The sequence below is a fragment of the Ideonella lacteola genome (genome assembly GCF_038066555.1).
Lineage (GTDB): Bacteria > Pseudomonadota > Gammaproteobacteria > Burkholderiales > Burkholderiaceae_C > Ideonella > Ideonella lacteola.
This window is the reverse complement of sequence record NZ_JBBUTG010000014.1, coordinates 1-112047: the sequence shown is the minus strand read 5'-3', so window position 1 is coordinate 112047 and position 112047 is coordinate 1. Positions and strand designations below refer to the sequence as shown.

The 112047-nt window shown below is 66.8% G+C and carries 102 protein-coding genes, 6 tRNA genes and 1 pseudogene (1 of these 109 only partly in view); 70 read left to right on the top strand and 39 right to left on the bottom strand.

From position 1 onward, the window contains the following. The 15 genes from trpB to AACH06_RS20170 all read left to right on the top strand — a co-directional run. Window positions 1-998, top strand: the 3' portion of a protein-coding gene (trpB, locus tag AACH06_RS20240) for a tryptophan synthase subunit beta (protein ID WP_341427572.1). Its footprint begins 250 nt before the window's first position; the window shows 998 of its 1248 coding nt (coding positions 251-1248); the start codon falls outside the window, past its left edge; its stop codon occupies window positions 996-998. Then, a complete protein-coding gene (trpA, locus tag AACH06_RS20235; RefSeq protein WP_341427571.1) occupies window positions 995-1807 on the top strand; it encodes a tryptophan synthase subunit alpha in 813 nt (270 codons plus the stop codon). Before trpB ends, trpA begins: the two co-directional genes overlap by 4 nt. Before the next feature lie 56 nt (window positions 1808-1863). Then, window positions 1864-2736 carry an acetyl-CoA carboxylase, carboxyltransferase subunit beta gene (gene accD / locus AACH06_RS20230; RefSeq protein ID WP_341427570.1) on the top strand — a complete coding sequence of 291 codons (873 nt, stop codon included), beginning with the start codon at window positions 1864-1866 and terminating at the stop codon, window positions 2734-2736. Window positions 2737-3116: 380 nt separating this feature from the next. Then, window positions 3117-4346 (top strand): bifunctional tetrahydrofolate synthase/dihydrofolate synthase, encoded by a 1230-nt coding sequence (gene folC / locus AACH06_RS20225; protein ID WP_423222064.1) that lies wholly within the window; start codon window positions 3117-3119, stop codon window positions 4344-4346. A gap of 180 nt (window positions 4347-4526) precedes the next feature. Further along, window positions 4527-5231, top strand: coding sequence for an SPOR domain-containing protein (locus AACH06_RS20220; RefSeq protein WP_341427569.1), 705 nt, complete (start codon window positions 4527-4529; stop codon window positions 5229-5231). 5 nt (window positions 5232-5236) lie between these two features. Beyond that, window positions 5237-5740: a CvpA family protein gene (locus AACH06_RS20215; RefSeq protein ID WP_341427568.1), complete on the top strand. Its 504-nt coding sequence runs from the start codon at window positions 5237-5239 to the stop codon at window positions 5738-5740. 54 nt (window positions 5741-5794) lie between these two features. Beyond that, the gene (gene purF, locus AACH06_RS20210; RefSeq protein WP_341427567.1) at window positions 5795-7318 is read left to right on the top strand and encodes an amidophosphoribosyltransferase; all 1524 of its coding nucleotides are present in this window, start codon (window positions 5795-5797) and stop codon (window positions 7316-7318) included. Then, window positions 7318-8556, top strand: a complete 1239-nt coding sequence (locus AACH06_RS20205) for an O-succinylhomoserine sulfhydrylase (RefSeq protein ID WP_341427566.1) — start codon at window positions 7318-7320, stop codon at window positions 8554-8556. Before purF ends, AACH06_RS20205 begins: the two co-directional genes overlap by 1 nt. 19 nt (window positions 8557-8575) lie before the next feature. Then, a complete protein-coding gene (gltX, locus tag AACH06_RS20200) occupies window positions 8576-9970 on the top strand; it encodes a glutamate--tRNA ligase (RefSeq protein ID WP_341427565.1) in 1395 nt (464 codons plus the stop codon). Window positions 9971-10062: 92 nt separating this feature from the next. Then, a tRNA-Ala gene (locus tag AACH06_RS20195) sits at window positions 10063-10138 on the top strand. Window positions 10139-10174: 36 nt separating this feature from the next. Next, window positions 10175-10250, top strand: a tRNA-Glu gene (locus tag AACH06_RS20190). An 80-nt stretch (window positions 10251-10330) separates the two neighbouring features. After that, window positions 10331-10407: transfer RNA gene (locus tag AACH06_RS20185), tRNA-Asp, on the top strand. Between the two features lie 110 nt (window positions 10408-10517). Further along, window positions 10518-10593, top strand: a tRNA-Ala gene (locus AACH06_RS20180). A gap of 36 nt (window positions 10594-10629) precedes the next feature. After that, window positions 10630-10705 (top strand) — tRNA-Glu (locus tag AACH06_RS20175). An 81-nt stretch (window positions 10706-10786) separates the two neighbouring features. Continuing rightward, a tRNA-Asp gene (locus AACH06_RS20170) sits at window positions 10787-10863 on the top strand. Between the two features lie 155 nt (window positions 10864-11018). Here the strand turns inward: AACH06_RS20170 and AACH06_RS20165 are convergent. The 3 genes from AACH06_RS20165 to AACH06_RS20155 form a co-directional block, all read right to left on the bottom strand. Further along, the gene (locus AACH06_RS20165; protein WP_341427564.1) at window positions 11019-11303 is read right to left on the bottom strand and encodes a DUF4031 domain-containing protein; all 285 of its coding nucleotides are present in this window, start codon (window positions 11301-11303) and stop codon (window positions 11019-11021) included. 69 nt (window positions 11304-11372) lie between these two features. Then, window positions 11373-12515, bottom strand: coding sequence for an AAA family ATPase (locus AACH06_RS20160; protein WP_341427563.1), 1143 nt, complete (start codon window positions 12513-12515; stop codon window positions 11373-11375). Window positions 12516-12553: 38 nt separating this feature from the next. Beyond that, window positions 12554-13423, bottom strand: a complete 870-nt coding sequence (locus tag AACH06_RS20155) for an RNA ligase family protein (protein ID WP_341427562.1) — start codon at window positions 13421-13423, stop codon at window positions 12554-12556. 463 nt (window positions 13424-13886) lie between these two features. Between AACH06_RS20155 and AACH06_RS20150 the strand changes: the two genes are divergently transcribed. Beyond that, window positions 13887-15548: a rhamnogalacturonan lyase B N-terminal domain-containing protein gene (locus AACH06_RS20150; protein WP_341427561.1), complete on the top strand. Its 1662-nt coding sequence runs from the start codon at window positions 13887-13889 to the stop codon at window positions 15546-15548. Window positions 15549-15747: 199 nt separating this feature from the next. Then, window positions 15748-16098, top strand: a complete 351-nt coding sequence (locus AACH06_RS20145; RefSeq protein ID WP_341427560.1) for a hypothetical protein — start codon at window positions 15748-15750, stop codon at window positions 16096-16098. 35 nt (window positions 16099-16133) lie between these two features. Here the strand turns inward: AACH06_RS20145 and cueR are convergent, their stop codons facing one another. Together cueR and AACH06_RS20135 are read right to left on the bottom strand one after the other, a co-directional pair. Then, window positions 16134-16634: a Cu(I)-responsive transcriptional regulator gene (gene cueR, locus AACH06_RS20140; RefSeq protein ID WP_341427629.1), complete on the bottom strand. Its 501-nt coding sequence runs from the start codon at window positions 16632-16634 to the stop codon at window positions 16134-16136. 5 nt (window positions 16635-16639) lie between these two features. Further along, a complete protein-coding gene (locus tag AACH06_RS20135; RefSeq protein WP_341427559.1) occupies window positions 16640-19096 on the bottom strand; it encodes a heavy metal translocating P-type ATPase in 2457 nt (818 codons plus the stop codon). 270 nt (window positions 19097-19366) lie between these two features. Between AACH06_RS20135 and AACH06_RS20130 the strand changes: the two genes are divergently transcribed. Together AACH06_RS20130 and AACH06_RS20125 are read left to right on the top strand one after the other, a co-directional pair. After that, on the top strand, window positions 19367-19579 hold the full coding sequence (locus AACH06_RS20130) for a heavy-metal-associated domain-containing protein (RefSeq protein WP_341427558.1): 213 nt from the start codon (window positions 19367-19369) through the stop codon (window positions 19577-19579). A gap of 122 nt (window positions 19580-19701) precedes the next feature. Continuing rightward, the gene (locus tag AACH06_RS20125; RefSeq protein WP_341427557.1) at window positions 19702-20367 is read left to right on the top strand and encodes a peroxiredoxin; all 666 of its coding nucleotides are present in this window, start codon (window positions 19702-19704) and stop codon (window positions 20365-20367) included. A gap of 74 nt (window positions 20368-20441) precedes the next feature. Here the strand turns inward: AACH06_RS20125 and AACH06_RS20120 are convergent, their stop codons facing one another. Genes AACH06_RS20120 through AACH06_RS20110 form a run of 3 tightly spaced genes read right to left on the bottom strand, consistent with a single transcriptional unit; the run spans window position 20442 to window position 23520 of the window. After that, complete coding sequence (locus AACH06_RS20120; protein WP_341427556.1) at window positions 20442-21347, bottom strand: DMT family transporter; 906 nt, start codon at window positions 21345-21347, stop codon at window positions 20442-20444. Further along, a complete protein-coding gene (locus AACH06_RS20115; RefSeq protein WP_341427555.1) occupies window positions 21344-21940 on the bottom strand; it encodes a methylated-DNA--[protein]-cysteine S-methyltransferase in 597 nt (198 codons plus the stop codon). Before AACH06_RS20115 ends, AACH06_RS20120 begins: the two co-directional genes overlap by 4 nt. After that, the gene (locus AACH06_RS20110) at window positions 21937-23520 is read right to left on the bottom strand and encodes an AlkA N-terminal domain-containing protein (RefSeq protein WP_341427554.1); all 1584 of its coding nucleotides are present in this window, start codon (window positions 23518-23520) and stop codon (window positions 21937-21939) included. Before AACH06_RS20110 ends, AACH06_RS20115 begins: the two co-directional genes overlap by 4 nt. A gap of 248 nt (window positions 23521-23768) precedes the next feature. Here AACH06_RS20110 and AACH06_RS20105 point away from each other — a divergent pair. The 3 genes and pseudogenes from AACH06_RS20105 to AACH06_RS20095 all read left to right on the top strand — a co-directional run. Further along, window positions 23769-23867: pseudogene (locus tag AACH06_RS20105) on the top strand (NAD(P)-dependent oxidoreductase); the annotation flags it as partial. Between the two features lie 53 nt (window positions 23868-23920). Further along, the gene (locus AACH06_RS20100; protein ID WP_341427553.1) at window positions 23921-25039 is read left to right on the top strand and encodes an alpha/beta hydrolase family protein; all 1119 of its coding nucleotides are present in this window, start codon (window positions 23921-23923) and stop codon (window positions 25037-25039) included. A gap of 169 nt (window positions 25040-25208) precedes the next feature. Beyond that, a complete protein-coding gene (locus AACH06_RS20095; protein ID WP_341427552.1) occupies window positions 25209-26195 on the top strand; it encodes a 2-dehydropantoate 2-reductase in 987 nt (328 codons plus the stop codon). A gap of 110 nt (window positions 26196-26305) precedes the next feature. On the opposite strand, the gene AACH06_RS20090 is transcribed toward AACH06_RS20095, so the two are convergent. The 3 genes from AACH06_RS20090 to AACH06_RS20080 all read right to left on the bottom strand — a co-directional run bounded on the left by AACH06_RS20090 (window position 26306) and on the right by AACH06_RS20080 (window position 28722). Then, window positions 26306-26860: a hypothetical protein gene (locus AACH06_RS20090; protein ID WP_341427551.1), complete on the bottom strand. Its 555-nt coding sequence runs from the start codon at window positions 26858-26860 to the stop codon at window positions 26306-26308. A 197-nt stretch (window positions 26861-27057) separates the two neighbouring features. Further along, window positions 27058-27969, bottom strand: coding sequence for a YihY/virulence factor BrkB family protein (locus AACH06_RS20085; protein ID WP_341427550.1), 912 nt, complete (start codon window positions 27967-27969; stop codon window positions 27058-27060). A gap of 15 nt (window positions 27970-27984) precedes the next feature. Beyond that, window positions 27985-28722 carry an alpha/beta fold hydrolase gene (locus AACH06_RS20080; RefSeq protein ID WP_341427549.1) on the bottom strand — a complete coding sequence of 246 codons (738 nt, stop codon included), beginning with the start codon at window positions 28720-28722 and terminating at the stop codon, window positions 27985-27987. Window positions 28723-28838: 116 nt separating this feature from the next. Here AACH06_RS20080 and AACH06_RS20075 point away from each other — a divergent pair, with 116 nt between their 5' ends. The 4 genes from AACH06_RS20075 (at window position 28839) to AACH06_RS20060 (ending at window position 31904) form a co-directional block, all read left to right on the top strand. Next, window positions 28839-29411 carry a SixA phosphatase family protein gene (locus AACH06_RS20075; protein ID WP_341427548.1) on the top strand — a complete coding sequence of 191 codons (573 nt, stop codon included), beginning with the start codon at window positions 28839-28841 and terminating at the stop codon, window positions 29409-29411. Next, window positions 29395-30462: a CE1 family esterase gene (locus tag AACH06_RS20070; RefSeq protein WP_341427547.1), complete on the top strand. Its 1068-nt coding sequence runs from the start codon at window positions 29395-29397 to the stop codon at window positions 30460-30462. The genes AACH06_RS20075 and AACH06_RS20070 overlap by 17 nt, the downstream gene beginning before the upstream one ends. 17 nt (window positions 30463-30479) lie before the next feature. Continuing rightward, a complete protein-coding gene (locus tag AACH06_RS20065; protein WP_341427546.1) occupies window positions 30480-30893 on the top strand; it encodes a DUF6632 domain-containing protein in 414 nt (137 codons plus the stop codon). A gap of 342 nt (window positions 30894-31235) precedes the next feature. Next, window positions 31236-31904: a histidine phosphatase family protein gene (locus tag AACH06_RS20060; RefSeq protein ID WP_341427545.1), complete on the top strand. Its 669-nt coding sequence runs from the start codon at window positions 31236-31238 to the stop codon at window positions 31902-31904. Here AACH06_RS20060 and AACH06_RS20055 read toward each other — a convergent pair. The 4 genes from AACH06_RS20055 to AACH06_RS20040 form a co-directional block, all read right to left on the bottom strand. Next, entirely contained in the window at window positions 31895-32317 is a 423-nt protein-coding gene (locus AACH06_RS20055; protein ID WP_341427544.1) for a hypothetical protein, read from the bottom strand. The genes AACH06_RS20060 and AACH06_RS20055 overlap by 10 nt on opposite strands. A 34-nt stretch (window positions 32318-32351) precedes the next feature. Further along, window positions 32352-32708: a 2OG-Fe(II) oxygenase family protein gene (locus AACH06_RS20050; RefSeq protein WP_341427543.1), complete on the bottom strand. Its 357-nt coding sequence runs from the start codon at window positions 32706-32708 to the stop codon at window positions 32352-32354. 20 nt (window positions 32709-32728) lie between these two features. Next, window positions 32729-33208: a hypothetical protein gene (locus AACH06_RS20045; RefSeq protein ID WP_341427542.1), complete on the bottom strand. Its 480-nt coding sequence runs from the start codon at window positions 33206-33208 to the stop codon at window positions 32729-32731. A 188-nt stretch (window positions 33209-33396) separates the two neighbouring features. Then, on the bottom strand, window positions 33397-34581 hold the full coding sequence (locus tag AACH06_RS20040; RefSeq protein ID WP_341427541.1) for a hypothetical protein: 1185 nt from the start codon (window positions 34579-34581) through the stop codon (window positions 33397-33399). 179 nt (window positions 34582-34760) lie between these two features. Between AACH06_RS20040 and AACH06_RS20035 the strand changes: the two genes are divergently transcribed. Beyond that, complete coding sequence (locus tag AACH06_RS20035) at window positions 34761-35753, top strand: helix-turn-helix transcriptional regulator (RefSeq protein ID WP_341427540.1); 993 nt, start codon at window positions 34761-34763, stop codon at window positions 35751-35753. 16 nt (window positions 35754-35769) lie between these two features. Here the strand turns inward: AACH06_RS20035 and AACH06_RS20030 are convergent, their stop codons facing one another. Next, the gene (locus AACH06_RS20030) at window positions 35770-36633 is read right to left on the bottom strand and encodes an amidohydrolase family protein (RefSeq protein ID WP_341427539.1); all 864 of its coding nucleotides are present in this window, start codon (window positions 36631-36633) and stop codon (window positions 35770-35772) included. A gap of 163 nt (window positions 36634-36796) precedes the next feature. On the opposite strand from AACH06_RS20030, the gene AACH06_RS20025 reads away from it, so the two are divergent. The 10 genes from AACH06_RS20025 to AACH06_RS19980 all read left to right on the top strand — a co-directional run bounded on the left by AACH06_RS20025 (window position 36797) and on the right by AACH06_RS19980 (window position 48591). Then, window positions 36797-37618 carry a crotonase/enoyl-CoA hydratase family protein gene (locus tag AACH06_RS20025; RefSeq protein ID WP_341427538.1) on the top strand — a complete coding sequence of 274 codons (822 nt, stop codon included), beginning with the start codon at window positions 36797-36799 and terminating at the stop codon, window positions 37616-37618. A gap of 31 nt (window positions 37619-37649) precedes the next feature. Then, complete coding sequence (locus AACH06_RS20020) at window positions 37650-39545, top strand: feruloyl-CoA synthase (RefSeq protein ID WP_341427537.1); 1896 nt, start codon at window positions 37650-37652, stop codon at window positions 39543-39545. 89 nt (window positions 39546-39634) lie between these two features. Next, the gene (locus AACH06_RS20015) at window positions 39635-40789 is read left to right on the top strand and encodes an ABC transporter substrate-binding protein (protein ID WP_341427536.1); all 1155 of its coding nucleotides are present in this window, start codon (window positions 39635-39637) and stop codon (window positions 40787-40789) included. 150 nt (window positions 40790-40939) lie between these two features. Then, complete coding sequence (locus tag AACH06_RS20010; RefSeq protein ID WP_341427535.1) at window positions 40940-41977, top strand: branched-chain amino acid ABC transporter permease; 1038 nt, start codon at window positions 40940-40942, stop codon at window positions 41975-41977. A 1-nt stretch (window position 41978) separates the two neighbouring features. After that, the gene (locus AACH06_RS20005) at window positions 41979-43745 is read left to right on the top strand and encodes a branched-chain amino acid ABC transporter ATP-binding protein/permease (RefSeq protein WP_341427534.1); all 1767 of its coding nucleotides are present in this window, start codon (window positions 41979-41981) and stop codon (window positions 43743-43745) included. Window positions 43746-43749: 4 nt separating this feature from the next. Continuing rightward, entirely contained in the window at window positions 43750-44481 is a 732-nt protein-coding gene (locus tag AACH06_RS20000) for an ABC transporter ATP-binding protein (protein WP_341427533.1), read from the top strand. Continuing rightward, the gene (locus tag AACH06_RS19995; protein WP_341427532.1) at window positions 44481-46235 is read left to right on the top strand and encodes an acyl-CoA dehydrogenase family protein; all 1755 of its coding nucleotides are present in this window, start codon (window positions 44481-44483) and stop codon (window positions 46233-46235) included. The genes AACH06_RS20000 and AACH06_RS19995 overlap by 1 nt, the downstream gene beginning before the upstream one ends. Continuing rightward, on the top strand, window positions 46235-46690 hold the full coding sequence (locus tag AACH06_RS19990; RefSeq protein ID WP_341427531.1) for a MarR family winged helix-turn-helix transcriptional regulator: 456 nt from the start codon (window positions 46235-46237) through the stop codon (window positions 46688-46690). The genes AACH06_RS19995 and AACH06_RS19990 overlap by 1 nt, the downstream gene beginning before the upstream one ends. A 79-nt stretch (window positions 46691-46769) precedes the next feature. Then, the gene (greB, locus tag AACH06_RS19985) at window positions 46770-47336 is read left to right on the top strand and encodes a transcription elongation factor GreB (protein WP_341427530.1); all 567 of its coding nucleotides are present in this window, start codon (window positions 46770-46772) and stop codon (window positions 47334-47336) included. Window positions 47337-47454: 118 nt separating this feature from the next. Next, window positions 47455-48591 (top strand): hypothetical protein, encoded by a 1137-nt coding sequence (locus tag AACH06_RS19980; protein ID WP_341427529.1) that lies wholly within the window; start codon window positions 47455-47457, stop codon window positions 48589-48591. Window positions 48592-48613: 22 nt separating this feature from the next. Here AACH06_RS19980 and AACH06_RS19975 read toward each other — a convergent pair whose 3' ends face one another. From AACH06_RS19975 to AACH06_RS19960, 4 genes are all read right to left on the bottom strand, one after another. Continuing rightward, the gene (locus AACH06_RS19975; protein WP_341427528.1) at window positions 48614-50893 is read right to left on the bottom strand and encodes a RelA/SpoT family protein; all 2280 of its coding nucleotides are present in this window, start codon (window positions 50891-50893) and stop codon (window positions 48614-48616) included. Window positions 50894-51054: 161 nt separating this feature from the next. Further along, complete coding sequence (gene rpoZ, locus AACH06_RS19970) at window positions 51055-51258, bottom strand: DNA-directed RNA polymerase subunit omega (RefSeq protein ID WP_341427527.1); 204 nt, start codon at window positions 51256-51258, stop codon at window positions 51055-51057. 33 nt (window positions 51259-51291) lie between these two features. Next, window positions 51292-51912, bottom strand: a complete 621-nt coding sequence (gmk, locus tag AACH06_RS19965) for a guanylate kinase (protein ID WP_341427526.1) — start codon at window positions 51910-51912, stop codon at window positions 51292-51294. 9 nt (window positions 51913-51921) lie between these two features. Beyond that, complete coding sequence (locus tag AACH06_RS19960) at window positions 51922-52833, bottom strand: YicC/YloC family endoribonuclease (protein ID WP_341427525.1); 912 nt, start codon at window positions 52831-52833, stop codon at window positions 51922-51924. A 30-nt stretch (window positions 52834-52863) separates the two neighbouring features. On the opposite strand from AACH06_RS19960, the gene AACH06_RS19955 reads away from it, so the two are divergent. The 5 genes from AACH06_RS19955 (at window position 52864) to hemW (ending at window position 57637) form a co-directional block, all read left to right on the top strand. Then, window positions 52864-53829 (top strand): serine/threonine protein kinase, encoded by a 966-nt coding sequence (locus AACH06_RS19955; protein ID WP_329716749.1) that lies wholly within the window; start codon window positions 52864-52866, stop codon window positions 53827-53829. Beyond that, window positions 53826-54737, top strand: coding sequence for a PP2C family protein-serine/threonine phosphatase (locus AACH06_RS19950; protein WP_341427524.1), 912 nt, complete (start codon window positions 53826-53828; stop codon window positions 54735-54737). Before AACH06_RS19955 ends, AACH06_RS19950 begins: the two co-directional genes overlap by 4 nt. Window positions 54738-54805: 68 nt before the next feature. Continuing rightward, window positions 54806-55543, top strand: a complete 738-nt coding sequence (gene rph, locus AACH06_RS19945; protein ID WP_341427523.1) for a ribonuclease PH — start codon at window positions 54806-54808, stop codon at window positions 55541-55543. A gap of 2 nt (window positions 55544-55545) precedes the next feature. Continuing rightward, window positions 55546-56175, top strand: coding sequence for an RdgB/HAM1 family non-canonical purine NTP pyrophosphatase (rdgB, locus tag AACH06_RS19940; RefSeq protein ID WP_341427522.1), 630 nt, complete (start codon window positions 55546-55548; stop codon window positions 56173-56175). A gap of 175 nt (window positions 56176-56350) precedes the next feature. Then, complete coding sequence (hemW, locus tag AACH06_RS19935) at window positions 56351-57637, top strand: radical SAM family heme chaperone HemW (RefSeq protein WP_341427521.1); 1287 nt, start codon at window positions 56351-56353, stop codon at window positions 57635-57637. A 25-nt stretch (window positions 57638-57662) separates the two neighbouring features. On the opposite strand, the gene metE is transcribed toward hemW, so the two are convergent. After that, entirely contained in the window at window positions 57663-60023 is a 2361-nt protein-coding gene (gene metE / locus AACH06_RS19930) for a 5-methyltetrahydropteroyltriglutamate--homocysteine S-methyltransferase (RefSeq protein ID WP_341427520.1), read from the bottom strand. Between the two features lie 95 nt (window positions 60024-60118). Between metE and AACH06_RS19925 the strand changes: the two genes are divergently transcribed. Continuing rightward, window positions 60119-61045 (top strand): LysR family transcriptional regulator, encoded by a 927-nt coding sequence (locus AACH06_RS19925; protein WP_341427519.1) that lies wholly within the window; start codon window positions 60119-60121, stop codon window positions 61043-61045. An 84-nt stretch (window positions 61046-61129) separates the two neighbouring features. Here the strand turns inward: AACH06_RS19925 and AACH06_RS19920 are convergent, their stop codons facing one another. The 3 genes from AACH06_RS19920 to AACH06_RS19910 all read right to left on the bottom strand — a co-directional run bounded on the left by AACH06_RS19920 (window position 61130) and on the right by AACH06_RS19910 (window position 63901). Then, the gene (locus tag AACH06_RS19920) at window positions 61130-62227 is read right to left on the bottom strand and encodes a protein-glutamate methylesterase/protein-glutamine glutaminase (protein WP_341427518.1); all 1098 of its coding nucleotides are present in this window, start codon (window positions 62225-62227) and stop codon (window positions 61130-61132) included. A gap of 36 nt (window positions 62228-62263) precedes the next feature. Further along, window positions 62264-62965, bottom strand: coding sequence for a chemoreceptor glutamine deamidase CheD (gene cheD / locus AACH06_RS19915; protein ID WP_341427517.1), 702 nt, complete (start codon window positions 62963-62965; stop codon window positions 62264-62266). A 66-nt stretch (window positions 62966-63031) separates the two neighbouring features. Continuing rightward, on the bottom strand, window positions 63032-63901 hold the full coding sequence (locus AACH06_RS19910) for a CheR family methyltransferase (protein ID WP_341427516.1): 870 nt from the start codon (window positions 63899-63901) through the stop codon (window positions 63032-63034). Between the two features lie 220 nt (window positions 63902-64121). On the opposite strand from AACH06_RS19910, the gene AACH06_RS19905 reads away from it, so the two are divergent. The 4 genes from AACH06_RS19905 (at window position 64122) to AACH06_RS19890 (ending at window position 68038) form a co-directional block, all read left to right on the top strand. Further along, window positions 64122-64847 (top strand): GGDEF domain-containing protein, encoded by a 726-nt coding sequence (locus tag AACH06_RS19905; protein ID WP_341427515.1) that lies wholly within the window; start codon window positions 64122-64124, stop codon window positions 64845-64847. Further along, entirely contained in the window at window positions 64844-65641 is a 798-nt protein-coding gene (locus AACH06_RS19900) for a MinD/ParA family protein (protein WP_341427514.1), read from the top strand. The genes AACH06_RS19905 and AACH06_RS19900 overlap by 4 nt, the downstream gene beginning before the upstream one ends. 11 nt (window positions 65642-65652) lie before the next feature. Next, entirely contained in the window at window positions 65653-66066 is a 414-nt protein-coding gene (locus AACH06_RS19895; RefSeq protein WP_341427628.1) for a group II truncated hemoglobin, read from the top strand. A gap of 271 nt (window positions 66067-66337) precedes the next feature. After that, window positions 66338-68038, top strand: coding sequence for an ABC transporter ATP-binding protein/permease (locus tag AACH06_RS19890; RefSeq protein WP_341427513.1), 1701 nt, complete (start codon window positions 66338-66340; stop codon window positions 68036-68038). A gap of 19 nt (window positions 68039-68057) precedes the next feature. On the opposite strand, the gene AACH06_RS19885 is transcribed toward AACH06_RS19890, so the two are convergent. Continuing rightward, window positions 68058-68270: a hypothetical protein gene (locus tag AACH06_RS19885; protein WP_341427512.1), complete on the bottom strand. Its 213-nt coding sequence runs from the start codon at window positions 68268-68270 to the stop codon at window positions 68058-68060. 351 nt (window positions 68271-68621) lie between these two features. Here AACH06_RS19885 and AACH06_RS19880 point away from each other — a divergent pair, with 351 nt between their 5' ends. From AACH06_RS19880 to AACH06_RS19860, 5 genes are all read left to right on the top strand, one after another. Further along, window positions 68622-69104, top strand: coding sequence for a VOC family protein (locus AACH06_RS19880; protein WP_341427511.1), 483 nt, complete (start codon window positions 68622-68624; stop codon window positions 69102-69104). Window positions 69105-69280: 176 nt separating this feature from the next. Continuing rightward, window positions 69281-70612 carry a hypothetical protein gene (locus tag AACH06_RS19875; protein ID WP_341427510.1) on the top strand — a complete coding sequence of 444 codons (1332 nt, stop codon included), beginning with the start codon at window positions 69281-69283 and terminating at the stop codon, window positions 70610-70612. Between the two features lie 190 nt (window positions 70613-70802). After that, window positions 70803-71672: a CPBP family intramembrane glutamic endopeptidase gene (locus tag AACH06_RS19870; protein WP_341427509.1), complete on the top strand. Its 870-nt coding sequence runs from the start codon at window positions 70803-70805 to the stop codon at window positions 71670-71672. A gap of 67 nt (window positions 71673-71739) precedes the next feature. Continuing rightward, entirely contained in the window at window positions 71740-73071 is a 1332-nt protein-coding gene (locus AACH06_RS19865) for an SGNH/GDSL hydrolase family protein (protein WP_341427508.1), read from the top strand. A gap of 119 nt (window positions 73072-73190) precedes the next feature. Continuing rightward, on the top strand, window positions 73191-74357 hold the full coding sequence (locus tag AACH06_RS19860) for an FAD-dependent oxidoreductase (protein WP_341427507.1): 1167 nt from the start codon (window positions 73191-73193) through the stop codon (window positions 74355-74357). 28 nt (window positions 74358-74385) lie between these two features. Here AACH06_RS19860 and AACH06_RS19855 read toward each other — a convergent pair whose 3' ends face one another. Beyond that, window positions 74386-75513: a hypothetical protein gene (locus tag AACH06_RS19855; RefSeq protein ID WP_341427506.1), complete on the bottom strand. Its 1128-nt coding sequence runs from the start codon at window positions 75511-75513 to the stop codon at window positions 74386-74388. 169 nt (window positions 75514-75682) lie between these two features. Further along, window positions 75683-77641: an AAA family ATPase gene (locus AACH06_RS19850; protein ID WP_341427505.1), complete on the bottom strand. Its 1959-nt coding sequence runs from the start codon at window positions 77639-77641 to the stop codon at window positions 75683-75685. A gap of 284 nt (window positions 77642-77925) precedes the next feature. On the opposite strand from AACH06_RS19850, the gene AACH06_RS19845 reads away from it, so the two are divergent. From AACH06_RS19845 to AACH06_RS19835, 3 genes are all read left to right on the top strand, one after another. Next, window positions 77926-79260, top strand: coding sequence for an NAD(P)/FAD-dependent oxidoreductase (locus AACH06_RS19845; protein ID WP_341427504.1), 1335 nt, complete (start codon window positions 77926-77928; stop codon window positions 79258-79260). Window positions 79261-79389: 129 nt separating this feature from the next. After that, window positions 79390-80166 carry a hypothetical protein gene (locus tag AACH06_RS19840; protein ID WP_341427503.1) on the top strand — a complete coding sequence of 259 codons (777 nt, stop codon included), beginning with the start codon at window positions 79390-79392 and terminating at the stop codon, window positions 80164-80166. A 103-nt stretch (window positions 80167-80269) separates the two neighbouring features. After that, the gene (locus AACH06_RS19835) at window positions 80270-82159 is read left to right on the top strand and encodes an ATP-binding protein (RefSeq protein ID WP_341427502.1); all 1890 of its coding nucleotides are present in this window, start codon (window positions 80270-80272) and stop codon (window positions 82157-82159) included. A gap of 22 nt (window positions 82160-82181) precedes the next feature. Here the strand turns inward: AACH06_RS19835 and AACH06_RS19830 are convergent, their stop codons facing one another. Genes AACH06_RS19830 through AACH06_RS19820 form a run of 3 tightly spaced genes read right to left on the bottom strand, consistent with a single transcriptional unit; the run spans window position 82182 to window position 85082 of the window. Continuing rightward, on the bottom strand, window positions 82182-83189 hold the full coding sequence (locus AACH06_RS19830; RefSeq protein WP_341427627.1) for a Gfo/Idh/MocA family oxidoreductase: 1008 nt from the start codon (window positions 83187-83189) through the stop codon (window positions 82182-82184). A gap of 5 nt (window positions 83190-83194) precedes the next feature. Then, window positions 83195-84190, bottom strand: a complete 996-nt coding sequence (gene iolG, locus AACH06_RS19825; protein ID WP_341427501.1) for an inositol 2-dehydrogenase — start codon at window positions 84188-84190, stop codon at window positions 83195-83197. Window positions 84191-84206: 16 nt separating this feature from the next. Further along, window positions 84207-85082 (bottom strand): MurR/RpiR family transcriptional regulator, encoded by an 876-nt coding sequence (locus AACH06_RS19820; protein WP_341427500.1) that lies wholly within the window; start codon window positions 85080-85082, stop codon window positions 84207-84209. A gap of 143 nt (window positions 85083-85225) precedes the next feature. Between AACH06_RS19820 and AACH06_RS19815 the strand changes: the two genes are divergently transcribed. From AACH06_RS19815 to AACH06_RS19775, 9 genes are all read left to right on the top strand, one after another. Further along, window positions 85226-86254 (top strand): sugar ABC transporter substrate-binding protein, encoded by a 1029-nt coding sequence (locus AACH06_RS19815; protein ID WP_341427499.1) that lies wholly within the window; start codon window positions 85226-85228, stop codon window positions 86252-86254. Window positions 86255-86356: 102 nt separating this feature from the next. Next, window positions 86357-87508, top strand: a complete 1152-nt coding sequence (locus tag AACH06_RS19810; protein WP_341427498.1) for an ABC transporter permease — start codon at window positions 86357-86359, stop codon at window positions 87506-87508. A gap of 13 nt (window positions 87509-87521) precedes the next feature. Then, window positions 87522-88307 carry an ATP-binding cassette domain-containing protein gene (locus tag AACH06_RS19805; RefSeq protein ID WP_341427497.1) on the top strand — a complete coding sequence of 262 codons (786 nt, stop codon included), beginning with the start codon at window positions 87522-87524 and terminating at the stop codon, window positions 88305-88307. Next, window positions 88307-90253 carry a bifunctional 5-dehydro-2-deoxygluconokinase/5-dehydro-2-deoxyphosphogluconate aldolase gene (locus AACH06_RS19800; protein WP_341427496.1) on the top strand — a complete coding sequence of 649 codons (1947 nt, stop codon included), beginning with the start codon at window positions 88307-88309 and terminating at the stop codon, window positions 90251-90253. The genes AACH06_RS19805 and AACH06_RS19800 overlap by 1 nt, the downstream gene beginning before the upstream one ends. Continuing rightward, window positions 90250-92106 carry a 3D-(3,5/4)-trihydroxycyclohexane-1,2-dione acylhydrolase (decyclizing) gene (gene iolD, locus AACH06_RS19795; protein WP_341427495.1) on the top strand — a complete coding sequence of 619 codons (1857 nt, stop codon included), beginning with the start codon at window positions 90250-90252 and terminating at the stop codon, window positions 92104-92106. The genes AACH06_RS19800 and iolD overlap by 4 nt, the downstream gene beginning before the upstream one ends. Window positions 92107-92116: 10 nt before the next feature. Then, the gene (gene iolE, locus AACH06_RS19790) at window positions 92117-93025 is read left to right on the top strand and encodes a myo-inosose-2 dehydratase (RefSeq protein ID WP_341427494.1); all 909 of its coding nucleotides are present in this window, start codon (window positions 92117-92119) and stop codon (window positions 93023-93025) included. After that, the gene (iolB, locus tag AACH06_RS19785; protein ID WP_341427493.1) at window positions 93022-93834 is read left to right on the top strand and encodes a 5-deoxy-glucuronate isomerase; all 813 of its coding nucleotides are present in this window, start codon (window positions 93022-93024) and stop codon (window positions 93832-93834) included. The genes iolE and iolB overlap by 4 nt, the downstream gene beginning before the upstream one ends. Before the next feature lie 137 nt (window positions 93835-93971). Continuing rightward, window positions 93972-95138 carry a maltoporin gene (locus tag AACH06_RS19780; protein ID WP_341427492.1) on the top strand — a complete coding sequence of 389 codons (1167 nt, stop codon included), beginning with the start codon at window positions 93972-93974 and terminating at the stop codon, window positions 95136-95138. Window positions 95139-95317: 179 nt separating this feature from the next. Then, window positions 95318-96358, top strand: coding sequence for a ribonuclease Z (locus tag AACH06_RS19775; protein WP_341427491.1), 1041 nt, complete (start codon window positions 95318-95320; stop codon window positions 96356-96358). Here the strand turns inward: AACH06_RS19775 and AACH06_RS19770 are convergent. The 4 genes from AACH06_RS19770 to AACH06_RS19755 all read right to left on the bottom strand — a co-directional run bounded on the left by AACH06_RS19770 (window position 96345) and on the right by AACH06_RS19755 (window position 100036). Then, on the bottom strand, window positions 96345-97790 hold the full coding sequence (locus tag AACH06_RS19770) for a pectate lyase family protein (protein ID WP_341427490.1): 1446 nt from the start codon (window positions 97788-97790) through the stop codon (window positions 96345-96347). The two genes, AACH06_RS19775 and AACH06_RS19770, sit on opposite strands and share 14 nt — an antisense overlap. Window positions 97791-98098: 308 nt before the next feature. Then, a complete protein-coding gene (locus tag AACH06_RS19765; protein WP_341427489.1) occupies window positions 98099-98929 on the bottom strand; it encodes a hypothetical protein in 831 nt (276 codons plus the stop codon). Window positions 98930-99028: 99 nt separating this feature from the next. Continuing rightward, the gene (locus AACH06_RS19760; RefSeq protein ID WP_341427488.1) at window positions 99029-99280 is read right to left on the bottom strand and encodes a DUF3297 family protein; all 252 of its coding nucleotides are present in this window, start codon (window positions 99278-99280) and stop codon (window positions 99029-99031) included. A gap of 96 nt (window positions 99281-99376) precedes the next feature. Then, window positions 99377-100036 (bottom strand): glutathione S-transferase family protein, encoded by a 660-nt coding sequence (locus AACH06_RS19755; protein ID WP_341427626.1) that lies wholly within the window; start codon window positions 100034-100036, stop codon window positions 99377-99379. A 226-nt stretch (window positions 100037-100262) separates the two neighbouring features. Between AACH06_RS19755 and AACH06_RS19750 the strand changes: the two genes are divergently transcribed. Next, complete coding sequence (locus AACH06_RS19750; protein ID WP_341427487.1) at window positions 100263-101243, top strand: LLM class flavin-dependent oxidoreductase; 981 nt, start codon at window positions 100263-100265, stop codon at window positions 101241-101243. Window positions 101244-101429: 186 nt separating this feature from the next. Further along, complete coding sequence (locus tag AACH06_RS19745; RefSeq protein ID WP_341427486.1) at window positions 101430-102932, top strand: peptide MFS transporter; 1503 nt, start codon at window positions 101430-101432, stop codon at window positions 102930-102932. 65 nt (window positions 102933-102997) lie between these two features. On the opposite strand, the gene AACH06_RS19740 is transcribed toward AACH06_RS19745, so the two are convergent. The 4 genes from AACH06_RS19740 to AACH06_RS19725 form a co-directional block, all read right to left on the bottom strand. Continuing rightward, window positions 102998-103276, bottom strand: a complete 279-nt coding sequence (locus tag AACH06_RS19740) for a DUF2277 domain-containing protein (protein ID WP_341427485.1) — start codon at window positions 103274-103276, stop codon at window positions 102998-103000. A gap of 79 nt (window positions 103277-103355) precedes the next feature. Further along, window positions 103356-104360, bottom strand: coding sequence for a DUF1839 family protein (locus tag AACH06_RS19735; protein ID WP_341427484.1), 1005 nt, complete (start codon window positions 104358-104360; stop codon window positions 103356-103358). Window positions 104361-104488: 128 nt separating this feature from the next. Continuing rightward, the gene (locus AACH06_RS19730) at window positions 104489-105406 is read right to left on the bottom strand and encodes an amino acid--[acyl-carrier-protein] ligase (RefSeq protein ID WP_341427483.1); all 918 of its coding nucleotides are present in this window, start codon (window positions 105404-105406) and stop codon (window positions 104489-104491) included. A gap of 4 nt (window positions 105407-105410) precedes the next feature. Then, window positions 105411-106586: an acyl-CoA dehydrogenase family protein gene (locus AACH06_RS19725; RefSeq protein WP_341427482.1), complete on the bottom strand. Its 1176-nt coding sequence runs from the start codon at window positions 106584-106586 to the stop codon at window positions 105411-105413. 107 nt (window positions 106587-106693) lie between these two features. On the opposite strand from AACH06_RS19725, the gene AACH06_RS19720 reads away from it, so the two are divergent. The 4 genes from AACH06_RS19720 to AACH06_RS19705 all read left to right on the top strand — a co-directional run bounded on the left by AACH06_RS19720 (window position 106694) and on the right by AACH06_RS19705 (window position 110750). After that, the gene (locus AACH06_RS19720) at window positions 106694-107374 is read left to right on the top strand and encodes an alpha/beta hydrolase (RefSeq protein ID WP_341427481.1); all 681 of its coding nucleotides are present in this window, start codon (window positions 106694-106696) and stop codon (window positions 107372-107374) included. A 105-nt stretch (window positions 107375-107479) separates the two neighbouring features. Beyond that, a complete protein-coding gene (gene acpS / locus AACH06_RS19715; RefSeq protein ID WP_341427480.1) occupies window positions 107480-107971 on the top strand; it encodes a holo-ACP synthase in 492 nt (163 codons plus the stop codon). Between the two features lie 29 nt (window positions 107972-108000). Then, window positions 108001-108249: an acyl carrier protein gene (locus AACH06_RS19710; RefSeq protein WP_341427479.1), complete on the top strand. Its 249-nt coding sequence runs from the start codon at window positions 108001-108003 to the stop codon at window positions 108247-108249. Beyond that, complete coding sequence (locus AACH06_RS19705) at window positions 108246-110750, top strand: glycoside hydrolase family 2 protein (RefSeq protein WP_341427478.1); 2505 nt, start codon at window positions 108246-108248, stop codon at window positions 110748-110750. Before AACH06_RS19710 ends, AACH06_RS19705 begins: the two co-directional genes overlap by 4 nt. A 136-nt stretch (window positions 110751-110886) precedes the next feature. Here AACH06_RS19705 and AACH06_RS19700 read toward each other — a convergent pair. Next, window positions 110887-112047 (bottom strand): glycosyl hydrolase family 18 protein (locus AACH06_RS19700; protein ID WP_341427477.1); only part of this gene is annotated, 1161 nt, incomplete at its 5' end.

The following is a 112047-nucleotide window of genomic DNA, read 5'->3' as shown; positions in this document are numbered from 1 at the left end:
ACCTCAACCACACAGGCGCCCACAAGGTGAACAACACCATCGGGCAGGCCTTGCTGGCCCGCCGGATGGGCAAGCCGCGCGTCATCGCAGAAACGGGCGCGGGGCAGCACGGCGTCGCCACCGCCACCATCTGCGCGCGCTATGGGCTGGAGTGCGTCGTGTACATGGGCTCCGAAGACGTCAAGCGGCAGAGCCCGAACGTCTACCGCATGCATCTGTTGGGCGCCAAGGTCGTGCCGGTCGAGTCGGGCAGCAAGACCTTGAAGGACGCCCTGAACGAGGCCTTGCGCGATTGGGTCACCAACGTCGAAAACACCTTCTACATCATCGGCACGGTCGCCGGGCCCGCGCCGTATCCCGCGATGGTCCGCGACTTCCAGGCGGTGATCGGCGAAGAGTGCCTGCAGCAGATGCCTGAAATGGCAGGTCGCCAGCCGGACGCCGTGATCGCCTGCGTGGGGGGCGGCAGCAACGCGATGGGCATCTTCTACCCGTACATCCCGCACGAGGCTGTGCGCCTCATCGGTGTGGAGGCGGCCGGCCTGGGCCTGGGCACCGGCAAGCATGCGGCCAGCCTGTCCGCCGGCTCGCCGGGTGTGCTGCACGGCAACCGCACCTACTTGCTGCAAGACGACAACGGCCAGATCATCGAGACGCACTCGATTTCTGCCGGGCTCGACTACCCCGGCGTCGGCCCGGAGCACGCCTACCTGAAGGACATCGGGCGAGCCGAGTACGTCGGCATCACCGACGATGAGGCGCTGGCCGCCTTCCACCGGCTGTGTCGCACCGAAGGCATCATCCCGGCGCTCGAATCGAGCCATGCCGTCGCCTATGCGATGAAGCTGGCAGCGACGATGTCGCCGGATCAGCATCTGCTGGTCAACCTGTCTGGCCGGGGTGACAAGGACATCGGCACGGTGGCGGATCTCTCGGGCGCCGAGTTCTACTGCCGCCCGTCCTGCAAGGGCCAGATGGTGAAGGGGGGCGCGCAATGAGCCGCATCCCTGCCACGTTCGAGGCCCTGCGCCAGGCGGGCCGCAAGGCGCTGATTCCCTACGTCACGGCAGGCGACCCCTACGCGGACGCCACCGTCGACATCATGGTGGCGCTCGCCGAGGGCGGCGCGGATGTCATCGAGCTGGGCGTCCCGTTCTCCGACCCGATGGCCGATGGCCCCGTGATCCAGAAGGCCTCTGAACGCGCACTGGCCAAAGGCATCGGGATGGCCCAGGTGCTGGAGATGGTGCGGGCGTTCCGCGCCCGGCGCGCCGATACGCCCGTCGTGCTGATGGGCTATGCCAACCCGGTCGAGCGCTACGACCAGAAGCACGGCGCCAACGCCTTCGTGAAGCAAGCCGCCGAGGCGGGGGTGGACGGTGTGTTGATCGTCGACTACCCGCCCGAAGAGTGCGTGGCCTTTGCCGAGACCCTGAAGGCCCATGGCCTGGATCTGATCTTCCTGCTGGCGCCCACCAGCACGGAAGAGCGCATGGCGCAAGTGGGGGCCCTCGCCAGCGGCTATGTCTACTACGTGTCGCTCAAGGGCGTGACCGGCGCCGGTCACCTTGACACCGCAGCCGTCGCGGACGCCGTGCCGCGGATCCGCCGCCATGTGAAGGTTCCGGTGGGCGTGGGTTTCGGTATTCGGGATGCGGCATCCGCCCAGGCGGTGGCCCGGGTGTCGGACGGCGTCGTGATCGGCTCCCGGCTGATACAAATCCTGGAAAACGAAACGCGCGACAATGCACCGTTGGCGGCGCGGCGCTTCATCGGCGACATCCGTACCGCGCTGGATGCCCTGTGAGCCGCGTGACCCGTTGCCTGGGGTAATCCCTTAAGACTGTGAAGGAGCCTTGATCCATGAGCTGGTTGGAAAAACTGCTGCCCCCGAAGATTCAGCAGACCGATCCGAGCGAACGCCGGTCTGTCCCCGAGGGGTTGTGGATCAAGTGCCCTTCCTGCGAGTCGGTGCTCTACAAGACCGATCTGGAGCAGAACCTGAATGTCTGCCCCAAATGCGACCACCACCACCGCATTGGCGCGCGCGACCGGCTGAACGCCTTCCTCGACGCCGAAGGGCGCTTTGAGATTGGCCATGAGGTGCTGCCGGTCGACCCGCTGAAGTTCAAGGACAGCAAGAAGTACCCTGAGCGCTTGAAAGGCGCGTTGGAAACCACGGGCGAAACCGATGCGCTGGTTGTCATCGGCGGCGCGGTGATGAGCGTCCCGGCGGTCGCCGCCTGCTTCGAGTTCGACTTCATGGGCGGCTCGATGGGTTCGGTGGTCGGCGAGCGCTTTGTTCGCGGCGTGGAAGCGGCCATTGAGCAGAAGGTGCCGTTCATCTGCTTCACCGCCACCGGCGGTGCGCGGATGCAGGAAGGCTTGTTCAGCCTGTTCCAGATGGCCAAGACCAACGCTGCACTGACTCGCCTGGCCAAGGCGCGCTTGCCCTACATCAGCGTGTTGACCGACCCGACGATGGGCGGTGTCTCGGCCAGCTTCGCCTTCGTGGGCGACGTGGTCATCGCCGAGCCCAAGGCCCTGGTGGGCTTCGCCGGACAGCGGGTGATCAAGAACACCGTGCGCGAAGAACTGCCCGAAGGCTTCCAGCGCGCCGAGTTCCTGATGCAAAAGGGTGCCATCGACATGATCGTGGACAGGCGCCAACTGCGCCAGACGATCGCCCGCCAGTTGGCCATGCTGCAGCGCCAGTCGGCCGACGCGGTGGCCTGAGGCCGAGAGCCTTTCACCCAAGCCCGCTTAGGCCCGCTTAGGCCCGCTTTGCAAGCCAAAACACCCTCGCCCGTCGTTGCCAGTGTTCGCCATGGCCCAGGCCGCGGCTGCGCTTTGCGCATCGTTCCAGGGCGTTTTGACTCGCCCTTCGGGCACGGCCGAAGAACTCTCGCCCTCTGAGTCCGGCGTTCGCCCCTTCGTCGAGGGGGCTGATTCGGCGTGCGGGCCGCTGGGTGTCTGCACGCACTGTCATGATCGAAGGAAACGGCGGCCCCGCCCGGGTGCCGGTTCCATTCGCCTGTTGTTCCCCCACCGAGATTCCGACGTTGAAGACGCTCGCCGAGTGGCTCGCGCACAGCGAGAGCCTGCACCCCAAGTCGATGGACCTGTCTCTGGAGCGTGTGCAGGCCGTGCGCGATGCGATGGGGTTGCGGTTCACCGTGCCTGTGATCACCGTGGCTGGTACCAACGGCAAAGGGTCAACGTGCTCGATGATCGAATCGATCGCCCGTGCGGCGGGATACCGAGTCGGGCTCTACATCAAGCCGCACCTCGTGCACTTCGAAGAGCGCTGCCGGGTCAACGGCGCGCCCGTGAGTGCGGACTCGCTTTGCGAAGACTTCGCGGTCGTTGACCGTGCAAGGGGCGACACGGCGCTGACCACCTTCGAGTTCAGCACCTTGGCGATCATGCACCGGCTCGCGCGTGAGTCGCTGGATCTGGTGATCCTGGAGGTCGGCCTCGGTGGCCGGTACGACGCGGTCAATGCCATCGATGCCGATTGCTCGGTGATCACCAGCATCGACCTCGATCACACCGAATTCCTGGGGCCGGATCGCGAAAGCATCGGGCGTGAGAAGGCCGGCATCCTGCGCACCGGGCGCCCTGGCATCGTCTCTGACCCGTTGCCGCCCCAATCTGTCATCGATCATGGCCGGGAAGTGGGTGCTGACCTGTGGCTGAACGGCCGTGATTTCAACCACCAGGGCGATCGGCAGCAATGGTCGTGGAGCGGGCGAGGTCGGCGATACCACGCCTTGGCCTACCCGGCGCTGCGGGGCGCCAACCAGTTGCTCAACGCTTCTGGCGCCATCGCCGCGCTCGAAGCCCTGCGCGACCGACTTCCGATCAACGCCCAGGCGGTGCGGGTCGGCTTGGCCAGCGTCGAGCTTCCCGGGCGCTTCCAGATCGTTCCGGGTCAGCCTGCCTTGGTGCTGGACGTGGCCCACAACCCGCAAGCCGTGTCGGCATTGGCGCTGAACCTCGATCAAATGGGATTCTTTCCGCGCACGGTGGCCGTCTTGGGTGCCATGCGCGACAAGGACTTGGGCGGCGTGCTCGCCCGCATCGCGCCATTGATCGACCACTGGCACCTCACCGATCTTCCGTTGCCCCGCGCGGCGCGGGCCGATGAGCTGGCTGCCGAATTGCGAGCCCTGAAGGGGGACGCCGCGTCGTACGGCCTGTACGCATCACCCTCCGAGGCGCTGGACGCGGCCGTGGCTGGGGCAAACCCCACTGATAGAATCGTGGTCTTCGGCTCGTTCTATACCGTGGGCGGCGTGCTGAAGCGTGGTTTGCCTCGGCTGAGCGCGCCCCATCAGGCCTGAAGCCAGCCCGGTGGGCCGCGTCAACGGCCGGCCGCGGCCCTGAGCCTCGCGCCCGACGGGTGCCTATCCGACCGCCCCGGTCGCCACTCGCCGCCACGCATGGGTCTGCTGTCGAAACTCAAATCCAGCTCCAAGGACGCTCGCGCTGGTGCGTCGTCCACCGCCGATGCGAATGAAGTCGTGCGCGAAGCGCGCGCCAAGGCCCGCCGCCGTTTGATTGGGGCTGCCGTCCTCCTCGGGATTGGCATCATCGGTTTCCCGCTGCTGTTCGAGACACAGCCTCGGCCCATTGCGGTCGACATCCCGATCGAGATTCCGTCGCGCGATGCCGTGCCGCCGCTGGTCGCTCCCGCGTCGCGCTCAAGCCGTTCGCAACCGGTGGCGCGGCCACCCATCGAGCAGCCGCCCGCCAACACGGTGGCCGATGTGGCGCCGCGCGTGCCGGCCACGGCGAGCTCGTCCGACACGGCATCGGCGCAGCCCAAGCCCGCCGCGCCGAAGCCGGCAGAGCCCAAGCCCGAAACCCGCCCCGCACCCAAGCCTGCCGATCCGCCCAAACCGGAACCGAAGCCGGAACCCAAACCGCCAGCCACCCGGCCCGTGGAGGCGCCGAAGCCGGCCGACTCGGCGCGCAATGCCGATGCCAAGGATGACGAAGGTCGCTTCGTCGTGCAGATCGGCGCGTTCGCCGAAGCGGCCAGTGCACGCGAGGCCCGTATGAAGGTCGAGGGCATGGGGCTGAAGACCTACACGCAAGTGATTGAATCCGACACCGGGCGCCGCATCCGCGTGCGCGTGGGGCCGTACGCGACAAAGGCTGAGGCCGATAAAGCGGCCGCGAAGATCAAGTCCGGCGGCCTGCAGGCGGCCGTGCTCAAGCTCTGACGGCGATGGTGGCAGGCTTCAGCTGGGTGGACTGGGCGCTGGCCATCGTGCTGCTTTTGTCCGTCACGATCGGGCTCTGGCGTGGCTTGATTTACGAGATCCTGTCGTTGGTGGGCTGGGTGGCAGCCTTCGCCGTGGCGAAGTGGTACGGTGCCAGCGCAGCGGTTTGGCTGCCGATCGGTGAGGCGGGCAGTACGTTGCGCCTGGCCGCAGGCTACGCCTTGACCTTCTTCGCCGTGCTGATCGCCTGGACGCTGATGGCCAAGCTGGTGCGCATGTTGATCTCCGCCACGCCCCTGACCGTGCTTGACCGGGCGCTCGGTGCCGGTTTCGGTTTTGCGCGCGGCGTGCTCATCTTGCTGATCGTGGCCTCGGTGGTGCCGCTCATCCCCCCTGCCTCGAACTCGAGCGCGTGGAAGAGCTCGGTCGGTGCCGTCTGGCTTTCGGGGCTGCTCAAAGAGCTCAAGCCCATGTGGCCCACGCCCGACAAGGCGACCCGCAGCGCTTGAACGCGGCCCCTTTCTTCCCGATATACCTCTTCTTCAGACACGAACGGATCATCCATGTGCGGCATCGTCGGCGTGATTTCCAAGCAGCCGGTCAACCAGCTGATCTATGACGCCTTGCTGCTCCTGCAGCACCGGGGCCAGGATGCGGCGGGCATCGTCACCATGCTGGGTACCAAGTGCTTCATGCACAAGGCCCGAGGCATGGTCAAGGATGTCTTTCGCACCCGCAACATGCGGGCCCTGCCAGGTACGGTGGGGCTGGGGCAGGTTCGCTATCCGACGGCGGGCAATGCCTACAGCGAGGAAGAAGCTCAGCCGTTCTATGTGAACGCGCCTTTCGGCATCGTGCTGGTGCACAACGGCAACCTGACCAACGCCCATGCGTTGAAGGCCGAGTTGTTCGACATCGACCGCCGCCACATCAACACCGAAAGCGACACCGAGGTGCTGATCAACGTGCTGGCGCACGAGCTTGAGCGCGCGGGCCGCGACCTCGCGCTGACACCTGACCTGGTGTTCAAAGCGGTGGCTGCGGTTCACAAGCGCATCAAGGGCTCCTACGCGGTGGTAGCGCTGATCGCCGGGTACGGCTTGCTCGCCTTCCGCGATCCGTTCGGTATTCGCCCGCTGTGCTTTGGCACGCTCGACACGCCCGAAGGCGCCGAGGTCATGGTCGCCAGCGAATCGGTCACGCTCGAAGGCACCGGCCACAAGTTCGTGCGCGACGTCGCGCCCGGCGAGGCGATCTTCATCGACCTGGATGGCCGCGTGCATGCGCAGCAATGTGCAGAGTCGCCGAGCCTGAACCCGTGCATGTTCGAGTTCGTCTACCTGGCCCGCCCCGACTCGGTGATGGACGGCATTTCGGTCTACCAGGCCCGGCTCAACATGGGGGAGACCCTGGCACAGCGGGTGATCTCGACCATGCCGCCGTCGCAGATCGACGTGGTCATCCCGATCCCCGAGTCCAGCCGGCCGAGCGCGATGCAGTTGGCGCAAAAGATCGGAAAGCCCTACCGTGAGGGCTTCGTCAAGAACCGCTACGTGGGCCGCACCTTCATCATGCCGGGCCAGGCCGTGCGCAAGAAGAGCGTGCGCCAGAAGCTCAATGCGATCGGCATGGAGTTCAAGGGCCGCAATGTGCTGCTGGTCGATGACTCCATCGTGCGCGGAACGACCAGCAAAGAGATCGTGCAGATGGCCCGCGAGGCCGGTGCCAACAAGGTCTACATGGCCTCGGCGGCGCCTCCGGTGCGCTTCCCGAACGTGTATGGCATCGACATGCCCACCAAGGAAGAGCTGATCGCGCACAACCGCAGCGTCGAGGAGATCCGTCAGTTCATCGGCGCCGATGCGCTGATCTATCAGGATGTCGATGCCATGAAGCGTGTGGTGGCCGCCTTGAACCGCGATCTGGTGGGTTTCGAAGCCTCGTGCTTTGATGGCCACTACATCACCGGTGACGTCTCGGCCGCCGACTTCGAAGCGATGAAGACGCAACGCGCGTCCCAGCCGGAAGACGAAGACGGCCCAGAGCGCGGCCGCCTGGCGCTGCAAAGCAATCAAGGGGGCGCGTGATGTCCGAGGGGAAGAAGCGGCTTGCTCGGGTGGAGTTGCCGGCCGACGCCCGACTGGAGACCTTGGCGTTGCGCGAGGGGTTGCCTCCATCGCAGTGGGGCGAAAACGCCGAGGCGCTCTTCCTCACCAGCAGCTTCGTGCACCCGGATGCGGCCACGGCGGCACGGCGGTTCGCCGACGAGGAAGAGTCGTTCACCTACAGCCGGTTCTCCAACCCGACGGTGACGATGATGGAGCGCCGCCTCGCTGCGCTCGAAGGCACCAGCGGGTGCATGGGCACGGCCAGTGGCATGTCGGCCATCTTGCTGCTCGTGATGGGGCTGCTGAAAGCGGGCGACCACGTGATCTGCTCGCAAAGCGTGTTCGGCTCGACGATCAAGCTGCTGCAGGACATCATGGGCCGATTCGGGCTGGAAGTCAGCTTCGTGTCGCAGACCGATGTCGATGAGTGGCGCGCTGCCTTGCGGCCCCACACCAAACTGCTGTTTGCAGAGTCGCCGACCAACCCACTGACCGAGATCTGCGACATCGCCGCGTTGGCTGACATCGCCCATCGCGCGGGTGCCTGGCTGGCGGTCGACAACTGCTTCTGCTCGCCTGCCTTGCAGCAGCCGGTGAAGTTCGGCGCGGATTTCATCATCCACTCCGGCACCAAGTACCTCGATGGTCAAGGCCGCGTCATCGCCGGTGCCGTCTGCGGGCCGGAAGATCTGCTGCAGAGCAAGCTGATGCCGGTGCTGCGCTCGGCCGGCATGACCCTCTCGCCGTTCAACGCCTGGGTGGTGCTCAAGGGCATGGAAACGCTGGCCATCCGCATGAAGGCGCAGAGCGACAACGCCCTCGCTTTGGCGCAGTGGCTGGCGGAGCAGCCCGGCATCCACCGCGTCTACTACCCCGGGCTTGCATCGCATCCGCAACATGCGCTGGCGATGGCCCAGCAATCAGGCCGCGGTGCCGCGGTGGTCTCGTTCGATGTGACGGGCGAGGGCCCCCAGGCGCTTCGCGAGCGTGCCTTCGCGTTGATGGATGCGACCCAGGTCTGTTCACTGACCACCAACCTGGGGGACACCAAGACCACCATCAGCCATCCAGGCACCACCTCGCATGGCCGGCTCACCGAAGCCCAACGCCAGGCCGCTGGCATCGGCCAGGGCCTGATCCGCATCGCCGTGGGCCTGGACCACATCGACGACCTCAAGGCCGACTTGCAGCGCGGCCTGTCGACGATCGCGAAGTGACACGTTTGATTTTCGAAGAATGACCTCCAAAGTTCGCACCCGCATCGCACCGTCGCCTACCGGCTTCTTGCACCTCGGCACGGCCCGCACCGCTCTGTATTCGTGGGCCTATGCCCGCCATCACGGCGGCGATTTCGTGCTTCGCATCGAAGACACCGATGTGGCGCGCTCGACGCAGGATTCTGTCGACCAGATCCTGCAATCCATGCACTGGCTGGGCCTCGACTACGACGAAGGCCCCATCTACCAAATGCAGCGGCTGGCTCGATACCAGGAGGTCATCGACGGCATGCTGGCCGCTGGCACGGCCTACCGTTGCTACACCACGCCCGAGGAGCTCGACGCCATGCGCGAGCAGCAGAAGGCGCGCGGTGAAAAGACCGGCTACGACGGCCGTTGGCGCCCCGAGCCCGGCAAGGTGCTGCCCCCCGTTCCCGAAGGGGTGAAGCCGGTGATCCGCTTCAAGAACCCGCGTGAAGGCACGGTGAGCTGGGACGACCTGGTCAAAGGCGAGATCGTGATCGCGAACAAGGAGTTCGACGATCTCATCATTCAGCGTGCCGATGGTGTGCCCACCTACAACTTCGCTGTGGTCGTGGACGACTGGGACATGAAGATCACGCATGTCTTCCGCGGCGACGAGCACATCAACAACACGCCTTGGCAGATCAACATCTACATCGCGCTGGGCGCCGCGTTGCCGCAGTTTGGGCACTTGCCCGTCATCCTGGGTGACGATGGCTTGAAGCTCTCCAAGCGTCGCGGTGCCGTTGCGGTGTCGAACTACGAAGAGGGCGGCTATCTGCCCGAAGCGATGCTGAACTACCTCGCGCGTCTCGGCTGGAGCCATGGCGACGACGAGCTCTTTTCACGAGAGCAGCTCGTGGGCTGGTTCGATGGCACCCACTTGAACAAGAGCCCCGCTCAGTGGGATGCGGCCAAGCTGTCGTGGGTCAACGCCCAGTACATCAAGCAGGCTGATGATGGGCGTCTGGCCACGCAGGTCGCGGCGCAGCTTCGCTCGCGCGGCATCGAGGCGGTGGATGACAGCAGCCTGGCGGGCATGTGTGCGCTGTTCAAGGATCGCTGCGCGACGACCGTCGAACTGGCTGACTGGCTGTCGATGTATTTCGTGCCGGTGGCGCCGAGCGCTGACGATCTCGCCAGCCATGTCACCGAGGCGGTGAAGCCTGCGCTCATCGCGCTGCGCGAGCGCCTGACCACGGTCGCCTGGGACAAGGCAGCGATCCAGCAGGCCATCAAGGACACCATCACCGAGCACAAGCTGAAGATGCCGCAAGTGGCGATTCCGCTGCGCGTGCTGGTGTGTGGAAGGGCGCAGACCCCGTCGATTGACGCCGTGCTTTCTCTCTTCAATCGACATGTTGTGCTCGATCGCTTGCGCACTCTTTAAATTTCGCTATATACTCTTGGTCTTCGCTCAACGGCGCACCCGCAATAGTTGAAGCAAGATCTGAAGCGAAAGCGGCAGATCGCAGCCAAAACGGGGGTATAGCTCAGCTGGGAGAGCGCTTGCATGGCATGCAAGAGGTCAGCGGTTCGATCCCGCTTACCTCCACCAAAACGGTGGCGTCGTGGGGTGAACGAAAAGGACAATGTCCCCTTCGTCTAGAGGCCTAGGACACGACCCTTTCACGGTTGTAACAGGGGTTCGAATCCCCTAGGGGACGCCAAATACCTCGGCGCAAGCCGCGGTCAATGGCACGGGTGGTTGAAGCCCGGAATCTTCGGATTCGAAGTTCAGCACCACTGCGGAGTGGTAGTTCAGTTGGTTAGAATACCGGCCTGTCACGCCGGGGGTCGCGGGTTCGAGCCCCGTCCACTCCGCCACTTATCTCGAAGGGCTGCATTGGTAACGGTGCAGCCCTTTGTCTTCGACGCTTCCGTGGACGTCGAGCGGGTCTGCTGCGCAATCGGCAGATGGCGGTCGGAATCCAGACGGGGGTATAGCTCAGCTGGGAGAGCGCTTGCATGGCATGCAAGAGGTCAGCGGTTCGATCCCGCTTACCTCCACCAAGTTGGGTGGCGTCGTAGATGGGATGGAAGGACCAGGTCCCCTTCGTCTAGAGGCCTAGGACACGACCCTTTCACGGTTGTAACAGGGGTTCGAATCCCCTAGGGGACGCCAAATGCTTCGACTGCGGTCGGTGGCGGATGGCACGGGTGGTTGAAGCCCGGAATCGTTGGATTCAAACTTCAGCACCACTGCGGAGTGGTAGTTCAGTTGGTCAGAATACCGGCCTGTCACGCCGGGGGTCGCGGGTTCGAGCCCCGTCCACTCCGCCACCTATTCGAAAGGGCTGCAGCAGGAATGCTGTGGCCCTTTGTCTTTGGTGCTGCGCCACCGGCGCGTGGGGCTCACGGACCGCGCCGCAGATGGCGCGTGGGCGCACGGCCCGCCACTGATGACGTGGCCATGGCGCGAAGCAGGCTCGTGTTCATCAACCTGCGCAGTGATTCACGTGCTGCATGGCCGCGCGTTTGCGGCGAATCAGCATCACCAACTGGCGACGGCCGATGTCCAGGGCGCCCAGTTGCAGCGCCACAGCACGCGCTTCGACCGTGATGTCGTAGTGGCTGTGGGGCGTGCCGGGCTTTTGGTGCGACCGCCGTGGCAAGCCCAGGCGGTCGGCCATCTCGTGCAGTTCGTCATCGGTGTCCGCGACCATGTGGCACATCAGGCGCCCTCTGAACGGTGCGCGCATGTTGTCGACATAGACCGCCATCGATTCCCTCCATTTGACTGCCCGCCAGTGTGGCGCAGCGGGCCGCCGCCGGCAGGGCATGGGGTTTCATCAGCGGTGCGCGATGTAGTGAACCTCATGTGCTTCGGTGGGCAACGGCAGCTCCCATTTGTGCAGCATGCCGAGCAGGGCGCGATTGCTCAACGTGGTGTCGCGGCCCCGATTGCGGCGCAGCAATTCCTCGCGTGGGGCTTCGATGTAAACCAACTCCACCTCCGCGCCATAGGCGAACAGAAGATCCAGCGTCTTGTCCCTCATCTGCTGGCTCAGGTGCGTGGCATTGAAGACAAATCGCTCGCGCCGCCGCAGCAAGTCCTTGGCTTTGTCGATCGCGGCATGTGCCACGCGGCCTTCGTTCTGGCCATGCCGCAGGCCCAGCTCGTCACGGGCATCGTCGTAGCTCACCACCGGCCACCCGCCCCGATGCTGCGCGACCCACGTGTTCTTCCCCGAGGCGGGCAGGCCACACATCACAGTCACTCGGGAGCCGGGCTCTTGAAACAGCGGAAAGTCCGGGTGCAACTGCGCGCCGCGAAAGTAGCTGACACGCGTGTGGGCATCCGCAAACGGGCGCGGCTGTCCGTAGCAGCCTTCCTCGCGGGCCAATTCGCGAAACAGCTCGATGTGGTCGAGCACAGCCTGTCGGTCTTGGCAAATGCGCCCGCGCATGTCCGCCTCGGCCAGCGTGGCCAAGAGGGGAATGCTGAGCTGCCACGACAGCTCGCGCACGATGAACTCCGGGCTCTTCTGGCGGCGCGAATCGGCCAGCGCGAAAAACGGCACCTGGTGCACCGCGATCAAACGGCACACCGCTTCGCGCATCGCCATCGGCATCCCGGCGTCCCACAACGAGATGCGTGCATCGATGGCGCCACGCCGGGAATGCCCTGGCTGCCCGATGGCACCCGTGGAAGGATCCACCACCGTGGTGGCGTGCTTGGCCACGTCGTGCAGCAACGCAGCGAGGAACAACACCTGCTGATCTACCGGCTCGGCGTGTTGATAGTCCGGCAGGGCCAGCAGCGCTTCCACGACCATCTGGGTGTGCGTCCACACATCGCCTTCAGCGTGGTGGCGGGGGTCTTGCGGCGTGGTCTTCGCCAGCTCGAGCGCCGGGAACGCTTGCAGGCAGGCGCTGAAGTCCGGCGATTGGCCGGGTGCAGGCACCAGCGCCTGCAGATCGGTCCAGTTCATGATCAATTCTCCAAAGAATCGGGGGGCGGGCGGCGGCGTCAGCGGGCCAACTCGTCGATCGAGTGCCGCGTCTTCAGGCCGAGTGCCTCCCAGGTGAGCGTCGGCTGTTCGGCATACAGATCGACGCCTGCTGCCAATTGGTTGGGCAGGATGGGGCGCTGCGCATGGTGCGAGTCAGCGTCGAGAATCGTCTGGGTGAAGCTGTGCCGGACGAGCTTGTATCGCGCCAACACCTGCTCGTCGTCCTCGACTTTCAGGTACAGCCCTTCGGACTCGTCCGCCTTGTCGGTCTGGCGCCAGGTCAGCTCACGCGAAAGTCCCTCGCGAGCGACCGCGATGTCGAATGCCTCGCGCCAACCCGTCGACTTGGCCAGTGACTGTGTGACCAGCTTCCACAGCAACTTCGGCGTGGTCGGCATCGGGCCCGCGTACAGCACCGGCACCGACAGCACCGGCGAGCCGGCCAGCAACGCCTGTCGACGTGACGTCGACAAGAACCGCTGCCGGCGTCGATCGTAGACGTCGAACTCGCAGAAATAGTGGGGCAGGCGGTCGTACCAGACGCTGTGCTTGGCGTACATCCACTCGCCGTAGAGGACGAAGTCGTCCTGCAGAATCGCAAGCAGCCGAGCCTCGTGCGCCGCGGCCCACACCTTGAAGAGGTTGAATTGCCGCTCACCGTGGCCGCCCATCGGGTAGTGGCCGCGCGATTGCAGCAGCAGGTCGCCGCCTTCGCTGAACGATATGCCGGCGTTGGCGCCATCGAGCTTTTCCTCGATGACAACGTGCCGGCCCTTCAAGGCGGACAAGGGCGTCTGGTCGTCGCTGCGGTCACCGGCCTGCAGCCGGCTGCCTTCCAGGTGCAACGTTCGTGGATACCGCATCAGCGGCAGAGATTGCAAATACATGTTCGTCGGCCGCCGCGTTGTTGGCGCGGATCGGCGTAGCTGAAGTCAACAGGCCGACGAACGTGTTCGAGCGCGGTCTTGTCACCGCACCTCGCGCTGAAGCGAGGCGGCAGAGTCGCGAGGGAAGGGGGCGGGGGGCTCGTGGATCCCGCGCCTCATGGCAGGCGGGGAAACGATCGGAACCAGGGCCGCAGCCATCACAGGGCGCAGACGGCGCCGAAACGATGCTGCTGGACGCAGTCGTCGGCAATCAGAGGGCGACGGTGCGGGGCACTTGGAAAGCTCCGAAGGTTCGAGGTGACAAAAGAGGCCGCGATTCTAGGCACGCCACCGCAAGGCTGACCACCCCGGTGCGGCGTCCACGCCACGAACCGACGGGTTACGTGTTGGGACAGTTGCGCGCTGCGCGGCCAGCCGATGGTTCATATAGTCAAACGATTGCTGTCAAAACTTGGGGTCGTCCATGAAACTCTCCCGCTTGCGTGTGGTGCCCTGGCTGCTGGGGACGTTGGTTGCCGCGTCAGGGCCTGCCTGTGCCGAGGGCTTCGGGCTCACCGCGGACGCCACCTACTTCACCATCGATACCGGGGGTGGCCTGGTGTTCAAGATCCGGCGAGTCGACTATGGATCCAACACCCAATCGCCGGGTGACATCGCGTCCATGGTCTACCAGGGTGTGCAGTACCAGGACGCGGGGCGAGGCAGTCAGGTCAACTCTGGCTTCGACTACCTGTTCAAGGACACATCGGCCGTCGATGTGCAGGCGTCTCAGGTCGACGCCGATCACATCAAGGTCACGGTGCGTGCGGGCGACCTGGTGCACTACTACCTGGCACGCCGAGGCGAGCCACGCATCTACATGGCCACCCGATTCACACGGGAGCCTGACACCTTGAACCTCGCCCGGTTCATCTTGCGGGTGCCCATCGGCGCGTTGCCCGTGGGCCCCGAGCCTTCCGACATCCGCGGCAACTCCGGAGCCATCGAGTCCGGCGATGTGTTCGGCATGCCCGACGGCCAGACCCGATCGAAGCACTACTCGAACATGAGGCTGAAGGACTGGCGCTACATCGGCGCCACCGGCCCGAATGTGGGCCTGTGGGTGGTGCGGGACAACAACGAGGGCAACTCCGGCGGCCCGTTCTACCGCAGCCTGCTCAACCAGGGCACCGACACGAACCAGGAGATCACCTACATCATCAACTACGGCGAGGCGCAGACCGAGCCCTTCCGGCCCGGCATCCTCAACCGGTACACGCTGGTGTTCACGGGCGGCGACAAGCCGCCTACGATCGACACCAACTGGCTGGCGGACATGGCCCTCGAAGGCTACGTGGGCAAAGCGGGACGTGGCCGCGTGCTGGGCACGAAAGTACGCGGCGTCGATGGCAAGCACGACTACACCATCGGCTTGTCCAGCGCCACCGCGCAGTACTGGACCGACCTGCGAGAAGACGGCAGCTTCGAGGCCACCGGCGTGCTGCCTGGCGACTACACGTTGACGGTGTTCAAGAACGAACTCGCGGTCGATCGACGTTCGGTGACGGTGCGCGCCGGCGACACCACCAAGGTGGCCGCCTTCAAGGTGACGGGCGATCCGGCCTCGCGCCGGGCCGTGTGGCGCATTGGCGATTGGGACGGCAGCCCGGCCGAGCTGCTCAACGGCGATCGATTGACGATGATGCACCCGTCCGATGTGCGCATGTCGCCATGGGCGACTCCAGCGTACGTGGTGGGCACGTCGAAGGCCAAGGACTTTCCGGCCTGCCAATGGCGCGAGGTCAATGGCAGTCTGGAGGTGCGGTTTCGTCTGAACAGCGACCAGATCGCCGAGCACCACCTGAGGTTGGGCATCACCGCGGCCCATGCGGGTGGCCGGCCCTCGGTGAAGATCAACCAGTGGTACGCGGGCGTGCTGGCGATCTCGTCCCAGCCGTCGTCGCGCACGCTCACCGTGGGCACCTACCGAGGCAACAACACCCTGTACGACGTGGTCGTGCCGGCCAGTGCGTTGGTGGTGGGCGACAACGTGCTGACGCTTGGGGTAACGAGTGGTTCGCAGGGTGTCGGCTTCCTGAGCCCAGGTTTCTCGTACGACGCGATCGATCTCGTGCCGGCGCCCTGACGCGGCGCTCCGCCCTCGATGCGGACCAGGGCCTTTGACCGCTGCCCCTGACCCTTGAGAGGCCTGCGGCGGCAGATGCGGCGGGAGGCGTCGTCTCGCACTTTGGCATCGGCGCGACAGCCCCTTGCCATGGGGCGGTGCACGGCGCACCATGCAGTGGGCTCACGGCCCGTGAGCCGCCAGGGGATAGGAGGCGAACATGAGCCACTACCTGCTCACCAGGCTGCGCTACGGTGCGGCCGGCAGGATCACCGATGTTGCCGTTCGGCAGCTCACCCCGCACGGCAGGCCCGAGGGCCTCGCTGCACTCGGTAGGCCGGACGGCCTCGCTCCCATCGGCGTTGGCCCCGAGAAGGTGTTGGAGCCGCAGCTGCTGGCCGGCTGGATTGCGGCGGGCGACAACGTCTATGTGGGTCGGCAGGACGAGTCGAGTGGCGCGTTCGTGATCGGCGACGAAGTCCGCCCCGCCGGCCCCGAGCGGATCCTTGAGAGCTGCAATATCGACGGCGCTCGCACCCGTGCGTTGAGCCACTTGCCCCGCCTGCCTTGAGCGTGTGGCGCCGGCCGGTGGTGGCTCGGCCATGCTCAGGCGCGTCGGCCGCTGCGCAGGCCTGCGCTGGGTGATGCGCGCCGCGCAACGGTGGGCTCTGCATGGCTTGGGCCCACCGATGCGGCGGTGGGCTCGTGTGCGGGTTGCGGGGCGGCGGCCAGTGAATCGATGATCGGGCAATCGGGCCGATCATCGCCATGACAGCAGTGCACCAGGTGTTCCAGCGTGGCCTTCATCGCCTGCAACTCTTGGAGTTTCTGCTCCAGCTCTTCGATGTGGGCCAGGGCCAGGGCCTTCACTTGCCGGCTGGGACGGCGGCGGTTCTGCCACAGGCCCAGCAGTTCGCGGATCTGCTCGATGGAAAAGCCCAGGTCTCGGGAGTGACGTATGAACCTCAGCGTGCTGAGCTCTTTCTCCCCATAGAGCCGGTAACCGGCCTCGGTGCGCGCGGCCTCGGGAAACAGGCCCACGCTTTCGTAGTGCCGGATCATCTTGGCCGACACGCCCGATGCCTTGGCGGCTTCACCGATGTTCATCAGCTTCATGACGATGCTCCGTGGGCAGATGAGGATCCTGCGTCGGCCGAGGGCCGCCAGCGCCGCAGCGTGAGCGCATTGCCCACCACACTGACGCTGCTGAAGGCCATGGCCGCGCCGGCGATCACCGGGCTCAGCAGCCCGAGGGCCGCCAGCGGGATGCCCAGCGCGTTGTAGCCAAACGCCCACCACAGGTTCTGCTTGATCTTCGAGTAGGTGCGCCGAGAGATGTCGATCGCGTCCGCCACCAGGCGCGGGTCGCCACGCATGAGCGTGATGCCGGCTGTTTCCATCGCCACGTCGGTGCCGGTCGACATCGCGATACCCACGTCCGCGGCCGCCAGCGCTGGCGCATCGTTGATGCCGTCGCCGACCATCGCCACTCGATGGCCCGCCGCATGCAGCGCCTGCACGGCAGCCGCCTTGTCGGCGGGCAGCACATTGGCGCGCACCTCGTCCACCCCCAGCATTCGCGCCACGGCACGGGCGCTGCCTTCGTTGTCGCCGGTCAGCATCACGGTGCGCAGGCCCTGGGCCCGCAGCCGAGCCACCGCCGCGGCCGCCTGCGGTTTGACCGTGTCGCCAAAGGCGAGCAGGCCGAGCGCTTCTGGGGACTCGCCGGGCGTCACGTCGATGAGCCATGACACAGTGCGGCCTTCGTTCTCGAGCGCCGAGGCCGCATCGGCCCACTCACCGGCCTGCGCCCCTTGCTCGTCGAAGAGGCGTCGGCTGCCGAGTGCCAGTGTGCGGCCATCGATCACCGCCTGGACACCACGCCCTGGCAGAGCATGCGCCTGGTGGGCTGCGGGCACCGCCCAGGTGGCCCCGCGGGCTGCCGCCATCACGGCCTTGGCCAGCGGGTGTTCGCTGGCCTGCTGCAGCCCGGCCGCCAGGCGCAGCAGCTCGTCGCGTGTGAGGCGGGGGGCCGGCAGCGCTGCCGCCAGCGCCGGCTTGCCTTCAGTGAGGGTGCCCGTCTTGTCCAGGGCCACTGCCGTCACGGCGTGCGCCACTTCCAGCGCTTGGGCGTCCTTGATCAAGATGCCGTAGCGGGCCGCGACGCCGGTGCCCACCATGATGGCCGTGGGTGTGGCCAGGCCCAGGGCGCAAGGGCAGGCGATCACCAGCACCGCCACCGCATTGATCAACGCGGGCTCCACCTCACCGCCCCAGGCGAACCAGCCCAGGAACGTGAGGGCCGCGATGGCCAGCACCGCGGGCACGAAGACCGCACTGACGCGATCCACGATGCGCTGGATCGGCGCCTTCTCGGCTTGTGCCGATTCCACCAGCCGAATGATGCGGGCCAGCGTCGTCTCGGCGCCCACCGCGGTGGTCTTCACCAGCAGCAAGCCGTCGCCATTGATCGCGCCGCCGGTCACGTGGTCGCCCGGGGCGCGGGCGACCGGCAAGCTCTCGCCGGTGATCAGCGATTCATCCACATGGCTTCGGCCCTCGGCCACCTCGCCGTCCACCGCAATGCGCTCGCCGGGGCGCACCACCACCAGGTCGCCCACCTGCACCAGCTCGACTGGCAGCTCTTGCTCTTGCCCTTCGCGTTGGACCCGGGCGGTCGAGGGGCGCAAGGCGTTCAATGCCCGGATGGCCTCGGTGGTTTGGCGCTTGGCGCGCGTTTCCAGCCACTTGCCCAACAGCACCAGCGTGATGACGGTGGCGCTGCCTTCGAAATAGAGGTGGGCCATGCCGTGATCGCCGTGGCGCCACAGCAGGAAGACCGACAGTCCGTAGGCCGCCGAGGTACCCAGGGCGACCAGCAGGTCCATGTTGCCGGAGCCGGCCCGCAGCGCCATCCAGCCTGCGCGGTAGAAGCGCGCGCCCAGCACGAACTGCACGGGTGTGGCCAGGGCCAGTTGAGCCCAGCCGCTCGGCATCCACATGCCCCCCCACAGCGCCAGCAGCATGGGGGCGACCAGAGGCAGGGTGAGCAGGGCGCTCAAAGCCACCGGAGCCCATTCGGGCCACCGGGCCGGGCGCGCGGCGCCCGTCGGCGAAGGCTCCACGGCTTGGTACCCCGCTTTGGCGACGGCGGCTTGCAAGGCGGCCACTGAAACCGACGCCAGGGATTGGACGGTCGCGCGCTCCGTGGCCAGGTTCACCGAGGCACGCACAACGCCCGGCACCTTGGCCAGCGCCTTTTCAACCCGCGATACGCAGGAGGCGCAGGTCATCCCGCTGACCTGAAGCGTGGTCGTCACTTCGCTCACGCCATAACCTGCCTGGCGAACGGCGGCGATGAGCGCGCCGGGGTCCAGCCCCGGGCCGGAGGTGACCGATGCTTCTTCGGTGGCCAGGTTCACGCTGGCCGCCGCGACACCCGGCACCTTGGCCAATGCCTTTTCGACGCGGCGCACGCAGGAGGCGCAGGTCATGCCGGTGATGGGCAGTCGCCAGGTGGCGACTGGTGGTGAGGCCGAAGCGGTTGGCGTGGGGCTGAGTGTGCTCATGACGATGGGGTGGTGCGGTGGTGAGGCACGAACGGGTGCCAGCAGGCCCGGCTTGAGACCGGCAGAGCCCGGGCGGCTGGAGGTGCCCCGGACGGCTGGCGGAATCTCCATGGGCTGCATCGTCAAGCTTTCCATCATGGTAAGGTCAACCGCCGTGATGAAGATCCCACATCGGCGTTGAGGTGAATCAAACCGGGGGCTTGAGCTTCCCACCATGGCAAGGATGACACTCGCATCCTCACTTTTCCCATTCACCACCAGGAGCGGGCGATGATTGCCTTTCAAGTCAATGACATGAGCTGTGGCCACTGCGTCGGCGCGATCACCCAGGCCGTCAAGGGCGTCGATCCGGGCGCGCGCATCGAGGTCGACCTGGCGTCGCACCGTGTGCAGATCGAGCCGGCCGGCGCCGATGGTGCAGCGCTGGCCGACGCCATCCGCGAGGCGGGCTACACGCCCGAGCCGGTTGCGGCGGGCGGCTGAGGCTGGCGGCGTCAAGTGCCTATGCACAGGCGTGGAACGCATACCCCTACTCGGCACATACGCGCTACGATCCTCGGCTCACCAGATCTCTTCTTGGCCCTTTGACTCGGAGGCATCACCCCATGTCCCTGCGCATCAATGACACCGCGCCGAACTTCAAGGCGCAAACCACCCACGGCCCGATCGATTTCCATGAGTGGATCGGCGACCAGTGGGCCGTGCTGTTTTCGCATCCGAAAGACTTCACGCCCGTGTGCACCACCGAGCTGGGCTACATGGCCAAGATCGAGCCCGAGTTCAAGAAGCGCAACGTGAAGCTCATCGGCCTGTCGATCGACCCGGTCGAAGACCACGAACGCTGGGCGCACGACATCGAAGAAACGCAGGGCGCGGCGGTGAAGTACCCGATGATCGGCGACACCGATCTGAACGTGGCCAAGCTCTACAACATGCTGCCGGCCGACGAAGCGGGCGGTGCCACGGGCCGCACGGCAGCGACCAACGCCACGGTGCGTTCGGTGTTCATCATCGGCCCGGACAAGAAGATCAAGCTGATGCTGACCTACCCGATGACCACGGGCCGCAATTTCGATGAGGTGCTGCGCGTCATCGACTCGATCCAGCTCACCGCCCAGCACAAGGTCGCCACCCCGGCCAACTGGAAGCAGGGCGAAGACGTGATCATCGCCGGCTCGGTGTCGGATGCCGACGCCAAGACGCTCTTCCCCGAAGGCTGGAAGACCGTCAAACCCTATCTGCGCGTGGTGAAGCAGCCCGGCAGCAAGTGAGGCGCTGGTCGCCGATGTGGATCAAGGCCCGGCCAGTCCGGGCTTTTTTGTGTCGGTGACAGTCGCCAGCGCTCTCAGCGCGCGGGCCGCCCTTCGAAGGGCCAGCGCGGTTTCCAGACGCCCGTGACGAGCGAGGTGCCGAACAGCACCACCGCGCAGGCGGCGAGCATGGTCGCGTTCACCGATTCACCCAGGAACACCCACCCCCAGGCGATGGCGAACGCCGGGATGAGGAAGGTCACGCTCAGCGCGTTGCTGGCGCCGATGTGGGCGATCAGTCGAAAGTACAGCACGTAGGCAACGCCGGTGCACAGCAGCGCCAGCGCCACCACCGCTCCCCAGGCGCGCGCGCCAGGCAGCACGGCAGGCCATTGCCACGCCATCAGCGGGGCCAACACCACCGCCGCCGACAACTGGCTGCCGGTGGCCAGCGCCATCGGCGGCACGCCGGTGAGCCACCGCTTGGTCATGCTTGCCGCCAGCCCGTACATCATGGTGGCCGTCAGGCAGGCGATCACTGCGAGGCCGCTGCTGGCGCCCGACGCATCCGGCTTGAAGCTGGCCTTGTCCCAGGCCAACCACAACACGCCCGCGAAACCGATGGCCAAACCGGCCACCTTGTTGCCGTGCGGACGGTCTTTCAACCACGCCCAAGCGAAAAGCACGCCCCACAGCGGCGTGGTGGCATTGAAGATCGACGACAGGCCCCCGGTGATGGCCAGGGCCGCGTAGCTGAAGCACAGGAACGGGACGGCTGAATTGGCGATGCCGACCAGCGCGATCGCTCGCCAATGCTGCCTGAGCGCGGGCCACTCGCCGCGCCGCAGCAGCACGGGCAGCAGGAACGCCGACGCGCCCAGAACGCGCAACCCGGCCAGTGCAAACGGGCCGAATTCGCCAGCCCCCATGCGCAAAAAGAGGAACGACGCACCCCAGATCGCGGCGAGCAACATCAACTCGCCCAGGTCGCGTGGCTTCATGCCGCCTGGGCCTCGGATGCGGCGGTGATCGGCGCTGCCGGCGCCCGGGTAGGACGATGGGCCTCGTTGACTGGCGGCGGCCCATCGGGCCATCGGCCTTCGCGTTGCAACAGATCGAGCTTGCGCGCCAGGCCGCCGGCATAGCCGGTGAGCGAGCCGTCGCTGCCCAGCACGCGGTGGCAGGGGATGATCACGCTCAATGGGTTGCGCCCCACCGCGGCGCCCACCGCGCGCAGCGCCCGGGGCTTTTGCAGCAGGGCGGCCAACGCCGAGTAGGTGCTGGTGTGGCCGGCCGGGATGTCGCGCAGCCGTTGCCACACGGCGCATTGGAAGGCGGTGCCCCGCGGGTCCAGCGGCACGGTGAATCGGGCGTTCGGCGCGTCGGCCCAGTAGCTGGCCAGTTCTTCGGCGGCGAATTGGATGAAACGATGCCCTGCGTCGTTGGGAGCGTCAAGCGGGCCCGGGTGGTGGGCTTGGCCGTCGAACCAGGCGCCGCCCAGGCCGCGTGCCGTGGCAGCGAGCAACAGGGGCCCCAGTGGGCTGTCGATGGTGGCTTGTGCCACGAAGGGGCGGCGAGGCAGGGCAGGGGTCATGTCGTTTCCTGGGCCGCGCGCTTCGGCGCGCGTGATGAGGGCGATGGGCGTGAGGCACGTGGCGGTCGGGCAGGCGTTGGGAGCGCGGCGGCGGCGATCGAGCGCCACAGCTGCATCACGGCATACGAGCGCCAGGGGCGCCACGCCTCGGCCTGTGCGCCAGCGGCGGCCGGAGAGTCGGCACCCAGCGCGCGCATCACGCCGATGTCGCTGGCGGGAAATGCGTCGGGCCAAGCCAGCACCCGAAGCGCCACCATTTCAGTCGTCCAGGCGCCGATCCCGGGCAGTGCGGCCAGGGCCGCCAAGGTCTCTTCCATCGGTGCGGCGGGCGAGAGATCGATGCGGCTCTCGGCGACTTCGCGAGACAGGGCCTGGATCGCGCGGATGCGGCCGCTCACGATGCCCAGCTCGCCGATCGAATCGGCACTGGCCGCGGCAAGCACCTCGGGCCTGGGAAACAAATGGGTGAGCCCCGGCCACGTGGTGGCGACGGGCTCGCCGAACCGCGCCACCAGGCGTGCAGCGAGGGTGCAGGCCGCGGCGACGGTGACCTGCTGCCCGAGGATCACGCGGACCGTGGTTTCGAAACCATCCACGCAACCCGGCAGACGCAATCCGGGCCGCAAGGCGACCGGCATCGTGGCGAGCGCGCTGTCGATCGTGGCCGCCTCGGCGTCCAAGTCCAGCAGGTGGCGAAGGCGTTCGATCACCGCCCCCAACACCGGCGCCAGGCTCGGGCTCACCGTGGCGCACACCTCGCAGGCCGCGGTGTCGAAACGCACCGCCATCCAGCCCTGGTAGCGCTCTCCCCGGGCGTCGGTGAGGGCCAAGGTGCGCCGCCATTGGCCATCCGTCACCGCCTCGATGCCCGTCAGCGGCCGCGCTGCCAGAAAGTCCAGCATCGCCTCGGCATCGTAGGGCGGCCGCCAGGCCAGCCGAACCGCCACCGGCTCGCTGTGGGCCGCGTCGGTGGATCGGCGCAGGGCCGTGGGCGAGAGCCGATAGCGTTCGGCGAAGGCGGCATTGAAGCGGCGCAGGCTGGCAAAACCACTCGCCAGGGCCACGCGGGTCACGGGCAGCTGGGTGTCGGTCAACAGGCGCTTGGCCAGCAACAGCCGCTGGGTTGCCAGCCAGTCCATCGGGCTCACACCATGCACCGCCTGGAACACCCGGCGGAAGTGCCGGTCGGTCACGCCCAGGCGGGCCGCCACTTGCGGCAGCGCCAGGTCGTGCCCTTGCGCCACCGCGTGCTCGATCAACCGGGCACCGGCACGGGCCAGCGTCTGTGACGAGTCGGTCGTGGCGAGGCCCGGCGCCAACTCGGGCCGGCAGCGCAGGCACGGCCGAAAACCGGCGCACTCGGCGCTCGCGGCGTTGCCGAAGAATCGGCAGTTTTCGCGCCGAGGCAACCGCACGCGACACACCGGCCGGCAGTACACCCCGGTCGACGTGACCCCCACGAACAATCGGCCATCGAAGCGGGCGTCATGGGTCTGCAGCACCTGGTAAGCCGCATCCGGCGTCAGGCCAACGGCCGGTGGGCCGGATGGCGGTGTGAGGGGGGCTGCGGTGCGATCCATGCAGGCCATCATAGGCCGCCGGCCTTCTTGCGCTGGCCGTTTTCGGACGTGTGGCTGGCGGTCCATCACGCCGATGGCGGCGCCCTGGACCAGCAATGCGCAGCGTGCCGGTGATCTTCTGGCCGCTGTGCGGGGCCCGGGCCACGGCTTCACCCAGGCCGCCGAGCAGCGGCGATGTGGTCCAGCAACCTTTGCCCGGCCTCGGTGAGGCGAACGCATCGGGGTTGCATAGTGTGAACACGCCATAGGGCAAGAGCGAAATTTCGGTGCCCGATTTCGCGATGGCGATGCTCGACGAAGCCGAGCGGCCGGCGCACCGTCGCCAGCGGTTCACGGTCGGCTATTGATCCTGCGCCAGCACGGTCGCGCCCGCGCGGTGATACTCGCGTGCGCCATGCCCATGAACCCATTGCCCGTCGACATCGATCCTCACCGTCGCGCCTGCCTGCGCGCCCTGGCGCTGGCCGCGGGCGTGGGAGCCGGGCTCACATGGCCGCGCGCGGCGCGTGCGGCGAGCGAGCCTTTGGCCACTGCCGATGCCACCGATGCCCCCAATGCGGCCGATGCCGTCGGTGCGGCGGGGCCGGTGCCGGCAGGACTCGCCGTGGATTGGGATTGGGTGGACGTGCAGCGCCAGCGGGCTGTGCCGGTGCGCCTGTACTGGCCGCAACGGCCTGAAGGTGCCGTGGCGTCGCGCTCGGTGCCGCTGGTGGTGTTCTCGCATGGCATCGGCGGCTCGCGCCTGGGATACAGCTACCTGGGCCGCCACCTGGCGAGCCAGGGCTGGGCCTGCCTGCATGTGCAGCACGTGGGCAGCGATCGGGCGCTGTGGTTTGGCAACCCGTTCAGCCTCGTCTCGCGCCTGCGGCGTGCGGCCCAGGAGTCCGAGGCGATCCACCGGGTCAAGGACATCCATTTCGCGCTCGACAGCCTGCTGGACAGCGCGCTGCAACATTCGGCGCTGGGCCCGGTGGCCGAGGCCATCGACCCTGGTCGCATCGTGATGGCCGGTCACTCGTACGGCGCCAACACCAGCTTGCTGGCGATCGGCGCGCGGGTGGCGCGGGCCGGGCAGGTGTTCGACTTCCGGGACGAGCGCTTCCGGGCGGCGATCCTCGTGTCGACGCCGCCCTTCTATGGCGAGCAGGATCTGCCGTCGATCCTTGCGGCGGTGCAACTGCCCACACTGCACATCACCTCGAACGAAGACGTCATCCTGATTCCCGGGTACCGCTCGGGCCCGGAAGACCGCCTGGCCCTGTATGAGGCGATGCCGGACCGGCGAAAGGGCCTGGTCGTGTTTGACCGCGGCTCGCACAGCATCTTCACCGACCGGATGGTCAGCGGCGGCTATGAGCTGAACCAGGACATCAAGGGCGCCACCAAGATGTTGGCCACCGCCTTCTTGCGCCAGCAGTTCGAGCGAGACCCTGCCGCGCTCGCCGCCTGGCACGAGCGGTGGCAGCCCATCGTGGCGCGAACCGCCGGCCTGGCCGGGGCCCACGATGCCAAGGCCTAGCCGGCGGACCGGACACCACAGGCCCTGGCACCGCCCGCCTGATGCCGCGGAGCATCCATCCTCGTGATGGAATGCGAGGTTGACGGCCGCGCGCCCCGTCGCCCCTGGCGGTCGAGCGACCACTTGTGAACCCACTATCTGGCGGCCCCGCGGGCTGCCTTTCAAGCACATGAAGGTATGCATCATTGGCGCCGGCGCGATCGGCGGTCTCATTGGCGCCAAGCTGGCGATCGCCGGCCGCGCCGAGGTCAGCGTGCTGGCACGCCACGCGACGCTTCACGCCTTGCGCCAGAAGGGCTGGCGGCTGCGGCAGGGCGATGAGCTCTTGCAGGCGCCGGCCCGCGCCAGTGACGATGCCAGCGCGTTGGGCCACCAGGATCTCGTGCTGGTGGCCGTCAAGGGCCCGGCACTGACCACCGTGGCACGCGGCATCGGCCCATTGCTGGGGCCGCGCACCCGCGTGCTGCCCGCGATGAACGGCGTGCCGTGGTGGCTGTGCCAGGGGCAGGCCGGCGCCGTGGATGCACCGCTGGACAGCGTGGACCCGGGCGGTGTCATCAGCGCGGTGATCGCACGCGAGCGAGTGATCGGCTGCGTGGTGCACATCGCGGCCTCGAGCCCTGAGCCGGGTCTGGTCCAGCATGGCTTCGGCCAGGGGCTGATCATCGGCGAGGCCCAGGGGGGCCGCAGTGCCGAGGTGCAGGCGGTGGCGGATCTGCTGGCTCACGCCGGATTCGATGTCACGCACTCTGAAGACGTGCGCCGCGACATCTGGTTCAAGCTGTGGGGCAATCTGACGATGAATCCCGTGTCGGCCATCACGGGCGCCACGGTCGACCGGGTGCTGTCAGATCCCCTCGTGCGGGCCTTTTGCACGGCCGCGATGACCGAGGCCGCCGAGGTCGGCGCTCGCATCGGTTGTCCCGTCAGCCAGTCTCCAGAAGACCGCCATGCCATCACCACCAAGCTTGGGGCCTTCAAGACCTCGATGCTGCAGGATGTGGAGGCGGGTCGACCGATAGAGCTGGACGGGATCGTGGGCGCCGTGCGAGAGATTGCCCAACGGGTGGGCGTGGCCACACCGAACATCGATGCCCTGCTCGGGCTGACCCGGTTGTTCGGCCGCGTTCACCGGCTGTACCCCGAAGCCGGCTGACCGCGGGGCCACAAGCACCCAAGAACAGCGCCGCCCGAAGGCCGCGCTGCTCAAAGGGGGTGGCCCGGTGGCCGCGTGGGGTTTCTGCGCCGAGGCGCAGGATCAAGCCCTTACCAGCGCTCGTGGTAGCGGGCCTTGGCGGAGGCGACGCAGACATCCTTGCGGTCGCCCGACAGGGCGTCGCAGCGTTCGGCCGCCAGCTTGTAGTCGGCCTTCATGCGCGCTGCTTCGGCATCGTCGACGGCGTCGGCGACCTTCTTGTTCAGCTTGGCGTCGGCCTTGGCCTTGTCACGGGCGGTCTTGGCCTCGCGCTGGCACAAGTCCTTCGCGTCACCTGCCAAGTCGTCGCACTTTTCGTTGGCCACGTCATAGCGCGCTTCATAGACGGCTTCGTTGAGCTTCAACTGATCCTTGGCATCGCCGGAGTGGTTGTAGTCCAACCAGGCCAGTGCGATCTTCTCGCGGCCCTTTGCATCGGCGACACACACATCCTTCGCGTTGGACGACAGGCTGTCGCAGCGATCCTTCTCGGTCTTGTATTGAGCCTTCACATCATCTCGGGCGCCGTCGAGCACCGACTTCGAATAGTTGGCGGCCTGAGTTGCGCTGCAAGCGAGGGCGGCCGTGAGGGCCAGCATGGCCTGCAGAGTGGAAATGCGCTTCATAGAAACTCCTTTTGACGTTGTTGAATCTGCGCCGACGGTTGAGTCGCTGCGCATGCCGCCAAACGATCGTTGTCGTCGGCTGGTGTTCTTATGTTGCTCAAGGCCGTTGGGCATCGATAGCGGATGTCGCCGCACCCTGTTGTAGGTGAAGGCTGACGCGATTCGGATCGACTCGTCGTCTCGACTGCTCCGCGGTCTCATCGCAACTCGGCAGAACTGCCGCCGTCCGCCGCCGTGATACGGTCTTTCATCGAGCCGAAGCGGCAGGCATAGGCCCAGGTGAGCTCTGCGCCCATCAGGAAAATTTGGGCGGAGTAGTACACCCAGACCATCAGCACGACCACCGAGGCTGCCGCGCCGAAGGCGGTGGTAACGCCGCTGCGGCCGATGTAGTAGCCGATCGCCGACTTGCCGATGCTGAACAGTGCGGCGGTGGCGACAGCGCCGACCCACACGTCATGCCAGTGCACCTTCGCCGCGGGCACCCACTTGTAGAGCATGGCGAACATCACCGTGACGACGCCGAAGCTGATCGAGAAGTCGGCCAGCTTCCCCAGCACAGAGATGTCGCCGACATACGGCGCCCACCACTGGCCGAGGGCGGTGACCGCGGCGTTGAACACCAGCGATACGAGAGAGAGAAAGCCCAGACACAGGATGATGCCGAGCGACAGCAAGCGGGTGCGCACGATGGCCCACAGGCCGTGCTGGGGCTCCACGGCGTGGGAGTCTCGCCAGATGCGGTTCAGTGAACTCTGCAGCGCTGCGAAAACGGTGGTCGCGCCCACGAGCAGGGCGCCTAAGCTGGCGGCGGCTGCCCAGGGGTTGCTGCGCTCGTACTTGACCGACTTGAGCATCGTCTCCAGCGCCTGCGCGCCCTCGGGGCCGAGCAGGCCTGAGAGTTCGCCCATGATCTCGCCACGGGCCGCCTGCTCACCGAACACCGTGCCGGCCACGGCGATCACGATCATCAGCAGCGGTGCGATCGAGAAGAGCGTGTAGTAAGCGAGCGCGGCCCCCATGCTGGGGGCGTCATCGTCGGACCAGCCTTGGGCCGCCTGCTTGACGAGACCGGCCAGTTCCCGCGGATGCCAGGCAGACTCAGCCATGAGGCGACTGGACGCTCAGCGTCGAGCCAGACGATCTGCCACGATCGCGAAGACCTCGGTGTTCCAACCCATGCCACAGTGGCTGCCGCTGATCTCGACATTCTCGACATGCGGGTGCCGACCCCGCTGGATGCAGGCCTGCCACGACACCACGCCATCGCTGCGGCTGTAGATGGAGGTGGTCGGCACGGGCGGGGGCAGTGCCAGGCGGCGCGCCCAGGTGGGGCCCAAGACGGGTTCCGTGCCATTCAGCAGGCGATACACCCAGCCGGCGCGAGTCTGCTTGGCCGACCCGGAGAACGGTGTTCCGATGGTGATGACTCGCCTCACGCGCTGGGGCCCGAGCTTCTTGGCGACTTCGCGGGCATAGATGCCGCCCAGGCTCCAGCCCACCAGGCTGATGCGCTCGTCGTGCTCGTCGGCATGTTGGGCCACATCATCGGCCAGGCGGTCGAGCCAGCGCTCGATGTCGCCCTCGGGCCCGGTATTGAACCCGCGGCCCCAATCGAGGGCGCCGTAGCCGAGATCGCTGCAAAGATTCTTCAGCGGCGACAGCATGCGCGCATCGGTGGCCAAGCCCGGGAACAGCATCACCGGGTGACCATCGCCCGCGGGCAGATCGGCCTTTTTCATGAACTGCGCGCTGGCCAATTCGTACGCGGCGCGCATGGGCTCGGCCCCCAACAGCAGCCAGGACGGCGGGCTGCCCGTGGCTTCGGCGCTGACGGCGGTGGGGCTAGAAGAGAGATTCATGGGGTGTGGCGCAGAAGCGGTTTGCTGCATCATTCGATTCTTCGAAGTGTGGCGATGCGGCGCCCCTGCCGCATCCTGGCAAAACGCCTTTTGGGTGTGGGAAGAGTCCTACCGGCATGAACTTCGATCGGCGCTTGCACCGAACATCGCTGGCCGCTGTGGTGGCGGCGGCCAGTCTGGCGGCGGCCGCGTCCGCACGCGCCGAGCCGGCGTCTGTGGTGGTGGTTCGGCACGCCGAAAAGGCGGCCGACGGTGCCAGCGACCCCGGCTTGTCGCCAGCCGGCCAGCAGCGTGCACAGGCGCTCGTGACCGCGCTTGAATCGGCTCGCATCACCAGCATCATCACCACCTCGTATCGACGCACCCGCGAAACCGCGCTGCCGTTGGCGCGGCGGCTGGGCATCGCGCTGCAGGTCGTGGCGCCTCGGATGGGCGAGACACCTCAGTCGCATGTGGCTGAGGTGGTGGCCCTGGTTCGCCAGCAGGCCGGGCCGGTGCTGGTGGTGGGGCACAGCAATACCGCGCCTGCCATCGTTCAGGCGCTCGGCGGGCCGAAGATGCCGGACCTGTGTGACTCGAGCTACAGCCACCTCTTCGTGGTGACACCCTTGAAGCCGCCCGACGGCGCCTCCGTACTGAAGATGCGTTATGGCGAACCTGACCCCGCACCCCATGAAGACTGTCTCTGAGATGACGGGTCTGCCTGTCGACGCCGCCATGCGCGAGCTGTGGCTGCAGATCCCCCGGATGGCGCTTCTCGTGGTGATGGCGTGCTCGGCGCTATTCGGTGCTCCGCGCCCGGTGATGGCGGCCGACCCGGCCAGCGCCACCGGCCGCCCCGCCGACCGTGCTCTCGGTGGCCCGGCCCCAGCCAATGGGCAGGGGCGCTACGCCCTGACCCATGGAGGCATCGAGAGACACTACCTCGTCCGCTTGCCGGCTTCCGCTCCGCCGGCGGGCCAGCGCTGGCCGGTGGTGTTGGTGTTGCACGGCGGTGGCGGCGACGGCCCTATCACCGAGAAGACCACAGGCTTCACGCCCCGCGGGCAACGCGAAGGCTTTGTCGTTGTCTACCCCGAGGGCACCGGGCGCTTCGCCAATCACCTGCTCACCTGGAATGCGGGCCATTGCTGCGGTCAGGCGATGCAGCGGCGCGTCGACGATGTGGGCTTCATGTCAGCGTTGATCGACAAGCTGCTGGCCGATTACCCGATCGACCCGAAGCGCGTCTATGTGACCGGCATCTCCAACGGCGGCATGATGGCTCACCGTGTGGGCCGAGAACTGCCCGAAAAGGTCGCGGCGATTGCCACGGTGGTGGCGGGCTTGTTTGGCGATGAGAAGCCACCGGCTGTGGGTGTCTCGGCGTTGATGATCAATGGCGGGCTCGATGTGTCGGTGCCGGTGGCCGGCGGCGCCCCCGGCGGGCGTTTCGCCGAAGCCTGGGATGGCACCCGGCTGCTGCCCGCCACGGGGCAGGCCGCGTTCTGGGCCGCCGCCAACCGCTGCGCCGGTGAACCCGAAGTCACGCGGCAGGACGTCGTGCAGCGCACCCGCTATCGGTGCCCGGCCGGTCGCGAGGTGGAGTTGATCGTGCTGGCGGACCATCCCCATGGCTGGCCGGGCGGGGTGGCTGGCAGCCGCCTGGGTGCCACGCCGAGCCGATCGCTCGACGCGAGCGATGAGATCTGGGCCTTCTTCAAGCGGCAGCACGCATCGTCGCCCGCTGATCGGCCGTGAGCCGTCCGGTTCAAAGCATGCAGACCACGCCGTCCACCCCTGATGTGCCATCGCGGCGGCGGCTTCAGATCGCGCTGGTGGTCTTTGGCGTGATCTTCATTGCCGGTGTCGTGCCGTTGTCCATCTGGTGGCCCTCAGGCTGGGCGTGGCACGAAGGCGGGCGCTCGGAGTACCTGGAGATGATCATCGCGCTCTATGCCACGCTGGGGGTGTTCCTGCTGCTGGCCGCGAGAGAGCCGGACCGACACACGAGCCTCATCGCCTTCACCGTCTGGTCCAGCGTGGCGCATGGCTCGGTGATGGCGGTGCAGGCCTTGTCCGAGCCGCGCCACTGCGGCCACCTGGTGGGCGATGTGCCGGCCTTGTTCATCGTCGCTGCGGTGCTGGGCTGGCTGTGCCCGGCGGTATGGACGCCCTGGAGGCGAGTCTAGTCCAGTGAAACGGAGAAATCGGAAGTTCGTGGACACCTGCCGGCGATGCAATCAAGGCGCCAAGCGCAGCCGGGTTGGACACCCGGCGAGCATTGGCAACGCCGAGTGCGCCGCTGGCAGGTGCCCACCCTGTGGGCCGATGCTTGGCAGGGCGCGCCGCGGCGTTGCGACCCTTGCCCAGGCGTACAGCCTGGGCTGCGCGCCGCGCCTTGCTGCGCGCCCTGCCAAACACCGGCGAACATCCGATTTCTCCGTTTCACTGGACTGGTCCCATGAGACGGAGACTCTCGCGCGTCGCCGCGGCGACAGCAGAGGCTCAGGCCACGGCCGACAATTCGCCGCATGGGCACCCTCTACCTTGTTCGCCACGGCCAGGCTTCGTTTGGCAGCCATGACTACGATCGGCTGAGCGAGTTGGGGCATCGGCAGTGCCGTGCATTGGGCGAGCACTTTCGCAGCATGAACCTGCGCTTCGCCTCGGTGCTGACCGGCACCTTGCGTCGGCACCGCGAAACCTACGAAGGCATCGCCGAGGGGTTGGGGCAGTCACCGGCCCCCGAAGTGTGTGCGGGCCTCGACGAATACAACCCCGAGGCGATCGTGCGCGCAGTCTACAGCGGCGAGTTGCCCAAGCCGGACTCGCCCGAAGCGGTTCGCCAGCACTTTCGCCTGCTGCGAGAGGGGCTGGTGGCGTGGATGCAAGGGCAGGCCGTTCCGGCCGGCATGCCCAGCTTCGCTGACTTTTCGGCGGGGGTCGCCGGGGCACTGGCACGGGCGCGTGAACAAGCCGATGAGGACGTGTTGATCGTGTCCAGCGGCGGGCCGATTTCGGTGGCCGTGGGCCAGGTGCTGGGTTTGCAGCCCGAGGCCGTGGTGGAGTTGAACCTGCGCATTCGCAACAGCGCCGTCACCGAGTTCGTCGCGAATCCGAAGCGACACAGCCTGCTGAGCTTCAACGGGCTGCCGCACCTGCACCGGCCCGAATTGGCCGATTGGGTGACTTACGCCTGAGAGCCGGATCCGGGCGGGGCGGCGTCTCGTGCCAGTTGTCGCAGCCTGATCAGGCCTTGGGTGATGAAGAAGATCACCACGCCATGAAAGGCGAGCGCCACCCAGTCGTCCAACTGCCACACGATGAAGGCATCGCCGACGTAGACCGCCAGGCCGATGCAGAAGGCCCAAAACCGCGCCTGCGAGGCCTGCCATCCCACCAGGCCGAAAAACCCGATCGCCACAGCGGACAGCGAGATCGCCATGGCCGGCTCGTCGGCGAACAGCACGTTGGACAGGGTGGTGATGCCCAGGCCCAGGGCAAAGCTGGTGTCCTGGCCTGACTGGAACAGCAGCGTGTTCACCAACGACAGGCCTGCGATCCACCAGAACCACCGGGCCGCGCGTTGTACCTGCACGTCGGGGCCGCTCATCGTCGCGCGGGGAGTCATCGGACAGGGCCCTGGGTCATCGATCGCGCAGCACCCAGCCGATCGAGAAGACGTAACGGCTGCCGCCCACCACGCGGGTCACGCTGTGCTCGCAGGCATCCGGGCGAAACAGCTTGATCCGCCGTGTGGCGAACAGAGGTGTTGCGCAGATGAACTCGCCACCGTGTCGGGGTGACTTCAGCACGATGTTGAGCCGATAGTGCCGGCCGGTCTGCACCGGATCGGTGTGGGGTGGAATCTCGGAGCCATCGGGATAGCGGATCAAGTAGCTGTCGAACGGCACGGGCCAGCGTGCGGTGAGCAGCAGCATCTTGTCGTAGCCGGTGCCTTGCCGGCCCTTGCGCCACCGGAAAGCGTCTCGCCACCAGCTCATCGCGCGCGCCGCCCCAGAGTTCAGGCGCTTGGGCGCGCCCGATTGCGCATCTGGCCCCACACGGCGCCGGCGAGCACGGCGACGAACGAGATGCTGGCCAGCAGGAAGGGCCGATCATCGTTGCCGGCGGAGCCGGACAGGGCAAAGCCCAGCACGTTGGCCAGCACACCCTGGATGGCGCCGAACTTCAGCTCAGAGCGCCTGACGATGCGCGCGCCGACATAGCCGCCCGCCACCGAAAAGCCCAGACCGACCAGGGTGCTGATGGTGCCCACCCAGGACTCCAGGAATTGGCCCGACATCGCGGCTTCGATCTCGTCCACGCTTTGTCCCTGCGCGCCCATCACGATCCCGAAGACGATGGCCAGCACGATGCTGGCGACCATCGTTCCGCCGATGTCGGTGAGCAGGCCCAGCGCGATGGCTTTCCAGGCAGAGCCGGGCGGCTGAGGTTGGTCGGCCACGGCCGAGTCGGGTGGGGTGTAGGGGTTGTGATCCATGCAGCGTTCTTTGACGAGCGAAGAACAAGCCTTCGCAGCTGCGCAGCATAACGGCAGCTGCGCAGTGGGCCCCGCGGCGGCTCGTCAACGCCAGTGGTCGACGCTGGCGCTGGATACGGCGCCGGGCCACGATCGCTGGATCAGACCCGCCGGATCAGATCAGATCACACAGTGGATCAGCCACCAGATCAGACGGCCGCCACCGCCTGCAGGGCCGGGCGTCGGCTGGTTTGGCCGCCCCGCTCGAGCGCCCAGCCCTCGGTGGCCCGGGTGTCGGGGTGCCATTGGGCGGTTCGGGCCCGCTGCGCGCCGGGCACACCGCTGGCCAAACCCTTGGCCACCAGGCGCTGGACGAGGTCGTCGGCTTGTTCCGCCGTCAGCTGTGTCGCAAACCGTTGCCAGCGCCGCAACACATCAGGGTTCTGCCAGGCGTCTTCCAGACGCTCGCGCATCTCTTCGTCGTTCTGCGGGCGGCCGCCTTGCCAGGCACGTGGCAGCAAGGTGTGAAAGAAGAGATGGAAGTCCCGGCGCAGGTCGGCCCCCGGCAGCAGCTTGGTCAATTGGGCGATGCGAACGGCGAAGCCACTGTGCGTGAGCTGCAGCGTGATCAGGGCCTGCAAGCCCTGGATGGGGTTGAGCAGGCGCAGGCGATTGGGTGGAAGCACTCGCATCGGCAGCGTGGCGGCCACCTCGTGGGGCAGCGGGGTGACGAAGGACATCAGCGATGCCAGTCGAGCCCACTCAGCGCTGGTCAAGCCCTCGACCGTGCCAGCGCCTTCTGCGCGGCGGGCTTCGGCCAGCACGGCCATCAGTCGAGCTTCGTCCCAGCGCTTGCCGCCCATGGCTTGTTGTGCCTGCCGGCTGAGGGTGGCGAGGTTGCCCGCGGCGTAGCCGGCCCGGTGGTTGATGCGTTCGACCACCGCTTCGTGCCGAACGTCGTCACTGCCGCCCAGCTCGGCGCGCGTGATGGGGCAGCGCACGCTGTCGATCTGCGCGAGGAAGTTCGGGGTGACTTGCACCGTTTCGAAAGCCTGGCCCTGGTGCCAGGCCGCCAGCCGCAGATTCAGCCATGATCGAACGCCACGGCCTGCCCGCAAGGTGCGGCTGCCAAAGGCGGCCCTGCCGGCTTCCCAGCCGTGGCGCAGCGGGTGACCTGGCAGCAGGTGCTCAGCCGGCGGCACCAAGCCATGGTGTGCGAAATCCCATCCCAGCTCGAACGCCGGATCGCGGGCGTCGCCCGGGCCGAACAGATCGTCTGGTGCATCGCCGGCCAGCACCTGGGTGGCCCGGGCGGTGCGGCCACCGCGTGCCAGCGCCATGGTCGGACGCGGCTGAGGCAAGTCGTCGAAGGCGAGGGTGGTTTGTGCGGCCATGGGGTGCTCCGTGCAGAACAGGAATGGGTGTGATGGACAGCGTGTGAAGGCAGTGTCTGAACCCACAGGCTCATGGAATGAGCCAGCGATGAGCTCCAATGAGCCATCACAAACCTGTCGTTCTTCGACTCACTTTCGCAACAGGCTCACCCTATGAGCCTGTGCTACCGTCACCACTCATGAACCGCACTGAACGCTTCTATCGGATCGAGCTGCTCATCAAATCGCGAGGCGGCGTCAGCTTCGAAGAGCTTCTCGCAGAGCTCGAGGTCTCGCGCGCCACCCTCAAACGAGATCTGCAGTACCTGCGCGACCGCATGGACGCGCCGATCGTCTATGACCGGTTCGACAACGTCTACCGTTTCGATGGTGTGCTGCCGGGGGCGGTGTCCACCAAGGCTTCCTCGCACGAGCTGCCGGGGGTGTGGTTCAGTGAGGCCGAAATCCACGCCTTGCTGACGATGCACCAGCTGATCAAGGGGCTGGACGGGGGCGGTGTGCTGGGCCGCCATCTGCAGCCACTGCTGGACAAGCTGCACGGGATGCTGGGCGCCAGCGAGAGCGAATCGCGCGAACTGATGCGGCGGGTGAAGATCGCCGCGCCCGCGCGGCGGCCGGTGCCCCCGCGCTGGTTCGAGGTGGTGGGCAGCGCGCTGCTCAAGCGGCAGCGCATCGATCTGCTGTACTTCACCCGCAAGCGGCAGAGCGAGAGCCGTCGCGAGGTGTCGCCGCAGCGCCTGATCCACTATCGCAACACTTGGTACCTCGACGCCTGGTGCCACGCCAGTGATGGCCTGCGCCGCTTTGCGCTCGATGCAGTGAGATCAGCCAAGGCCCTGGAGCAGCCCAGGGCGAAAGATGTGGCTATGAAGACCGTCGAGGCCGAGCTGGATGGAGGCTACGGCATCTTCAGCGGCAAGGCCGAGCAATGGGCCACGCTCGCCTTCGACGCCGATGCGGCGCAATGGGTGGCTCAAGAAGAGTGGCACCCGGAGCAGCGGCTGAGCCTGCAGCCCGACGGTTCGCTGCGCATGGAGCTGCCGTATGCCGATGCCACCGAACTGGCGATGGACATCCTGCGTCACGGCCCTCAGGTGCGCGTGCTGCAGCCCGCGGCGCTGGCGCGCTACGTGGCCGACCGGCTTCGGCAGGCTTCTGCCCAGTACGCCTGAGCGGCTGCGCCGGCTGTCACGCCAGGTTCAGCAGGCGCTTGGCGTTGTCCTTCAGGATGAGCGGCTTGACGGCGTCCTTGAAGCCCGCCTCCTCGAAATCGGCCATCCAGCGCTCGGGGGTGATCAGCGGGAAGTCGCTGCCGAAGAGGATGCGGTCTTTCAGCAAGGTGTTGGCGTACTGAACCAACTGGGCCGGGAAGTACTTCGGGCTCCAGCCCGACAGGTCGATCCACACATTGGGCTTGTGCAGCGCCAGGCTCAGCGCTTCGTCCTGCCAGGGCCATGACGGGTGCGCGATGACGATCTGCATGTCTGGGAAGGCGATCGCCACATCCTCCAGCAGCATCGGGCGCGAGTTCTGCAGGCGCAGCCCGCCGCCGCACCGCATCCCGCTGCCAATGCCGGAATGCCCGCTGTGGAAGATCGCTGGCAGCTTGTGTTCGTTGATCACCTCGTACAGAGGCCACGCCATCTTGTCCGCCGGCTCGAAGCCTTGCACCGTCGGGTGGAACTTGAAGCCCTTGACGCCGTACTCCTCGACCAGCTTGCGCACCTCGCGCGCGCCGAACTTGCCCTTGTGGGGATCGACGCTGCCGAAGGCGATCATGATGTCCGGGTTGGCCAGGGCGGCCTCGGCGATCTCTTCGTTCGGGATGCGCCGGCGGCCGAGCTGGGCCTCGGCGTCGACGGTGAAGTTGACGAAACCGATTCGCTTCTCGCGGTAGTAGTCGATCGTCTCCTGCATGGTCGGCCGACGGCTGGACCGAAAGTACTTGTCGGCCGCGCGGTCGTACTCCTCACCGTAGTTGTCAAAGGGGTTGCGGCATGACACCTCCAGATGCGTGTGGGTGTCGATCGCGATCAGATCTGCGGTGTTCACGTCGTGAGCCTTTCGTCGCCAATAGTTAATTCTTATAAATAAGTGGCTCTCGCGCAAGACAGCTCCGCGTTGCGGTGCACAAATGGGAGTGTTGTAAGGGTTAGTACCTGATGGCGTGAAGTGCCTCCATTTAGTTAAATAACATAAACATATGGAGTCACCCATGGACACCGCCGCCACACCGGCCTTCGTCGCTGCCGACGGTCTGCTGGCGCAGCTGGATCTGCTGCGCATCGAATACGCTGGGCCGATCGCCCATGTGCGCTTGAACCGCCCGGCCAAGCGCAATGCCATCAGCGACACCCTGATCACGCAACTGCATACGGCCTTTGTCAACCTGCCCGACGCGATACGTGCCGTCATCCTGAGCGGGGAGGGCGCCCATTTCTGTGCCGGCCTGGATCTGGCCGAGCTGGTGGAGCGCGACGTGCGCGAGGGGGTGCTGCACTCCCGCATGTGGCATGCCGCCTTCGATCAGATCCAGTTCGGCCGGGTGCCGGTGATCGCCGTGCTGCACGGCGCGGTGGTGGGGGGCGGCCTGGAGCTTGCCTCGGCCTGTCACGTGCGGGTGGCGGAGGCTTCGGCCTACTTCGGCTTGCCCGAGGGGCAGCGCGGCTTGTTTGTCGGTGGTGGCGGCTCGGTGCGGGTGCCGCGCCTGATGGGTGTGGCGCGCATGACCGACCTGATGCTCACCGGCCGCGTCTACGACCGCGACGAAGGCGTGCAGGCGGGGTTGGCCCAGTATGCGGTGGCCGACGGCGCGGGGTTCGCGAAGGCGCTGGAACTGGCGCAGCGCGTGGCCAGCAATGCGGCGATGTCCAACTTTGCCGTGATGCATGCGCTGCCGCGCATCGCCGATCAATCGCAGGATCAAGGGCTGTTCACCGAATCGCTGATGGCGGCGGTGGCAGAAAGCACCCCCGATGCGAAGGAGCGACTGCGCGCGTTCCTGGAGGGGCGGGCCAACAAGGTGGTCAAGTCATGAAGGCCGCGCGCCTCAGCCTGTGGAGCCGGGCATGAGTGCCAGCTACCGCTCGGCCTCGGTGGGCGGCTGCCTCGAGGCCACGATCGAGTCGCGCGAGGACGGCACGCAGATCCTGCGTTCCACCGAACCGCTGCGCTGGTACCCCGATCGCCTGACCGACAGCCTGGAGCAGTGGGCCGCCGAGGTGCCGGACCGCACGCTGGTGGCCATGCGCGACGCCGCCCACGGGGGCGCGTGGCGGCGCATCAGCTATGCGCAGATGCTGCAGCGTGTGCAGGCGCTGGGCCAGGCGCTGGTCGACATGAATCTGTCGGTCGATCGGCCGATCGCCATTCTCTCGGACAACGACCTCGAGCACCTCACGCTGGCCTTGGCTGCGATGTGGGTGGGTGTGCCGTACGTGCCGATCTCACCGGCGTATTCGTCGGTGTCGCAGGACTTTGCCAAGCTGCGCCACATCGTGGCCACGACCACGCCCGGCCTGGTGTTTGCCGCATCGCCGGCCTTTGCCCGGGCCATCCAGGAGGTGGTTCCGCCCGAGGTGCCGGTCGTCCTGAGCCACGGCCAGATCGAAGGTCGGCCGACGCTGGCATTTGAATCGCTGCTTGCCACCTCGCCTGCAGAAGGTGTGCGCGCTGCCCACGCGGCCGTGGGGCCCGACACGGTGGCCAAGTTCCTGTTCACCTCGGGCTCCACCAAGCAGCCCAAGGGGGTCATCAATACCCAGCGGATGATCTGCGCCAACCAGCAGATGCTGCGCCAGACCATGGCCTTCCTGGCCGAGGAGCCGCCCGTGCTAGTGGATTGGCTGCCCTGGAACCACACCTTCGGCGGCAACCACAACGTGGGCATCGTGCTCTACAACGGCGGAACGCTGTACATCGACGACGGCCGGCCGACGCCGCGCGGCATTGCGGAAACGCTGCGCAATCTGCGCGAGATTTCACCGACCGTCTACTTCAACGTGCCCAAGGGCTTTGAAGAGATCGCCAACGCGATGGACGCCGACAGCGCCTTGCGCGAGAGCCTGTTCGCGAAGGTCAAGGCCTTCATGTTCGCGGGCGCCGGGCTCAGCCAGGCGGTGTGGGACAAGCTGGATCGCCACGCCGAAGCCACGGTGGGTGAGCGCATCCGCATCATCACCGGCCTGGGCATGACGGAGACAGCACCGTCGTGCACGTTCGCGGTGACACCGGACACCCGTTCCGGCTACATTGGCCTGCCGGTGCCGGGTGTCGAAGTGAAGCTGGTGCCCGATCGCAGCGATCCGGTGTATGGCAAGACCGAGATTCGATTCCGTGGACCGAATGTGATGCCCGGATACTGGCGCGCTCGTGAGCAGACCGATGAAGCCTTCGATGAAGAGGGCTTCTATCGCACGGGCGATGCGGTGAAGTTCATCGATCCGGCCCACCCCGCACGCGGCCTGCAATTCGACGGGCGCATCGCGGAGGATTTCAAGCTCTCGACGGGCACCTTCGTCAGCGTGGGGCCGCTGCGCGCCAAGGTCGTCGCCGCTGGCCACCCGTGCGTACAGGACGTGGTGGTGGCCGGGCTCAATCGAGACGACATCGGCGTGCTGGTGTTCCCGCGGGCGGACGAATGCCGGCGCTTGGCCGGGTTGCCGGCCGACGCCCCGCTGCCCGAGACGCTGCATCACCCTCGGGTGCGCGAATTCTTCCAGGCCCTGGCCGATCGACTCTGGCAAGAGGGCACCGGCAGCGCGAGCCGGCCGGCCCGCTGGCACGTGCTGGCCGAGCCGCCTTCGATCGACAAGGGCGAGATCACCGACAAAGGTTCGATCAACCAGCGCGCGGTGTTGACGCATCGCGCAGCCCTGGTCGAGGCCCTGTACGAATCAATGGCGGCCGGTGCGGCCGCCGACCCATTCGTGATCCTGCCCCGTCGCACGGGCCAGGCCGATTGACGAGGCGCCGGTTTCGGGTTCACGAGGGCGTGCCCCCGCAACTTGGCGCTGTTATGGTTTCAACCACCCTGATCACCGCAGGAGACAACATGAAAGCACGCAAGAACGGCTTCTTGAAACTGGGGATCGTGCTGACGCTCGCCTCACTCGCGGGCACCGCCGCACGGGCCGACATCACGATCGGGATCAGCCTGCCGCTGACTGGGCCGGCCTCGGGCCTGGGCATCCCGGTGGCCAACTACATCAAACTCTGGCCGACGACGATTGCGGGCGAGAAGCTCAACGTGATCGTGCTCGACGACGCGACCGACCCCACCAAGGGCGTCAACAACGCGCGCCGCTTCGTCACCGAAGACAAGGCCGACATCGTCATGGGCTCCGCGGCCACGCCGGTGGCGGTGGCCATGGCTCCCGTGATGGCCGAGGCGAAGACGGTGCAGTTCAGCTTTTCGCCGGCGGTGGTGTCGGCCGGCACCGATGGCTGGCTGTTCCGCCTGCCGCAAGGCAATGCGGTGATGGCGCACGCCATGATCGAGCACATGAAGAAGAACGGGGTCAAGACCGTTGGCTTCCTGGGCTACACCGATGCTTATGGTGAGAGCTGGCTGAAGGATTTCCAGGACCAGTCTTCCATCCTGGGTGGCCCCAAGGTCATTGCCACGGAGCGATTCGCCCGTGCCGACACCAGCGTGACGGCGCAAGCGCTGAAGCTCGTCTCTGCCAACCCCGACGCGATGCTGATCGTGGCCTCGGGCAGCGGTGCAGCGATGCCGCACAAGGCGGTGGTCGAGCGCGGCTACAAGGGCAAGATCTACCAGACGCACGCGGCGGCCACGCGTGACCTGATGCGCATCGGCGGCAAGGATGTCGAGGGCGCCTATGTGGTCTCGGGCCCCGCGGTGATCCCCGAGCAGCTTCCGGCCGAGCACCCCTCCAAGACGCTGGCGCTCGACTTCGTCACCAAGTATGAGAAGGCCTACGGTGCCGGCAACCGCAACCAGTTTGCGGGTCACGGGTACGACGCTTGGGTGGTTCTGGAAAAGGTGATTCCGATGGCGCTCAAGGCAGGCAAGCCGGGCACGCCGGAGTTCCGCGCCGCGATTCGCTCCTCTGCCGAATCGATGGGCCGCACGGTGGTGGCGCATGGCGTGTTGAACTACACCAAGACGAACCACTGGGGCTTCACGACGGAAACCGGTCTGGTCCTGAAGGTTGTCAACGGCGATTGGAAGATCGAGCCGTGATCCGCCGAGGGGCGGCGGTGCCGATGGCGGCCGCCTCACCGGGCTTTCCTTTCCGGCCCTTCGTTCCCGGGTGAGCTGGCTGCGCTGAACGCGCCGTCAGCCGCCCTCACGCCCTTCCACGATCCGATCGCAACCTCAGGCAGTTGTTAGATGGACTTCACGATCGCGAGCATCCTGGCGCTCGACGGTGTCACCAATGGCGCCGTCTATGCCTTGCTGGCGTTGGCCACGGTGTTGCTCTTCGCCGTCACCCGCGTCATCTTCATTCCGCAAGGCGAGTTTGTGGCCTTCGGTGCCTTGACCCTGGCCATGCTGCAGCTCGGCCAGGTGCCAGGCACGGTGTGGTTCCTGCTGGTGCTGGCAGGCTTGGCGGCCCTGGCCGAGGCGGGTGAGGGGTGGCGCGCCAAGCGCCCTGTCGCTCGCATCGCCAAAGACGCGCTTCGCACGCTGGCCTATCCGGTGGCCATCGGGCTGCTGGCCATCTGGGCTGCGCCTCGGCAGTGGCCCTTGCTGGCCCAGGCCGCGCTCACGCTGGCGCTGGTCACGCCCTTCGGCGGGCTCATCTACCGCCTGGCCTATGAGTCGCTGGCAGACGCGAGCGCGCTGGTGCTGCTGATCGTCTCGGTGGGGGTGCATTTCGCGCTGACGGGGCTGGGCCTGTACTTCTTCGGCGCTGAGGGTTTTCGCAACCCGAGCTTCTGGGACGAGCGCTTCTCATTGGGCCCCTTGGCGCTGAGCGGCCAGACCCTGATCGTTTTCGCCGTCTCCATCGCGCTCATCGTCATGCTGTGGCTGTTCTTCGAACGGTCGCTGTGGGGCAAGGCCTTGCGCGCCACCGCGGTGAACCGTCTCGGTGCGCGGCTGATGGGCATTTCATCGACCAGCGCCGGCCGGCTGTCGTTCACCATGGCGGCGTTCATCGGCGCCTTGTCCGGCCTGTTGATCGGACCGACGACCACCGTGTTCTACGACTCTGGCTTCCTCATCGGCCTGAAAGGCTTCGTGGCCGCCGTGTTCGCCGGCCTGTCGAGCTATCCGCTGGCGCTGGTCGGCGCTTTGGGCGTGGGCCTGCTGGAAAGCTTTGGCTCGTTCTGGGCCAGCTCGTTCAAGGAAGTGATCGTCTTCTCCGCCATCTTGCCGGTGCTGCTGTGGCGTTCGCTGCGCGATCCGCACGGGGAGGAGCACTGACATGCTGCCTCGTCGATTCTGGTTTCCCGCGTTCGCTCTGCTGGTCCTGGCGCTGCCGCTGCTGCCGGTGCCCGAGTTCTGGATCACCCAGGCGAACTACATCGGCCTGTATGCGCTGGTGTCGCTGGGTTTGGTGCTGCTCACCGGCGTGGCGGGCCTCACCTCGTTCGGACAGGCGGCGTTCGTGGGCGTGGGCGCGTACACCTCGGCGTATCTGTCGGTGAGCCTGGGCGTCTCGCCGTGGCTCACGCTGTTCATTGGCCTCGCACTCGCGGTGGTGGTGGCGCTGGTGTTGGGGGCGCTGACGCTGCGCATGTCCGGCCACTACCTGCCGCTGGCCACGATCTGCTGGGGGCTGGCGCTGTACTACACGATGTCGAACATGGAGTTTCTCGGCAAGTACGACGGCATCCTCGGTGTGCCGGCCCTGAATTTCTTCGGCATGAGCCTGGCCGATGGACGGGCGATCTACGTGTTGATCTGGGTGATCGCGTTGGCGGCTGCGCTGGGCGTGACGCACCTGCTGGATTCGCGGCCGGGCCGGGCCATCCGCTCGCTCAAGAGCGGCTCGACCATGGCCGAGGCGATGGGCATCTCGACCTTTCGCTACAAGCTCACGGCCTTCGTGCTGGCGGCGATGCTGGCATCGGTATCGGGCTGGCTCTTCGCCCACCTGCAGCGCACGGTCAACCCGTCGCCCTTCAGCCTGGGCAAGGGCATCGAGTTCCTGTTCATGGCGGTGCTGGGCGGCGTGGGCCATGTGTGGGGGGCGTTCACCGGCGCGGCGGTCGTCAAGCTCGTCGAAGACCAGCTGCAGGTCTTGCTGCCCAAGCTCATCGGCACCAGTGGCAATTTCGAAATCATTGTCTTCGGCCTGGTGCTGGTGGCGGTGCTGAAGTACGCCCCCGAGGGCCTGTGGACGTTTGTCCAGCGCTGGGTTCCATCGCGCCAGCGCACCAAGGATTGGGAGGGCGCCGCGCCATTGCCGGCGCGGTCCAAGCCAGAGCCGGGATCGGTGCTTCTCGAGGCGAAGGCGGTGCGCAAGCAGTTCGGCGGCCTGGTCGCGGTCAACGATGTGGGCTTCACCATCCGGGCGGGCGACATCATGGGCCTGATCGGCCCGAACGGGGCCGGCAAGTCGACGACCTTCAACCTCGTCTCCGGTGTATTGCCGCTCACCTCGGGTGAGGTGGTGTTCCGGGGCCAGAACGTGGCGGGGCTGCCGTCTCGGGCGATTGCCCGGCTGGGCATGAGCCGCACCTTCCAGCACGTGAAGATGATCCCCGAGATGACCGTGCTCGAAAACGTCGCGCTCGGCGGCTACCTGCGCACATCCTCGGGTGTGGCGCGGGCGATGCTGCGCCTCGATCGAGACGAAGAGCGCCGCCTGTTCGCCGAGGCCGAGAAGCAGCTGGCCCGCATCGGCATGGCCGGCCAGATGCACGAGCTGGCCGGCAACCTGGCGCTCGGGCCTCAACGCCTGATGGAGATCGCCCGCGCCTTGTGCACCGACCCGTCGCTGCTGCTGCTCGACGAGCCGGCCGCGGGCTTGCGACTGAAAGAGAAGCAGGCGCTCGCCGATGTGCTGCGCCAGCTCAAGCGCGAAGGCCTGTCCATCCTGCTGGTCGAGCACGACATGGATTTCGTGATGGGCCTCGTCGACCACATCGTCGTGATGGAGTTCGGCACCAAGCTCATCGCCGGCACGCCCGCCGAAGTGCAGGCGAGCCCGGTGGTGCGCGCGGCTTACCTCGGCACGGAACACTGAAGCGATGAGCGCGCCACCCATTCTCCAAGTCACCGAACTGCATGCCGGTTACGGCAAGGCAGAAGTGCTGTCGGGCCTGAACCTCACCCTGCCGAAAGGCGCTGTCGTCACCGTCATCGGGCCGAACGGCGCGGGCAAGTCCACCACCTTGAACGCGCTGATGGGCGTGTTGCCCTCGCGCGGCCGCATCGTGTTCGACGGCGTCGATGTCTCCCGCGCCACGCTGGAAGAGCGGGTGATGGCGGGCCTGGCGCTGGTGCCTGAGAAGCGTGAGCTCTTCGGCACCATGCCCGTGGAAGACAACCTGGTGCTCGGCGGCTTCCGGCCGATGAAGCAGCGGGTGCCGAATTGGCGCTCCACGTTGGACGAGGTCTACACCTTGTTCCCTCGGCTCAAGGAGCGTCGCTCCCAGCTGGCTGGCACCTTGTCGGGCGGCGAGCGCCAGATGCTCGCGGTGGGCCGCGCGTTGATGAGCCGGCCCAAGGTGCTGATGCTCGACGAGCCCAGCCTCGGCTTGGCGCCGCTGGTGGTGAAGGAGATCTTCCGCACCATCACCGCCTTGCGCGCGACGGGCGTGAGCATCCTGTTGATCGAGCAGAACGCCCGCGCCGCGCTGGAAGTGGCGGACCATGGCTACGTGCTGGAAACCGGCTCCATAGCCCTGGAAGGGCCGGCCGCCGATCTGGCCCATGACCCGCGGGTGATCGAAACCTACCTCGGTGCGAAGAAGAGCTGATGTGGCACTACGCCCCCCCATTGCGCGACATGCGCTTCGTGATCGACGAGGTGCTGCAGGCGCCGGCGGCCTGGGCCGACATGCCCGTCTTCGATGGGCTCGATGGCGAGACTGCGGCTGAAGTGCTGGCCCAGGCGGGCCGGTTTGCCGCCGAGGTGCTGGCACCGCTGAACGGGCCGGGCGACCTGGCAGGTTGCCGTTGGCGTGACGGCGAGGTCACCACGCCGGCGGGCTTCGCCGCGGCCTACCGGGCCTTTGTCGAAGGTGGTTGGCCGGCGCTGGCATGCGACCCCGACTGCGGCGGGCAGGGCCTGCCTCAGCTGCTGAACGCAGCGCTCTACGAGATGCTGGCGGCCGCGAACCACGCCTGGACGATGTACCCGGGCCTGCTGCACGGGGCCTACGAGTGTCTGCATGCCCATGCGACGGGTGATCTGCGCGAGCGTTACCTGGCCAAGGTCACCAGCGGTGAGTGGCTGTCCACCATGTGCCTCACCGAAGCGCACGCGGGCAGTGATCTGGGCCTGCTGCGCACGCGCGCCGAGCCCAACGGCGATGGGTCTTACGCGGTCAACGGTCAAAAGATCTTCATCTCGGGCGGCGAGCACGACCTGACCGACAACATCGTCCACCTCGTGCTGGCCCGCTTGCGCGGTGCGCCTGAGGGCACCAAAGGCCTGTCCTTGCTGCTGGTGCCCAAATGGTTGCCGGACGGTGCTCGCAACGCGGTGCACTGCGACGCCATCGAGAAGAAGATGGGCTTGAAGGGCAGCGCCACCTGCACCATGCGTTTCGAGGGCGCCACCGGCTGGCTGCTGGGCGAGGCGCACCGCGGGCTCTCTGCGATGTTCCTGATGATGAACGCGGCCCGGCTTCACGTGGGCTTGCAGGGCCTGGGCCACCTGGAGGTGTCGACCCAGAACGCGCTGCGCCAGGCGACGGAGCGAGTGCAATCGCGCGCGCCTCGCCGCCCCGCGGGCGCGGAGGCGGCGCCCGCTGATGCCGTGATCTGGCATCCGGCCATCCGCCGAACGCTGTGGACCTTGCAGGCCCGCGCCGAAGGCGGGCGGGTGCTGGCCTACTGGGCCGCGCAGGCGCTCGATGAAGCGGCGGCCCATCCAGACGAGGCGGTGCGCGCTGCGGCCAACGACCGGGCCGCGCTGTTGACGCCGGTGGTCAAGTCGCTGCTCACCGAGCTGGGCCACGCGGGAGCGGATCAGGCCTTGGGCGTGTGGGGCGGGCACGGCTACATCCACGAGATGGGCATCGAGCAGGTGGTGCGCGACAGCCGCATCGCGATGATCTACGAGGGCACCAACGAGATCCAGGCGATCGATCTGCTGCTTCGCAAGGTCTTGCCCGATGGTGGTGTTCGATTGGGCCAACTGCTGGATTGGGCCGATGCCCAGGCCGAAGGGGCAGCCCAGGCCACACGGGTGCGCTTGGGTTTGCAGGCGGTACGCGACTGCGCGGCCGGCCTGGTGTCTGGCGCGGAGGTCGACGCCGAATGGCCTTATCGCGCCGCCGATGATTTCCTGCGCGCGCTGGGCGAAGCGTTGCTGGCCTGCGCCTGGGCCCGCAGCGAGGCCGCTGCGCGCGCTGCGCTGGCCGGGGGCGCGCCAGACCGGGCCTTCTACGAAGCCAAGCTGCAGCGCGCGCAGTTCCAGGCCAACTACCTGGCCGGTGAACTGCCGCGCTGCCTGATGGCCGTCGAGCGGGCGCGCGCCGAGCTGCCGTTCCTGCCTGCACTCTGATGGCCGATCCGGACGCACTCGACCAGAGCGGCTTGATGCACCTTGTCGGCTACGCAGCGACGAGGGCGTCCATCGAGCTGAAGAAAAGCTTTGCCCGCAGCCTGGGGCCGCTGGATCTGAAAGCGGTGGAGTTCTCCATCCTGGTGCTGGTGGACACCAACGCCGAGGTCAATCAGAAGCAACTGGGGTTGGCGCTCGATGTGTCGCCGCCCAATCTGGCGGTGACGCTGGACCGCATGGTGGAGCAGGGGTGGGTGCGCCGGGAGCGCAGCGAGCGCGACCGTCGGGCTCAGTTGATTCGCCTCACGCCAGCGGGGCAGGCGCTGGTCACCCGTGCGCGCGACATCGGCCTGACCATGGAAGACGACGCGCTGAGGGTGCTGTCGGCCGCCGAGAAGGCGATGTTGATTGAGCTGTTGCAGCGGGTGGCGCAACGGCGGTTGCGGTCGGATTGAACCTCGTTGGCCTGTCGGCGTTGCGGCGCTGCGAAAATCGGGCGAGGTGAGGGCCAGCCGTGCCCTCGATGCGATCGACATGAACAAGGCTTTCACCAAGGAATCCGACGCGTCCGACGACGACGAAGACGGCCCCAGCCTGCCGCCTTTGCCTGCGGGCACGAAGAACTACATCACGCCTGCCGGCTACGCGCAGCTGCGTGCGGAGCTGTTGAGCCTGATCGATGTGGAGCGGCCCAAGGTGGTGGAGATCGTTCACTGGGCGGCCTCCAACGGCGACCGGTCGGAAAACGGTGACTACCTGTACGGCAAGAAGCGCTTGCGCGAGATCGATCGCCGCATCCGATTTCTCACCAAGCGGCTGGACATTGCCGAGGTGGCCGACCCGTCACTGCACCACGGCAGCGACCAGATCTTTTTCGGCGCGACCGTCACCTACGCCAACGCCAAGGGCGAGGAACGCACGATCACCATCAAGGGCATCGACGAGGCCGACCATCTGCATGGCGAAGTCAGCTGGGTGGCGCCGATCGCCCGGGCCTTGCTGAAGGCCCGCGAGGGCGACGAGGTGTCGTTGATGACGCCCGGCGGCGTGGAGACGCTGGAAGTGATCGAGGTGAAGTATCCACCCGCGAAGGACAACTAAGCGGGTCGTGTTTCGCCGGAGAATTGCATCCCATTGAGACGTTAGGGGGTGCTGGCGCCTGTGAGTTCTGGGATATTGTGCTTTCCGCGCCAGCCTCGCCGCGGATTGGAGAATCACCATGACATGTCGCCCGAAGTCTCTGATGAGCGTCGCTGCCGTCGCTTTGCTGACCGCGGCGGCCGCAGCGGCCGGTGCCGCCACACCCACCACCTACCAATGCGTCTACCTGACCGGGACGGGTGAGGGCGACTCAGACTACCCCGAGGGCCAGGCGATCAACGAGCTCGGAACGGTCGCTGGCGTCGCGCGTTACCACGCTGGCGAACTTGAAGAAGTCGACAAGGCTACGGTGTGGGTACCCGGACAAGAGCCGTTGGAACTGCCGACACACGACCTGCCGTTTCATGAAGTTTCCGACGTGAACAACGCCGGTTGGGTGGTCGGTGCGGAGATCCTGCGCTCGTACCTGGATCCGATTCCAATGATCTGGCGAAACGGTCAAGCCGAGGTGTTGCCGATCCCGCCAGGCAGTTGGGCCGGCATGGGCCGGGCGCTGGCCGTCAACGACACGGGCGATATCGTCGGCGTCACCAGCTCGATCGATACCCGCAACATGCACGCCACGCTGTGGCGCAAGGGCAAGGTTTTCGACCTGGGGACGCTGGGTGGCCACCATGGGCAGGCGCTGCGAGTCAGCCAGGCGTTGGGCGTCAACGACGCCGGCGTTGTGGTGGGATGGAGCGAAGTGAAGAAGTCCAGTCGTGGCGGCCAGCACGCCGTGCGCTGGGACAACCCCTGGACACTCGTCGACCTCGGGGGACTGCCAGACGGAGGCGGCTCGAAGGCCACGGCGATCAGCAACCGCGGCACCATCGTTGGATCGGGCAGCTTCACGAAGGACAACGGGCAGGATTCGTTCATGGCAGTGGCTTGGAATGCCGAGGGCATCCATGGCCTGGGGCTGCTCAAAGGACACAAGGGCAGCGTCGCGCTGAAGGTGAACGACGATGACGTCATCGTCGGCGCGAGCGAGCTGTCTGATTACCAAAGCTGGCGTGCGATGGTGTGGTTCGGCGTCACCGGCGCGCCGCGCGATCTGAACAACCTGGTCGGCAACATCGGTTGCAAAGATCCGACTGGGGCTGGTTTCGTGCTCGAGCGCGCTCGCGACATCAACAAGCAAGGCGTGATCCTCGCCACAGGCGTCACCCCCGACGGCACCCGCCACGCCACGTTCGAGTTGGTGCCCCAGTGATGGCGGCGCGGCCTCGGGCCTTTCAGGGCCTGACCCGCTGCACCTTGAGCACCGCCGGCGTCCGCTTCAAGGTGCGCAGCACTTCGGCCAGGTGAAGCCGGTCGCGAACGCTGACCAAGAGCTTCATGTCGGCGGTCTCTCCCGGCCGTTCGTCGCCCATGTCGATGTGGGTGATGTCCGCTTCGGATCGCGACACCGACTGCGCCACCTGGGCCAGCGCCCCCTTGCCGTTGTGCAGCAGCACTTGCAGCTGGGTTTCAAAAGCACGGGTGGGCTCTTCGGCCCATTCGACCTGCATCCAGCGTTCGCGGTCGCGGTCGTACAGGCGCTGTCCGACCTGGCAATCGGAGGTGTGGACGGTGAGCCCTTCGCCACGGCCCAGGTAGCCGACGATCTGGTCGCCCGGGATCGGGCGGCAGCACGATGCCATCGTCACGCTGGCGCCCTCGGCACCGTCGATCACCACCAGGCCCTGCACCGTCTCGGTGTCGGCGTGCGCGCTGTAGCGGTTGAGGCTGAGCGTTACCGCATCCGGCTTGTGGCCCAACTCGTGCAGATCCTGCGCGATGCGCTTGGCGACGATGGTGGCGATCTTGCGGCCCAGCCCGATGTCGGTCATCAGTTCGGCCGGGCTGCGGTTGCCGCTCCAGCGCAGCACCGCCGGCCAGATGGTGTCGGGCCCGGCGGGTTCGAGCGGCGGCAGCGCCAGTCCTTCGAGCCGCAATGCCTGCGACAGCATCTTTTCGCCCAGCGCCTGCGACTCTTCCTGCTCCAGGTTCTTCAGGTAGTGGCGGATCTTCGACCGCGCACGGCCGGTGCGCACGAAATTCAGCCAGGCGGGGTTGGGCCGGGCGTTCGGCGCGGTGATCACCTCGACCACGTCACCCGAGCGCAGCTCAGAGCGCAGGGTGGCGGGCTCGCCGTTGATCTTCACCGCGACACAGTGATCGCCCACGTCCGAGTGGATGGCGTAGGCGAAGTCGACGGGCGTGGCCCCGCGCGGCAGCGCGAGGATCTTGCTCATCGGCGTGAAGACGTAGACCGCGTCGGGCACGAGATCGATCTTCACGTGCTCGAGGAACTCACCCGCATCACGGGTTTCGTCCTGGATGTCGATCAGCGACTTGAGCCACAGGGCACCGAGCCGCTGGGCGACGTCCGACGGGTTGCCGCCCTTGGTGCCGACCTTGTACAGCCAGTGCGCCGCGATGCCGGCCTCGGCGACGGCATGCATCGCCTCGGTACGGATCTGGAATTCCACCGCGGTGCCCAGCGGGCTGACGAGGGTGGTGTGCAGCGACTGGTAGCCGTTGGCCTTGGGGATCGCGATGTAGTCCTTGAAGCGGCCAGGCACCGGCTTGTAGAGCTGATGCAGCACCCCGAGGGCGAGGTAGCAGTCTGGCAGCGACGAGACGACGATCCGGAAGCCGAAGATGTCGTTGACTGACGCGAAGCCGGCGTGCTTCTCCCGCATCTTGCGGTAGATCGAATAGACCGTCTTTTCCCGGCCGCTGACCTCGACCTTCAGGCGCGAATCGGCGAAGGCCTTCGTCACGTCCTTTTGCACCCGGGCCACGATGTCGCGCCGATAACCGCGGGAGCGCTGCACCGCCTTCTCCAGCGCCGCATGGCGCCAGGGGAACAGGTACGTGAACGACAGCTCCTGCAGCTCTCGGTAGACCTGGTTCAGGCCGAGACGGTGGGCGATCGGGGCGTAGATGTCGAGCGTTTCGCGGGCGATGCGCTGGCGCTTGTCCGCCTTCATCGCGCTCATCGTGCGCATGTTGTGCAGCCGGTCCGCCAGCTTCACCAGGATGACCCGCACATCGCGCGACATCGCCAGCAGCATCTTGCGGAACGACTCAGCCTGGCCTTCTTCGCGGGTGGAGAAGTTCAGCTTGTCCAGCTTGGTGAGGCCATCGACGAGCTCGGCGGTCGTGGCGCCAAAGCGCTCGATCAGCTCGGTCTTGGTGATGCCACAGTCCTCCATCGCGTCGTGCATCAACGCGGCCTGGATGGCCTGGGAATCGAGTTTCCAATCCGCCACCAGCCCCGCGACGGCGATCGGATGGGTGATGTAAGGCTCGCCGCTGGCGCGGAACTGGCCCAGGTGGGCCTCGTCGGCGAACTTGTAGGCGTCGCGCACCGACTTGAGCTCTGCCTTGGGCAGATGGCCGAGCTTGGCCTGCAAGCCGGCGAAGGTGCTCACCTCCGCGCTGGGCGGGGAGACATGGGTTGGCGTGCGTGGCCGACCCTGCAGCGCGGTTGGCAGCAGTTCGGCGGCAAACGAGCGAATACCCATCCCGGGAATTTAGCCTATGTCCCCCGGCCAGAGCGGCTCGGGGCTTTCGCGGACATCGGCGGCGATCTGCCGCCAGTGCGCGACAACCGGTGGCCAAGCCCGCAGAAAACGCAACGGGCGCCTTGCGGGCGCCCGTTGAAGTGGCCGGGGTGAGCGAATGCTCAGGTCGGAACCTTACGCAGCATCTCGACGCCGACTTCGCCCGCGGCGATCTCGCGCAGGGCGGTGACGCTGGGCTTGTTCTTCGACTCGACCTTCGGCGCGTGGCCTTGGCTCAGCATGCGCGCGCGGTAGGTGGCCGCCAGCACGAGCTGGAAACGATTGGGGATCTTGTTCAGGCAGTCTTCGACGGTGATGCGGGCCATGGCAGAGCTCTCGAAAGGGTTGGTGCGCGTGGATCAGACGAGATTCAGCGCGGCGAAGACAGAAGACTTGGCGCGGCGCTGGGCCGCGTATTTCAACCGCTGCGAATGAACGACGGTTTTCAGATCGAAAAGCGCCGTCTCGAACAGGGCGTTGATTATAACGTAGTCGAAATGTCGGGCCTGGTCGACCTCGTGGCGGGCATTGGCCATGCGCGTGGCGATGACCTCGGGCTCGTCCTCACCGCGGCGGCGCAGCCTCTGCTCCAGCTCGCCCCAGCTCGGCGGCAGGATGAAGATCAGCACGGCGTGGGGAAACAGCTGCTTGATCTGCAACGCCCCTTGGTAGTCGATCTCCAGCACCACATCTTCACCTGCCATCAGGCGGGCCTCGACGGCCGGGCGGGAGGTGCCATACCGGTTGCCGTGCACCTCGGCCCACTCGAAGAACTCGTTGCGCTCGACCATGCGTGCGAATTCGTCTTTGCCGACGAACCAGTACTCGCGGCCGTGCTGCTCCTGGCCGCGCGGCGATCGGGTGGTGTGCGAGACCGACACCTGCAGGTGCGAATCCAGCTCCAGCAGCGCCTTGACGAGGCTGGATTTGCCGGCCCCGCTGGGGGCCGCGACGACAAAGAGGTTGCCGGGAGTTTCCATGCCAACGCGCTATTCGATGTTTTGAACCTGTTCGCGCATCTGCTCGATGGCGACCTTCATGTCGACCGAGATGCCGGTCAGTTCCAACGCTGACGATTTCGATCCCAGCGTGTTGGCTTCGCGGTGGAGCTCCTGGATCAGGAAGTCGAGCCGCTTGCCGACCTCGCCACCCTTGGCCAGCAGCCGCTCGATTTCGTCGAGGTGCGACTTCAGGCGCGACAGCTCTTCCGCCACGTCGATGCGGATGGCGTACGCGGCGGCTTCGTTCAACGCCCTGTCGCGCGCGGCTTCGGCGGAAACGGCGCCGCCCGCGCCTGCCGAGCCGAGGGCTTCGGTCCAGCGCTCCATGAATCGTTGCTGCTGCTTCTGCACCACGGCGGGCACCAGGGGCTCGGCTTGAGCGGCCAGCTCGCGCAGGGTGGTGATGCGCTCCATCAAGATCTGCGCCAGGCGCGCACCTTCGCGTGCTCGGGCCTCTCGCAATGCCTCAATGGCCGTGCGCGCGGCCTGTACGGCCAACTCGTCGAAGCCCGCGCTGGCGTTCGCGCTGCCGCCGCCGCGGCACCATTGCAGCACCTCGTGCACCGACAGCCCGGTCGCGCGCGGCATCCAGCCTTGCACCGTGCTTTCCAGCCGCGACAGCCGGTTCAGCTGATCGGTGCTGGGTAAGGGTAGACCCTCGTCCGCGCTGCGGCCCACCAAAGCCCGCACTTCGACCTTGCCCCGCCGCAGCCCGGCGGTGAGCAATTCGCGCAGCGCCGGCTCGACCTGGCGAAGCTCGTCAGGCAGTCGGAATGCGATGTCGAGGAAGCGGCTATTGACCGTGCGCATTTCCACGGTCACACCGGCAGGGTGGGCTTCACCCTCGGCCACCGGGGCAGCACTAGCGCTCGCGAACCCGGTCATGCTGTAAACTGGCATGAAGCTTTTGCACCAAGCAAAAACCTGATTATGTCAAAGCCAAAACCCGCCCCGTTGCCCGCGGGCACCGTGGTCGGTGGCTACCAGATCATCAAGAAACTGGCGGCCGGCGGCTTTGGCGTGGTGTACCTCGCCGAAGACGAAGAACGCCACCTCGTTGCCCTGAAGGAATACCTGCCCGCGTCGCTCGCCGAGCGCTCAGTGGGTGAATTGGTCCCTCGGGTCAAACCTGAAAAACAGCCGTTGTACCGGCTGGGCCTCAAGAGCTTCTTCGAAGAGGGCCGCTCACTCGCGCAGATTTCGCATCCCAGCGTCGTCTCGGTGCTGAATTTCTTCCGCGAGAACGAAACCGTCTACATGGTGATGAACTACCTGCAGGGCGACACGCTGCAGGATTTCATCGTCACCGCCCGAGACCTCAAGCAGGAAAAGGTCTTTCGCGAATCGACCATCCGCTCGTTGTTCGACGAGATCCTGAAGGGCCTGCGCATCGTCCACCAGCACAAGATGCTGCACCTGGACATCAAGCCCGCCAACATCTTCATCACGAACGACAACAAGGCCGTGCTGCTCGATTTCGGCGCCGCGCGCGAAGTGCTCAGCAAAGAGGGCAACTTCATCCGGCCGATGTACACGCCGGGCTTCGCGGCACCCGAGATGTACCGCCGCGATGGCTCGCTCGGCCCCTGGACCGACATCTACGCGATCGGCGCCTGCATCTACGCCTGCATGCAGGGCTACCCACCCACCGACGCGCCGCAGCGCATCGACAAAGACCGTTTGACCTTGTCGATGTCGCGTATGCGAAACACCTACTCGGACAACCTCATCGAGGTCACCGAGTGGTGCATGTCGCTGGATCCGCTTTCAAGGCCCCAGAGTGTTTTCGCGTTGCAAAAAGAGTTGTCACGCGAGACCGAACGGCGCTATACCTCGCTCAGCTTCACTGAGCGCCTCAAGTTGCAGATTGAGAACCTGAAGACCGGGGCACGATGAAATTTTCCGTCTATCAGGTCAGCCGCAAGGGTGGCCGCGAGAAGAACGAAGACCGCATGGGCTACTGCTACACGCGGGATTCAGGCTTGTTCGCTTTGGCGGACGGCATGGGCGGCCACCCTGAAGGTGAAGTGGCTTCCCAGCTGGCCTTGCAGACGCTCGCCGGCGCCTTCCAGCGTGAGGCCAAGCCTTCGCTGAAAAGCCCGCTGCGCTTCCTGCAGGACTCGATCCTCGCCGGTCATCATCAACTGCTGCGCTATGCCACCGAGAAGGGGCTGGTCGACACACCGCGCACCACAGTGGTTGCCTGCGTGCTGCAAGGCCGCGCGGCCTTCTGGGCACACTGTGGCGATTCGCGCCTGTACCTGGTGCGTGGCGGCAACCTGATCGCTCGCACCCGCGACCATTCCTATACCGAGCTGCAGCAGACGCTGTCGCAGGTGGTGCCGATCGATGCCAAGTTCAACCGCTCGGTGCTGTTCACCTGCCTGGGCAGCCCGGGCAAGCCGGTGGTCGACACCGTCGGCCCCGTCACCCTGCAGACGGGCGACCGCTTGATCGTCTGTTCGGACGGGCTGTGGAGCCAGTTGTCCGACGAAGAGATCGTCGAACTGCTGTCCACCCGAGCCCTGTCTGACAGCGTGCCCGAGATGGTGGAGCGCGCGTTGCGCAACGGCGGCCAGCACGGCGACAACGTCACCGTGCTCGCTGTCGAGTGGGAGGCCGTCGAAGAGAGTGATTCGATTGCCGGCGTCTCCACCCGCAGCCTGGGAGAAGACGTGTTTGCCTCGACCATCCAGGCCAGCCTCGCCGACACGGCGCCGGGCGATCTGGACGAGGCCGAGATCGAGCGCTCGATCCGAGAGATCAACGAGGCGATCCAGCGCTCGTCGAAGAAACGTTCGTAGGCCTTCGGCCTCGCCACACCCTGACCGGCGCCACCATGGCGCCGGTTGTGCTTTTGCAAAGGACCCCCATGAGCTTCCAACGTTCGAATGGCCGCGCCCACGACGCGCTGCGCCCCTTGCGCATCACGCGTGGCTTCACCCGCCACGCCGAGGGCTCGGTGCTGATCGAGTTCGGTGACACGCGGGTGCTGTGCACGGCGTCCGTCGAAGAGCGCGTGCCGCCCCACAAGAAGGGCAGCGGCGAGGGCTGGGTCACGGCCGAGTACGGCATGCTGCCGCGCTCCACCCACACCCGCAGTGATCGCGAAGCGGCCCGTGGCAAGCAAAGCGGCCGCACGCAAGAGATCCAGCGCCTGATCGGCCGCTCGCTGCGCGCCGTGTTCGACCTGAAGTTGCTCGGCGAGCGCACGATCACCCTCGACTGCGATGTGCTTCAAGCCGATGGTGGCACCCGCACTGCCGCGATCACCGGCGCCTACGTGGCGGCGCAGGACGCGGTGTCGGTGTTGTTGGCCCAGGGCAAGATCGCGGTGTCACCGGTGCTGGATTCGGTGGCGGCGGTGTCGGTGGGCATCGTGGAAGGCACGCCGCTGCTCGATCTCGAATACACCGAGGATTCGGGCTGCGACACCGACATGAACGTCGTGATGACGGGGCGTGGCGGCTTTGTCGAAGTGCAGGGCACCGCCGAAGGTGTGGCGTTCAGCCGTGCAGAGATGGACGCGCTGCTGGCGCTTGCGACCCAGGGCATTCAGCAACTGACGGCCGCGCAAACGGCCGCCCTGGCTCGCCCCTTGTCGGCCTGACCATGCGGCTCGTTCTCGCTTCGAACAACGCGAAGAAGCTGGCCGAGCTGGGTCAGCTGTTCGCGCCGTTGGGCATCGAGCTGGTCACCCAGGGGTCGTTGGGCGTCAGCGAGGCCGAAGAGCCGCACCAGACCTTCATCGAGAACGGGCTCGCCAAGGCGCGGCATGCGTCCGCGATGACCGGGCTGCCGGCCATCGCCGACGATTCGGGCCTGTGTGTGGATGCTTTGGGTGGCGCGCCGGGGGTGCAGTCGGCCGTCTTCGCCGCGTTCACACCCGACATCGGCATGGACCGGGAGGCCCAGCGACGAGCGCAGGACGCCGCGAACAACCGACTGCTGCTCGACCAACTGGCGGGCAAGACCGACCGGCGCGCGAGTTTTGTCTGCGCGCTGGTCGCATTGCGCAGCCCGCAAGACCCGGAGCCCCTGATCGCCTTTGGCCGCTGGAACGGCCAGATCCTCGCCGAGCCGCGCGGCGAAGGGGGCTTCGGCTATGACCCGCTGATGTTCATCCCGTCGCTCGGGAACACGGTGGCCGACCTGCCCTCGGAGGTCAAGAACGCCAACAGCCATCGCGCCATCGCCGCGGCGCAGATGCTTGCGCTGATGCGCCAGGCCTGGAGAATCTGAGCCCCAAGCTCCGTGCCCGTCGGCGCCTTGCAGGCCGCGCCGGGCCAGTGGCCCGGCCCCTCGCCAGGCACGAACAGTCCACTGGACTGTTCATGTCCGGGCTCGGCCCCCGACGGGGTTAATGCAGCGGACCGGCAGCGCCGGATCCACGAGAGACCTTGGTTGAGTTTCCCTGATGAACCTTCTCAGTGCTGACAAGTTCCTGCGGCCGGGCACGCTGCGGCTCGGCGCGCCGCCACCGCTGTCGGTCTACGTGCACCTGCCCTGGTGCCTGAAGAAGTGCCCGTACTGCGATTTCAACAGCCACGAGTTTCGGGGGCCCCAGACGTCTTCGGCATCGGCGGCCCCCGCGAGGGCGCCAGTCTTGATGCGGCCGGAGGGTGGTTCCGTGGCAGGCCGACCGCATCGCGACCTGCCGGAACAGCAGTACCTCGACGCATTGCGCGCCGACCTCGAAGCCAGCCTGCCGCTGGTCTGGGGCCGAACGGTGCAGACCGTGTTCATCGGTGGCGGCACGCCCAGCCTGTTCTCACCCGCCGGCATTGAGCGCTTGCTGTCCGATCTGCGGTCGCTGCTGCCGTTGGCGCCGGGCTGCGAAATCACGATGGAAGCCAACCCCGGCACCTTTGAGCGTGAGCGCTTCCGCGCCTTTCACGCCGCCGGCGTGACCCGCCTGTCGATCGGTGTCCAGAGCTTCAATGACGAGAAGTTGAAGGCGCTCGGCCGCGTGCATGACCGCGCGCAGGCGCTGGCCGCCATCGAAGAGGCCGCCAGCACCTTCGACACCTTCAATCTCGACCTGATGTATGCGCTACCCGGGCAGACGCTGGACGAGCTGGAGTTGGATGTTCGCACGGCGCTGGGCTTTCAGCCGCCGCACCTGAGCCTGTACCACCTGACACTCGAGCCCAACACGGCTTTTGCAGTGAGGCCACCCGTGCTGCCCGACGAGGACACGAGCGCCATGATGCTGGATCGCCTGGTGGAGCTCACCGGCGAAGCCGGGTTGCAGCGATACGAGGTGTCGGCGTACGCGAAGCCGGGCCATCGCTGCGCGCACAACCTCAACTACTGGCAGTTTGGCGATTACCTCGGCATCGGCGCCGGCGCTCATGGCAAGCTGAGCTTTCCGCACCGCGTGCTGCGCACCGTGAAGTGGCGCGAGCCGGCCCGCTACATGGCCGAGGCGATCGCCGGCCGCGCGAGCTCGAATGAAGACGAGGTGGCGCGCAAGGCGCTGCCTTTTGAGTTCATGCTCAACGTGCTTCGCCTGCGCGATGGCTTTGAAGAGGCCTTGTTCGGTGAACGCACTGGTTTGCCCCCGTCAGCCATCGCTGCGGGCCTGAAGACCGCCCACGACAAAGGCCTGCTCGAGACCCTGTCGGGGCCGTCCGGCCCGGTCATTCGCCCGACCACCCTGGGCTTCGATTTCCTCAGCGACTTGCAGGAAATTTTCCTTTAGCAGAAGGACCGAGCCCTTCTCGCCATCACAGCGCTGGCGCCACGTGGCGTTCCCGGGTGGCTTGTTGCGCCAGCTCGTCGCGCAGTTGCTTCGCGGCCTGCACCATCTGCTGCAGCGCGGCGGTGGCCTCGGCCCAGGTGCGTGTCTTCAATCCGCAGTCGGGGTTGACCCAAAGACGCTCCGCCGGCACCACCTCGGCCGCCTTGCGCAACAGGCGAATCATCTCGTCGCTGTCGGGCACGCGGGGTGAGTGGATGTCGTACACGCCCGGCCCGATCTCGTTGGGGTAGCGGAAGGCACCGAATCCGCGCAGCAACTCCATGTCCGAACGGCTGGTCTCGATGGTGATCACATCGGCGTCCAGCGAAGCGATGGCAGGCAGGATGTCGTTGAACTCGGCGTAGCACATGTGGGTGTGCACCTGGGTGTCGTCGCGAACGCCGCTGGTGGCCACCCGGAAGGCCCGGCATGCCCATTCCAAGTACGGCGGCCAGTCGGCCTGCCGCAGTGGCAACCCCTCGCGCAGGGCCGGTTCGTCGACCTGGATGATGGCGATGCCCGCGGCTTCCAGGTCCTGCACCTCGTCGCGCACCGCCAGCGCGAGTTGCAAGGCGGTGATCGAGCGAGGCTGGTCGTCACGGACAAACGACCACTGCAGCATCGTGATGGGGCCCGTCAGCATGCCCTTCATGGGGCGCTTCGTCAGGCTTTGCGCATGCTGAGCCCACGCCACCGTCATTGGCGCAGGCCGTTGCACGTCGCCGAACAGCAGCGGGGGCTTCACGCATCGTGAGCCGTACGACTGCACCCAGCCGTTGGCGCTGAATGCATAGCCGTCGAGCAGCTCGCCGAAGTACTCCACCATGTCGTTGCGCTCGGCTTCGCCGTGCACCAGCACGTCCAGGCCCAGCTGCTCCTGGGCGGCCACCGCCTGCGCGATTTCCTGCTGCATGGCTTCGCGGTAGGTCTCGGTGGCGAGGGTGCCCCGCTTGAGGGCCGCCCGCGCAGCGCGAATGGATGCGGTCTGCGGGAATGAGCCGATCGTGGTCGTGGGCAGCGGCGGCAGCTTCAGCCGATCACGCTGCAGGCGCTGGCGCCGGCTGAAGGCGCTGGGGCGCCGATCGGCGTGCGCGGGCAGCTGCGCCAGCCGTGCGGACACGGCGGGCCGGTGCACCCGCGGGCTCTGGCGGCGGGATTGGATGGCCGCCCTCGCTTCGGCCAGGTCTGACGCCACGGCAGCATCGCCCTTCAGCAGCGCACGCTTGAGGCATTGCAGCTCGGCCAGCTTCTCGCGCGCCCCCGCCACCCATCGGCGCAGTTCCTCGTCGAGCGCAGTGTCATCGCTGAGGCTGAAAGGCACATGCAGCAGCGAGCACGACGGCGCGAGCCACAGGCGCCCGCCGCGCCGCTCCAGCGCGGTCCGCAGCTGGCCGAGGGCCGCATCCAGATCGGTGCGCCAGACGTTGCGTCCGTCCACGATCCCCACCGACAGCTCGCGATCGAGCGGCAGCGTCTCCAGGACGTTGGCCAGCTCACCCGGTGCCCGGATGGCGTCCACATGCAGCCCGGCCACCGGCAGCCGGCAGGCCAGCCCGAGGTGGTCACCCAACCCGCCAAAGTAGGTGGTCAGCAGCAGCGACACATCCACTCGGCGCAGGGCTTGATAAGCGTGCTCGAAGGCTTGCGTCCACGCTGGCGGCAGATCCAACCCAAGGATCGGTTCATCGATCTGTACCCATTGCACCCCTGCGGCCGCCATGCGAATGAGCAGGTCGGCGTACAGCGGCAACAGGCTGTCCAGCAGATCCAGCCGATCGAATCCCGCTGACTTCGACTTGCCGAGCCAGAGAAAGGTGAGAGGCCCGATCAGGACGGGTTTCACCGGCAGCCCGAAGGCCTGCGCCTCGGCCAGCTCACCGAGCAGTCGCTCAGGGGCCAGCGAGAAGCGGGTGTCCGCGGCGAATTCGGGCACGAGGTAGTGGTAGTTGGTGTCGAACCACTTGGTCATTTCGAGGGCGTGGGTGCCCGTGCAGGTGGCATGGCCCTGGCAAGGCGCGTGGCCCGAGGTGGCGTCGGCGTCCACGCCCCGGGCCATCTTGAAATGGCGCGCCAAAGCCGGCTCGTGGCCGGCAAAGCCGAAGCGGGCCGGCTCGCAGCCCCACAGCTGGATGTGGTTGGCCACATGGTCGTAGTAGGCGAAGTCGCCCACCGTGAGAAAGCCCAACCCGGCGTCGCGCTGCAGCTGCCAGTGATGCTGGCGCAGTTGGCGGCCCACGTCTTCGAGGCCGGCGACATCCAGCTCGCCGCGCCAGTGCTGTTCCAGCGCTGTCTTGAGCTCGCGCTGAGCGCCGATGCGCGGAAAGCCGAGAATATGAGTCTGAATCATGATGAAACGAGTCTTGAATGAATCGTTTCTCATCATCGGAAAGTCAGGACTATGATTCAAGCGAAAGTTTTGTGGATTCAACCTGAACGCCATTCATGAACCAATCGCTGCTTGAATTGCGCCACCTGAAGACGCTGCTGGCCTTGCGCGAGGCGGGGAATCTCTCGCGCGCGGCGCAGTTGCTGAACCTCACGCAGTCGGCGCTCTCGCACCAGATGAAGGGCCTGGAAGAGGCCTACGGCGCGACGCTGTTTGAGCGCAAATCCAGCCCGGTGGCGTTTTCGGCGGCCGGGCAGCGATTGCTGCGGTTGGCCGATGCGGTGCTGCCGCTGGTCAGCGATGCCGAGCGTGATGTGGCCCGGCTCATTGGCGGCAGTGCCGGCACGCTGCGCATCGCGGTGGAGTGCCACACCTGCTTCGATTGGTTGATGCCGGCGATGGACGCGCTGCGCGCGCGCTGGCCCGAGGTGGAACTGGACATCGTCTCGGGCTTCCATGCCGATCCGGTCGGCCTGCTGCACCAGGACCGCGCCGAGCTGGCCATCGTTTCCGAGCTCACCGAGGCCGAGCCGGGCATCGTCTACAGCCCTTTGTTCAGCTTCGAGATCGTGGCCTTGCTGCCGCGTGGTCACGCGCTCATCGACAAACCCTGGCTCGAACCGGCGGATTTCGCGCCGCACACACTGATCACCTACCCGGTGCCCGACGACATGCTGGACCTGGTGCGGCGTGTGCTGCGCCCGGCTGGCGTGACGCCGCCACGGCGAACGAGCGAGCTGACGGTGGCGATGCTGCAACTGGTGGCGAGCGGGCGTGGCATCGCCGCGCTGCCGATGTGGGCCGTGAAGAGTTACCTCGACCGCGGCTACGTGGCGCACCAGCGCATCGGGCGCGAGGGGTTGACCGAGCGGCTGTATGCAGCCACGCCGGAGCGGCTGGCCGATCGGCCCTATCTGGCCGAGTTCGTGCGGATCATGCGAGAGACGTCTTTGCTGAACCTTCCGGGCGTCACGCTGTTGTGAGGCGGCTGGGCGACGCTCGGAGCGCGATCAAGGCACGGCGACACGAACGGAGCCGGTCGCCCGGCCGTCTCGGCTCTCGCCGCGTTACACGCGATGCAGCAGCGCGCCGTGCATCGAGCGCAGCTTCTCCATCAGATGCGGGGCGATGTCCTGCAGAGGCAGCACCTCGTGCGCAGCACCGTGCTGGATGGCCTCGCGCGGCATCCCGAAGACCACGCAAGTGGATTCGTTCTGCGCGTAGTTGTAGCTGCCGGCGTCGCGCATCGTGCGCATCGCCTTGGCCCCGTCGCCCCCCATGCCGGTGAGCATGATCCCGAAGGCGTTTTGCCCCACCACGCGGGCGGCCGATTCGAACAGCACTTCCACCGAAGGCTTGTGGCGGTTGACCGGCTCGCCGTCGCGCACGCGGGCCACGTAGTTCGCGCCGGATCGCTCGACGCTCAGGTGCAAGCCGCCCGGTGCGATGTAGGCATGGCCCGGCAGGATGCGCTCGCCGTCCACCGCCTCTTTCACGCGGATCTTGCACAAGGTGTCCAGCCGTGCGGCATAGCTCTTGGTGAAGCCGGGCGGCATGTGCTGGGTGATGACGACGGCCGGGGCATCGGCCGGCAGGTTGATCAGCACTTCCTTGGTGGCCTCGGTGCCACCGGTGGAGGCGCCGATGAAGATGATCTTCTCGGTCGACAGGCGGCCCAGCGGGCTGGGCGGCGGTGCGGCTGGCTTGCCGGCCGCCGGGGCATCGGCGGTGGCGGCGGCCGGCGTGGCGGGCGCCCGCTTCACGTGGGCCTTCGAGGCGATGCGGATCTTGTCGGTGATCTCCTCGGCCAGTTGCTTCAGGCCATCGGCCACACCGATTTTCGGCTTGGCGACGAAGTCGATCGCACCCAGCTCAAGTGCGCGCATCGTCACCTCGGCGCCGCGCTCGGTCAGCGTCGACACCATCAGCACCGGCATCGGGCGAAGGCGCATCAGCTTGGAGAGGAAGTCGATGCCGTCCATGCGCGGCATCTCCACATCCAGCGTGATCACATCGGGATTCAAGTTGCGGATCATCTCGCGTGCCGCGAACGGGTCCGCGGCGGTGCCGATGCACTCCATGTCGGGCTGTCTGTTGATGATCTCGGCGAGCAGGCTTCGCACCAGTGCCGAGTCGTCTACCACCACCACGCGGGTCTTGGCCATCTTGCTTTTTCCTTGGCTTGACGGGTAGGGCGTCGATCAGAACAGATCGATCGAGCCGCCGCCGGTGTTGGCCGGTGCCGCCTTCTGGGCGGCCACGCGGTCCTGGGCGATCAGGGCCTCGGCGTTCGCCGGAGCCAGGCGTTTGACCATGGCTTTGCCGCTGGCCGGGAGGAAGCAGACCTTGCGGGGGTACACATCCAGCACATCCTTGGAGACGATGGGAATCCGTTCAGTCGACAGGAAGTCCATCACGAACTTGGTGTTCCGCTCGCCGACGTTGATCGAGTTCATGCCGCTGATCACCGCGCCGCCGCCGAACACCTTGGCTTCCATCGTCAGCCGGGAGGCGCCGCGCTTCATCATCTCGTTGATCAGCAGTTCCATCGCGTAGGAGCCGTAGCGGCCCGAGTCGCCGGCGCCATCGGGCAGCATGAAGTGGTTCATGCCACCAACCCGGGCCTGGCGGTCCCACAGGCACGCGGCGATGCACGAGCCGAGGGTGGTCATCACGAGCAGGTCTTCCGAATCGCAGTAGTACTCGCCCGGCAGCACCTTCACCGCTTCGTTCTTGAAGTGCGCGTCGTAGAAAAAGAACGACGCTTCTCCGGCCTTGCGCGACTGAGCCTTCAGCCGTTCCAGCCGGGGCGTGCGGCCGACGATGCCACTGCCGGCGCCCAGCGCTGGCGGTGGCGCTGAGCGTGCGGCGCCGGGAGAAGATGCTTGGGGCAAGATGGCCATGGAGGGACCCTGGTTCGCTGAATGGTCGGGAATCGGTGGAGTCGGCGTGTTGCGCTGGCAGTGGCGCTACACCCGCTTGTAGATCGTCTTGCCCTGCAGGTGGAACAGGTCTCGCGAATCGGTGAAGTTCTCGGAGTGGCCGACGAACAACAGGCTGCCCGGCTTCATCACGGCGTGGATTCGCTCCAGCACCTTGCGTTGGGTGGCGTGGTCGAAATAGATCATCACGTTGCGGCAGAACACCATGTCGAAGGGCTCGCCCAGCGACCAGTGCCCGCTCATCAGGTTGAACGGCTTGAAGTCGATCAGCTTGGAAAGCTCGGGCTTGACACGGATGAAACCGGCGTTCGCGCCCGTGCCCCGCATGAAGTGCTTCCTCAGCCGCTCGGGTGACAGGCCGCGCGAGTCGGCGGCGTAGACGCCGCGCTGCGCGGTGGCCAGCACCTTGGTGTCGATGTCGGTGGCCAGCAGCTTGGCGCCCGTGCCCGAGCCCAGCACTTCCGTCAGCACCATCACGATCGAATAGGGCTCTTCGCCGGTCGAGGCGGCGTTGCACCAGATGCGCGGGTTGCGCACCGAGCCGCTCAGGCCCTTCAATGCGTCGGCAAAGACGTGAAAGTGATGTTCTTCACGGAAGAACGATGTCAGGTTGGTGGTCAGGCAATTGATGAACTCTTGCCATTCCTGGTCACCGGAGGGCCCACTCGCGCTTTCGAGCCACTGCAGATAGTCTTTGAAGCTGCGGTGGCCGGTCTCGCGCAGCCTGCGGGACAGGCGGCTGTAGACCATCGCGCGCTTGCCATCGTGCAGGCTGATGCCGGCGCGCTGGTAGATCAGCTTGCGCACGCGTTCGAAGTCGGCCGACGCGAAAGTGAACTCCTGGTCGATGACTTCGTTGTCGCCGTTGCGGCTGGGGGCGTCTAGCAATGAGCTCATCGTGGTCTAGGGCGCGGCGGCGGATGGGTGCGTAGGGATCCCAAGGTCGTTGCCAGACCGTGGGCGCGGAACGAGACACATGGGCAAGTCTGATCGCCCCAGCGCTGGATGGCGGCTGGAGTTGAGCCCGGTTCTCCCGGCTTTTTCGGCACGTGCGCTCCAAACCCGCACTGCTAGACTGCGCCAAACTTGATCAGCCTGCCTCATATTTCACGCACTCGTGACCGCCTCCGCCCCCTCTCCAGCGCCCGACCGCGCCACCTTGCGGGTGGAGCAGGCGTTGCAGTTGTTGGCGCAGTCCGGCCATCCGCCCCTGCCCGGCGCCCCCGGCAGCGTGGCGTGGCTGCAGGGACTGATCGACGCCTTGTGCGATTTGTCCAGCCGGGATGCCCTCACCGGCCTGGCCAACCGGCGCAGCTTCGAGGCCGCGCTGGGCCGTGAAATCGACCGCGTGGCCCGCTCGGGCGAGCCCGCGCTGCTGCTGCTGCTGGACATCGACCATTTCAAGCGGGTGAACGATAGCCATGGCCATCCTGTGGGCGATCTGGTCATCCAAGCGGTGGCCGAGGTGTTGCGTGACACCGTCCGCCCCATGGATCTGCCGGCACGCATCGGCGGCGAAGAGTTCGCGATCATCCTGCCCAACTGCGCCCCGGCCTTCGGCGAAACCGTGGCTGAGCGGGTGCGGCTGAAGGTCGAGTCGCAGATCGTCAAGATCGGCCCGGCGCAGACGCTGGGCGTGACGGTCAGCGTCGGGGGCGCCTATGCGCCGCAGTGGGTGCGCTCGACGGCCGGCCTGTGGAAGGAGCGCGCCGATTTGCAGCTCTACCGCGCCAAGGCCGAGGGCCGCAACCGCACCTGCCTCGAACCGACGCCGGTGTCGCTGGTCAGTCCGGAAGAAAAAGGCTTGCTGTTCGGCACATCGAACTTCGGGGAATTTGAATGAACACCGCGGTGCCACCGGCTCCTTCGCCCAGCTCTTCACGACGGGCGCACATCACCGCCATCACCAGCGGCAAGGGCGGCGTCGGCAAGACCTTTCTTTCGGCCAATCTCGCCGCTGCGCTGGCGCGCCAGGGCGAACGGGTGCTCGTGCTCGATGCCGACCTGGGGTTGGCCAACCTCGATGTGGTGCTGAACCTGTTTCCCAAGATCACACTGCACGATGTGTTCACGGGCAAGAACACGCTGGAGCAGGCCATCGTGCCGGCCCCGGGCGGCTTCCATGTGCTGCTGGCGGGCTCGGGCATGGTCGAATACTCCAGGCTGACGCCCGAGGTGCGCGACCTGCTGGTCGACGTGGTCGAGAAAGTGCGGCCGCAGTTCGACCGCATCCTGCTCGACACCGGGGCCGGCATCTCGGATGTGGTGCTCTATACCGTGTCGCTGGCCGACGATGTGCTCATCGTCACCACGCCCGAGCCCACCGCCTTGACCGACGCCTACGCCACCATCAAGGTGCTCGCCACCACCCAGCGCCGGCGCGACCTGCGCCTGCTGGTGAACCAGGTGACACGGCCCGGTGATGGCCGCACCATCCGCGGCCAGTTGCAGCAGGTCGTCGACCGCTATGTGACGCCGGGCCTCGAAGCACCGGTGAAGCTCGAGTTCCTGGGTGAAGTGGCCACCGACAAGACGGTGCGCGAGGCGGTGACCCGCCGTCAACTGCTGCTCGAGGCCTTCCCTGGCTGCCCCGCCGCACAAGGGGTGGTGGCGGCCGCCACCCGGATGGTCGCGTGAGCGCCAGCGAGATGGCGCCGAGCGACGACGACGCACCGCCGCCCGGGCCCACGCCGTTCGAACGGCTGGGTGGCGAAGAGGGCGTGCAAGCCCTGGTCGACCGTTTCTACGACCTGATGGACCTGGAGCCGGCATACGCCGTGCTGCGCGGCGTGCATGGCTCGGACCTGCACAGCGCGCGGCAGAAGCTTTTCTGGTTCCTCTGCGGTTGGCTCGGTGGCCCGAACCACTACATCGAACGCTTCGGCCACCCGCGCCTTCGCGCTCGACACCTGCCGTTTTCCATCGGCCAGATCGAGCGCGACCAGTGGCTCGCCTGCATGTACCAGGCGATGGCCGAGTGCAACGTCGAGCCGGCACTGCGCGAGCGGCTGGAGAAGTCGCTGTTCGACACCGCGGACTGGATGCGCAATCGGCCCGGTTGAGCTGGCGAACGATGATCCAGGCACGGATGCAGCCGGTGAATTGCCGGCTTGCCGCTTGACATCGGACAAGTCCGAGCGGCGTCGTCTGACATGAGGGGAGGGGGCGCGACCTTAGGATGCCCGTGGCGATGTCGCCGCGATACACGGGGCCGATCCAGGCGAGCCGATGTCCACTTCCACGACCGCGGCGCAAGCTGCCCCAACCGACCCTGCGAAAAGCCCTGTGCCTGGACCGGCGAGGCGCCGGCTGCCCCGTCCGCCCAAGCTGTCGATGGCTGCGTGGCGGCAGTTCATGGCGGTGGCGAAACCGTATTGGCTGGGTGACAAGAAGAAGTCTGCGTGGGGCCTGCTGGCCTTGTTGATCGTGTTGATGCTCGGCGAAACGCAGTTCGCCGTGATGCTCAACGATCAGGCTGGCGAAATGACCTCGGCGCTGTCGGCCAAGGATGGCCCGCGCTTCTGGCAAGCCGTGCGCATGTGCCTGCTCGTGCTGGCGTTCGCGGTGCCGATCTACGCCTTTTACTACTACATGCGCGATGCCTTCGCCAACCACTGGCGGCGGTGGCTCACTGGGCGCTTTCTCGATGGCTACTTGAACGGCCGCAAGTACTACGAGCTCAACAGCAGCGGCGACATCGACAACCCCGACCAGCGCATCAGCGAAGACATCAACACCTTCACGGGCCGGTCCATCCACTTCCTGTTGATCTTCCTCGGCTCGGCGATGCAGCTGGTGGCGTTCAGCGCCGTGTTGTGGTCGATCTCGCACACGCTGGTGGCGTTTCTCGCGGTGTATGCCACGGTGGGCACGGTGGTGGCCTTGTGGGTGTTCGGATCGCCGCTGATCCGGCTGAACTTCTGGCAGCTGCGTCGTGAGGCCGATTTCCGCTTCAGCCTGATGCGGGTGCGTGAAAACGCCGAGTCGATCGCGTTCTATCGCGGCGAGCCGCAAGAGCGGCAGCTGATCGAGAGCCGGTTCGATGAGGTGTTCAGCAACTATGCCGCGCTCATCAAGAAGCAGCGCTCCTTGAACCTGTTTCAGCGTGCCTTCAGCCAGCTGACCCTCGTGGTTCCCAGCGTGATCCTGGCTGAAGGCGTGTTGTCGGGCGAGCTGGAGGTGGGCCGCGCGGTGCAAGCTGCTGGCGCATTCACCGCGGTGCTCAGCGCGGTGGCGTTGGTGGTCGACAACTTCGAGAGCCTCAGCCGCTTCGTCGCCGGCATCGGGCGGCTGCACGCGTTGTCGGAGCTGGTGTTGAAGACAGAGGGCTCGTCGCCTGCGCCGCTGAGCCCGGCCGGCTCACGCATCGACAACCGAGAGGGCGATGTCTTCATGCTGGATGCGATGACGCTCTACACGCCGAATGCAGAGCGCTTGCTGGTCAAGGAACTCAGCCTGTCGCTCAAACCGGGGGAAGGTTTGCTGATCACCGGGGTCAGCGGTTGTGGCAAGAGTTCGCTGCTTCGCGCGATAGCCGGTTTGTGGCACACCGGCAGCGGGGTGGTGCAACACCCACCCCTGGACAAGGTGTTCTTTCTGCCGCAGCGCCCCTACCTACAAAACGGCAGCCTGCGCAGTCAACTGATCTACCCGGGCAAGCAGACGAGCCTGGACGACGAGCGCTTGCTGCAGATCCTCAACGAAGTGCGGCTGGAAGAACTGGCCGATCGAGTGGGGGGGCTGGATGCCGTCCACGATTGGGAGAAGCTCCTGTCGATCGGCGAGCAGCAGCGCCTCGCCTTCGGCCGGGTGCTGGTCCGCCAGCCTGAGATGGTGATCCTCGACGAAGCGACCAGCGCGCTGGACAGCGCCAGCGAAGCCGCGCTCTACCAGCGCCTGCGTGACAGTGGTGCCACCATCATCAGCGTGGCCCACCGGGCTGCGGTGTTGCGCCATCACACCCAGGTGCTCGCGCTCACCGGCGGCGGCGCCTGGGAGCTGCACGACGCCGAGGGCTACCGGTTCGACGGCTGAAACGCCGTCATGGCTGGCGCTATCGGCGCCGCACGTCGGGGCATGCGTACTCGCGCCCGATGGAGGATTTGGCCAGGAAGTAGTTGTTCCGGGCTCGGTCGCTCAGCAGATCGAGGTCGACCCGACCATGGCTGTCGCATGGGAAAGACAGGGCACGGCCCTTGTCGAACAGCGATGCGAAGCGCAATTCGAACTGCTCATCACGCTCGGTAGAAACACTGAGTCGAGTCAACACAACATCCCTCCTGGGAACAGCCAACCAGACGGCGGAGGCGCCCTCGACGGGGCTGCTCTTTTCCTAGGTCGACGAGACCACAGCTTGCCCCGCGGGGCTTCTGGAATCGTTCAACTTTCGTCAGCAAATGTTCATTTCCGATGTGACGTGCTGCAGCAGCGACACGAAGGTGTGCAGCTCGTCACGAAGCACCTGCAGACCCAACGCGGGGGCGTTCGCCGCGGCTGACGAGCGGGGGCGTTGTTACAAGTGAGTCGAGCCTGATGTCGAGTCCGGGAGGCCTCGTTCGTCGTGCCAGATGGAAGCGCGGGGCGTTTCCTTCGCACAACCTCTACAGGAGCCCGACCAATGAGCCAGACCACTGCCGTTCCGCCGCCCATCGGGGCGATTCCGTACCTCACCATCCGCGGCGCTGCCGATGCGATCGCGTTCTACCAGCGGATCTTCGGCGCCGAGGTGGTCGAGCGCCTGGACGACCCGGCCGGTGCGGTGGTGCACTGCCAACTGAGGGTCGGCCCCGCCAGCTTCATGCTGACCGAAGAGCGCCCCGAGATGGGCGCGCTGAGCCCACTCACCGTAGGAGGCACTTCGACTGCGGTGACCTTCTACGTGCCCGACTGCGACCAGGTCGTCCAACGTGCCATCGAGGCAGGCTGCAAGACGACCATGCCGTTGATGGACCAATTCTGGGGCGATCGGGCCGGCGGGCTGATCGACCCCTTCGGGCACAGCTGGATGGTGGCCACCCACCGCGAAGACCTCAGCTCGGCACAGTTGCAGCAACGCTTCCAGGAGGCGATGGCCCAGCACGGCGCAGATTGCGGCGGTTGACGCCGGCGGGGCGCGGCGTGGGTGCACCGCCGCCGATGCCCTGGCACGAAAAGCCCATCGACCGGTGAGGCCCGTGTCATCACCCCTGCGGCGCGGGACGGCACAATCGCCGCCACTGTCGTTGGGGGTGCAAGATGTATGGGTCCTCATGCAGCGGCGTGGGTTCACGTCGCCTCATGTGGCGGCTGAGCGTCTGGTGGATGGGGGTGGTGATGGCCACCACGCTGGCGGCCGGCGCCCACGCGGTTGGCGAGCCGGGCTGCCTCACCTTGCCCCGGGAACTGCCGCCCGTGCCGCCGCTGCAAGCCCGCACGTCGGCGGAGGCCTTCACCTACGACAAGTGGGATGACTACTGCTACGGCGGCGCCGCCGTCAGCTGGACGGAGTGGAACGAAGGCACCGATTGGGATGCGGGCAGCCAGACGCTGACACGCAAGATCGACATCTACCGTCGCACCGACATTCCGCTCAGCGACTCCATTCCGCTGGTGCTGTACGCCCACCCGAATGGCGCGAGCGAAGAGATCCCGGTCGACTCGGCGCTGTACGACGCCTTGCTGATGAAGGTGCTCGCCGCCGGCATGGCGTTCGCATCGCTGGAGTCGCGCCACCCATTGAGCAGCTTCGTCGTCAAGCGGCCCGCCGGGCTGGACAAGCCCGAATGGCCTGAGCCCACCAAGGTGCCGGTGCCCAGCAATGACATCGCGACGGCCGTGCGATGGCTGAAGTTCAACCGCCGCATCTTCGGCATCGACCCCAATCAGATCGTTCTGGTGGGGCAGTCCCGCGGCTCGGCCGCACTGCTCAATGCGCTGCTGAACGAGCCGGCGCAGCCGCAATACAACGACTGGCGCTCCAAGTCGTCGAGCGTCCGCGGGGTGTACGTGGTGCAAGCGCAGACCAGCTACCTCGAATCCGAAGTCGGCCCGGTGTTCGTTCAAGCCAATGGCCCCAATGGGGAGCCGTACCGCTACTGGTACCACCAGGATGCCCCCGACGTCATCATCGACGTGGCCCGCAACATCCCGGGCAGCGCGGTACAACTGGCGCGCCTGAAGCCGCTGGACGATCTGGTGCCGGTTCACATGGCCTACGAGCAGCGCCCGACGCTGCAGGCGGACGGGCGCACTGTCCAGCCCCAGTGCTACGAAAGCCAGAACCGCAATCGCGCGTACCAGCAGTTCGACAACGACAACAACCCCAACACGCCGCCGATCTACGACGTCGACAAACTGCCCACATGCCCCGTGGACGGCCAGGGCGCGCGCCCCGTGTTCGATGTGCACGATCCGAACTACGGCCAGTATTTCGCGCAGGCCTACGCCGATCGGGGCGTGCCTCAACGCATCACCCGCTGTGTGGACGTGGGCCGAGACAACGTCGAGGGGCTCTACGCCGACTTGATGCCCTTCGTGCACAGCGTGCTGGACCAGCGCAACTTCGTGACCAGCTGTGAGGGCGGTGGCGTGCCCGCGCCCACGCCACCGGCCTCGATGCCGGCGCCTTGAGTGCTCGAGGAGCTGATGGCGCCGATGACGATGTAGGCGCTGAAGGCGCTGAAGGCGCTGAAGGCGCTGAAGATTGCCGCACAATGCGCGCCGCCGCGCGTGGCCCCATGGCTTCATGGGCGATGTGGCGCATGAGCCTGGGCACCGACGATGTGTCGAGTGCGGGCCATCACGAATCGGGGAGATCGTTGTGTACCTGGCCTATGGTCTGTTGGGTGCGGCTGTCGTCGCCGTGTGGCTGCCGGCATGGCGCGTGCAAGGCCGCGAGCTGCCGTCGTGGACGGTGCTGTTGTCCGCCGCCATCATCGCGGCTTGGTTCACCGGCATCGTCGATGCACGCGCTGTAGCGGGCCTCGGCGTGCTGGCGGGTCTGTGCGTGGTTGCAGCGCGGGCGCAGAGAGGGTGGCGCGCCGTCTGGATGGTGATCGTCCTGCCGCTTTCGCTCGCACTGTCGATCCATGCGGTGCCGGGCTTTCACAACCCCAAGGTCTTCGACGGTGTGCGCCTGTCTGCCGATGCGCAACCCTTCACCCAGTACCTGAACTTCGACAAGGGCGCGGTCGGGTTGCTGCTGCTGGCCCTCTTCTGCCGTCGAGCCCCGCAACCGGGCGTGTCGCACCGGTGGGGTGTGGCCGCGCTCATCGCGATGGCCGGCACGGTGGCCACGTTGGCGCTGGGCATGGTGCTCGGCGTCGTTCGGTGGGACGTCAAATGTCCCGATGGCTTCTGGGTCTTCCTCATCGTGAACCTGCTGTTCACCTGCGTGGCGGAAGAAGCCTTCTTCCGTGGTGTGATCCAGGAGCGGCTGGCCTCGGCGGTGGGGCCCCGGCCGTGGGCCGTGCCCGCGTCGGTCGCGGTGTCGGCGGGCCTGTTCGCACTGGCGCATACCGGCGGTGGGCCCCGGATGATCGCCTTGGCAGGAGTGGCCGGTCTGGGCTATGCGCTGGCGTATGCCCGCACGCGTTCCATCGAGAGTGCGATTGGCGCGCACTTCCTGCTCAATGCGTGTCACTTCTTTGCCTTCAGCTATCCGGCGCTGGAGGTGGCAGCACGGAACTGACGCAACGCAGTACATGCGTTGGATGGCGCCGTCTGGCACCATCGACCGGTTGTACAAGGAGTTCTCGATGCGTTGTTTCGCCACCTTGGCCCTGACGTTGGGCCTGGCGCTTCCTGCCTGGTCACAGGCCACCCTTCCCGCGCCGCTGCGCATCATGCCGGTGGGCGATTCGATCACCGAAGGTGGCGATGGTTTTGGCGGCTACCGCCGGCCGCTGTTCGACAAGCTCACCCCGGTCTGGGGCATGCCCAACTTCGTCGGCTCGCGCAACATGCGGCAGAGCGACCCGGCCGATTTCGTCGACCATGACGAAGACGGCTATTCGGCCTATCGCATCGAGCAGATCACCTCGGGCAAGGGCTTCTGGAATGCACCGCCCATCGAGGAGCGGTTGAAGGCCTGGGACCCGGCGGTGGTCTTGATCCACGCGGGCACCAACGATGCACAGCAGAACTACTACTTCTACGGCAACCCGAAGAAGGGCTTCCCGGGCGTGGTCGACCGGCTCGATGATCTGGTGTCTCGGGTGGTGGCCTTCAACCCGTCGATCTATGTGGTGGTGGCTCAGATCATCCCGGCCAATGCGCCGGCCAGTGACACCACGCAAGCCTATATCCGCGCCTTGAACGAGCGCATTCCCGCCTTGGTGGCGCGTCATCAGGCTCAGGGCCACCGCGTGTCGATGGTCGACATGTACACGCCGATGCTCGCGCACCCCAACCCGGACGGCATTCACCCGGGCCCGGAAGGCTACGCCGTGATGGGGGAGCAATGGTTCCAGGCGCTGATGGCGCTGGGCGTGGTGCCGACGAACCCGAACCCCGGCCGCTTCTGGGGCCTGCAGCATGCCGACCGCTACAGCACCTCGTCGTCCACGCCGTGGAACCTGCAGCCGAATCTGGTGCGCGCTGGCGCATCGAGCCTGGCTGGTGCGAAGACCACCGACTACCGCGGCAGCCACGCACCGGCGCTGTTGAACGACGGTTCGCTGGCGGGCTTCTCGAACGACGCCGACTACACCTCGACCACGACCTTCACGCTCGCCACGGCCCAGGCGCCGCGCGGCTACGACATCACCCGAATTCGAACGGCCGCGGGTCTGCCCAGTGCGGACAACGGCGACGAGCGCTCGCACCAGGCCTACGAGGTGTGGTGGTCGTCGGTCGATGCGCCCGATGTGTTCAATCAGCTGGCCGATGCGCACCACATCCTGGTCAACGTGGCCGAGCGCGCTTCGCAGATCACGCTCACCCGCGAGGACGGCGCACCGATGGCCCGTGGCGTGGCCCAGGTCCAGTTCCGCTTCAAGCAGCCGCCGGCGCGGCAGTTCGGCTTCATCGGCATCGAGAGCCCCACGCCCTACCGAGAACTCGAAGTCTTCGGTGCGCCGACGCCCTGAAATGGCCGGCTGAAGCGGCAAGCGCTGCGGGCCCGTGCCTGCTTCGACACATGCCGCTGACCGGCGGCGCCAGCTGCCTGGATAATCGGGCGCCTTTTTTGTCGAGCACGGTGCGCCCCATGCAACGCCGAACCTTTCTCAGCCGCGGCGGTGCCGCCGTGGCGGCCGTGTCCCCTGTCGGTCTCGCCTGGGCCGATGCCGGGCCTTCCGTGTCGGCGCCCTGGGCACCGCCCAGAGCGCTGGCGCCCGTGCGTGCGGTGGCTGATCGGTTGATCGACATTTCGGTGTGCACCCGCCCTTTCCGTCCGCAGGGGCCCCGCATCGAGGCCGAACGGCGTGGCGGCAAGACCATCGTTCACAACTACGGCCACGGGGGCAGTGGGTGGTCGCTGTCCTGGGGCTCGGCCCAGTTCGCGCTGCCGATGGTGCTGGCCACTCGCGAAAAGCAGGTGGCGGTGGTGGGCTGCGGCGCTATCGGGCTGACGATGGCGCGTGTGGCCCAGCGTGCCGGGCTGCGGGTGAAGATCTACGCCAAGGATCGGCCGCCCGAAGTGCGATCGTCCGCCGCCACGGGCGTGTGGTCACCCGATTCACGCATCTCTACCGAAGAGCATGCGACGGCGGAGTTCGTGCAGCGCTGGGAGTGGATGGCGCGGGCCTCGTTCAAGACCTACCAGAGCCTGCTGGGCCTGACGGGGGACCCGGTCGAGTGGCATGACGGCTATGTGCTGTCGGACCTGCCGTTCGACCAGCCGCTGCCGCCGCCGCCGATCGAAGACATCGAACCTGACTACCCCGATCTGGAATCGCGCATCCGCGAACTGTGGCCGCGCTCGGTGCCGTTGCGCGCCCACGAGCACCCGTTCCGCGTGCCCCACGTGCGCCGCTACACGCAGATGGTCTACAACCTCTCGGTCTACTCTCGCCTGCTGTACGACGATTTCTTGCGCGAAGGCGGCGAGATCGAGCACCGTGAGTTCGAGCACCCCCGGCAGTTCGCCGGCCTGCGCGAGCGCACCATCGTCAACGCCACCGGCTATGGGGCGCGGGCGCTGTTTGGCGACGCGTCGATCGTGCCGGTACGTGGACAGACGGCTCGCCTGATTCCGCAGCCGGAGGTGAACTACAACCTCATCTACCGCGGCCACAACCTGGTGATGGTGTCGCGGCGCGACGGCGTGCTGGTGCAGGCCATGGGTGAGCGCGATTTCGGCAATGAAAGCGTCGAGCCCGACCGCGCCTTGTCCGAGGCGGCAGTCCAGAGGCTGGCGCAGTTGTTCAGCTGACGGCGCTCGTCCGCGCGGTCAGCGCCGCTCAGTGCTGGGCCGAGGCGCTGTGAGCGTCGACGACGCGCTCGCCACGGTCGGTGGCGTCGGTGCCACTGCCTGTCGGTTCACCGATCGTCGATGACGCCTGGGCGTGCATCGCCTTGTTGCCAGCGGCATCGCGCTCGCGCATCGCGGCATTCGCCGCGTCGGCATAGACCTCCGGCTGGTGCAGCACACCGACCAGGACGCCCGGCAGCTTCACCACCGAACCCACCACGTCGCCCACGCCGAACACCTTGACCAGCACGTCGCCGTTCAGGGCCAGCGACACGACATGCGAGCGGGCCAGCGCGCGCGCGGCCGGGAGGTCGCCGTGGGCGTGGCGCTTGAGCAGCGTGGCGTCCAGCCCCATGTCGCCAAACACGACGGCATAGGCGCCGTACTTCACCGCGAGGTAGTTCGCGATGGGTGAGCCCATCGAATAGCCCACCAGTTCGATCGAGCGGATGGCCTCGTCGCACAGCACTTCGGTGTACAGATCGTCAGCCAACCGCAACTGGGCGTTGCCCGTGCCGAACTTCGCCGCCAGCACGCCGCCCAGGTCGGTGAGCACACCGCCCCAACCGTCCCGCTCGGCGAACGGCCGGTCCATGCCCTTGAACAGCATCAGCGCATGACCGCTCGCATCGTCCTTCAGCACATAGCCCGAGAGGCCGCTGTCACCGTCGTCGAACTGCTGGTAGGGGCGCAGCAGCAGGCCGTCCGCATTCAGCGCCGTCAAGGATTCGCGGCGCGAGTCGTAGAACAGTTCGGTGTAGACCGCGGGCACCCGCAGCGGATCGATCGCGCTGCGTTGCTTGGACAGCTCGGAGGGCGTGGGCTCGTGCGCGCGACAGGGGCGTTGCGTGGCCGTGGCCGCACTCAGCGGCCGAAGGATGGAGGTTGGATTCTCCTGCGGCGCGGGCGCAGCCGCTTCGCGAATGGGCGGGAGAGTTGGCGAAAGGGTGGGCGACGCCGTGGTCGATGGCGCTGTGGTTGCCGGCGCGGTGGCCGGTGGTCGCGTCGCGCAGCCGGGCAGCACGCACAGCAGCGCTGCAGCGAGCATCCACCCGATCGGCCTGATCTGGCGGACGGTGAATGGCGCGTGGCCATTGAAGGCGGGCGAGTCTGACATGGTGGCAGTATCCGCAGCAAGCGGCACTCGACGCCAGCAAAGCTCATGCGCGCAGTGGGGCGACGAAACTGTTCACGTATGTTGTGCGCTGGTGTAACGGCCCGCGCCTCACCGCGCTTCACCGCGCTTCACCGCGCTGTCATGGCGGCCCAAGAAAGGTCGACGCGCGCTACGCCGCGAGGGCCGCCGCTGTATCGGCATGCGCCGCTGCGTCGGTCTGCGCCACGGCATCGATCTCCGCCGCGGTGGCCCCATCCAACAGCGCCTTCAACGGTTCGCCCGACAGCACGTCGGTGCACAACAGCTGTTGGGCCAGTGCATCGAGGCGCCGCCGTTGCGTGGTCAGCACATCGCGGCAGGTGGCTTGCGCCTGCTCCAGCAGAAGCCGGGCTTCGTCGAGCACCTTGGCCTGCACATCGGGGCCCAGCAGCTCTTTGGGGATGCCCGCGACGCTCAGCAACCCGAAGGCGTTGGAAAAGCCCAGTTGGCCGACCATCTGGATGGCCAGCTCGGAAGCGCGCTTCAAATCGTCGGAGGCCCCGCTGGACACACTGCCCAGCACCATCAGCTCGGCTTCCCGGCCGGCCAGCATCATCGCCAGGCGGCTGACCAACTCACCCTGGGCATAGAGCGGGTCCTCGGTGTCGCGGGTCATGTAGGTCACCCCCAGCCCCGGGCCGCGCGGTTCGATCGTCACGCGTTCGATGCGCCCCGCGTGGGTCCAGTGGCCCACCAGAGCGTGGCCGGCTTCATGGTAGGCCAGGCGGTGGCGGGTGGCTTCGGTGAGCAACTCCTTCATCGGCGACACCTCGCCGCCCAGCAGATGCGTCTCCACCGCGCGAACCAGGTGGTCGGGCGTGACGCTGTCGGCGCCTTGTTCGGCGGCGTTGGAGGCCGCCTTGTTGACCACGTTGGCGATCTCCGCGGGCGACAGGCCCGAGGCGATGCGCGCCAGGGTGGCGCAATCGGCATGCCCGTCATGCTTCACCTTGCTCAGATACAGCTCGAACAGGGCCTGACGCTCGGGCAGCGTCGGCTTGTTGAGGCGCACCAGCATGTCGAAGCGCCCGGGGCGTCTCAGGGCCTCGTCGATGTTCTCTTCATGGTTGGTCGCGGCGACCACGACCACGTTGTCCATCGCATCGAAGCCATCCATCTCCACCAGCACCCGGTTGATGATGCGGTTCATTTCGGACTCGGCGCCGCCGCCCGGGCCGCCGGTGGCGCGCTTGCCAATGCCGTCGACCTCGTCGATGAACAGCACGCACGGCGCATGCTGGCGGGCCAGCTTGAACAGTGACCTCACCTTGGCCACGCCAGCGCCGTAATAGGTGGCCGTGAAGTACGAGCCATCCACAGCGATGAAATGCGCGCGGCTTTCACCAGCCAGCGCCTTGGCGAGCAAGGTCTTGCCAGTGCCGGGCGGGCCCACCAGCAGCACACCTCGCGGTGCCGCAGCGCCGAGCTTGGCGTACTGGGCGGGATCGTGCAGGAAAGCCTTCACCCGGTTCAGGGCGGCTTTGGCCTCGTCGTTGCCGATGGCGTCGGCGAACTGTGTCTGCGGTCGCGTCGCCAACGTGCTGGCGTGCTGGCCGGCCTGCGTCTGCAGGCGGGTCAGCAGCAGCAATCCACCGCCGATCACCAGCATCAACAACAGCGGCGGGGTGGCGGATTCGACGGCGCCCAGCGTGCGCTGGCTGGTGCTGCGGCCGTCCACATCGATGCCCACCAGCGTGAAACCGGCGGCGACGCTGCGCTCGCCGATCCCGTCCAGCACGGTGCCGGCGCAGCCGAGCGCGGAGCAGCCCGGCACCACCGTGCTGGCCTTGTCTCCGCTTGCCAGGGTGTACAGCACCAGGCCCGTCTTGCCGTTGGCGATGCCCACCGACTTCAACTGGCCAGTGTGGGCCGCCTGGGCGAAATCGGACACCGGCCTGGGCTGGCCCAGCCAAGCGTCGGGGTCTTGCTCGAAGGCCAGCGCCGCCGCGTCTTTGCGTGTTCGGGTGTCGAGCGCGGCGTGTTGCCACAGCCATGCCAAGCCCGCCAGGGCCAACAACACCGTGCCCGCGACGCCGGCCGCGCGTGGGTGCTGACGCCCGAGTTTCAGAAGTTTGTGCCAGAGGGTCATGGGTGGAATCGGTGGGGGCGCGGCGAAAGAAGACGAAGGGCGCCAGAGACGACCGGCGTGGCCTGGCGGCAGTCTGCGCCGGCGCACGCGGGTGTGGTCTGCGAAAGAACAGGCCGCACACCGGGCTAACCGGCCCGGCAAGGCGCCCGGTCGGGCACGCCATGTGCCCCGCGGGCCTGCTGCCGGGCCCGGCTGGGCTGGGAAGGGCGCCGCCCAGGCGGGCTCGGGTGTCCGCTGGTCATCTGATGAGAAAAATTCGGTGGTGTGGGCCGGAAAATTGGGGTATGTCGACGCCCGAGCTCATCGCCCACTACCCCGCCAGTTGGTACGCCGCCACGCGCACCCACACCGAGGGCTGGCCCGTGCTCAAGGGGAAGCTCCGTGCCGATGTGGCCATCGTGGGCGGTGGCTTCGCGGGCCTGCATCTGGCGCGGTTGCTGGTCTCGAAGGGGCGGCGCGTGGCGCTGCTGGAGCGCCAGCGCGTCGGCTGGGGAGCCTCCGGGCGCAATGGCGGCTTCGTCAGCCCGGGCTTTGCGGAAGACTCGGCCGCGCTCATCCGGCAACTGGGCGCCGACGCGGCGCGGCGCCTGTTCGAGCACAGCCGGGCGGGCGTGCAACTGGTGCAGCAGGCGATCGATGAGCTGCAACGGCCGGACATCTTGATGGGCCGCGGGCAGCTCACTTGCTGCCGCACCGCGCAGGGCCCCGGTTTCGATGACGAAGTGCGGGCGCTGGCGCAGCAACTGGGGGCATCGTTCGAGCCCTGGAGCGTGGCCCAGGTGCAGGCGCAGATGACGACCTCGCGCTACCACCAGGCAGTGCACGACCCTGAGGCGTTCCAGATCCACCCCTTGAACTTCGCGCTGGCGCTGGCGGCGGACATCACCCGCCGCAACGGCCAGATCTTCGAGGGAAGTGCCGTGCGGTCGATCGAGCGGCATGGCGCGGCCTGGGTGGCCCGCACCGCCAAGGGCAGCGTCGAAGCGGCCGAGCTGGTGCTGGCCGGCAACGCCGACCTCGGCGCGCTGCATGGGCCCCTGGCACGTTCGGTGTTGCCGGTGGCCACCTATGTGGCGGTCACTGAGCCGCTGGGCCCCCGGTTGGCCGAGTGCGTGCGCTGGCCCGGTGCCATCACCGACACCCGCCGCGCATGCGACTACTTCCGGGTGGTGGATGGAGACCGCCTGCTCTGGGGGGGGCGCATCACCACCGACACGCGCGAGCCTCGCCGTCTGCGCCATCTGATGCGCGAGCACATCCTGGCGGTCTTTCCTCAGTTGCGTGAGCACGGCGGCGTGAAGATCGCGTTCGCCTGGCCGGGCATCATGGGCTACGCCGTTCACAAGATGCCATTCATCGGCCAGTTGGAGCCGGGCCTGTGGATGTCTTCTGCCTATGGCGGCCACGGGGTTGGGCAAACCGCAGGCGGTGCCTTGCTGCTGGCCCGGGCCATCACCGAAGGCGACGATGAGTGGCGGCGCTACCAGGCGTTTCCGCTGCGCTGGGCGGGCGGGCCGCTCGGGCGGCTGGCCACGCAGGCCACCTACTGGTGGATGCAGGCGCGCGACCGCTGGGATGAGGCACGCCCGCGATCGGCTGCTGCATTGAGACGCCTGTAGACGCCGCGGCCCGCGGCGTGGACGATCGGGTACGACACAGCGACGAACTGTGGCGTTCCTGGAAAGGGCCGATTCCAGACTGGCGGGGTGCTGACAGCACGTTCAAAGCCACTCTCGACATCGACCACCATGAACCACTTCCGCCTTTCGCCACACCAGTCGCGACACCACTCGTCACACCACCGTTCGCGCGCGGCCCGCGCCGGCCTGCTCGCGGTGGCGCTGGCTGCCGCCTCGCTCGTCCATGCGCACGATCACCCCGCCGACGGCATCCAGAGCGCCGGCAGTGCGGCCGTCAAGCCGGCGCACGACATCTTGCATGCCCGCATCACCACCAAGGGCCGCGTCGCCATCTTCCACATGCACGTGGCAGGGCAGGCGGGTGCCATCAAACCGGCGGCGACCGGGCAACTCGCGGGCAGCACGGTGCACTCGTATGTGTGGCCCACCACCATCGATCCTGCCGCGGTGGGCTTTGAGCCCCGCAGCGGCACGCTGGCGCTGGCGGTCACCTCGCATCCTGATTTCGACGACACGCCCTTGTTCCCTGCGCCGCTGGGGGCATGGCATTCGCACTGGGTGGTGCTGCAGCCTGATGATGCCTGCGGCCCCGGGGCTCTCAAGGTGGTCGACATTCCGCCCGGCACCACACCGAAGTTGCCCAAGACCTGGCCCGGCCTGCCGCTGCTGATCGACAGCCCCGGCTGGGCACCGAGGTTTGACGGCCCGTCGCTGGAGGTGCAGGTGCCGTTCGACGACATCGGGCTCGTGCAGGCGGCGTCGTTCGATGCCGTCACCGCCGCGCTGCGTGTTCACGCCAGCATGCACCAGCCTTTGCTGTGTGTCGTCGATGTCTTCAAGGTGGCATCGGGCAAGCTCACCCTGCCTGGGCGCGTCGACCGCTGAGGCTCCGGGCGACGATCGTCACTTCGCCAGACTGGAAGTGACAATCTGCAGACTTCGGGCGGTTCGTCGTACCATGGGCCAATAACCCCACTGCCGAGTCGACGTGGATCCGCCCGGAGAGACGCCCCCCTTCGAGTCCAGCTTCACGCTCGATGAAGCGATGCTGGGAGCACGCAAGGCCGAGAACGCGCGCCGGCTTTACACCGTGCAGATTCCGGCCGTCCGTGCCGTGGGCTTCGTCATCATCGCTTTGATGACGGTGGTGCAACACCTGCACCACCCTTCATTGCTGCCGCTGCTGCCGGCGATCGGCCTGATCGTCGGCAGCCTGTCGTATGCGGCCATGTCCTGGGCGTTGCTGCGATGGGGCTACCAGCGCATCGGCCAGCTCGACCTCAGCCACCTGCTGTTCCATCTGGATGTGCTGGTGTGGCTGCCGCACCTCTACTACTTCGAGCAGACGAACCTGTTCTTCGCCTACTTTCTGCTCGTGCGCGTGGCCGATCAGGTGGGCTTCGGCTTTCGCCGCGCGCTGTACTTCAACCACGTCATCTGTGCCGCTTACGCTGGCTATTCGGTCGTCATGCTGGCTCAAGGCGCCGTGGTGGCCGAGTGGAACGACCGGCTGGCCATCGTGGCCACGATGTACCTGATGGGGGCCTACCTGGCCGTCACTGGCCTGGTCATTGAGCGCCTGCGCGACAGGCTGCGCACGGCGGTGCATGCCGCGCGCAACCTGGTCGAACGGCTCGAGCACGAGACGCGAACGCTGGAGGTGCAGACGGTCGAGCTCGATCTGGCGCGGCGCCAGGCGGAGCAGGCCAGCCAGGCCAAGTCGCAGTTCCTGGCGGTGGTGAGCCACGAGATCCGCACGCCGATGAACGGCATTCTCGGCACGACCGAGCTGCTGCTCGGCTCGGGTCTGTCAGCAGACCAGCAGCGTTATGCCAAGACGGCGCACCGATCGGCGATGGTGCTGCTGGCGTTGATCGACGATGTGCTGGATCTGTCTCGCATCGAGGCGCGCAAGCTGGTGCTGCACCCGACGAGCGTGGATGTGCGCGCGTTGGCTCATGAAGCGGTCGATCTGATGCGTGTGGCAGCCCGCGACAAGCCCATCAAGCTGAGCTGCCTCGTGCCCGCCGACATTCCCCAGCATGTCGAATGCGACCCGATCCGGCTTCGGCAGTTGCTGGTGAACCTGCTGCACAACGCGGTGAAGTTCACCGAGCGGGGCAGTGTGTCGCTGGAAGTGAGCCGGCGGCCAGACGGCCCTGACGGTGTGGGCCTGCGCTTTGCGGTGCGTGACTCGGGTATCGGCATCGCCGAGGACCAGATCGACCTCGTGTTCGAGTCGTTCACCCAGGCCGACAACTCCAGCACCCGCCGCTACGGTGGCTCGGGCCTGGGCCTGGCGATCGTGAAGCACCTGGTGGAGCTGATGAACGGCCAGGTGGGTGTGGCCAGCCGGCCCGGTGAAGGTTCCACCTTCTGGTTCGACCTGGTGTTGCCGCTGGCGGCCGCGCCGGTGAAAGAAGGGGTGAACGAGGCCCAGGTTTCGACGACCACGTCGGCGTTCTCGGGCACCAAGGCCATCCGGGCGCGGGTGCTGCTGGCGGAGGACGACGCGGTGAATCAACTGGTGGTCGAGAACATGCTCGCCAAGCTGGGCTGCACCGTCGAGATCGTGGGCAATGGCGCGGCCGCCTGCGTGGCGGCAGAGAACGGACGCTTCGACCTCATCCTGATGGACTTGCACATGCCGGCGATGGACGGCTACGAGGCCACCCGCCGCATCCGTGAAGACGAAGCGCTGCGAGGGATGTACACGCCGATCGTGGCGGTGACGGCGGATGCGCTGGCAGGCGACCGGCAACGCTGCATCGATGCGGGGATGGACGACTTCGTCACCAAGCCGATCAGTGCCGCGCTGCTCGCCACCGTGGTGGAGCGCTGGACCGGCCACGGCACGCCGCCGCCCACGCGCTGGTGAGCGGCGGGCCCTGGGTGCGCGCTTAAACGGCCTCGGGCCATCCGCTGCGCAGCGAACGGGTGATCGCCGCGCCGATGCGAGTGGCCTCGGTCGCATCGGCCAGCGTCAAGGGGACGGACGGGCCGCCTGCACACGCGGCCACGAAGGCCTGCAACTCGCGTTCGAAGGCCTCGCTGAAGCGCTCGAAGAAATCGGCCACCGCGCGATGCCGAACGCCGTGGGCGTCGCTGAGCACCACCCGGTCTCGCGCTGCGCCGTGGCCCACCAGCAGCTTGCCCGCCGTCCCGATCACCTCGGTCTGGGTTTCGTGGCCATGCGCAAAGGTGCGCGAGGCGTAGAACACCGCGCGTGCGCCGCCTTCGAATTCAACAATGGCCAGGCCGTTGTCCACGTCGGCGTGCTGCGCCAGCCCTTCGTGCAGCGCGATGGTGCCGGTGGCGAAAGCGCGGATGGCGCGCGGTGAACCCAGCATCCAGCGTGCGAGGTCGATGTCGTGCACGCTGCAGTCCATGAAGAGGCCGCCAGAACTTTCGGCGAAACGCACGAAGAAGCCGCTCTCGTCGTTGAGATCACAGGTTTGCGATCGGACGAGGAATGGCTTGCCCACGCGGCCGCCTTTCACTTCTGCCATGGCATTCGCATAGCTGGGGTCGAATCGGCGCACGAAGCCCACCATGGCCACCCGATCGGCGTGGTGCTGCGCCACCGCCTGCACGCGTTCGCAGTCGGCCACGCTCAGCGCCAGAGGCTTCTCGACAAACACATGCTTGCCGGCTTCGAGTGCCGCGATCACCTGGTCGGCATGCAGTGCGGTGGGTGTGACGAGCACCACCGCGTCGATCTCGGGGTCGTGCACGAAAGCGTCGAAGCTCGCGTACAACCGCTCGATGCCGAAGTCGGCCTGCGCGGCTTGCAGCTCGGCTTCGACAGGGCTGCAGGCGCCCACGAGGTGCGCGCCACGGATGCGCCAGGCCAGGTTCTCGGCATGGCGGCGTCCGAGCCGGCCGAGGCCGGCGATGCCGATGCGCACCGGTTTCACAGCGAGACCGCCTGGCCACTCTGCCACGAGGCGGTCGCCGCGTCGGCCAGCTTCTGCGCGGCCACGCCATCAGCGATGGTGGTGCGGAAGGCGGCACCCGATTGCAGGCGATCGAAGAAGTGGGCCAGTTCGAGCCGGTAAGCCTCGCGGTAGCGCTGCAGGAAGAAGTGCTCCGGCAGGTCGCTCTTCACACCGTTGGCATCCCATTGCTGCACCTCGGTCGGCCGATGGTTGCCGCACGCGAGCAGGCCCGTGCTGCCCAGCACCTCGAAGCGCTGGTCGTAGCCGTAGGCGGCGCGCCTGGATGTGTTGATCTGGCACAGCCGGCCCTGACGCGTGCGCAGCGTGACCGCGGCGCTGTCGATGTCGCCGATCTCACCGATCGCCGGGTCGACCTGGCAGGACCCGGTGGCGCTGAGCCACACGGCCTCGTCGCCGTCGGCACCAAGAATCCATCGGAAGACATCGAAGTCGTGGATCAGCATGTCGCGGAAGATGCCGCCCGAGCCTTTGAGGTACTGCGCCGGCGGGGCCCCCGGGTCTCGGCTGGTGACGACCAGCATCTCGGCCCGGCCGATCTCGCCGCGCGCGAGCCGCTGTTGTGCCTCGCTGAAGGTGGGATCGAAGCGGCGTTGAAAACCGATCATGCAGGCGATGTTGGCTTCGGCCACCGCGCGGGCGCAGGCTTCGGCGCGTTGCACCGACAGGTCCACGGGCTTCTCGCAGAAGATGTGTTTGCGGGCCGCGGCGGCGCGTGTGATGAGGTCGCTATGGGTGTCGGTGGGCGAGGCGATGGCGACGACGTCGATCGAGGCATCGGCGAAGACCGCCTCCGGCGTCGACACCGCGGCGCCCAGCGACTGGGCGAGCCGGCTGGCGTTTTCCGCCACGGGGTCGCACACGGCGACGAGTTTGACGCCGGGCAGTGCGGCGAGGTTGTGGGCATGGATCTGGCCGATGCGGCCGGCGCCGAACAGCGCGACGTTCTTCATGGTGTCTCCAGGGGTGTCAGTGCGGGTCCGCCTGCTCGTGGGCAGGCCGGTACTTGAGTTCGAGCTGGTAGGCCAGCGCGATGAACAGGCTCTGTGCCAGGCACATGGTGTTGGTCAGAGCGCGGAAGCCAAAGGTGGATGCTTCGTGCACCACCAGCACGGCGGCCGCTTCGGCGGCCAGCGGCCCCATGCGGCTGTCGGTGATGGCGATGATGCGAGCCCCCCTCGCGGCGGCTTCGCGCGTCGCGTCGAGCGACTCTTCGGCGTAGGGCGCGAAGCTGGTGACGATCAGCACATCCCCGCGCTTCAGGCCGCGCAGTTGCCCGTCCTGCATGGCGCCCAGCCCATGCACCAGCTGGATCTGCTTGTCGGTGTGCTGCAGCGCGTAGGCCAGGTAGGCCGCCACCGGAAATGAGCGGCGAGAGCCCACGAGCCACACGGTCTGTGCTTCGGCCAGCAGGTTCACCGCGTCGGTGAAGGTCGAGCTGTGCAGGTCGCGCTGCAGCTCTTGCATGCCCGCGATGCTGCCGCCGATGAACTCGTGGGCGATGTCGGCCGCGGCCAGCGGGCCTTGCGCGTGTTCGATCACGTCGCGGATGCGGGCCTGGTAGTTGCGGCCTGGCGCCAGTTGCTGGCGGATGCCGTCGCGAAACAGCTTCTGCATCTCGCTGTAGCCCGAGAAGCCGAAATGCTTGGCGAATCGGATGACGGCCGAGGGCTGCACACCGCAACGCTCGGCCACGTCCTGGATGCGTTCGAGGCCGAGCTGGTCTTGGTGTTTCTCGACATAGCGAGCGATCAGCTTCAGCTGCTTGGACAGGCTGTCGTACTCGGCGCCCATCCGCGCGAGGAATTCATCGGCAGCGGTGGCCACGGGATCTTCGTCTTTCATCGTGGACGGCATCTTATAGAAAACAGAAAAAAAATTCCACACGTTTGTACTAAGGAAATTTCATTTCCATCGTTCCTAGAATGAGTTCCACAGGCCGGCGCTGTCTGCCGCCTGCGCAACGATCACGACGACAGGAGACGACGATGACCTTCGAGACCAAGCGTGCACTGCTGAAGACCCTGGCGCTCGCTGCGCTGCTGGCCGCCGGTTCGGCCCAGGCGGCCGGACGCTACGTGCTGATCAGCCACGCGCCAGATTCCGACGCGTGGTGGAACACGATCAAGAACTCGATCAAGCAAGCTGGCGAAGACTTCGGCGTGCAGGTCGACTACCGCAACCCGCCCACCGGTGATCTGGCCGACATGGCTCGCCTGATCGAGCAGGCGGCCGCGGCGGGCTACGACGGCGTGATCACGACGATCGCCGACTTCAACGTGCTCGAAGGCGCCATCAAGAAGGTCACCGACAAGAAGATCCCGCTGATCACCATCAACTCGGGCACCACGGTGCAAAGCGAAAAGCTCGGCGCGCTGATGCACGTGGGGCAGCCTGAATACGAGGCCGGGCGGGGCGCCGGCTACAAGGCGCAGGCCGCGGGCGTGAAGACCTTCCTGTGTGTCAATCACTACGCCACCAACCCGGCCTCGTTCGAACGCTGCCGCGGCTTTGCCGAGATCATCGGCGCCGACTACAAGGCTTCGACGCTCGACGCGGGCGACGATCCGAACGGCATCGAGGCCAAGGTCTCGGCCTATCTGCGCCAGCACCCGAAGACCGACGCCGTGCTCGCCCTCGGCCCCACGTCGGCGGCGCCCGCCCTGAAGGCACTCGACAAGGCCGGCCTCAAAGGCAAGGTCTACATGGCCAGCTTCGACATGTCCGACGAGATTTCCAAAGGCATCAAGGACGGCTCGGTCAAGTTCGCCATCGACCAGCAGCCGTATCTGCAAGGCTACATCCCGGTGGCGGTGCTCGCCACGATGAAGCAGCTGAACACCACCGATCGCGCGGCAGTGGCCGAAGCCGTCAAGAACAACCCGAAGACCAAGGCTCGCTTTGACGAATACGGCCTGGCGCCGGTCTACGGCAAGCGGCACATCCTGTCGGGGCCAGGCTTTGTCATGCAAGACAACATCGCCAAGGTCGAGAAGTACGCGGGTCAGTACCGCTGACGAGGTCGGCAGCGCCGCGCATGCTGCGTGGGCGCTGCCGACACATCCTGCCTTGCCATGCAACCTCCACTCGACGCCGCCCGGCGGGCGGATCCCCCTGATATGAGTGCCGTTCCCCTCACTTCTCCCGTGGCCGCCGCGGCCGCGGCCCCCGACGAGCGCATGCGCCGCGTCAGCGGCTGGCGCGCGGTGCTGGGGCGCCCCGAGTTCGGCTCGCTCTCCGGTGCCGTGCTGGTCTTTGTGTTGTTTGGCCTGACGGCCGGCGGCTCAGGCATGTTCAGCCTTGAAGGCGTGGTGAACTGGGCCACCGTGGCCGCCTTTCTCGGCGTGATCGCCGTCGGCGCGGCCCTGCTGATGATCGGCGGCGAGTTTGATCTGTCGATCGGCTCGATGATCGGATTCGCCGGGATGATGCTGGCCATCCCGGCGCTGTACTGGGGCTGGCCGCTGTGGGCGTCGGCCACTTTCGCCTTCGCGCTCAGCATGGCGCTGGGGGCGCTCAATGGCTACCTGGTGGTGAAGACCGGCCTGCCAAGCTTCATCGTCACGCTGGCCTTCTACTTCATCCTGCGCGGCCTGTCGCTGGCGGTCTCGATCATGCTGACCGGCAAGACGATTCTCAGTGCGAACGAAGGCCAGTCGCTGCGTGAGCTGGCCCAGGTGGATGCACTGTTCGCCATGCTGTTCAGCGGCCATGTCGGCGAGGGCTTGTTCAACCAGATGGCGGCGTGGGGCTGGGTGGCGGCACGCGACGATGGCACCGCCTTGGCCATCGGCATCCCGAAGGTCATCGTCTGGTGGCTGGCGCTGACGTTGCTGGGGGCCATCACGCTGGCGCGCTGCCGCTTCGGCAATTGGGTGCTCGCCGTGGGCGGCGACGCCAATGCCGCCAAGAACTGCGGCATCCCCGTGGCGCGCGTGAAGATCACTCTCTTCGTGCTGATGGCCGCGTGCTCCACCTTGTTTGCCGTGCTGCAGGTGGCTGATGCCGGCTCGGCGGCGGCCGACCGTGGCCTGCAGAAAGAATTCGAAGCCATCATCGCCGCGGTGATCGGGGGCTGCCTGCTGACCGGTGGCTACGGCTCGGTCATCGGGGCCTCCCTGGGCGCGCTGATCTTCGGTGTGGTGCAGATCGGCATCGGCTACACCAGCATCGACAACAACTGGTACCGCGTGTTCCTGGGCGGGATGCTGCTGGCGGCGGTGCTGTTCAACAACTACATCCGGCGCCGTGTCGCGCTGGGTCGACGCTGAGAGGGCCGCGAACGTGAGCGACTTCATTCTTCAGCTCGAGAACATCAGCAAGTTCTTCGGCCCGGTCATCGCGCTCAATGGCGTGACGCTGCGCTTGAAGAAGGGCGAGGTGCATTGCCTGCTCGGTGACAACGGCGCCGGCAAGTCCACGTTGATCAAGACGCTGGCTGGCGTGCATCGGCCTGACAAGGGGCAGTACCTGGTCGATGGTGATCCGGTTGCATTCGGCTCGCCGCGAGAGGCGCTCGATCGCGGCATCGCCACCGTCTACCAGGACCTGGCTCTGGTGCCCATGATGAGCGTGGCACGCAACTTCTTCATGGGCCGCGAACCGGTTCGCAAGCTGTTCGGCGTGCTGCCGGTCATGGACCACGCGCTGGCCGCGCGAACCGCCGCCGAGCGTCTGGCCGAGATGGGCATCAAGGTGCGCGATGCCGACCAGATCATCGGCACGATGTCTGGCGGCGAGAAGCAATGCCTGGCGATCGCGCGGGCGATTCACTTCGGAGCCCGGGTGCTGATCCTGGACGAACCCACCGCCGCGCTCGGCGTGAAGCAAAGCGTCAATGTGCTCAAGCTGATCAACAAGGCGCGCGAACGCGGCATCTCGGTGATCTTCATCACCCACAACGTGAACCACGCCTACCCGATTGGCGACAGCTTCACGCTGTTGAACCGCGGCCAATCGCTGGGCACCTATGCCAAGCAGGATGTGGCCAAGAACGAAGTGCTGGACATGATGGCCGGAGGAGACGAGATGCACACACTCATGCAGGAACTCGAAGGGGTGACGATCTGATGGCGTCGGCGTTGAACTTTCCCGGCCCACGCCGCTTCGATCTGGCCTGCCTGGGCCGGCTGGCGGTGGACCTGTATGCCCAGCAGGTGGGCTGCTCGCTGGAGGACGCGAGCAGCTTCGCCAAATACCTGGGGGGCAGCTCGGCCAACATCGCCTTCGGCGCCGCCCGCCTGGGGCTGCGCTCCGCGATGATCTCGCGCGTCGGCGACGAGCAGATGGGCCGCTTCCTGACACGTACATTGCAGCGTGAAGGCTGCGACACGAGCATGGTGCAGGTCGACCCCCAGCGCCTGACCGCGCTGGTGCTGCTGGGCCTGAAAGACCGCGATACCTTCCCGCTGTTGTTCTACCGCGAGAACTGCGCAGACATGGCGCTCGATGCCTCGCTGATCCGCGAAGACTTCATCGCGGACTGCCGGGCCCTGCTGATCACCGGCACCCACCTGTCCACGCCGACGGTGCGGGAGGCTTCGCTGACCGCCCTGGGGTACGCGCGCCGGCATGGCACGGTGCGGGTGCTCGACATCGACTACCGCCCGGTGCTGTGGGGATTGACGGGTCGCGGTGAGGGCGAGAAGCGCTTCGTGGCCGATGCCAGTGTCACCGCGCAGTTGCAGAAGCTGTTGCCCGAGTTCGATCTGCTGATTGGCACCGAAGAAGAGTTTCTCATCGCGGGGGGCGTGCCGGGTGATCTGATCGCCTCGCTGAAGCTGGTGCGGGGTGTGACGTCCGCGGCGTTGGTGGTCAAGCGTGGCGCCGCCGGTTGCAGCTTCATTCCTGACGAGGTGCCCGAGCGGATCGACGATGCGCTCACCGTGGCCGGTGAGCGGGTGGAGGTGCTCAACGTGCTGGGCGCCGGGGATGCCTTTGCCGCCGGACTGCTGACCGGCCTGCTGCAGGGGGAGGGCTTCGAGCAGGCGGCGCGTTGGGCCAACGCCTGCGGTGCCATCGTCGTCTCCCGCCACGCCTGCGCGCCGGCCATGCCCACGCGGCAGGAGTTGACGCACTGGTTCAGCGGTGCGCGCTCGCCGCGGGTTGACGCCGATACCCGTCTGGCCCATCTGCACCGCACCACCGTGCCGCGCACGCCGTGGAATGAGTTGTGCGTGATGGCGTTCGACCACCGCAGCCAGTTCTACGATCTGGCGCGTCAGGCGGGGGCCGACGAAGCGCGGCTGCCCCAGCTCAAGCAACGTCTGGTTCAAGTGGTCGAGCGCGTCGAGAGCGAACGCGGGCTGCATGGCCGGCTGGGCGTGTTGATCGATGGCACCTATGGCGAAGATGCGCTGCACCGCGCGACAGGCCGTGGCTGGTGGGTCGGCCGCCCCGTCGAGCTGCCGGGTTCACGCCCGCTGCGCTTCGACCAAGGGCCTTCGATCGCATCGCAATTGCTGCACTGGCCGGCCGAACACACCGTGAAATGCCTGCTGCACTACCAGCCCGACGATGCCTCACCGCTGCGGCTCGAGCAGGAAATGCAGCTGCGCCACCTGTGGGAGGCGACGCGGGCCAGCGGCCATGAGCTGCTGTTGGAGGTGATCCCCCCGCGCGACACGCCGAACGCCGACGAGGCCGTCTTGCGCGCGATCAAACGCTTCTACAACCTGGGCTTCAAGCCCGAGTGGTGGAAGCTGGCACCGATGGCCGCAGCGTCATGGGATGCGCTGCAGGCCATGATCGACGAGCGCGACCCGCAGTGTCGCGGCGCAGTGATCCTGGGGCTGAACCAGCCCGCGGCGGAGCTGGCACGCGGCTTTGCCGAGGCGCGCAGCCCGGTGGTCAAGGGTTTCATGGTGGGCCGCACGCTGTGGGCTGACGCGAGCCTGCGTTGGTTGAAGGGCCAGCTGGACGATGCCGGCTTGATCGACGACGTGGCGGCCAATTTCGGCTCCCTGGTCGACGCCTGGCGAGCCAGCCGCGCGGGCCATGCGGGGGAAGCACGATGAAGACGGTGCGCTTGACGATGGCGCAGGCGCTGGTGCGGCATCTGGCCGCCCTGCGCATCGAAGAGGAAGACGGATCGTTGCACGCCTACTTCGGCGGTGTCTGGTCGATCTTCGGCCATGGCAATGTCGCAGGGCTGGGTGAAGCCTTGTATGCCGAGCGTCAGGTGCTGCCGACCTATCGGGCGCACAACGAACAAGGCATGGCGCATGCGGCCATCGCCTATGCCAAGGCGCGCATGCGTCGCCGGGCGATGGCGGTCACCACGTCCATCGGGCCCGGCGCTACCAACCTGGTCACGGCTGCCGCACTGGCCCATGTGAATCGGCTGCCCGTGCTGCTGTTGCCCGGCGACGTGTTCGCCTCGCGCGCGCCCGACCCGGTGCTGCAACAGCTGGAAGACTTCCAGGCGGGCGATCTCAGTGTGAACGACGCGTTCCGCCCCGTCGTCCGCTACTTCGATCGCCTCACACGGCCCGAGCAGATCCTGACGGCGCTGCCGCGCGCCCTCCAGGTGATGACCGACCCCGCGCTGTGCGGCCCCGTCTGCCTGGCCCTGCCGCAGGATGTCCAGACGATGGCCTTCGACTGCCCTGAGAGCTTCCTCGCACCGCCGCCGGTCCACATCCGGCGGCCAGGCCCGGATGCCCACGAGCTGGCGCGGGCCGCCGCGATGCTGCGCGGTGCCAGGCGGCCGCTGATCGTGGCAGGTGGTGGTGTTCTCTACGCGCAGGCCGATTCATTGCTGCAACGCTTTGCCGAGGCGCACCGGGTGCCGGTGGTTGAGACGCAGGCGGGCAAGGGCTCGCTGGCCTGGGATCACCCGCTGTATGCCGGCGCTCTCGGTGTCACTGGTTCGCCTGCTGCCAACGCACTGGCGCGCGAGGCCGACGTGGTGCTGGCGATCGGCACGCGGCTGCAGGACTTCAGCACCGGGTCGCGGTCCTTGTTCGGGCAGGCCCAGGTGCTGGGCCTGAATGTGCAGGCGCTGGATGCACAGAAGTGGCACGGCACGCCGTTGGTCGCCGACGCGCGCGTGGCGCTTGGACAGATGCAGCCGCTGGTCGAGGGCTGGCGATCCGACCCCGGCTGGAGCCAGCGGGCGGTGATGCTGAGTGATGGCTGGCGCGAACGTGTCACTGAACTCACCACCGCCGTTCCCGCAGACGCGCTGCCCTACGACGCTGAAGTGATCGGGGCGGTGCGGGATTCGGCAGCCGATTCACCGCGTGGTGACATCGTCGTGTGTGCCGCCGGCACCTTGCCTGCCGAGCTGCACAAGCTCTGGCGCGTGGCTTCGCCTGGCGGGTATCACGTCGAGTACGGCTATTCGTGCATGGGCTACGAAATCGCCGGAGGGCTGGGCGTGAAGATGGCCTGCCCCGATCAAGAGGTCATCGTGATGGTGGGCGATGGCTCCTACATGATGATGAACTCGGAGATCGCGACCTCGGTGATGCTGGGCCGCAAGCTGATCGTCGTGGTGCTGGACAACCGCGGCTTCGGCTGCATTCACCGCTTGCAGCGCGCGACCGGCGGCGCCCGCTTCAACAACCTGCTCGACGACTGCGTGCCCGAAGGCGGCGAGGTGCCGCGCATCGACTTTGCCGCCCACGCGCGGTCGATGGGGGCTGACGCGGTGCACGCAGCCAGCCTCGACGAACTCAAGGCCGCCATGGCCGCCGCGCGCGCGGCGACACGCACCCAGGTCATCGTCATCGACACCACCGCCGAGCGAACCACCGCGGAAGGCGGCTGCTGGTGGGAGGTGGCGGTGCCCGAGGTTTCAACCCGCCACGACGTGAACGACGCCCGTGCGGCCTATCTGGCCGCCAAGCAACATCAACGCCCCTGAAACACCCGACATGGCCAAACCCTGGAACGTACGCATCGGCATCAATCCGATCTCCTGGAGCAACGACGACCTGCCCGCACTCGGCGGCGAAACCCCGCTCGAAACGGCTTTGCGAGAGGGCGCCGAGATCGGCTATGAAGGCTTCGAGCTCGGCAACAAGTTTCCGAAGGATCCTCAGGCGCTGAAGGCCAAGCTGGCCGAGTTCGGCGTGGCCTGTGTGTCTGGCTGGTATTCGGGCCAGCTGGCTGAAGGCACGGTGGACAACGAGATCGAACGCTGCGTGGCGCACATGGCCAAGCTGCAGGCCCAAGGCTGCGGCGTGGTGGTCTATGGCGAAGTGGCCGGCTCGATCCAGGGCCAGATCGACACGCCGCTGGGCAAGCGGCCTCGCTTCACCACGGAAGACCAGTGGCAGCGCTACGGCCAGCGGCTCAACGCCTTCGCCGAGCATCTGCAGCTGACATACGGGCTCACGCTGGCCTACCACCACCACATGGGGGCGTATGTGGAATCGCCCGACGATGTGGATCGGCTGATGTCGGTCACTGGCCCGGCGGTGGGCTTGCTGTTCGACACGGGCCATGCCTACTACGGCGGGGCGATGGATCCGCTGCCGTTGCTGAAGCGGCACCTGCATCGGGTGGTCCACGTGCATTGCAAGGATGTGCGGCCGGCGGTGGTGGCGCAGGCGCGCAATGATGGTTGGTCGTTCCTCCGGGGTGTGATCAACGGCACCTTCACCGTGCCAGGCGACGGCGTGATCGACTTCGGCGCGGTGCTGGCCGCACTGCACGCGGGGGGCTACGAGGGCTGGCTGGTGGTGGAAGCCGAGCAGGACCCGGCGGTCGCCCCCAGCTACGCCTATGCGAAGAAGGGCTACGAGACCCTGAAGCGCATCGTGGAGGGGTGTTCGCCATGAGTCCCTTGCTCGTGAAGGCGCGCCGAGATGGCCGCGAGATTGTCCAGGTGACGCCGCAGAGCGCCGGCTGGACGCACGTGGGCTTTCGGGCGCTGCGCCTGCGTGCGGGCGATCAAGAGATGCTGTCGACGGGCGACCGCGAGTTGTGCGTGGTGGTGCTGGCCGGCCGCGCCAGCATGGAGGCTGGCGATCAGCGCTTTGACGGGCTGGGCTCGCGCCAGAGCGTCTTCGATGACGCACCGCCGGTGGCGCTGTATGTGCCGAAGCACACGGCATTGAAGATCAGTGCCGACAGCGATGCCGAGCTGGCTCTGTGCACTGCGCCGGCCGATGACCAGCCGCGTGAGGTGACGCTGCTGCCCGCCGAGGGCATGAAGCGGTCCGTGCGCGGTCAGGGCAGCAACACGCGCTACGTGTGCGACATCCTGCCCCACACTCATCCGGCAGCCGCTCACCTGCTGGTGGTGGAGGTGCGAACGCCGGCGGGGCATTCTTCCAGCTACCCGCCGCACAAGCACGACACCGAGGCACTGCCGGCCGAGACGCAACTCGAAGAGACCTACTACCACCGCATTCATCCACCCCAGGGTTTTGCGTTTCAACGCGTGTACACCGACGACCGCACGCTGGACGAGGCCATGGCAGTCGAAGACCACGACGTGGTGCTGGTGCCGCGGGGCTACCACCCGGTGGTCGCGCCGCACGGCTATGACCTGTACTACCTGAACGTGATGGGCGGGCCGGGGCGCCATTGGGTCTTCCGCAACGACCCGGCGCACGAGTGGATGCTGGCACCCACGCCGACCTGATCACCGGGCGCCCGCCGATGGCACGGCGCCCCCATTTCCCCGAGCGCTTTCTTCCGTCGTGAGTTCCCAGGAGGGAACGCGCGTGGCCGCGTGCGCCCACGACGTGCTCAACCTCGGCCAACTTGAGGAGACACCTGATGACCATGATCAGAACCACCACGATGGCAGCCCTGCTGCTCACGGCTGCCCAGGCACAGGCCCTGGACTGGAGCGGCTACTTCCGCGCCGGGCCTGGGGCCACCAGTGAGAAGGGCGTCTCGCGAGCCTGCTACGGCCTGCCGGGGCCGGGCCTGAAGTACCGCTTGGGCAACGAGTGCGACATCTACGGCGAATTCACGCTGGGTCACGACGTGAAGGTCGAGGGCATCGACGTTCGCGGCGTGCTGATGACCAACTTCTACAACCCGGCCACGGATTCAGGCGACGCCGACCTCGGCATCGAGCAGATGTTTGCCGAGATCAAGGGGGTGGACATCTCGCCGACCACCGTCTTCTGGATCGGCAAGGAGCGCGGACGGCGCGGCGATGTGCACATCGTCGACACCTTCTTCACCGAGATGAAGGGCGTCGGCGCGGGCGCGAAGCAGATCGGCCTCGGCCCGGGCAAGCTCGGCGTGGCTTACTACAAGACCGACGGCGACGAGGTGAATGCGGGCCACCGCTTGAACGCCGAGTTCTATGACTGGGCTGTCAACCGAGGCGGCAAGCTCAGCCTCGTCGGTACCCTCACCAAGGCGACGGAAGGGGCGAAGGGGGGCGCACTGTCGGTGCGTCACGTGCAAGAGGGGGTCCTCGGCGGCGAGAACAGCGCGTGGTTGCAGTACGCGCAAGGCACCGCCGCCTTGAACAGCAATTTCGGCGACCTGCTGGCGGACCGCCGCACCAAGGCCTGGCGGCTGGTCGAGAGCTTGCACTGGCAGCAGGGTCCGTTCGGTGGGCAGGCTCTGGCGCTGTGGTCGCAGCAGCAGGCGCCGGATGCCGTGACCGGAGACAGCCGGAAGACGACGCTGCTCTCGCTGGGCGGCCGGATGTCTTATGCGGTGACCCAGAATTTCAAGCTGCTGGGTGAACTGGGGCTCTCGCAGGTCAAGCCCGAGGGGCAGAGCGCCCAGAAGCTGACCAAGTTCACGTTTGCGCCGACGCTGGCCACCGGGCCGGGCTTCTGGAACCGGCCGGAGCTGCGGCTGTATGTCACGCACGCAAAGTGGAGCGGCGTGAGTGGCGCCGTGGTCACCGGCGAGAGTGCTTTCGACGGCAAGGAATCAGGCACCAGCTACGGCGCGCAGGTCGAGATCTGGTTCTGAGTGCGCTCCGGTCGATCGTGCCGATGCGGCCGCGTTTCGGCATGACGGCGGCGATGTTGGCGCCGCGTTGACGTGTCACAGCGCGGCCCGCCGCGCCTGGGGGGCGTGGCGGGAGCCGGCACCGGGTATCGTGTGGGCTCCACGCCCCGGTGGTGTTGTTGAACGTCTGAAGGAGCCGTGTGCGTACGACGCTGGACCCGCACCTCATCGATCCGAGTGCCAACGAGCCTGGCCTCGTGGTCGAGTTGCGCGACGCCCGGCGCGCGCTGCTCTTTGATCTGGGCGAGATCGATCGACTGGCGCCGCGGGTGCTGCTGCGGGCGTCGCACGCGTTCGTCACCCACACCCACATGGATCACTTCGCCGGCTTCGACCACTGGCTGATGCTGGCCATGGGCCGGGTTCCGCGGCTGGTGGTGTGGGGCGGCCCCCGGTTCGTCGACCAGCTGGACCACAAGCTGCGGGCCTACACCTGGAACGTGGTGCATCGATACGAGGTGCCTTTGCGCATCGAGGCCCATTCACTGGAAGCCGACGGATCGCGCCGGCATGCGGTGTTCGACAGCCGCCACGGATTTGGGCGCAGCGAAGAGACAGCCGATCCACCGCACGGCAGCGATGTGCTGGTGGACGAAGCGCTGTTCAGGGTCCGCGCGTGCATCGTCGACCATGAGATGCCGGTGCTCGCCTTTGCGATCGAGGAAAAGGCGCAACTGCGAGTGGCAGCCGATCGGGTGCGGGCCATGGGCTTGGGCACCGGCCCGTGGTTGGCTAATTTGAAGGCAGCGGTGCTCGCCAACGCACCCGACGACACACCCATCGAGCTGGCCTGGCGCGACCGCGATGGTGAACATGTGGCGCGGCGCCCTGTCGGTGAGCTGCGGGCCTTGGTGCTCGACGCAGTGGCGGGTCGGCGGATCGGCTATGTGACCGATCTGCGGTTCACCGAGCCGAACGCCGAGCAGCTGAGCCGGCTGCTGAGCGATGTGGATCTGCTCTACATCGAGGCTCGCTTTCTGGATGTGGAGCGCGATCAGGCGGCCCGCAAGAACCACCTGACCGCCCGGCAGGCGGGCGAGTGGGCCCGCCGCCTGCGCGCCCGGCGCGTGGTGCCGTTCCACTTCTCGCCGCGCTACCGCGGTGGCGAAGACGAACTGCGCGCCGAGGTGTTCGCCGCGTGGGGTGGGGCACCCCACGCGAGCGCGATCACTTCACCGTGATCTTGCCCACACCGGCGTTGGCTTCGACCGTGGTGCGCACGGTGTTGGCCGACAGCAGCGAATAGCTGTAGGGCACCGTCCAACCCACCGAGGTGCTGAAGCTGCACTTGCTGGACAGCGACAGCGCCGCACCGTTGAGCAGCGAGCCGTTGTCGGTGATGGCGCCCGTCTTGCTCGACGAGCCGGGGTTGGTCACCACCTGGCTGCAAGTGCTGGCACCGCTGATATCGAAGGCGTTGGCCTGAGAAATGATGCGAGCCTTGTAGCCCACGCCGATGCTGTAGACATGCTCGTAGACGTTCGCCGAGCGGCTGCCCACATAGGCGTTGTTGTAGATGTGGACCTTGCCGAAGCGAACGCGCGGCGAACGCTCACCCACCGAGCGGAACATGTTCTGCGTGAAGGTGATGGTGAGGTGGCCGTCGTCGCCGGTGGAGCTGTCTGACGACCCGACGAGGTTGTTCTTCTCGTGCTGGTCGAAAACGTTGTTCGACACCGTCACGTAGTCCGACGCGTTCTTGATGTCGAGCGAGCCGTCGTGGCATTGCTTGATCTTGCCGTTGACCACCGGCAAGGTGTCGTCGGTGACCGGCGCGTCGGTGAACAGGTTGTGATCGATCCACACGCGGGTCGAGCCGTCGACGGTGATGCCATCGAAGCGCGAGTTCCAGTTGCCGGAGTCGCCATCGTTCGGATCCCACACCGGCGCGACGTCGCAAGGGTTGACGACGCGCAGGTTGCGAACGATGACGTTCTCGACCTTGTTGATCATCACGGTGGCGTTCAACAACTGCGCATTCGAGCCGACGCCGATCAGCGTGGTGTTCGAGGGCAGCCGGATGGCGTTGCGTGCCGCCTGGTCCGTTCCGCTCTTGAACGGCCCACCGTTGTCAGCCGCGGTCATGTCGATGGTGCCCGAGACCTTGATGATCTTCGGGTTGTTGCCGGTGTCCTTCAGCACCTTCAGCAACTGGTACGGTGAGCTGACGGTGTAGACGGCCGAGTCCGGGGCGGTGCTGCCACCGGTGGTGCCCATGTGGCCGGCCCAGCCTGATTTCGGCGCGACCTCGCGGCTGGCATCGGCCGGTGGCGGTGGCGGGGGCGGAGGAGGGGGAGGTGGCGGCGGCGGGGGCGGCGGAGGAGGAGGCGGCGGGGGCGGGGTGCCCACCGGGCCGACGGCGCACTTCTTCAGCATGCCCGGATAGGGGTCACTGCCAAACGTGGCCACTTCGCAGGTGGGGTTGCCGGTGAGGGTCTTGATGACCCAGCGGTCTTTGATGCCGAAAGAAACGGGACGAGGTGCGGTGCCGACCTTGCAGGTCTCGTGCTCGTCGGCGCATTTGGAGTAGCCGTCTGGCCAGTCTCGAGCCTGGGCGCTGGTGGCAGCGACCAGACTGAAAGCGGCCAAGAGCCATTCGCGGCGATGGTCCATTCAAAGTCTCCGGGGGTGATGTGACGTGTCGACGGCACTCGTGTGCCGTTTGTTGTGGTGCCCGAGGCCCAGCCTCGAAGCGGCGCGAGTATCGCGACCCATGACAGCGTTGACTATTCGCAATAGTCTGGTTTTTCAAACCCTTACGGTCCGTCATGACTGCCAACGTTTACAGACGGAGAGGAGGCGTCACCCCAAAGAAACTATGGAAATAGAAAGACCTTTCTGTCTGTCGTGAACGGGCACCCCGCCTGGCTTGGCAGGGGGCGTGCAGCGAATCGAGCGCGGGGCCGAGGCCCCTGCGCCGTTCACCAGACGCGGTAGCCCCAGCGTCTTTTCTCGGTCTCGAACAGCTCGACCGAGCTGGTCAACTTGCCCAGCGAGGCGACCAGCACTTCACATGCCGAGACCAGGGTGGCGTGCCACGCGGCGCCCGGCTCGCTCGCCTGTTCGCTGCGCACGGCATAGACCTGGCGGGTGTGCTTCAGCGCGTCGCGCAACGAAGGCGGGAACTGTGCGAACGCTGCAGCGGCCGGGCTGCCTTGGCTGGTTGAGGCCGGGCGGTTGACGGGGGTGTCGCCGCTGGCTTCATCAGCGTCGTCATCGTCATCATCGTCGTCGAGGTCTTCGTCGTCGTCGTCGTCGTCATCGTCACCGTCGTCATCGCCGAATTCGTGGTTGAACCACTGTTCGGCCGTCCAACTCTTGAAGTGCTCCAACTCAAACGCCGCGCCTTGGCCCGACCGGGTGAAGGCCTCGAGCCAGTCGTCCAGCTCTTCATCTTCGTCTTGAGAGGCGAGCGCCAGCGTCACGGCGGCTTCGAGCGCGGCTTGCGACAGCTTGGCGCTGATCAGCCACACCGCATCAAGCGCCTCGGGTTGACGTGATGGCCGTCGGGGACTGCCGGTGAGGGCGATGGCCGACCAACCGCGGGCCGCGAGGGCCGCTTGCAGCGCGACGCCGTCTATCGCCTTGGCGGCGCCATTGACGAGGGTGGATGCGAAGTAGACACCTGCGCGGTGCTGGTGGGACGCCTGACCCGCCAGCACATCGGCAGGCTGCGACGTGGGCCATGCCGCTTTGGCGCTTTTTCGCGGCGTGCGCGGTTGCGGGACGCGGGGAGGTTTCGATTTGCTCATGTCCGCCTCGGATGCTGGATACGAGTCATGCCGGACCGACCGAGGTCGGTCGCGTGCACGCGCCGGGGGTGATGGCCAGGGACCAGGGCCCCTGGGCACTCAACGGTAGAAGGCCTCGACCTTTCCCTTGAGCTTGATCAGCACCGGGCGGCCGCGGCGATCCACCGTCTTGCCGGCCGGTACCTTGATCCAGCCTTCGCTGACGCAGTATTCCTCCACATCGTGCCGCTCCTTGTCGTTGAAGCGGATTCCGACGTCGTGATCGAACACCGCCGCCACATAGTGCGGGCTTTGCGGGTCGACCGACAGGTGGTCGGGCAGCGGTGGGGGCGTCTTGTCGTTGGGGCTCATGAAAGATCCTCGAATGTTCGAGCGCGGTCTTCGCCGCGCGAAGGCCGGCATTGTCGAGGATCTGCGGCGCCGGTCGCGCGAGCCGGCCCCAGGAGCTCAGTCGCGGTCCGGCGCACCCAGCGGGAAGTAGGGCCGGAAGGGGCGCGCCTCATCGACGGCGCGGGCGAACGAGGGCCGCTTCAGCAGGCGTTGCCGGTAGGCACGCACGTGCGCGAAGCCCTCGGCGATCGGGTGCGTCCAGTCGGCATAGAAGAGGAAGGGTGCGGCGCCGCAGTCGGCCAGGCTGAAATGGTCGCCCGCCACCCATTCGCGCCCCGCCATGCGGCGATCGAGCCAGGCGTAGGCGGTTTCCAGCATCTGCTGGGCCTCGCGTACCCCGTAGGCATCGCGCGTGCCTTCGGGGCGGATGGCGTCAAACACGACCTTCTGCTGGGGTGTGGAGACGTAGTTGTCAAAGAAGCGGTCCCACATCCTCACCTCCAGCGCGGCCGCGGGGTTGTCAGGGATGAGGCGGACAGGCCCTGGATGATGCAAACCGAGGTGTTCGATGATGCAGCTGGCCTCGATGATGGTCTGGTCGCCGTCGACCAGCATCGGAAACCGCTTCATCGGCCACAGCTCGGCCAGCCGCTGCATCGCCTCGCTGTCGGGACCTTCGAGCAGGCGGGGCTCGAACCCGATGTCGTTTTCGTAGAAGGCGATCAAGGCCTTCTGGCAGTACGACGAGAAAGGGTGGTAGTAGAGCTGCAAGGCCATGGTGAGGGAGTGGTCGTTGATCGAGTGAGTGAGATGGAACATGTGATCGCCCGCAGGCTTCGTTTCCGGCCTCGCTCCTGAACTAGGCAGGATGGGTGATCGCTTGTACGACGAACAGTGGCGTGCCTGCTCGACATCGAGTGTGCCCAGCTTCGGAGGCATCGTGTGGCCTGCGGCAAAGGCCGACGGCCGGTAAGGTTCCACCGATCCGCCTATATTGCCCTGGATGTGTCCCCTGTCGATTCTTGATCTGGTGCCGGTGCCGCTCGGTGGCACACCGGCCGATGCGTTGCAGAACAGCCTCGCGCTGGCCCGAACCGCGGAGCGGGCGGGCTACACCCGCTACTGGGTGGCCGAGCATCACAACATGACGGGCATCGCCAGCGCGGCCACCTCCGTCGTCATCGGTTATCTCGCCGCGGGCACCACCACGCTGCGCCTGGGCGCTGGCGGCGTGATGCTGCCCAACCACTCGCCGCTGGTGATCGCCGAGCAGTTCGGCACGCTCGAATCGCTCTACCCTGGCCGGATCGACCTGGGCCTCGGCCGAGCGCCGGGCACCGATGGGCACACCGCTCTGGCGCTGCGGCGCGATCCGCATGCGGCCGACACCTTTGCCGAAGACGTGCAGGAGCTTCAGGCGCTGTTCGAGCCGGTGCGCGAAGGCCAGAAGATCCGCGCGGTACCGGGGGCCGGTCTGCGGGTGCCGCTCTGGATCCTGGGCTCCAGCCTGTACGGCGCGCAGTTGGCGGCAGCGCTGGGCCTGCCGTATGCATTCGCCTCGCATTTCGCACCGCCTGCGCTGCACCAGGCGTTGCAGGTCTACCGCAACCACTTTCGCGCGTCAGCACGCTGGCCCCGGCCCCACGCCATGGTGGGCGTGAATGTCATCGCGGCCGAGACCGACGATGAAGCACGCTACCTGTTCACCTCGCAGCAGCAGGTGTTCACCAACATGGTCCGCAACCAGCGCGGCCTGTTTCCTCCGCCGATCGACGACATCGATGATTACTGGACACCGGCCGAGAAACACCATGCGGCTGGGATGTTGGCCTGTTCGATCATCGGCTCGATGCAGACCGTGCGCGAGGGCTTGAAGCGCTTTGTCGCCGACACCCAGGCCGACGAACTGATGATCGTTTCGGCGGTGTTTGACCCCGCCTTGCGCCAACGCTCGATCGAGTTGATTGCCGAGGCGGCCGCTTAGGGCCTGCTCACACGGGCGGCAACGCCACCCCGTGGCGTGATGTGAACAGGCATTGGGCCATGGTCTCGTGGGGGTGATCCGGGATCACCCTAGCCCTGGGCCGCGGGCGTGCCAGCTGCTGCTGGCTATGATCCGCGCCACCTTGCAGTACCCATCGGCGCTGCGGGCGATACCCAGAGGGATGCGATGACCGACACACTCAAGAGCCGCCTGGCGCAGATCCCGGAAGGCTCCGGCGCGCTGTTCTTCGTCCAGATGTTTTCGACACTGGGCTTCGCGGTGCTGTACTCGACCTTGGTGCTCTACGCCACCAAGCACTTGCACTTCGCCGCCAAGGAAGCAGCGGCGATGATGGGTGTGTTCGGTGCCTTCAACTACGGCCTGCACCTGTTCGGTGGTTACCTCGGCGGCCGTTTCATGAGCAACCGCAATCTCTTCGTGGGCGGCATGGTGCTGCAGGTGCTCGGCTGCGCCTGCATCGCCAATGGCACGGTGCAGTCGCTTTACATCGGCCTGGCGCTGTTCCTGACGGGCAGTGGTTTGAATGTGACCTGCCTGAACATGATGCTCACGCAGCGCTTCGCCCCCGATGACATGCGCCGGGAAGGGGCCTTCCTGTGGAACTACGCCGGCATGAATGTCGGCTTCACGATCGGGTTTCTCGCGGCCGGCTACTACCAGCTCAGCGAGCGCTACAGCGAGTTGTTCATCTTCGCCACCGTGGGCAATGTGCTGGCGATCGCACTGGCGTTGGCGAACTGGAAATCGCTGGCCGATCTGAGCACGCCCTTGCTGCAGGCCACGCCGCAGCAGTTCCGCTGGCGCTTGGCGGCGGGGCTGGCGATTCTGCTGGGCCTGGTGCCGCTGGTGTGGTTCATGCTGCAGCGCCCCGATGCGACGGGCGACCTGGTCAAGTGGATCAGCGCGGGCATCGCGCTGGTGCTGCTGTGGCTGACGGTGCGCCACCCCGACGCGCAAGAGCGCCGAAACATGTGGGCCTACCTGATCCTCTCGCTGGGGTCGCTGGTGTTCTGGACGCTCTATCAGATGGCGCCCAATGGATTGCAGACGTTCGCAGACAACAACGTCGACCGCATCGTTTGGGGCTTCGAGATCGCTCCGCAATGGATCCAGAACATCAACACGGTGGTGATCGTGGTGGGCGGGCCGACGATGTCTGCGCTGTTTGTGCGCTTGCGCCGGCGGGGCTGGAAGGTCGACGTGCCGCAGCAGTTTGCGGTGTCGCTCGTGCTGATGGGCGTGGGCTTCCTGCTCTTGCCGGTGGGCATTTCGCTGGCCGATGGCCAGGGCATGGTCGCTTTCAGCTGGCTGTTCTGGAGCTTTGTGCTGCAGGCGGTGGGCGAGCTGCTGATCTCCCCCGTGGGCTACGCGATGATCGGCAAGCTGGCGCCGCGCTCGTACCAGGGCGTGATGATGGGCGCGTGGATGCTGGTGACGGGCCTGGCCTCGGTGTACTCGGGTGAGTTCTCCGGCATGCTTCCCGAGCCCGCGGGCCACGCCCCGCAGGCCACCAACCCGGCCTATGCAGACCAGTTTCTGCGCCTGGGTGCCGGCAGTGTGGCGGTGGGGGTGATGCTGGTGCTGCTCATCCCTTTCCTGCGCCGGCTGATCCGCGACAAGGAAACCCCGGCCGACGAGGCATTGGTGCCGGCGGTGTCGCCCCGCTGAGAACGGGGCCGCCCGCCGGGGCGCGCGGATCGGGCCGTGGTGCGGCCCCTACCTCGCGGTAAGTGTCAGGACGAGCGCGGTGCGAAGCGTTCGGCCGAGCGCGCCCGGGCCTTGGCGGCTTCGACGGCGCGATCGCGGGGCTCGGCGGTGGTCACCAACGAGCCGATCAAGGTGCGGGCGGCGGCGGCCACCTCTTCGACCGCACGGTCGAATGCCGCCTGGTTGGCCTTGGAAGGCACGTTGAAGCCGCTGAGCTTGCGCACGAACTGCAGCGAAGCGTCTCGGATCTCCAGCTCGGTGGCCGGCGGCTCGAAGTTGAACAGGGTCTTGATGTTGCGGCACATGGTGGTCAAGCGGGTGTGGGCGCCAGAGCGGCATCATCGCCGCAGCTTAGCGCCAACCATGCCGACGCGTGGCCGCACTTCAGCGCGCCAGCACCTCACCCAAGGCGGCCATGCCGTTGTCCCACGCTTGGGCCATGCCGCCGAACAAGGCACCCAGGTCGGCCGGCTTGCTCGACGACACCACGCGTGCACCCTTCAGAATGAAGGTTTTCGCGCCGGATGAAAGCTGATCAAAGGCTTCGATGGCGCGCTGTTGGGCCGGGCTGGGTGTGTCGGTCATCCAGGCCAGCCAACGGGCGGTCAGCTCGGCGGCGGCGCCCACCTGGCGTGTGCCGGCGAACGCCCAGGCGTGATAGTGGGCCAGGCCGCGCTCTCGCATCAGCGGCAGGTCGCGCTCGAAAGCCTCGGCGAACCGCTGCACCGGGTTGGTGGCGGGACGGCGGGCGAATTGTTCGCGCAAGTCGGCCCAGGCCGCGTCACGCAGCTCGGCCTGCGGCCTAACCACCTTGCGGTCCGAGCGGATCACCTCAGCGAACAGCGGCAGGTAGGCCGGGTCTTCCGGCTTGTTGAGCCGGAAGGTCTCGACGAAGTCTTCGCCTTCGAGCGCGAAGCAGCCTGCATTGTGGAAATAGACCAGACGCTGCGCATCGAGATCGATGTCGGCGAGCACGATGGTCGTCTTGGTGTGCTTGTTGCGGTAGTCGGTACCCGCGGTGTCGGGCAGCCACCAGGCGTCGGCCTCGACGCTGATCAGCTTGCCGGCCGACAGGTGTTCCAGGGCGTGGTCGGCCAGCGGGCGCCAGATCGTCAGCTCTTGCACGTCCACGCCGTAGAGTCGGCGCAATTGGTCGTGCGAGGGCTTGAAGAAGGTCCATTGGTCGCCTTCGAAATCGATCGGCAAGGTATGACCCAGCATCGCATGCGGGTCACAGCCCATGGCATGGACCAGCTCGATCCACAGGTCGATGTAGCAGTTCTTCTCCGGCCACTGTGCCGATTCGCCGTGCAGCGCGTGACGCTGGTAGCTCGCGGGGTCAATGCCGGGCAGGGCGGTGGCCCTGCTATGGCGGTCACTCAGTGCCATTCAGTCGTTCCAGCGCGGCGCTCCGCAGGAGCCGCCGCTCATCAATTGGCGTGCGCGGATCTGGCTCCGCCAGTCCGCTGCGTGAGCCCCCTTGGGGCAGCCCCCGTGAGAGGGCGTGGGGCTTCATTTCAAGGCCAGAGCTGCGAGCGAACCTCGGCCGGCCACTTCTGCGGATCCAGGCCATGGGTTTTCAGCAGGGCCAGTGTGCAGCGCTCCAGGCCGAAACCCAGGCAGGCGGTGTGGGCCGTCTCACCGTCCTTCTGGCGGATGCCATATTTGCCGGTGAAGTGCTCCTGGTGCCAGTTGAACGAGCAGATCGCGGTCGGCTTTTCGAGCGAAATCACGGGCACCATGATTTCGAACTTCAACCGTTGCTCGCGCTGGCTGGTCGCCATCATTCGGCCCACGCGGCCGAAGAAGGGGTCGTTGGCCACATCGCTGGCGGCCGGCAGTCCCAGGCCCAGCAGCAGTTCGAGTGCGCGGTCGCGCCAGCCATCACGCCAGGCCTCGACGGCGTCTGGCGCACCCACCCGGATGAACTCGCGCATGCGGAACGACTGCAGGCGGGTCGGCTCGTCAGACGGCTCATGGCGATAGCACCAGTTCTTCGTCGTGACCAGTCGGCCGCCTTCGGGCAGCAGGCCACTGAACACCGGGTAGACGGGGTAGCACGCGGCGGGCAACAGCATCACTTCGGTGATGTCGAGCAGGTTTTCCCAGCGTTCGCCGGCCTTGACCTTTTCGGAGATTTCGCGTGCCTGCAGGTCGCTGCCGAAGAAGCTGTGCACGCTGCCGGCCAACTGCGGGAAATTGTCGAGATAGCCCAGCTTCTCGATCATGGCCCGCGCCACGATCGGCGGGAAGGTCATCGGCTCGGCCCCGTCGCCGGCTGCATTGCGCATCACCAGCGCATCGAAGTGCTCGAGGATGTCCTCGAAGGTCGCGCTGCGGCCGTAGCCGCCCTTGACCGTCGTCGGGTAGATCAGGCCGGCTTCGACGAGCTCGGCATAGAAGACGGCAGGGTCGTAGTTCTTTTCAGTCGTCATGGTGTCACTCGTCCTTGAACACGAGCAGCAGTGCCGCGCTCTTGGCGGCAATGCGGTCGTTGGAGATCATCAGAGACGCCGACAGCGCGTCACGGTACGCACGGCCCATGGCGAATGGGCTGTCGTTCTTGTAGCCCAGGATGCCGACGACCTGCAGCGCGCCGTGCACGATGCGCGGCGCCGCGTCCGAGCAGGCGGTCTTCAGGCTGTTCATCTTCAGAGCCCAGCCAATGGAGGTGAGATCCTTGGCGTCAGTGCCGGCGGCGGCGATGGCGTCGAACTCGTCGGCCAGGCCCTGCCAGTGGTGACGCATGGTCTGCACTTGCACGGTGAGGTCGGCCAGGGCCACGGCGGTGGGCGGCGTCGTGCCGGGGTTCTTGCGGGCCACGCCGCGCACGTAGGTGGCGGCCTTGTTGTGCGCGCCCGCGGCGATACCGGTCCACAGCGACGACCACAGGATGTGCGAGTACGGCACCATCGATTCGGCCGAGATGTCGCCGAAGGGTTCGGGCAGGATCTGTTCGAGCGGCGCGCTCGATGTGAGCTTGAAGCCGGGGCTGCAGGTGCCGCGCATGCCCATGGTGTCCCAGGTGGTCGTCTGCTCGAGCTTGTAGTCGCCTTCGCGCAGCAGCACCAGCACCTGGTCACTCGCACCGGCTTCGGCATTGCGCCGTGCGGTGACGACGATGACGTCGGCGTGGCCGCAGTAGGAGCCGGTGGTCGCGTCCTTGGCCAGCGTGAAGCGCTCGCCTTCAGCTTGCACGGCGCAGATGCTGGAACGCGTGTCGCCGAAGGTGCCGACCTCGGAGGTCATCGAAGCCATCAACCACTGGCGCTCGACCATCTCGCGCATGAAGCGCTCGAAGAACGCTACGCCGCCGTGATGACGCACCACGCAGCACAGCTGGGTGTAGTGCATGGCCAGCACCATGGCGCTGGAGGCGCAGTGCTGCGCCAGCGCGCTCACCAGCATGCCCAGTTCGCGCATCTTCAGGCCGCTGCCACCGTAGGCTTGCGGCACCAGGGCCGAGAAGGCCTTCGCTTCACGCAGCGCGGCGATTGTCTCGAAGGGGAAACGGGCCTTTTTGTCGATATCGTCGGCGTGCTTGGCCGCCACCTCCTGGCCAATGCGACGCACGGCGTCGTACAAGGTGGCGAAACTGGGCGCAGTCTGGCTCATGGTGTTCTTCGGCGGGGCAAGAAAGGGAAAAGCGCGGGCGTGGGCAGGCCGGCGCGTGAATGCTGTCCTGCAACAAAGTGTCGCATAGCCCGGTCACAATTCGGGCGGTGAGCACCCCCCAAGAACGTCGGATGGTCCTGGTCTTTTTGCACGGTTTGACGATGGATCCGGCCGTGTTGCGGCCGATGGTTGACGCGCTGGCGTTGCCCATTCCCGCGATCGTGCCCGCTGGCCCGGTGGCGCATGGCGACGGCACCCACTCGTGGTGGTCGGTCGACCCCGCGCACCGCGCCGCCCGCCTGGCCGCGGGCCCGAGTGACCTGTTTGACCGCCATCCCAAAGAGCGGCCCGCCGCGCGGGCGGTCTTGGCCAGCACGCTGGCGCAGGCTCGCGCCAACCATCCGGGTTGCCGATTCGTGCTGGTCGGCTATTCGCAGGGCGGCATGCTGCTGATGGACCACCTTCTGACCCAGGGCGAGCCCGATGTGGCCGGTGTGGTGCTGCTGTCGTCGACGTGCATCGCCCTGGACGAATGGCTGCCGCACTTGCATCGCCTGCGAGGCTTGCCGGCGCTGGTGACTCACGGGCGCGACGATCGTGATCTCGCCTTCAGTGCCGGAGAACGTCTGCGCGACCTGCTGACGACCGCCGGCGCCCAGGTGCAATGGCTGCCCTTCGAGGGGGGGCATGAAATGCCGCTGGTGGTGTGGCGAGCCTTGCGCCGGTTCGTGATGTCGCTTCAGGCGGCAGAGGTGGCCGGCGGTACTCCCCAAAAGCGTGGGGGATGACGCCGATCGGGCGTGAACTATGCCCGTACGGCGCCCTGCACCCAGGGCTGCGCCGGTATCATCTGCGACCTTTGCCCAGGGCGCTTCCACAGCGCCACTCTCCCCGTGTCCGACGCGCTTGCTGCTGCCGATCTTGTCGACCAGCTGACGCCTGCTTTGCAGCTGTCAGGCGCTGGCGTTCGCGTGGGGATCGACACCGTCAGCGTGGCCGCCGTTGCCGATTCTCTGGCGCAGTTCGGCGAACGCTTCCTGAAGCGCTATTTCAGCGCTCAGGAGGTGGCCGATGCGCGGGCCGTGCAAGGCGAGGCGGCCATGCACGAGCGCCTGGCTGCGCGCTTCGCCGCCAAAGAGGCGGTGATCAAGGCGTTGGACCTGCCCGAGGCCGGGGTGGCGTGGTGCGACATTGAGTTGCTTCGCGCTGCGAACGGCCGTCCTTCGTTGCGTTTGAACGGCCGTGCCGCCGAGGTGGCGCGGTCGATGCAGGTCCGTGAGTGGGCCGTGTCCATCAGCCACGAGCGCGAGCAAGCGTGCGCCGTCGTGGTGGCATTGCTGGAAGGTGCCCCGACGGGGGCCGCCACCGGTGCCTTGATTTCCTGAACCCCTGTTTCTTTTCTGCTGAACTGACCATGAGCGACACCGCCACCCGTATCCGCGCCATCCTGGCCCAACACGCCAAGCTGGCGAAAGACGCTTCGACCCTGAGCGACGACGCCGACCTGTACCAGGCGGGCATGAGCTCGCATGCCAGCGTCAATGTGATGCTCGCCCTTGAAGGCGCCTTCGACATCGAGTTCCCCGACCACATGCTGACCCGCAGCGTGTTCTCCAGCGTCAGTGCCATCCGCTCGGCAGTCGAGGAACTGACCGGGGCATGAGCCCGATGCGCCCGGCCATCGCCGGCGAATGGGCGATGGCGCCCGGGGGCGCTGACGGTGCGGCTCCGGCCGAATCAGCGTGGAGCCAGCTCCAGGCCCCCGTGCCGGTGGCTGCCGCCCTGTCCGCCGCCGGGGCCTGGAGCCTGGACGGGCCCGCGCGCGATTTCGATGGCGAGTGCTGGTGGTACCGCTGCCGCTTCGACCACCCTTCGCCCGGTGTTGACACGGCCTGTACCTTGGGCCTGGATGGCCTGGCCACGCTGGCCACGGTGTGGCTCAATGGTGAGCAACTGCTCGAGAGCCGCAACATGTTCCGCGCTCACGCGCTGGACGTCAGCGGCCGGCTGCGGCCCACGGGCAATGAGCTGCTGATCCGTTTCGACGCGCTGGCACCTGTGCTGGCGCAGCGCAAGCCTCGCCCTCGTTGGCGCTCGCCGATGCTCGCGCAGCAGCAACTGCGCTACTGGCGCACCACGGTGCTCGGGCGCACGCCGGGGTGGTCGCCCCCGGCGGTGGTGGTGGGGCCATGGCGCGGCATCTGGCTGCGCGCCGGCGATCCGACTCACCCGTCGCAGGTCTCTCTGGCGCCGCGCTGCATGGGGCACCGGGGTGAACTGCACCTGAGCTGTCGCTTTCCCGCTGATGCCACCGTCACGGGCCTGCGTGTGGTGCTCGATCACGCGGGGCAACGACACGAAACGCCCCTGGTCGTGGCAGGCTCGGGCGAATACGAGGCCGTGCTGACGGTCGACCGTGTTCAGCCCTGGTGGCCACACACGCATGGCCAGCCGGTCCGCCATCCCGCGCGGCTCGAGGGGCGCTGCGGCGACCAGGCTTGGTCTTACGACCTGGGTGAAGTGGGCTTTCGCGCCATCGATGCCGACAAGACGGACGACGGTTTTGGCCTGAAGGTCAATGGCGTGCCCGTCTTTGCCCGCGGCGTCTGCTGGGTGCCTTTGGACACGCTGAAGCTGCATGCCGAGCCCGCCCGCTATCGAGAGGTGCTGACACGGCTTCGTGATGCCGGCGTGAACCTGATCCGCGTGGGCGGCACGATGGCTTACGAGGCCGATGTGTTTTTCGAACTCTGCGACGAACTGGGCCTGATGGTCTGGCAGGAGCTGATGTTCGCCAACATGGACTTTCCGGGAGACGACCCGGCCTTTGCGCAAGAGGTGGAAGCCGAGTTGGCCACCCAACTGCCGGGCTGGGCCCGCCATGCCAGCGTGGCGGTGGTCTGCGGCAACTCGGAGGTCGAGCAGCAGGCGGCGATGTGGGGTGCGTCGCGAGAGCATTGGCAACCGGCGCTCTTCCACCAGCGCGTGGCGGACGCGGTCGCGACTCAACTGCCAGGCGTGGTGTATTGGCCCTCCAGCGCCCATGGTGGCGCGTTCCCCTTCCAGCCCAGCCAGGGCACCACCTCGTATTACGGTGTCGGGGCCTACCGTCGCCCGCTCAGTGATGCCAGCACGAGCCGGGTGCGCTTCGCGACCGAGTGCCTGGCGTTCGCCCAGGTGCCGCCCGACGCCACGTTGAGCCGGTTGCGGGCGCTGAACGGCGATGTGGCACTGCGCACCCACAGCCCGCTGTGGAAGGCCCGCGCGCCGCGCGATCTGGGCGCAGGGTGGGATTTCGACGATGTGCGCGACCACTACGTGAAGCACCTCTTCGGCGAAGACCCGATGGCGCTTCGCCTGAGTGATCCGGCGCGCCTGCTGGTGCTGGGCAAGGCCGCGGCTTCCGAGGCCCTCACGGCGGCCTTCACACAGTGGCGCCGGCCCGGTTCGGTCTGCCGCGGTGCGATGGTGTGGTTCCTGCGGGACTTGTGGGCTGGCGCTGGCTGGGGGTACCTCGACGATCAATGCCAGCCGAAGGCGGTGTTCCATGCGCTCGCCAGGGTGTCGAAGCCACGGCATGTGGGCGTCGTTGACGAAGGACTCAACGGGTTCATGGTCTATGCCGTCAACGAGCGCGCCGAGTCGTGCGAAGGCACGCTCAGTCTGGCCGCCTACCGCGAGGGTGAGTGGCCCGTCGCTCACGGCGAGCGGGTGCTCGAAGTGCCGGGCCGATCGAGCCAGCCGTGGCCGGTCACCGACTGGCTCGACGGCTTCAATGACTTGACCTGGGCTTACCGCTTCGGCCCGCCGTCGGCGGACGTGCTGGTGGCGCGCTGGCAAACCGCTGAAGGCAGCGTCGAGCAGGTGCACTTCATCGATGTCGAGGGCGCGCCCCTGCAACGGCGTGACATCGGCTTGACGGCCGAGGCCGGTGCGGCGGTGAACGATGTGATCGAAGTCATCGTCCGCACCCGGGGCGCTGCCCGCTTTGTGCACTTCGAAGTCGATGGGTGGCAGGCCGACGACGAGGGCTTCCACCTCGCGCCGGGTAGCGAGCGGCGTGTGCGTTTCACCCCCGTGCCGGGCCATGCACGCCGGCCGTGGCGTGCGACCGTGTCGGCCATCAATGCGCTGGTGCCTGCGGTCATCCGCCAGGTGACCTGAGCGCCCGGGCTGGGCTCCCGCCCCTGGCGTCCGCTGGCGCGCAGACGCGAGACGAAAAAAGGGGCGACCAGATGGTCGCCCCTTGCCTCTTCAGGCCTCTCCAGACGGCCCAGTCATGCCGGGCCGTTCTCCTCTCTCACTTCCAGATGCCTTGCATGATCAGCGGATCGTCGGTGCCGCCCATCGTCTGCACCACCTTCTTGCCGATGGTGCCTGGCGAGGCCAGTGGCGCGCTGCCGCAGCTGCCGTTGGCCGTCTTCAGGATGCTCCACAGCATCGAGCCGTCCCGCGGGTTGCGGTTGGCGTGGTTGCTGTTCTTCACCGACGTGATGTAGCGGTTCACCGAGTACGGCAGGTTCAGCGTAGCGCCGTACTGGTTCTGCAGGTTGCGCGAGCCTTCGCACTGCGCATCGGCGTCGTTCACCACCAGGTTGGCACCGGACCAGCCCTCGGGTGAGGTCTCCAGGCCGATCGAGACGATGGTCTTCGAGCCGAACAGGTTGCGGTAGTCCGTCCAGGCGGTGACGCCGTCGTAGTGCTCGAAGCGAGCGTCGTACGACATCACGTTGACCATGTCGAACCCGGCGGCGACGGAGGGATAGTTCTTCACCAGCAGGCGCTCGCGGCCGGCGTTGCCACCCCAGTACGACAGCTTGCCGGCGCAGTCGGGCATGCTCGATGTGGCGGCGATGCAGTCTGCACCAGTCGACCAGCCCGCCACCGTCAGCACCCGGCCGCCGCCAGCGATGTCCACCGCCTTGCGCATCGCCTTGCTGGCGTTGGCATAGCGATCGACGTTGGCGTCGGCTTCGTAGTCGACGTCGAGGCCGTCGAAGCCCAGGTCCTTCATGATGTTGGCCAGCGCGGTGATGCGCGAGCCCGATCCGGCCTGGCCTTCACCAGCGAGTCCGTCCCAGTCGTTGTAGGTGGCGCCACCCACGGCCAGAATGACCTTCATGTTGCGCATGTGCAGCACGTCGATCGCGGCCTTGATGTCGCTCGGCCGGCCGTTGAAGCTCATGCCCGTGCCCGACCAGCTGTTGGCTGCGATGCCGCCCCACGAGAAGTTGGGGTTGGCGAAGGCCACCATCACGTGGGTGTAGTTCGCGGGGATCTGGGCGAGCTTGCTCAGGCCGTAGACCTGCGCGGGCGTCTTGCCATCCGCATCGAACCAGTTGTCGCTCCAGCTCGGGTAGTAGCCGGCGTAGGTGCGCGCGTTCTGGTTGGCGCTCAGGGCCTCAGGCGGCAGATCCGGCGGCGGGGGAGGCGGGGGCGGCGGCGGGGGAGGCGGCGGCGG

Coding starts and splice junctions, on each gene's coding strand:
- AACH06_RS19820 (WP_341427500.1), bottom strand. CDS start 85,082: ATGAAAGACGAAGATCCCGTGGCCACCGCTGCCGATGAATTCCTCGCG.
- iolG (WP_341427501.1), bottom strand. CDS start 84,190: ATGAAGAACGTCGCGCTGTTCGGCGCCGGCCGCATCGGCCAGATCCAT.
- iolD (WP_341427495.1), top strand. CDS start 90,250: ATGAAGACGGTGCGCTTGACGATGGCGCAGGCGCTGGTGCGGCATCTG.
- AACH06_RS20010 (WP_341427535.1), top strand. CDS start 40,940: ATGGACTTCACGATCGCGAGCATCCTGGCGCTCGACGGTGTCACCAAT.
- rph (WP_341427523.1), top strand. CDS start 54,806: ATGAGCTTCCAACGTTCGAATGGCCGCGCCCACGACGCGCTGCGCCCC.
- AACH06_RS19780 (WP_341427492.1), top strand. CDS start 93,972: ATGACCATGATCAGAACCACCACGATGGCAGCCCTGCTGCTCACGGCT.
- AACH06_RS19990 (WP_341427531.1), top strand. CDS start 46,235: ATGGCCGATCCGGACGCACTCGACCAGAGCGGCTTGATGCACCTTGTC.
- AACH06_RS20115 (WP_341427555.1), bottom strand. CDS start 21,940: ATGACCCCTGCCCTGCCTCGCCGCCCCTTCGTGGCACAAGCCACCATC.
- purF (WP_341427567.1), top strand. CDS start 5,795: ATGTGCGGCATCGTCGGCGTGATTTCCAAGCAGCCGGTCAACCAGCTG.
- AACH06_RS20095 (WP_341427552.1), top strand. CDS start 25,209: ATGAAGGTATGCATCATTGGCGCCGGCGCGATCGGCGGTCTCATTGGC.
- AACH06_RS20100 (WP_341427553.1), top strand. CDS start 23,921: ATGAACCCATTGCCCGTCGACATCGATCCTCACCGTCGCGCCTGCCTG.
- AACH06_RS20090 (WP_341427551.1), bottom strand. CDS start 26,860: ATGAAGCGCATTTCCACTCTGCAGGCCATGCTGGCCCTCACGGCCGCC.
- AACH06_RS19745 (WP_341427486.1), top strand. CDS start 101,430: ATGACCGACACACTCAAGAGCCGCCTGGCGCAGATCCCGGAAGGCTCC.
- AACH06_RS20150 (WP_341427561.1), top strand. CDS start 13,887: ATGAAACTCTCCCGCTTGCGTGTGGTGCCCTGGCTGCTGGGGACGTTG.
- AACH06_RS20070 (WP_341427547.1), top strand. CDS start 29,395: ATGAAGACTGTCTCTGAGATGACGGGTCTGCCTGTCGACGCCGCCATG.
- AACH06_RS20020 (WP_341427537.1), top strand. CDS start 37,650: ATGAGTGCCAGCTACCGCTCGGCCTCGGTGGGCGGCTGCCTCGAGGCC.
- AACH06_RS19705 (WP_341427478.1), top strand. CDS start 108,246: ATGAGCCCGATGCGCCCGGCCATCGCCGGCGAATGGGCGATGGCGCCC.
- AACH06_RS19910 (WP_341427516.1), bottom strand. CDS start 63,901: ATGAGCTCATTGCTAGACGCCCCCAGCCGCAACGGCGACAACGAAGTC.
- gltX (WP_341427565.1), top strand. CDS start 8,576: ATGACCTCCAAAGTTCGCACCCGCATCGCACCGTCGCCTACCGGCTTC.
- AACH06_RS19980 (WP_341427529.1), top strand. CDS start 47,455: ATGACATGTCGCCCGAAGTCTCTGATGAGCGTCGCTGCCGTCGCTTTG.
- AACH06_RS19735 (WP_341427484.1), bottom strand. CDS start 104,360: ATGGCACTGAGTGACCGCCATAGCAGGGCCACCGCCCTGCCCGGCATT.
- AACH06_RS19845 (WP_341427504.1), top strand. CDS start 77,926: ATGTCGACGCCCGAGCTCATCGCCCACTACCCCGCCAGTTGGTACGCC.
- metE (WP_341427520.1), bottom strand. CDS start 60,023: ATGATTCAGACTCATATTCTCGGCTTTCCGCGCATCGGCGCTCAGCGC.
- iolE (WP_341427494.1), top strand. CDS start 92,117: ATGGCCAAACCCTGGAACGTACGCATCGGCATCAATCCGATCTCCTGG.
- AACH06_RS19860 (WP_341427507.1), top strand. CDS start 73,191: ATGCAACGCCGAACCTTTCTCAGCCGCGGCGGTGCCGCCGTGGCGGCC.
- AACH06_RS19865 (WP_341427508.1), top strand. CDS start 71,740: ATGCGTTGTTTCGCCACCTTGGCCCTGACGTTGGGCCTGGCGCTTCCT.
- AACH06_RS19755 (WP_341427626.1), bottom strand. CDS start 100,036: ATGGCCTTGCAGCTCTACTACCACCCTTTCTCGTCGTACTGCCAGAAG.
- hemW (WP_341427521.1), top strand. CDS start 56,351: ATGAACCTTCTCAGTGCTGACAAGTTCCTGCGGCCGGGCACGCTGCGG.
- AACH06_RS19920 (WP_341427518.1), bottom strand. CDS start 62,227: ATGGCCAAGACCCGCGTGGTGGTGGTAGACGACTCGGCACTGGTGCGA.
- trpA (WP_341427571.1), top strand. CDS start 995: ATGAGCCGCATCCCTGCCACGTTCGAGGCCCTGCGCCAGGCGGGCCGC.
- AACH06_RS19710 (WP_341427479.1), top strand. CDS start 108,001: ATGAGCGACACCGCCACCCGTATCCGCGCCATCCTGGCCCAACACGCC.
- AACH06_RS19850 (WP_341427505.1), bottom strand. CDS start 77,641: ATGACCCTCTGGCACAAACTTCTGAAACTCGGGCGTCAGCACCCACGC.
- AACH06_RS19925 (WP_341427519.1), top strand. CDS start 60,119: ATGAACCAATCGCTGCTTGAATTGCGCCACCTGAAGACGCTGCTGGCC.
- AACH06_RS19960 (WP_341427525.1), bottom strand. CDS start 52,833: ATGCCAGTTTACAGCATGACCGGGTTCGCGAGCGCTAGTGCTGCCCCG.
- rpoZ (WP_341427527.1), bottom strand. CDS start 51,258: ATGGCCCGCATCACCGTCGAAGACTGCCTGAACAAGATCCCCAATCGT.
- AACH06_RS20145 (WP_341427560.1), top strand. CDS start 15,748: ATGAGCCACTACCTGCTCACCAGGCTGCGCTACGGTGCGGCCGGCAGG.
- AACH06_RS19740 (WP_341427485.1), bottom strand. CDS start 103,276: ATGTGCCGCAACATCAAGACCCTGTTCAACTTCGAGCCGCCGGCCACC.
- AACH06_RS19975 (WP_341427528.1), bottom strand. CDS start 50,893: ATGGGTATTCGCTCGTTTGCCGCCGAACTGCTGCCAACCGCGCTGCAG.
- AACH06_RS20205 (WP_341427566.1), top strand. CDS start 7,318: ATGTCCGAGGGGAAGAAGCGGCTTGCTCGGGTGGAGTTGCCGGCCGAC.
- AACH06_RS20060 (WP_341427545.1), top strand. CDS start 31,236: ATGGGCACCCTCTACCTTGTTCGCCACGGCCAGGCTTCGTTTGGCAGC.
- AACH06_RS19750 (WP_341427487.1), top strand. CDS start 100,263: ATGTGTCCCCTGTCGATTCTTGATCTGGTGCCGGTGCCGCTCGGTGGC.
- AACH06_RS19995 (WP_341427532.1), top strand. CDS start 44,481: ATGTGGCACTACGCCCCCCCATTGCGCGACATGCGCTTCGTGATCGAC.
- folC (WP_423222064.1), top strand. CDS start 3,117: ATGGACCTGTCTCTGGAGCGTGTGCAGGCCGTGCGCGATGCGATGGGG.
- AACH06_RS20025 (WP_341427538.1), top strand. CDS start 36,797: ATGGACACCGCCGCCACACCGGCCTTCGTCGCTGCCGACGGTCTGCTG.
- AACH06_RS19855 (WP_341427506.1), bottom strand. CDS start 75,513: ATGTCAGACTCGCCCGCCTTCAATGGCCACGCGCCATTCACCGTCCGC.
- AACH06_RS19875 (WP_341427510.1), top strand. CDS start 69,281: ATGTGGCGGCTGAGCGTCTGGTGGATGGGGGTGGTGATGGCCACCACG.
- AACH06_RS20005 (WP_341427534.1), top strand. CDS start 41,979: ATGCTGCCTCGTCGATTCTGGTTTCCCGCGTTCGCTCTGCTGGTCCTG.
- AACH06_RS20000 (WP_341427533.1), top strand. CDS start 43,750: ATGAGCGCGCCACCCATTCTCCAAGTCACCGAACTGCATGCCGGTTAC.
- gmk (WP_341427526.1), bottom strand. CDS start 51,912: ATGGAAACTCCCGGCAACCTCTTTGTCGTCGCGGCCCCCAGCGGGGCC.
- cheD (WP_341427517.1), bottom strand. CDS start 62,965: ATGGCCATCTTGCCCCAAGCATCTTCTCCCGGCGCCGCACGCTCAGCG.
- AACH06_RS19895 (WP_341427628.1), top strand. CDS start 65,653: ATGGCGCCGAGCGACGACGACGCACCGCCGCCCGGGCCCACGCCGTTC.
- AACH06_RS19730 (WP_341427483.1), bottom strand. CDS start 105,406: ATGACGACTGAAAAGAACTACGACCCTGCCGTCTTCTATGCCGAGCTC.
- AACH06_RS19840 (WP_341427503.1), top strand. CDS start 79,390: ATGAACCACTTCCGCCTTTCGCCACACCAGTCGCGACACCACTCGTCA.
- rdgB (WP_341427522.1), top strand. CDS start 55,546: ATGCGGCTCGTTCTCGCTTCGAACAACGCGAAGAAGCTGGCCGAGCTG.
- AACH06_RS20035 (WP_341427540.1), top strand. CDS start 34,761: ATGAACCGCACTGAACGCTTCTATCGGATCGAGCTGCTCATCAAATCG.
- AACH06_RS20135 (WP_341427559.1), bottom strand. CDS start 19,096: ATGAGCACACTCAGCCCCACGCCAACCGCTTCGGCCTCACCACCAGTC.
- AACH06_RS19725 (WP_341427482.1), bottom strand. CDS start 106,586: ATGAGCCAGACTGCGCCCAGTTTCGCCACCTTGTACGACGCCGTGCGT.
- AACH06_RS19955 (WP_329716749.1), top strand. CDS start 52,864: ATGTCAAAGCCAAAACCCGCCCCGTTGCCCGCGGGCACCGTGGTCGGT.
- greB (WP_341427530.1), top strand. CDS start 46,770: ATGAACAAGGCTTTCACCAAGGAATCCGACGCGTCCGACGACGACGAA.
- AACH06_RS20160 (WP_341427563.1), bottom strand. CDS start 12,515: ATGAACTGGACCGATCTGCAGGCGCTGGTGCCTGCACCCGGCCAATCG.
- AACH06_RS20165 (WP_341427564.1), bottom strand. CDS start 11,303: ATGGCGGTCTATGTCGACAACATGCGCGCACCGTTCAGAGGGCGCCTG.
- AACH06_RS20110 (WP_341427554.1), bottom strand. CDS start 23,520: ATGGATCGCACCGCAGCCCCCCTCACACCGCCATCCGGCCCACCGGCC.
- AACH06_RS20075 (WP_341427548.1), top strand. CDS start 28,839: ATGAACTTCGATCGGCGCTTGCACCGAACATCGCTGGCCGCTGTGGTG.
- AACH06_RS19800 (WP_341427496.1), top strand. CDS start 88,307: ATGGCGTCGGCGTTGAACTTTCCCGGCCCACGCCGCTTCGATCTGGCC.
- AACH06_RS19760 (WP_341427488.1), bottom strand. CDS start 99,280: ATGAGCCCCAACGACAAGACGCCCCCACCGCTGCCCGACCACCTGTCG.
- iolB (WP_341427493.1), top strand. CDS start 93,022: ATGAGTCCCTTGCTCGTGAAGGCGCGCCGAGATGGCCGCGAGATTGTC.
- AACH06_RS19765 (WP_341427489.1), bottom strand. CDS start 98,929: ATGAGCAAATCGAAACCTCCCCGCGTCCCGCAACCGCGCACGCCGCGA.
- AACH06_RS19810 (WP_341427498.1), top strand. CDS start 86,357: ATGAGTGCCGTTCCCCTCACTTCTCCCGTGGCCGCCGCGGCCGCGGCC.
- AACH06_RS19880 (WP_341427511.1), top strand. CDS start 68,622: ATGAGCCAGACCACTGCCGTTCCGCCGCCCATCGGGGCGATTCCGTAC.
- AACH06_RS20050 (WP_341427543.1), bottom strand. CDS start 32,708: ATGAGCTGGTGGCGAGACGCTTTCCGGTGGCGCAAGGGCCGGCAAGGC.
- AACH06_RS20215 (WP_341427568.1), top strand. CDS start 5,237: ATGGTGGCAGGCTTCAGCTGGGTGGACTGGGCGCTGGCCATCGTGCTG.
- AACH06_RS20120 (WP_341427556.1), bottom strand. CDS start 21,347: ATGAAGCCACGCGACCTGGGCGAGTTGATGTTGCTCGCCGCGATCTGG.
- AACH06_RS19890 (WP_341427513.1), top strand. CDS start 66,338: ATGGCTGCGTGGCGGCAGTTCATGGCGGTGGCGAAACCGTATTGGCTG.
- AACH06_RS19770 (WP_341427490.1), bottom strand. CDS start 97,790: ATGGACCATCGCCGCGAATGGCTCTTGGCCGCTTTCAGTCTGGTCGCT.
- AACH06_RS20045 (WP_341427542.1), bottom strand. CDS start 33,208: ATGGATCACAACCCCTACACCCCACCCGACTCGGCCGTGGCCGACCAA.
- AACH06_RS20155 (WP_341427562.1), bottom strand. CDS start 13,423: ATGTATTTGCAATCTCTGCCGCTGATGCGGTATCCACGAACGTTGCAC.
- cueR (WP_341427629.1), bottom strand. CDS start 16,634: ATGAACATCGGTGAAGCCGCCAAGGCATCGGGCGTGTCGGCCAAGATG.
- AACH06_RS19950 (WP_341427524.1), top strand. CDS start 53,826: ATGAAATTTTCCGTCTATCAGGTCAGCCGCAAGGGTGGCCGCGAGAAG.
- AACH06_RS20040 (WP_341427541.1), bottom strand. CDS start 34,581: ATGGCCGCACAAACCACCCTCGCCTTCGACGACTTGCCTCAGCCGCGT.
- AACH06_RS20125 (WP_341427557.1), top strand. CDS start 19,702: ATGTCCCTGCGCATCAATGACACCGCGCCGAACTTCAAGGCGCAAACC.
- AACH06_RS20055 (WP_341427544.1), bottom strand. CDS start 32,317: ATGAGCGGCCCCGACGTGCAGGTACAACGCGCGGCCCGGTGGTTCTGG.
- AACH06_RS20085 (WP_341427550.1), bottom strand. CDS start 27,969: ATGGCTGAGTCTGCCTGGCATCCGCGGGAACTGGCCGGTCTCGTCAAG.
- AACH06_RS20065 (WP_341427546.1), top strand. CDS start 30,480: ATGCAGACCACGCCGTCCACCCCTGATGTGCCATCGCGGCGGCGGCTT.
- accD (WP_341427570.1), top strand. CDS start 1,864: ATGAGCTGGTTGGAAAAACTGCTGCCCCCGAAGATTCAGCAGACCGAT.
- AACH06_RS19815 (WP_341427499.1), top strand. CDS start 85,226: ATGACCTTCGAGACCAAGCGTGCACTGCTGAAGACCCTGGCGCTCGCT.
- AACH06_RS20015 (WP_341427536.1), top strand. CDS start 39,635: ATGAAAGCACGCAAGAACGGCTTCTTGAAACTGGGGATCGTGCTGACG.
- AACH06_RS20080 (WP_341427549.1), bottom strand. CDS start 28,722: ATGAATCTCTCTTCTAGCCCCACCGCCGTCAGCGCCGAAGCCACGGGC.
- AACH06_RS19900 (WP_341427514.1), top strand. CDS start 64,844: ATGAACACCGCGGTGCCACCGGCTCCTTCGCCCAGCTCTTCACGACGG.
- AACH06_RS20130 (WP_341427558.1), top strand. CDS start 19,367: ATGATTGCCTTTCAAGTCAATGACATGAGCTGTGGCCACTGCGTCGGC.